The sequence below is a fragment of the Faecalibacterium prausnitzii genome, from assembly GCF_003324185.1.
GTDB lineage: Bacteria > Bacillota > Clostridia > Oscillospirales > Ruminococcaceae > Faecalibacterium > Faecalibacterium prausnitzii.
This window is the reverse complement of the sequence record NZ_PXUP01000003.1, coordinates 114667-230009: the sequence shown is the minus strand read 5'-3', so window position 1 is coordinate 230009 and position 115343 is coordinate 114667. Positions and strand designations below refer to the sequence as shown.

Below are 115343 nucleotides of genomic sequence, written 5' to 3'. Positions count from 1 at the left end.
CACGCGCCAGCTTTTCCGGCGGCTGGTGGATAAAGTTGGAGGCAGTTGCCAGCAGCTGTGCCCGGGGCAGACAGGTGTGGCCGTTGCCCGCATTGTGGCGCAAAGTGCGCAGCAGGGCAGCTTCCAGCCGCTGGGCGCAGTCCCCTTCCATGTGGTAATACTGGGCGATGCTGTCCGCGTGGCGGAAGTCCAGCTGCAGCGGCTCCCCGCACAGCAGATAGGGGTTTGACGCAATGGCCTGCATCGCCCCCACGCCAAAGGCTTTGAACACCTCCATAGCCTTGCGGGGACTGATCTCAAACTGCGCCAGATAGGCGATGAGCTCCCGCATTCCGAACATCCGCTTGAACTCCTGCTGGATGCGGTCGGCCTTATCCGGCGAGATGCCGGGGATCTTGGTCAGCCGGGCGGGGTCGTTGGCGATGACCTCCAGCGCTTCAGCCCCGAACATATCAATGATCTTATCCGCAGTTCTTGCGCCGATATACGGCAGGGAACGGCTGGCCAGAAAGGCATACACCGCTTCCAGATCCTTGGGCATATCGGTCTCGCATTCCTGCGCGTGGAACTGGCGGCCATAGGTGGCGTGGTTTTCGTACCTGCCGCGGCAGATGACGCTTTCGCCTGCGTGCAGCTCGCCTACGATGCCGCAGACCACCGTGAGCACCCCGCCGCCGGAGATCTCGAACACCACATAGCCGTTATCCTCGTTCTCGTAGATGATATCCTCCACGACGCCTTCGATCTGTTCCAGCTGCTGCTCGTCCACCAGCTCCACCTCCTTTTGCACAGACATTATAAGTATAGCCCTTTTGGCGGGATTTGTAAATTGTAGAATCCGCAAAATCCCCGGGCGGCTCTCGCCTTTTTCCGGCGGTTGTGCTATACTGGGCGCAAACACTACGTCACGAAATGAGGAGCAACAATGGAGATCATCATTCATCAGGCCATTCTGCACGTTCTGGATACCACCATGGATGCGCCGGTGCTCAGCGGCGGGCCCATGGAACTGACCGCCGAAAAAAACGCCTACCTGCAAAACCACATTGAAAAGCTGCTGGCCAGCGACGACATCCGCCAGTGCCGCCCGCTGCCGGACTCAGCCTTTAAAAATGAGCTGGAACACAATCAGGACTTTGTGGATCTTTCCTGCCGCATTGCCGGGGTGCTGTTCGACTATATGCACGCCCACACCACCATCCCCGGGGCAGACCTTGCCGTGGTGGATTTTACCCGGGACGGTGCGCCGTGGCTGGGCATCCTGAAGCTGAACTACAAAAACGGCTACACCCACTATACGGAGACTGTGGAGGGCGCACCGGTGAACTCCATCATCCAGCAGCGCGCCTGCCTGCCTACCCAGAGCGGCAAGGTGGAGGAGGGCGCACTGGTAGACCTGACCGATTACTCCATGCGGCTGCTGGAAAAGAAGTATGATATTGACGGCCACAAGGAGTTTTACCTTTCCACCGTGGTGTTCCAGTACACCACCGCCCAGCCGGAAAAGAAAAAGCTGCAGGCCATTCAGGAAGCTGCCGTGCAGGCTGTGCAGGAGAACTACGCTGAAACGCCCCATGTGGAGGCACAGGTGGCCATGATGATTGCCAATCAGGCTGCCGACAACGACAATCAGGTGTCCATCCAGCAGGTGCGCCAGCAATTGGAGGAGGAATATCCTCTTGCCGCCGTGCCCTTTGACGATTATGTAGAAAAGAGCGATGTCATTGACAGCGCCGCCCAGCCGGTGACTGTGGCCCCCGCCCGCATCCGCCGCATGGAGAGCCGCAGCCTGCGCACCGCCAACGGCATTGAGGTAAAGATCCCCACCGAACTGTTGAACGCCGAATCGGAGGTAGAGTTCCTGCACGCCGATGACGGCAGCATTTCCCTGCTGATCAAAAATGTCATTTTGTAAGCTTTAACTGCAAAATCTTGCAAAGCCCTGCGTTCCGCCTTGCTATCCGCAGGGTTTTGTACTATACCTGTGTTGTATCTTTCGTGGTATATGCGTTATGGCCTAGAGGAGGAGAATTTTATGGAACTGGCTCTCATCACCGTGCAGCAGGTCGCGGTCTTGTTCCTGCTGATCGGCACAGGCATGGTGGCGGTCAAAACCGGCGTGCTCAAGCTGGAAAACAAGCAGGCGCTTTCCAATCTGCTGGTGTACATCATTGTGCCGGCCATGGTGGTAAACTCTTACCGCATGGAATTCAGCGCCCAGATCTTGCACAATCTGCTGGCGGCTTTCGGCATGAGCGTCCTGTCCGTGCTGCTGGGCACTGTGATCACTCTGCTGCTCACGGCACGCAAGACTGGCAGCAGGATGCCCATTTTCCGGTTCGCCTGCATTTTTTCCAACGCAGCATACATGGGCTTCCCGCTTATTTCGGCGCTGTTCGGCTCCGAAGGTCTTTTGTATGCCAGTGCCTACGTTACCGTGTTCAACATTCTGCTGTGGACGCTGGGTTATGGCCTTGTCAGCGGCGGTTCCAGTGTAAAAGAGGTTGCCCGCAGTCTGGTGCGCACCCCGGTACTGTATGCCATTGTGGTGGGGCTGGGCATCTATCTGCTGCAGATCCCGCTTCCCACCCTGATCACTCAGCCACTGGAACTGTTGGCCGGAGTGAACACCCCGCTGTCCATGCTCATTACCGGTATGCTGATTGCCGCCGGTGACGTGCGCAGCATCGTAACCGACAAGCACATCTGGAAGCTTGCCTCCGTGCGTATGCTGCTGATCCCGGTGGCTACGCTGGCGCTGTTCGGGGTGCTGGGCTTCCACGGCACTGCCGCACAGGTGGTCACGCTGCTGGAATGCTGCCCGGCCGCCGCCATCACCTCGGTATTTGCGGTGCAGTTCGGCCACGATGAGCACTTTGCCGCCGGAAGCGTGGTGCTGACTACCCTGCTCAGCATCGTCACCCTGCCGCTGTGTGCGCTGATCATCACCATGGTGATGTAAGCAGAGCCGCCGCCCAGTAGCAGTATATTTATATTGTAAGAAGGACGATTTAAAATGCCTTCCGCGTCTTACGGGTTGCGGCACCCAGCATCCGCATCGTGCCTTGGACGGCACGCGCGTCTTGCTGGCCGCTGCCCCAACAACTCCTCCCTGTTTCCGCCACTGGCGGCGGTCGTCGTCGTTGCTGGGCATAGCCAGCAGAAATAGTATTTTAGATTTCGGAGTAGCGGAACGCCTGCGGGCGTTCCGCTACTCCTTTTTCACAGGTGGGGTCGTGATGGAAAACGGCAGATGCAGCGCCGCTTCCTACGGAAGCGCGACGCTGCGGACATTCCCGACCATTGCCGCACGAAACAAAAAAGCCATCGTTTTTGCATCTCTGCATCAACGATGGCTTCGTATTGGAGCGGCCGACGAGGCTCGAACTCGCTACCTCCACCTTGGCAAGGTGGCGCTCTACCAGATGAGCTACGGCCGCATATCCGGTGCATTTATCCCTGCACCCTCCCGAGCGATTCTTGCGAATTTCGGGGCCCCCGCGAAAGCTTGCGGAGCAAGATTTTGTGGGGAAAAGGAGAAAATCTGGTATTCATCACAGAAGTCTTGCTTGCAAGACTTCCCGATGAATGACAGGATTTTCGACGTGGTGCCTCCGATCGGAATCGAACCAATGACACGGGGATTTTCAGTCCCCTGCTCTACCGACTGAGCTACAGAGGCAAATACGACCCGGATCGGGCTCGAACCGACGACCCCCAGCGTGACAGGCTGGTGCTCTAACCAACTGAGCTACCGGGCCATATGGTGGAAGTTAACGGGCTCGAACCGCTGACCCTCTGCTTGTAAGGCAGATGCTCTCCCAGCTGAGCTAAACTTCCACATATGGAGCGGCCGACGAGGCTCGAACTCGCTACCTCCACCTTGGCAAGGTGGCGCTCTACCAGATGAGCTACGGCCGCACATTCCATTTGTTTGTACCGGGCTTTCGTCCGGCGACGTTGGTTATTATACCGCACACTCCGGCAGTTGTCAACCACAAATTTACATTTTTTCAAAAAAGAATGTCTTTTTGCTCTGATACGTTCTTTTTTATTTTGCGTGCGGCGAGGACTCCGCCCTTTTCACCCTGTTTCACACCGCTGTGTGTACGGGCAAAATACAGTTGCTTTCTATTTCACAAACTATTATAATAAAGAGGACGCTTTGTCAAACGGAAAATGCACCCGCGCGGATGCAGCTTCCATTTATAGAAAAGAAAAAGGAATTGCGAAAAGAAAAAGGAATTGCCAGCAAAAAGGAGCTAACGCAATGTATAAGATCACTGAAAAGGTCGCGCTGAACCCCACCGTGACAAAGATGGTCATCGAAGCCCCACTGATCGCCAAAAAGGCAAAGCCGGGTCAGTTCATCATTGTACGTCCGTTTGAGGACAGCGAGCGCATCCCCCTGACTGTGGCCGGTTACGACCGCGAAAAGGGCACTGTGGATATCATTTTCCAGATCGTGGGCGGTACCACCATGGAGCTGAACAGCCTGAACGCAGGCGATTGTGTCCACGATTTTGTCGGCCCGCTGGGCCGCGCCACCGAGACCGAGGGTCTGAAGAAGGTGTGCGTTGTGGGCGGCGGCGTGGGCTGTGCCATTGCACTGCCCATTGCCAAGGAACTGCACGATCAGGGCTGCGTGGTGCACAGCGTGGTCGGCTTCCGCAATAAGGATCTGCTGATCCTTGAGGACGAGTTCAACGCCTGCAGCGACGAGCTGCGCATCATGACCGATGACGGCAGCTACGGCACCAAGGGCGTGGTCACCGCTGCGCTGGACGAGCTGGTGGCTGCCGGCAACCAGTACGATCTGGTCATCACCATCGGCCCGCTGATCATGATGAAGTTTGTGGTCAAGACCTGCCAGAAGCACGGCCTGAAGAGCATCGTTTCCATGAACCCCATCATGATCGACGGTACCGGCATGTGCGGCGGCTGCCGCCTGACCGTAGGCGGTCAGACCAAGTTTGCCTGTGTGGATGGCCCGGACTTTGACGGCGATCTGGTGGATTTTGACGAGGCAATGGCACGCGGCACCATGTACCGCCCGTTTGAGGCACACGCCCGTGAGGCAGCCTGCAACCTGTTCAAGACTCAGGAGGGAATGTAAAATGGCTTTCAATATGGACCCTAAAAAGTGCCCCATGCCCACGCAGGACCCCAACGTCCGCAACAAGAACTTTAAGGAAGTGGCTCTGGGCTACACCGCCGAGATGGCTGTGAACGAAGCCAAGCGCTGCATCGGCTGCAAGAACAAGCCCTGCCAGTCCGGCTGCCCCGTGGGTATCGACATCCCGGAGTTTATCGCTCACGTTGCAGAGGGCGACTTTGAAGCCGCCTATCAGGTGATCAACCGCTCCTCTTCCCTGCCTGCCGTCTGCGGCCGTGTCTGCCCGCAGGAGAGCCAGTGCGAGGGCAAGTGCACCCGCGGCATCAAGAACGAGCCGGTGGCTATTGGCCGTCTGGAGCGCTTTGTAGCCGACTGGCACCGCGAGAACGTGCACACTGCACCCGTCGTTCCCGAATGGAACGGCCATAAGGTTGCCGTCATCGGCGCAGGCCCTGCCGGCCTGACCGCCGCCGGCGATCTGGCAAAGCTGGGCTACAAGGTCACCGTTTACGAGGCTCTGCACGTTGCAGGCGGTGTGCTGATGTACGGCATCCCCGAGTTCCGTCTGCCCAAGGCCATCGTCCAGCAGGAGATCGACGGCCTGAAGAAGATGGGCGTGGATTTTGAGTGCAACATGGTCATCGGCAAGGTGCTGACCATTGACGAGCTGATGGGCGAGTACGGCTACGAGGCTGTGTTCGTAGGCTCCGGCGCCGGTCTGCCCCGCTTCATGAACATCCCCGGCGAGAGCCTGAAGGGTGTGTACTCCGCTAACGAGTTCCTGACCCGCTCCAATCTGATGAAAGCTTACCTGCCCACCAGCAAGACCCCCATCCGCACCGGCAAGAAGGTTGCCGTTGTGGGCGGCGGCAACGTGGCTATGGACGCCGCCCGCAGCGCCCTGCGTCTGGGTGCCGAGAGCGTGTACATCGTCTACCGCCGCGGCATGGCTGAGCTGCCCGCCCGTAAGGAAGAGGTGGAGCACGCCGAGGAAGAGGGCATCATCTTCAAGACCCTGTGCAACCCTGTTGCCATCCACCCGGACGAGGACGGCTTTGTACACTCCATGACCTGCATCGAGATGGAACTGGGTGAGCCGGACGCTTCCGGCCGCCGCCGTCCCATTGAAAAGCAGGGCAGCGAGTTTGAGCTGGAAGTGGATACCGTGATCATGAGCCTGGGCACCAGCCCCAACCCGCTGATCCGCTCTACCACTCCGGGTTTGGAGACCAATAAGCACGGCTGCATCGTGACCGAGGGCGACGAGGGCAAGACCAGCCGTGACGGCGTGTACGCCGGTGGTGACGCTGTGACCGGCGCTGCTACCGTCATCAAGGCCATGGGTGCCGGTAAGGCAGCTGCAAAGGCCATGGACGAGTACATCCGTAATAAGTAATAATAAATACAAAACGAGGGCGCTGCACTTTTACTGTGCAGCGCCCTCATTTTGTGTTTTTAATGTACGCCAGCCAGCTCCTTTACGGGGCGGCCGGTGCGGGTCATCTCGATCTTGCGGGACTTATCGTAACAGTAGCGGATGATGGCCTGCCGCCGCACAATGCCGATGAAAATGCCCCGGTCATCCACCACCGGGACGAAGTTCTGGCTCATGGCAGCTTCTACCAGTTCATCCATGCTGGTGGTCACCGTGACGGCCTTGTAGTCCCGCTTATGCGCAAACTCTGAGATGGGAATGTCTTCGGCGGCTTCCAGATCCAGACCATGGTATTTTTTCAGTCCCCACAGGATATCGCCCTCGGTCAGGGTGCCCACATATTCGCCCTTGCGATTCAGCACCGGAATGGAGGCGTAGCGGTTATTTTCCCACTTTTCCAGCGTCTGCCGGAGGGTGAAGTCATCGTAAACGTACATCAGATCCTGCTTTGGGGAAAGAAAAAAGAGAATGTTCATGCCAACAACTCCTATCGCATTTTTTGCAAGCAATACCTGTTGGAAGGGTCTGCCCACGCTATGTAATGTGCCGTGCGTCCGGCGTATTCCGGGAAGTATCATGGAAAAAGGGGGCTGACCGCCCCTTTTCCTTTTCATTTATATTTTAGCACTTTTCCATAGGCAAAGAAAGCCAGACAAGGAAGCTTTTATAATTTATTCACAGATTGTTTTTCTTTATTTGTCATACTTCCCGTTTTGATGGGTTCCGCACAGCCTGCCTTCAGCATACCACGCCCGCTGCGCAAAGCGGCGCGAGGGCTGTCGAAGGAATTTGCTCTTTTTTCTTTACAAAAACCATGCAAAAAGAGCGCAAAAAGCAGTAAATCCAACAATTTGAACTGTACAACCACGGTGCAAAGTTGTATAATAGGGTGGGTGTTTATCTGAGGCAAGTTTCGTTTTGCACAGCCAATGCCCCCGACCCTTGCGTGTATTTTTATAAAAAATAACATAAAGGAGCAGAGCGACTATGATCACTTCCCGTTTCCCGCTTGGGAATGTCAGCTTTACTGATGGGTATTTTTCCACCCTGGTGGGTGAAGCCACCAAACAGTGCTACGGCGTTGCTGCCATGGCTCCCCGTGATATGACTGACGCTGTGAAAAGCATGGTATACGGTTCCGATTACCCGGAAAAGGGTGTGCGCGTGACCCAGCAGAATGGGCGTCTGGTGATCGAGCTGCACATTGCCGTCAGCTACGGTCTGAACATTTCCACCGCCGCCCGCAGCATCTCCCACCGTGTCAAGGACGAGGTAGAACAGGCCACCGGGCTGAAGGTCGCCCGCGTGGTGGTGTCCGTGGATGACGTCATCGCCTGATTTGTCTGCAAACCCGAGCCGGGATTTTCCGGCCAGTTACTAAGGAGTAAGAACAATGATTTCTGGTAAGATCCTGCGCGACGCCATCATTTCCGGCGCCAACAACATCAACAACCAGCGTTCCCGCGTGGACGAGCTGAACGTTTTCCCCGTGCCGGATGGCGACACCGGCACCAACATGGGCATGACCGTGGGCTCTGCCGTGCGTGAGCTGGAGGCTCTGGACGACAGCTGCACCGTGGGCGAAGCTGCCAAGACTGCCGCTTCTGCCATGCTGCGCGGTGCGCGCGGCAACTCCGGCGTTATCACCAGCCTGCTGTTCCGCGGCTTCTCCAAGGCTTTGGAGGGCAAAAAAGAGGCTGACGTTGCCGATATCGTGGCTGCCCTGCAGAAGGGTGTTGAGGGCGCTTACAAGGCCGTGATGAAGCCCACCGAGGGCACCATTCTGACCGTTGCCCGCGTTGCTTCTGAGGAAGCCGCTGCCAGTGATGCCGCCGATGTGCCCGCCCTGTGGGACGTGGTGCTGACTGCCGGCCAGAAGGCACTGGACGATACCCCCAACCTGCTGCCCGTGCTGAAGAAGGCCGGTGTTGTGGACGCAGGCGGTCAGGGCATTATGGTCATCTTTGAGGGCATGGGCAAGGTGTTCCACGGGGAGGCCATTATTGCCGGTGGTGAGGCTGCCCCCAACAAGGCAAAGCTGTCCACTGAAAATGCCGGTAAGGGCGTGTTTACTGACGACCTGATGAAGGTGGAGGACATTACCAACGGCTACTGCACCCAGTTCCTCATCAATAAGTACGAGGGTGCCAGCGCCGCCAAGATGCGCGCCTTTGCAGAGTCCAACGGCGACAGCGTGGTCTGCATTGAGGATGACGATGTTATCAACCTGCACGTTCACACCGCCGACCCCGGCAAGATCCTGAGCGAGGCCATCAAGTACGGCTACCTGACCAACTTCAAGATCGAGAATATGCACGAGCAGTTCCTCGCCCGCCAGAAGCAGGGCAAGAGCCTTGAAAAGCAGGCTTCTGCCGAGAAGGCTCCCTCTCAGGCCAGTGAGTTCATCTATGCTGCCGTGGACCCCAGCCGTGACTACGGCTTTGTGGCCGTTGCCGCCGGTGAGGGTCTGAAGGCTGTGTTCACCGATCTGGCAGCAGACGCTGTGGTATCTGGCGGTCAGACCATGAACCCCTCCACCGAGGACATTCTGGCAGCCATCCAGAGTGTTCCCGCCAAGACCGTGTTCGTGCTGCCCAACAACAAGAACATCATTATGGCTGCCGAGCAGGCACAGAAGCTGGCGGACCGTCAGGTGGTGGTGCTGCCCACCCGCACTGTGCCCATGGGCATTACCGCACTGCTGAACTTTGACCCCTCTGTGAATGCCGAGACCAACACCATCAACATGATGGCTGCTGCCGACAAGGTATCCACCGGTCTGATTACCTACGCCGCCCGCGACAGCGAGTACGACGGCAAGCGCATCCGCAAGGGCGAGATCATGGCGCTGGAGAACGGCAAGATCGTTTCCACCTCCACCGATATCACCAAGGCCACCTACCGTCTGGCACGCAATATGTGCAAGAAGGATTCCAGCTTTGTCACCATCATCTCTGGCTGTGACGTGAGCGACGAGGACGCCGAAAAGGTTACTGAAATCGTCAAGGCAAAGTGCCCCAACCATGTGGAAGTAAGCCACATCCGCGGTGGCCAACCCGTTTACTACTATATGATCAGCGTGGAGTAAGCACTCCCCTGCCCTGATCTGTATCACTGCAAACAAAAATCTCCGCATTGGGTATCGCACCCAGCGCGGAGATTTTTTGCTTTATGAATATTTCAGAAAAAGCTCACCTGACTGCTCTCGGGCAGGTCGCCCAGTGCACCCACCTGACGCAGACGGTCAAGAATGCTGCTGCCCACGCCAGAAGCCTGCTGCAGCTCCTCCACCGAGATATATTCCTCTCCGTGGATGGTCACCCGCTCCAGTGCATCGGCGGCGGCACCGCCCAATCCTTTCAGTGCGCTGAAGGGCAGACGCACCTTGTCGTCCTCCACCACATACTTGGAACCAAGGCTCTTGCCCAGTTCGATGGGCAAAAACTCGTACCCACGGCTCAGCATCTCGTTGACCAGCTGCAAGCTGACCAGCACGTCCTCATCCTTGGCGTTCTTTTCCTCTTTCAAACGGCGCTTGACCGCCTCCATGTGGGCGCGCGCCACGGCAGCACCGCCAATGGCGGCTTCGTAGTCGATATCGTCGCCGCGCACGGTAAAGTACACCGCATAGAATGCCTGCGGCTTGTAGATCTTGTACCACATCAGGCGGATGGCACTCATCAGATAGGCCACAGCATGGGCCTTGGGGAACATATACTTGATCTTGCGGCAGCTCTCGATGTACCAGTCCGGTACCTCATGCTCCCGCATGGCTTCCTCCCAGCCCGGCTGGAAGCCGCCCTTAGCCACCTTACCCTTACGCACGGCTTCCATGATATCAAAGGCCATCTTAGGTTCCAGCCCCTTGCGCAGCAGGTACAGCATGATGCTGTCACGGCAGCCGATGACCTCTGCAATGGTGCAGGTGCCGCTGCGGATCAGCTCGTCCGCGTTGCCCGTCCACACGTCCGTACCGTGAGACAAACCGGAGATCTGGATCAACTCTGAGAAATTCTTAGGCCGTGCTTCTACCAGCATTCCGCGCACAAAGTTCGTGCCCATCTCCGGGATGCCGAAGGTGCCGGTCTGGCTGTCGATCTGTTCCGGGGTTACGCCCAGCGCCTCCGGGCTGGTCAGCAGGCTGTACACCTTGGGGTCGTTCATGGGGATGCTGTCTACCGGGATGCCGGTGTATTCCTCAAAATACTTGTAGAAAGTGGGCATATCGTGGCCCAGTTCGTCCAACTTGAGCAGGGTGTCGTGCAGATACTTGAACTCGAAGTGGGTGGTCAGCAGACCGCCCGCCACGTCATCTGCCGGGTGCTGGATGGGACAGAAATCGTAGATCTCGTAGGTGTCCGGCACAACGACCATGCCGCCGGGGTGCTGACCGGTGGTGCGCTTGACGCCGGTGCAGCCCAGCGTCAGGCGGTTTTCCTCGGCGTGGTTCACGGTGCGCTGCCGCTCGTCCAGATATTTTTTAACGTAGCCGTAGGCCGTTTTATCCTGAATACCGGACACCGTACCGGCCTTGAACACGTTGGCCTTGCCGAACAGTTCCTCGGTGTAGCGGTGCACGTTGGACTGGTACTCACCGGAGAAGTTCAGGTCAATATCCGGTTCCTTATCACCGTAGAAGCCGAGGAAGGTCTCGAAGGGGATGTCGTGGCCGTCCACCAGCATGCGGGTGCCGCAATGAGGGCAGTTTTTATCCGGCAGGTCAAAGCCGTCGTCCACGCTGCCGTCGGTGATGAACTCGCTGTGCTTGCACTTGGGGCAGCGGTAGTGGGGCGGCAGGCTGTTTACCTCCGAGATACCGGAGAAGTGCGCCACGGCGGAGGAGCCGACAGAGCCACGGCTGCCCACCTGATAGCCGCCCGCATTGGAGTAGGCCACCAGCTTGACCGCAATGACGTACAGAACCGCGTAGCCGTGGCCGCAGATGGAGTCCAGCTCTTTTTGCAGCCGCTTTTCCACGATCTCGGGCAAGGGGTCACCGTAATCCCGCTTGGCGTGCTCCCACGTGGCATCGCGCAGCTGCTGCTCTGCGCCCTCGATGCTGGGCGGGTAGGTGCCCCGGGGGATGGCGCGCACATTGTTGTCGATCATGGCGGCGATCTTGCGGGGGTTCTTTACCACCACCTCGTAGGCCTTTTCCTTGGGCAGATAGTAGAACTGCGCCAGCATATCCTGCGTGGTGCGGAAGAACAGCGGCGGCTGGTTATCGGCATCCTTAAAGCCGTTGCCCGCCTGCAATACAGCGCGGTAGATCGCATCCTCCGGCTCGGTAAAGTGCACGTCGCCGGTGGCGATGACCGGTTTATGCAGATCCTCACCCAGCTTGATAACGGTGCGGTTGAACTCCTTGATCCGCTCCTCGCTGTCCACCTTGCCGTCCCGCACCATATAGGCGTTGTTGCCCAGCGGCTGGATCTCAAGGATATCGTAGTAGGCGGCGATTTTTTTCAGTTCCTCGTAGCTGGTGCCGTCCACGATGGCGCGGTACAACTCGCCTGCCTCACAGGCGCTGGTGAGCAGTAGGCCATCCCGGTACTTGTTCAGCAGGCTGCGGGGCACGCGAGGCTTTTTGAAAAAGTAGTTGACGTGTGCCTCGCTGACGATTTTGTACAGGTTCTTCAGACCCATCTGGTTTTTGACCAGAATGATCAGGTGGTAGTATTTCTTTTTCAGCACCTCACGGTTGCCGCCAAGACCGGTGTTGATTTCGCTGACCTTCGTCACCTCTTTTTCCGCTAAGTCGTTCAGCATCACGCAGAAGATGCGTCCCAGTGCAGCGGAGTCCTCGCAGGCGCGGTGCGCCTCGTAGGCGGGCAGTTCCAGATGCTTATTGATGGTGCCCTGCTTATAATTGTGCAGGCCGGGGTACATGGTCTGCGCCATGGTCAGGGTGTCAATATAGGTAGGCTCCAGCTTGATGCCGCTGCGCTTGGCAGCTGCCCGCAGAAAGCGCATATCAAAAGCGTGGACATTGTGCCCCACCAGAATGCGGTCACCTGCAAAGGCAAGGAAGGCTTCCAGCGCTTCCTTTTCGCCGGGGGCGTCCGCTACCATCTCGTTGGTGATGCCGGTCAGCTCGGTGATCTTGGGGGTGATAGGCTTACCGGGCTTGACGAAGGTATCGAACTCCTCCACCACCTCGCCGTTGCGGATGATGACCGCGCCAATCTCGGTAAGGTACTCTACCCCGGGGTCAAGACCGGTGGTCTCGGTGTCAAACACGCAGAACTCGCCGTCCAGCGGCTGATCCTTTACGCCATAGACGCAGGGCACCATGTCGTCCACAAAATAGGCTTCGCACCCGTAGATGAGCTTAAAATCCGGGTCCTTTTTGTGGATGTCATCGGCTGCCAGCATGGCTTCCGGATAGCCCTGACACACGCCGTGGTCGGTGATGGCAATGGCGGGGTGTCCCATGCGGTGCGCCAGCTTGACGATGCCGCCGGGGTCGCAGAAGCCGTCCATGCTGGAAAGCTTGGTATGCAGATGCAGCTCCACCCGCTTTTCCGGGGCGGTATCCTCCCGCTTTTTGCGCTCCACGATCAGCACATCGTAGGGGTACACGATGTAGTCATGCTCGTATTTATCGTAGGAGCAGTCGCCACGCACAATGACCGTGCTGCCCTTGCCAATGCCCTCCCACTTGGAGCAGTCCTCCCCTTCCTGTGCGCGGACTTTCAGGTTGATTGAGCCGGTATAGTCGGTGATGGACACGGTGTAGATCTTGCGGTAGTTGCCCTTGACCTCGGTAAAGAACACATCGCCCCAGATCATGCACTTGCCGCCCTCGCCGCCCAGATCCTTGAGGGGGGTAAGGTTTTTGGGGGTGAACATTTTGCCGTGGAAGATGATAACCGGCTTGTCGGTAAGGTTGAGCCCCTCCACCTTGATAGACGGTGCGGTGTTCTTTTTCTCAAATTTGACCACCGGCGGTGCAATCTTGCGTTCCAGCTTTTCCTCCATCTGCTGCTGCTCCGCCGCAGTCACTGCGCTTTGCAGCGTCACCTTGGGGGTAACGCCGGTATGCTCGGCAATACGCTTTGCAAGCAGTTCCTCAAAGCCCATCTCCTGCAAAAACTTTGTGCCGTGGCACACCCCCACCGTGATATTCTGCCCGGTGATGGTAATGCTGCTCCTGTCCAGAAAGCCGTTGATGGGCACACCGTCCCGCTTCATGTCCTCCAGCAGGATGCGCAAAGCGTGCTCGTCCAGCATGGCATAGCCGAACAGGTTTTTGATCTTCAGTTCAAAGCCCTCGTAGTCCGGCTGCAGGGAAGCCAGCAGCCGGGCGCAGAGATTCTGGTCCAGCGGGGCGGCGCTGCGCAGAGTAAACTCGACCTGCCGGTCCTGCCGCAGCATCCGGGCGTGCTCCACGATCACCTGCCCGAAGCAGGCCGCAAAATCCGGGTCCGCCATAAACTGCGGCCACAGCTGGGAAACAAGTGGTTTCACAAATGGTACTCCTTTTTGGTGGGTTCTTTACAGCACAAACTGCCGCACCCGTTTTTGCAGGTGTGGCAGTAGGGAAAAGAATACTTACAATTTATAGATTTCGTCCATGAACTGATCCAGAATGTTATCGCCGGTCAGCTTTTTGATGGGCTTGCCATGGATGAACAGCACAGCCTCGCCCTTGCCGCCTGCAATACCGATATCGGCTTCGCGCGCCTCGCCGGGGCCGTTGACAACGCAGCCCATCACGGCCACCTTGATGGACTTTTTGTAGCCCTGCAGCCGCTTTTCCACCTCGTTGGCGATCTCGGTGCAGGGGTACTGAGTGCGTCCGCAGGTGGGACAGGTGATGACCTCCGGCCCGGTGACCGGGAAGCCCACGGCGCGCAGGATGTTGAAGCCTGCCTCTACCTCTTTTTCCGGCTCGGCAGCCAGCGACACGCGGATGGTGTCGCCGATGCCCTCCAGCAGCATGCCGCCGATACCCATGCCGCTTTTCAGCAGGCCCATCTGGTAGGTACCGGCCTCGGTGACGCCCACATGGAGCGGGTAGTCGGTAACGGCGCTGAGCTGACGGTAAGCCTCCATCATGCGGGGCACGTTGGAGTTTTTAATGGAAATGACGATGTTATTGAAATCGAACTTTTCCAGCAGCCGCACATGGTACAAAGCGCTTTCCACCATAGCTTCCGGGGTGGGTGCGCCGTAGCGGGCCAGAATGTGCTTTTCCAGGCTGCCGCCGTTGACGCCGATGCGGATAGGGATATTCTTCTGCTGGCAGGCATCCACCACCGCCTTTACCCGGTCGTCATCGCCGATGTTGCCCGGGTTGATACGGATCTTATCTACGCCTACGTCCGCGCAGGCCAGCGCAGCCTTATAGTCAAAGTGGATATCTGCCACGATGGGGATGTTCACTGCGTTTTTGACGGCCTCGATGCACTTTGCATCTGCCGGGCTGGGGCAGGTGACCCGCAAAATCTGACAGCCAGCGGCTTCGCACCGCTTGGCCTGCGCCACATTGCCCTCGATGTCCTCCACCGGCACATTGAGCATGGTCTGCACCGCAATGGGGTTGCTGCCGCCAATGGTCACATTGCCGATCTTCACTTCGCGTTTTTTCTGCCGCATAAGGGTTCCCCTTTCTTATACTGTCCCGGTGATGAGCCGGAGAATATCGTTGTAGGTTGCAAAGAGCATCAGCCCGAACAGCAGCCCGAAGGTTGCAAGGGTGAGCACGCTTTGCAGCTTTTCCGGCACAGCATGGCCGGTGACGCCTTCAATGACCAAAAATACCACCTTGCCGCCGTCCAGCGCCGGGAAGGGCAGCAGGTTGAGGATGCCAAGGTTGACGGTGATGAGCGCCAGCAGCTCCAGCAGATCCTGCCAACCATAGCTGGCGGCCTGCCCGATGGCCGATACGATGCCCACCGGGCCGGAGAGGTTGTTGATGCTCTCCCGCCCACGCACTAAGTCCACAAGGGAGGTGAACACGATGCGCCCATAATACAGCACGCTGTTGCTCGCCTCCCGCAGCACGTTACCGGGGGTCTTTTCCAGTCCATAGACGGAAAAACCGATGCTCATGTGGGTCTCGCCCTCTTCGTCCTGCCATGTGTCGAACTGCACCCCCGGCAGCTGCACCTTTTGGCCATCCCGCAGGACGGTAAAATCTGCGCTGTAAGACCGGGTGCGCACCAGCTCGTACAGGATATCATTGGCCACAAAGCAGCGGCGGCCGTTCACCGCCAGAACCTTGTCCCCCGCCTGCAGGCCGGTCTGCCCGCAGAGGGCACCGTCCTGAATGGCGTAGATGGTCTTGCTGGTGATAGGCTCATTCTGGGCGGAGATCAAAAACACCAGCACCACAAAGCCCAGCACGAAATTCATGACAGCACCGGCTACCATGACCAGTGCCCGCTGCCAAACCGGCGCCTCGTTCAGAGGGATGCCGGTGGGCTGCACAGACGCTTCCGTCTCCGGGGCGGGCTGCTCCTGCACAGTATGGACAGCTTCTGCCTGCTGGCTTTCAGGGCTTTCCTCCCCTTCCAGCGCTACAAAGCCACCCACAGGCAGGGCACGTAGGCTGTACTGGGTGCCCTTATGGTTCTTTTTCCAGAGCACCGGCCCCATGCCGATGGAAAACTCGTTGACCTGAATGCCGCAGAGCTTTGCCACAATAAAATGCCCGAATTCGTGGATGGCGATCACCGCACTGAACACGAGCAGCGCGGCAAGGATGGTGATAATAAATGACATTCGTTCTCCTATACCGCCCCGGAACTGTTACAAAAACAGTGCCGAGGCGTATATTGCTGATAAAGCGTTACAGGTGTGCCCGCACGAATGCGCGCGCCATGCGGTCGCACTCGTACACGTCTGCCAGCGTATAGTCGCCGCCAAAGCTGTCGCTATCCACAACAGCCTCCACCAAGCGGCCGATATCCAAAAAGCCGATCTTGTCCTCAAGGAACAGCTTAACGGCTTCCTCGTTGGCACCGTTGGCGGCGCAGGGGCCAAGACCGCCCTTGCGAATGGCCTTTTTGCAGGCGGCAAGGCAACGGAAGGTCTCTTCATCGGCTACATCGAAGGTGAGCAGCTTCAGGGTGGTAAAGTCCAGCTCCGGCACTACGCCCGGCACACGCTTGGGGTAGGTCAGGGCGTACTGGATAGGGATGCGCATATCCGGCACACCCAGCTGCGCGATGATCGAATTATCGCTGAACTGCACCGCAGAGTGGACGATGCTCTGGCGCTGCACCACGATTTGGATTTTTTCCGGGGGCAGGCCAAAGAGCCACACGGCCTCGATGAGTTCCAGACCCTTGTTCATCAGGGTGGCGGAGTCGATGGTGATCTTTGCGCCCATATTCCAGTTGGGGTGCTTGAGGGCGTCTGCACGGGTCTTGCCGCGCAGCTGCTCGGTGGTCATGCCGAAAAAGGGGCCGCCGGAGGCTGTGAGCAGAATTTTGGTCAGGCTGGGAGCGCTTTCCTTATCCTGCAGGCACTGGAAGATGGCGGAGTGCTCGCTGTCCACGGGCAGCAGCTGCACGCCGTGCTTTTCCACAGCCTGCGTGACCAGATGACCGCCGGTAACAAGGCTTTCCTTGTTGGCCAGTGCCAGATCGTGGCCGCTTTCGATGGCGCACAGGCTGGCACCAAGGCCGGCAATGCCCACCACACTGTTCAGCACCACATCCGGGCCGTCCAGCGCAGCCAGCTCCTTCAGCCCCTCCGGGCCGGTGAGCAGCTTGGGCGCATTTGCCCGGCCTGCCAGCGCAGCGTCCAGCTTTGCGGCGGCGTCCGGGTCGGTCATGCAGACGTATTTCGGGTGGAACTCTTCGATCTGCTGTAAGAGCTTTTCCACATGGCTATGGGCAGAAAGGCCGTAGACCTCGTACCCTTGAGCGCGGATGACATCCAGACTTTGGGTACCGATAGAACCGGTAGAACCCAGCAGCGTAATTTTTTTAGACATAACAGTTTCCTCCCCTGTATCAGGCGTAGAACACGGCGGTAATGACCATGGTCACGAAAGGCGCGATGAACATCACACTGTCGAAGCGATCCAGAATGCCGCCGTGCCCCGGGAAGATGGTGCCATAGTCCTTGATGCCGCACTGGCGCTTGACCACACTGGCAAACAGGTCGCCGTAGATGCCCAGCACCGCAGCGATGCAGCCCAGCAGCGCAATGATCACATACATAGAAACGCCGATATTGGAGCGGGTAAAGGCTTCCATGCGGTTTGCCGCTATGGAGTAGATGAGGGTAGCGACCACGCCGAACACCATGGTGCCCAGCACGCCGCCGATGGCACCCTCCACCGTCTTTTTGGGGCTGACCACCGGGCACAGCTTATGCTTGCCAAAGGCGCGGCCTGCAAAATAGGCACAGGTATCGCCGCCCCATGCAAAGCAGAGGATGAGCAGGATGAAGAAAACCGCATCATAGCCGAATTTTTCTACCGGCAGACGCTCCTTGAGCAGGATAAAAGAGTAGAAGCAGAAGATCACGATGCCCGAAAACACCAAAAGACCGCTGGCCTTCTGGTAGCTGATGGTACCGTTGCGCACCACCAGATAGATAGCAAAAAAGGTGACCAGCACAAAAGACATGGGCATGACCAGCTTGCGCATGGCGCTGTAACTGGAAAGCATGACCAGCAATGTGTAGGGTACCAGCACTGCGTACATGAGCCAGTCCTTTTTTTCAAAACCGAGGGCGCTGTAAATCTCGTGGATGGCGATCAGGGTGATGGCTGCGATCACCAGATTGAACACCATGGTGTTGAAGGTAAACATCACGCCAATGAGCACCAGAATGCCCACGATCGCAGTAATAATGCGTGTTTTCATAGGTTTGATCTCCTTTGTTCTTCCGGCAGCAGCCCCTTGCAGGGCAACGCATTCCGACCCGAGGAATTACCGGGTCTGTCGGGTCTGCACCATAGGTGCAGGGTTTGCAATACGGACAGATTGCCGCTCAGATGCCGCCGAACCGGCGGCTGCGGTGGTTGAACTCCTCAATGGCGGTGTCCAGATCGGCGCGGGTAAAGTCCGGCCAGAGCACATCCATCTCCACCAGTTCCGAATAGGCGGCCTGCCAGAGCATAAAGTTGGACAGCCGCTTTTCTCCGCTGGGACGCAGGATAAAGTCCGGGTCCTTCTGTCCGGCGGTGTACATGGCATCGCTCATCATCTGCTCGCTGATGTCCTCGGGGCGGATCTCGCCTGCTGCTGCCTTTGCTGCCAGCTGCTGCGCTGCCCGCACGATCTCCGGGCGGCCGCCGTAGTTGATGGCGATGTTCAGGGTCATGCCGGTCTTGCAGGCAGAGTCCCCTTCCAGTTCATTCATCATCTTTTGCAGTTTGGGATCCAACGCGGTGCGGTCGCCCAAAAACTTAATGCGGATATTGCGGTTCTTGTAGTCAAAGCCCTCGATGAGGTACTGGGCGAACAGCTTCATGATGGCTCCCACCTCTTCCAGCGGGCGCTTCCAGTTCTCGGTAGAGAAAGCATAGAAATACACCGATGCTACGCCAAGTTCATCGCAGTAGTTGGCAATATCCTTGAACACCGCTGCACCCTTCTTGTGTCCTGCGGTGCGGGGCAGGCCGCGGTTTTTCGCCCAGCGGCCATTGCCGTCCATGATGATGCCGATGGAAAGCCCCTCGGCAAATTCTTTGGGGTGTGCCATTTATACCTCCCGGCAGCAGGGCTGCCCTGCAAAAAGTGCCGCGCACCTTTCACCAGCGCACGGCACCTCCCAGTTGTTATTGTGTGCTGCGGATCAGACGGCCATGATCTCCTTCTGCTTTTCTTCCACGGCAGCATCAATGTTCTTGATATACTTATCGGTCAGCTTCTGGACATCCTCTTCCATGGTCTTCTGGGTGTCCTCGGTCAGTTCGCCAGCCTTCTTCATGGCCTTGGCCTTATCCATGGCGTCGCGGCGCACGTTACGCACGGCAACCTTGGCGTCCTCGCCCAGCTTGGAGACTTCCTTAGCCAGCTGCTTGCGGCGCTCCTCGTTGGGTGCGGGGAAGTTCAGGCGGATGGTAACGCCGTCATCAATGGGGGTGATGCCCACATCGCTGGCCATGATCGCCTTGCTGATGGGGCGCAGCAGGGTGCGGTCCCAAGGGGTGATGGTGAGGGTGCGTGCCTCAGAGACGGCCACAGCGGCCAACTGCTGGATGGGGGTGGGAGCACCATAGTAGTCCACGACCACCTTATCCAGCACGGCGGGGTTTGCACGGCCTGCGCGCACAGCGGCCAGCTCGCGGCTCAGGTGCTCCACAGAGCTCTTCATCTTATCTTCGAAAACCTTGGTGTTGCTGCTCATTGTCGTTGTTCTCCTGTTTCTTTTATTCTATTGATCCATGCAGGCAGCGCACTGCGCCGCTGCTGCTCTATCCAATCGTATGCAGTTGCACCGGGGCGCTATGCTCAGCCCTCGTAGACCAGCGTGCCCACGTTCTCGCCCTGCACAGCCCGTGCGATGTTGTCCGGGTCGGCCAGATCAAACACCAGAATGGGCAGCTTGTTGTCGCGGCACAGGGTAGCTGCGGTACCGTCCATAACGGCCAGCTGATCCTCCAGCACCTTGGTAAAGGTAAGGGTATCGTACTTTTTGGCATCCGGGTACTTGTGGGGATCCTTATCGTAAACGCCGTCCACCATGGTTGCCTTGAACATCACGTCGGCGCTCACCTCCACGGCGCGCAGGGCAGTAGCCGTATCGGTAGAGAAGAAGGGGTTGCCAGTGCCGCCGCCGAACACAGCGATCTTGCCCTCATCCATGGCGCGCAGAGCGTCCTTGCGGGTAAAGGCAGGAGCCACCTGCGGCATGGTGATCGAGGTGAACACCTCGGTGGGCACGCCCAGCTGCTCCAGCTTATCGGAGACAGCCAGTGCGTTCATCACCGTAGCCAGCATACCGATCTTATCGGCCAGCGTGCGCTCCATCTTACCGCTGGAGCGGCCGCGCCAGAAGTTGCCGCCGCCCACAACGATGCCGATCTGCACGCCCAGTTCGTGAGCCTTTTTCACGCCGCCGCAAATAGCGTCCATGGTGGGCTCATCAAAGCCCATGCCCTTTTCGCCGCCCAGCGCCTCGCCGCTGATCTTCAAAAGGATACGCTTATATTTCAATGCCATAATCCAAACACCACCTATTTTATCTTTCGCCGGACAGACCCGACATTTTTGCTATACTCTATTTTACAATAAATTCGCCACATTGTAAACAGTCAAACGCGTCGTTCTTCGCAAAGCTTTTGTGAACGAATGCGCAGCGCCCGCAAAGCCTGCTTTTGCTCCGGGGGGATGCGGCGGCTTTCTACTGCTTTCTGGATGGTCTTGTTGTGCGTCCACACGTCCAGCCGCTTTTCGGTCAGCCACGGCAGTGCCGCTGCGGGCTGCTTCGCCAGTGCAGTGGCAAAATACCACGCTCGCATCATATTGACATAGTATTCCTCGCTGTGCACCGCCGCCACCCAAGCCAGATATTCCGGCCGGAAGGCATCGTCCAGATAATACCGCATCAGCATCCCGATCCCGTAGCGCACGGTATACACTTGGTCAGAGCCCAGCCAGCGCCGGATAGCGGCCAGCAGCTCCGGCTTATGCTGCGCAAACACCTTGGGGCTGAAGCAATCGCAGACTGCCCAGTTATCCACATAGGGCAAAAAGCGCTCCGTTGCCGCCAGCGCTGTGTCGTAATCCCGGACAGACTCCAGCAGAAAGGCGTGGAGGGCGTTTTCTTCACAATAAAAATGCGGTAGTTCTTGCAGAAATGCCTCCGCTTCCGGGGTATCTGCCATCTGTTTTGCCAGCTTACGCAGCAGCGGCACCCGCACCCCGATCACCGTTTCCGGCGGCAGGGTGGGCATCAGGCGGCTGTAAAAGACCTGATATTCCTTATCCTGCAGCGCAAACAGCTGCGCACGGATCGCATCTACTTCCGGCATTTTGTCACTTCCCTTCTGCACCATTGTACCAGATGGGAAGGAAAATGCAAAGAGAAAAGGCTCCACCTTTTCAGATGAAGCCTTTGGGTTATCCCATGTTTTTATAATTGTATGTCCGCTTCCGTTTATTTCGGCTTTTTACCCCACCCTCTGCCGCTTATCCAGCCGCATCTTATCAGCTATCATCGCGATGAACTCGCTGTTGGTAGGCTTACCCCGCAGGTTATGGATGGTATAGCCGAAGTAGCTATTGAGGGTATCCACGTCTCCCCTGTCCCATGCCACCTCGATGGCGTGGCGGATAGCGCGCTCCACACGGCTGGCGGTGGTACCGTTTTTCTTGGCGATTTCCGGGTACAGGCGCTTGGTCACGGCGTTGATGTACTCCGGCTCGTTCATGGTGAGCAGGATGGCATCCCGCAGGAACTGGTAGCCCTTGATGTGCGCAGGCACGCCAATTTGGTGCAGTATTTCGGTGACGGTCAGTTCGTCACTGTCCACGCTGGTGTGGAGCAGGTGCTTTTCCTGTCCGCTGGCTGCTTTGAGCACCCGGGCGGCAAGGACACTTTCGTCAAAGGGCTTGACAAAATAGTAGGCAAAGCCCTCGTCCAGCAGCTCCTGTACCATCTCCTCACTCTGGAACGCGCCGGTAACGAAAAACGAGGTGTGGCGCTCGCCTGCGGCGTTGTAGCGCTGCTTGACCGCCAGCGCGTCCAGCCCGGGCATAAAGGCATCCAACAGCACTACCTGCGGGCGAACGGCCAGCATCTTCTGTAAAACCTTGTTTCCATCCTTTTCCACAACGGTCACTTCCACGCCCTTTTGCTCAAGCGCCTCACGACAGGCTTCTGTAATCTGAGCACCGGTATCCGACATCAAGAATCTCACTTTATCCATGGTTGTTTCCTCCAATGTGTGCAGTTCCCTTAACACCATGGATTTTACCATAATTTTCCAGATAGTTCAACGGTTTATTTTGGGAAATTATGGAAATTCCGCTCGAATGTCATACTTTTTTATGCTGCTGCGTCCGTTCCGGGCACGGAATGTGCCTGTTCCAGCATGGTTTGTGCAAAAATACCGTAGCCTCGTGTCGGGTCATTGACCAGCACATGGGTCACTGCACCCACCAGCCGTCCGTTTTGCAGGATGGGGCTGCCGCTCATCCCCTGCACGATGCCGCCGGTCTGCGCCAGCAGTGCCGGGTCGGTGACGCGCAGCACCATGTTGCGGTGCGGGTCGGCGTCGTTCACCTTTTCTATATAGACACGGTAGCTGCGGGGCGTTTCGCCGCTGGTGGTGGTCAGAATCTCTGCCGCGCCGGGCAGCACCTCCTGCGCAAAAGCGATTTCTGTCTGCTGCCCCGCAATCGCAGTGCTTACCGTTCCGTAGACGCCGTTTTCGCCGTTGATGCAGATTCTTCCAAGGGCATGGTCGCTGATAAATTTGCCCTTCAGCTCTCCAGGGCTGCCGGCGGTACCGCCGGTGCAGCCCACGATCTGGCAGGCCACGATCTCACCGCTGCGCAGGGCGACCTGCTCGCCGGTGTCACTGTCGCTGATGGGGTGACCCAGCCCGGCGAATACCCCGGCCTGCGCATCCACAAAGGTCAGAGTGCCCACCCCGGCGGAGGAATCCCGCACCCACATCCCTGCCCGCCACTGGGCGTTCTGCGTATCCCACACCGGCAAAAGGGTGGTCTGCCGCTGCTCCCCCTTGCGGACGTAGACCACCTCCACCGCCGCACCGGCAGCGGCCTCCAGCGCGGCATGGACCTGCTCGTTGGTCTCGGTAACGGTGTTCCCCATGCGGATCACCCGGTCGCCCAGCCGCAGCCCCGCCTGCTTTGCGGGGTTTACCGTACCGGCGGCGGTGTGTACCTCGGAAAAGCCCACCACAAGCGCTCCCTCTGAAAACATCTTCACCCCAAAGGGCGTGCCGCACACCGTGACCGTGGGGCGCTGCATCACGGTGGCGCGGATGGTCTTGACCGGCAGCCAGCCGCCCAGTGCCAGCGTGGTCTGGTAGCTGCCCGCTGCCCGGGTGCTGGCCACATTGCGGCTGCCGTGCCCGCGCAGCGGCTCCACCCAGCCAAAGCGCGGCAGCGTGAGCGTCTGTTCCGGTTCCAGATAGACCTCCTCCGGCAGGGCGCACCACAGCCAGCCCAGCGCCGCCACCGCGGCCACCAGCAGATAAACCCCTATTATCTTTATCCACCTGACGATGCTGTGCTTGGACATTTTACGGCCTCCCTGCGCATTTTTCGGGGTTAGTATGCGCAGACAAGCACGAAAAAACCGCACCCGCATCCAAAAATGGACACAGGTGCGGTTATGGTTTTACAGGGACAGGCGCTTATGCGTCCTGCAGCTCGCCGCGGCTGGCGGCCTTGAGGTAGGCGAAGATGAACTCATCGATATCGCCATCCATCACGGCATCGACGTTGCCGGTCTCGTAGTTGGTGCGGTGATCTTTGACCATGGTGTAGGGCATGAACACATAGCTGCGGATCTGGTGACCCCATGCGATCTCGTTCTGTACGCCCTTGATGTCGTCGATCTTATCCATGTGCTGCTGCTTGGCGATCTGGTAGAGCTTAGCCTTCAGCATTTCCATAGCGTAGTCGCGGTTCTGGAACTGGCTGCGCTGGGTCTGGCAGTTGACCACGATGCCGGTGGGCTTGTGGATCAGACGGACAGCAGAGGAGGTCTTATTGATGTGCTGGCCGCCGGCACCAGAGGAGCGGTACACCTGCATCTCGATATCCTCGGGGCGGATGTTTACCTGAATGGTGTTGTCCAGCTCGGGCATAACCTCCAGAGAAGCAAAGCTGGTCTGGCGGCGGGCGTTGGCGTCAAAGGGAGAGACACGCACCAGACGGTGCACGCCGTTCTCGCTCTTAAGCAGACCGTAGGCGTTGGCACCCTTGACCATCATAGAGGCGCTCTTCAGACCGGCTTCGTCGCCGTCCTGATAATCCAGCACCTCCACGGTCATGCCATGTGCCTGTGCCCACTTATTATACATACGATACAGCATCTCGGCCCAGTCCTGTGCCTCGGTGCCGCCGGTGCCTGCGTGGAAGGTAAGGATGGCGTTGCTGTGGTCGTACTCGCCGTTCAGCATGGTCATCAGCTGCAGTTCCTCCACAGCCTTGCCCACGGTGTTCACGGCCTCCTCGGCCTCGGGGATCATGGCGGGGTCGTACTCCTCGTCCAGCATCTCCAGCATGGTCTCAGCGTCATCGTACAGACCCTGCAGCTTTTCAAAGCGGTTCAGCTTGCCCTTCAGGTCGCCGACCTCGTCAAAGACCTTCTTGCTCAGCTCTGCATCATCGTAAAATCCGGGGCGGGACATAGTGTGCTCCAGCTCCTGCACGCGCTTGCGGCTTGCTTCAATGGCCAGTGCTTCCTCCAGGTCCTTAACGGCCTTGGCGTGCTCGGCCAACTGCACTTTCAGTTCATCAGTCGTGATCATTCTCTAAGTTCCTCTCGTTCAAGGGTTTACATCATAACAATAATGTCCCCGGCAGGGTGCAAAACGCACGCGCAGCGCGCATTTTCTGCTCCGCCAAAAGACACAGTTTATACACAGATACTTCATTAGTATACCGAGAATCTGTGATAAAGTAAAGAGGAAAAATACTATCTTGCCGGATTTTTAAAGATTTTCACCTTTTCTTTTCATACCCGGGGGAGTATAATACCAGTATGATCGATTTCACAGGAGGATATCATGCCGAAATATTATGGCTGTCCCTGTGAGGGCTGCGGCAAGCCGCTGACCCTTCAGGACGACATCGTGGTCTGCCCGGACTGCGGTGCACCCTATCACCGCACCTGTTACGAGAAGATGGGTCTGTGCATCCACGCCCCTGCCCATGGCGCAGGCTATGAATGGAAGTTTCCTTATCAGGATGCGCAGCTGCGCACCTGTCCCACCTGCGGGGAGCGCACCCTGCGCAGCGAGAATGTCTGCCGCTGCTGCGGCGCTGCCCTGCCCCCTGAGAGCGCAGAACAGCCCAACGACCGTGCTGCCGCCAGCGCCGAGCAGAACCAGGATTTTGATTACAGCAGGATGTACCGGGACGAAATGTACCGCAATTTTACCGAGAAGGTCGTTGACCCGGTGCACCGCAACGTGCGCGCCGCTTTTGGCAAGGATGAACTGATCGACGGCGTCCCCTATCAGGACTGGGTGGATTTTATCGGCACAGCCGCGCCGGTCTACCTGAACGATTACAGCCAGATGCAGCTGCGTCACTCCAAGATCTCCATGAGTTTTTCAGCGCTGCTGTTCGGTCCGTTCTACTTTTTCTACCGCAAGGCGTGGAAGCCCGCCTTCGGCTTTCTGGCCGCAGAACTGCTGCTGTTCATCCCCACCTTAATCAGTATGATGCAGACCACCGGCAGCCCCCTGGCCGCCGGGATCAGCGCCTCTACGCTGGTAGTGTTGAGCCGCATCATGTCCCTTCTCAGCTTTGCACTGATGCTGGTGCGGGGGCTGTATGGCAAGTGGCTCTACCGCCGCAGTGCAGCGGCACGCATCCGCCGCATCCGTGCCGAGTTCCCGGACCCGGAGCAGCGCCGCGCCGTGCTGAACGCACAGGGCGGTGTCAGCTTTGCAGCCTGCATCGGAGCGTTCATCCTGCTGATGCTAGTAGGCAGCCTTTGCTCCATGCTGTTGGGGCCGGATCTGAACGCACTGGTAGGCACCTTTATCTGATAACGGTTCATGCAGGATGGGGATCCTGCTGAAAAGCGCGGTTCACCGTGCATAAAATGAGAACATGGGAGAATCATTATGAAAAAAGTCACCAAAGCCGTTATTCCGGCTGCAGGTCTTGGCACCCGCGTACTGCCCGCTACCAAGGCAATGCCCAAGGGAATGCTGCCCATCGTGGATAAGCCCGCCATCCAGTATCTGGTGGAGGAGGCCGTCCGCTCCGGTATTACAGATATCCTGATCATTCTGGGCCGCAACCAGAGCATTATTGAGGATCATTTTGACCGCAGCCCCGAGCTGGAGGAAAAGCTGGCAAAGCCCGGCAAGGAAAAGATGCTGGAGGAGTGTCTGGGCATCGCCAATATGGCCAACATCCTGTTTGTGCGCCAGAAGGAGACGCTGGGTCTGGGTCACGCGGTAAACACCGCCAAGGCCTTTACCGGCGATGATCCCTTTGTGGTCATTTATGGCGATGACGTGATCTGGGGCGAGGATCCGGTCTGCGCCCAGCTGATCCGCGCCTACGAGGAGTTCGGCCGCCCGGTTGCCGGCGTGTCCGCTGTGCCTTGGGAGGACGTGAGCCGCTATTGCAGCTTAAAGACCACCCCTATCCACGACAACTACTTCTTTGTGGACGATATGATCGAGAAGCCCAAGAAGGGGCAGGAGTTCAGCAACTATTCCATTCTGGGCCGCGTGCTGCTGACCCCGGAGATCTACGAGATCCTTGCCCACACCAAGCCCGGTGCCGGCGGCGAGATTCAGCTGACCGATGCTATGGCAGAGTATGCCCGCACCCGCGGCGGCATGACCGCTGTGGAGTTTACCGGCAAGCACTACGATATGGGCAACAAGCTCAAGGTCGTGGAGGCTCAGGTGGAACTGGCACTGCAGCATCCCGAGATCGGCGAGGAGTTCCGCGCCTACCTGAAGGAGTTCTGCAAAACGCTGTAAATATGCTGCGCAAATGATAAAAACGGGGCTGCCGCACGAAACCATGTGCAGCAGCCCCGTTTTTGCATATACTCAGATGAAAAAGGGGTTCCGAAACGCCCGCAGACGTTTCTGAACCCCAAATACAAATCTGATTTATTTTGCCTGACTGGGATGCGGCACGGGCGGGCGCTTGGTGAACATGGCCTTGAGTGCCAGCGGGGTGGCCACGCTGGACACCACGATCAGCAGGATCACAGCTGTGAAGTAGACCGGGTCTACCACGCCGATGGCTAAGCCCTTTTGTGCCACGATCAGTGCCACCTCGCCGCGGGTCATCATACCAACGCCAACCTTCAGGGAATCGTCCCAGTTGAAGCGGCAGATCTTTGCCGCCAGACCGCAGCCGATGATCTTGGTGATCAGTGCCACCACCACGAAGCAGACGCAGAACAGTAAGATCTCCGGAGTCAGGCCGCTGATATCGGTCTTGAGACCGATGGAGGCAAAGAAGATCGGCGCAAAGATAACGTAGTTGCTGATATCCACCCGGCGCTCCACATAGGGTGCGTCATCCATGGTGCACAGCACGATGCCTGCAATGTAAGCGCCGGTGATATCGGCGATGCCGAAGTATTCCTCTGCAATGTAAGCCATAGCAAAACAGAACGCCATACTCACGATGGTGATGCGCTGGGTATGGGGATTGCGCTGATCCAGCCACTTCATGGCGTAGTGCACTACAAGACCCACGCCCAATGCGGTGGCAAAGAACAGCAGGGTGTTGAACAGCACCTTGCCCAGACCCGTACCGGTACCGCTGCTGGCACCCAGCACGCAGGTGAGCACCACGATGCCGATGACATCATCAATGACAGCGGCGCTGACGATGGTGGTGCCCAGAAAGCTCTTCAGGTGTCCAAGCTCCTGCAGGGTAGCCACCGTGATGGACACGCTGGTGGCGGTCATGATAGTGCCGATGAACAGCGCACGGTAGAACTCCGGGCTGCCCACTGCGGCAAAGCCGTAGAACGCACCATATAATAAGGTGCCGCCCACCAAAGGCACAGCCACACCAACGGTGGCGATCAGGGTGGCGATGGGGCCTGCCTTGATCAGCTCTTTCAGGTTGGTGCCGAGGCCGGTGGTGAACATGAGCATCACAACGCCGATCTCTGCAAAGATGGAGATGGAGTCGCTGATCTGCACCAGGTTCAGCAAACAGGGGCCGATGAGCAGGCCGGCGATGATCTCACCCACCACCTGCGGAGCCTTGCACTTACGCGCCACCAGTCCGAAGAATTTCGCGCTCAGGATTATGATCGCCAGATCTCGAAACAACGAATACATGGATTATCCTCCTTTAATTTTTCCCACTTCCCTGCCACTGCCGGAGCCCCGGCCCTGCCATACTGCAGGAAAGCGTTTACATTATAGTCCTTTTTACCAAAAAATGCAAAACATTTTTTATCGTTCTTTTTGTCAAAAAAGCTTGACAGAAGCAAAGAAGCTTGCTATAATAAATTGCTGTCTGAACAGACACACCACACAGGCCGCGATACCGCAGCCTGTGTACCCTTGGCCTTGCAGATCCGCAGGGCCCTCAAGTCCAAAAGGAGGTGCTACAAAAATGGCAAAGTACGAAACCATGCTGATTACCAGCGCCGCTCTCGATGAGGAGGCTTCCGCCGCTCTGGTGGGTAAGTTCAAGTCCCTGATCGAGGCTAACGGTACGATCGATTCTATCGACGAGTGGGGCAAGCGCCGTCTGGCCTACCCCATCAACGACGAGGAAGAGGGCGTCTACACCGTGATCAACTTCACCAGCGAGCCCAGCTTCCCCGCTGAGCTGGACCGTGTGTACAAGATCACTGAAGGCGTTATGCGCAGCCTGATCATTGCTCACGAGGAGTAATTCTTCCGTGACAGAAAGGGAAACCGTACTATGTTGAATGTTGTTGCTATCATGGGTCGCCTTGCGCGTGACCCTGAAATGCGTCAGACCACTACCGGCAAGAATGTCGCTTCGTTCCGCATTGCCTGCGACCGCGGGCGCCGCGATGCCAATGGGCAGAGCGTGGCGGACTGGATCGATGTGGTTGCATGGGATCGGCAGGCCGAGTTTGTCTGCCGCTATTTCCAGAAAGGTTCCCTGATCGTTGTGGACGGCCGTTTGCAGTCCCGTCAGTATCAGGATAAGACCGGCGCAAACCGCACTGCCGTTGAAGTGGTTGCCAGCAACATCAACTTTGCAGGCCCCAAGAGCAGCAATGCAGGTGACGGAAACGGCTATCAGAATGCCGCTCCGTCCTACCAGAACGCAGCGCCTGCCCGTCCGGCTGCTGTGGAGGCAGCTCCCAGCTACTCTGCCGGCAATGCCGACGACTTCGCCGTCATTGATGACAGCGATGACCTGCCGTTCTGACACGAAACGGTCCATCCGTTAAAAATCCAATAGGAGGTAATAAGCAATGGCTTTTGAAAGAACCGAAGGCTCTCGCCCCGCACGCCCCATGCGTCGCGGCCGCAAGAAGGTTTGCAGCTTCTGTGTCGATCGCATCGACACCATCGATTACAAGGACGTGCCCCGTCTGCGTAAGTACGTCTCTGAGCGTGCTAAGATCATTCCCCGCCGTGTGACCGGCACCTGCGCTTACCATCAGCGCGCACTGACCATCGCCATCAAGCGTGCTCGTCACGTTGCTCTGATGCCCTACGTCAGCGACTAATCTTTAAAGAACCAACCCGATCAAAATAATCAGCAATCAGCAAAGCGCTCTCACCGATGACAAGGTGAGAGCGCTTTTTTGCTTGCGTTAGATATACTGTTCACACCAATGTTTTACCTTCTCCCCCACCTGCCGAGCGGTCAGCCCGTCGGTAGAAAGAAATGTTACGTTTTTCTTTTCCCGGAACCATTCCCGTTTCAGCGACAGAAGATGGTTCAGGTAATACGCAAAGAATTCCCGGGAACGGGTGGCATCTCCCGCTTTACGGGCACGCAGGACGGCTTCGGAAGCGTCCAGAAACAGAATGTGCTCCGGCATACAAGCCTGCACTGCTGCAAGCTCCGGGGCCAAAGCCTGCCGGATCGCTTCCATCTCCCACTCCAGCCCCCTGCTCTTGGGGTAGTTCAAGGTGTAGAATTCGATCTCCTCCGCGCCGAAATCCATCACTGCGTGGGGGTATTTTTTTGCTTCCTGCCCGCGGCATAGCTCATTGCGCAAAAAAAGCCGTTGGATCTCCAGATAGTCCGCATAGCTGTTCTTATTCAACCCACGCTGCTTTATCTCTGCAAGGACGGCAGCGTTGTCCTCAAAACAAACCTGTACCTGTTGGCAGTGCTGTTCCAGATAGCGGGCTGCCGTGGTCTTTCCCACTGCCATGCAACCCTGTAAGGATAAGATCATAACATTTTGCCCCCTCTCCTTTTTTCACATAGTATAGCACATTCAGCTGTGTACCGGGAAGCGTTTTTCGCGCAAAAAGTTACAAACCGGTACGATAATTTCCGGTCTTTTTTGACTTGTACCGGGAATTTTCGGTATTTTCAGATTTGCTGCTTTGCACGCAAATCAAACTGCACAAATGCGAGGGGCGGCATTGCACACCTTGTACAAAGTTGCATTCACCTTATTGATTTTTTGTGCAGAATGTGCCATACTAATGTCGCTGGGAACGTTCCCGACAACGTTCCCGAAACACTTTCAGAAAGCGAGGCCCGCCGACATGGCAAACCTGACCATCAAGGACATCGCACGGATCAGCGGTTGCTCTGTCAGCACCATCTCCCGTGTGATCAACGACAGGCCGGATGTCCGCCCGGAGACCAAGGAGCACGTTCTGAAGGTGATGCGGGAGGCCGGGTTCGTGCCCAACACCAACGCCCGACAGCTGAAGATCCAGCAGTCCCGCAGTCTGGTGTTCGTAGTAAAAGGCACCCGGAATATTTTCTTCTCGGATTTTCTGGTGCAGCTTCAGCGTGCCGCCACCCTGTACGGGTACAACGGCATCGTCTCTTACTTGGACGAGAACGCCAACGAGATCGACGCCGCCGAAAAGATCCTGCGGGAGATCAAGCCCAAAGGCATCATCTTCTTGGGCGGCAGCGTAGCCAACTTCCAGCGGGGCTTCGACCGTATCAATGTTCCCTCGGTGCTCACCACGCTGGTCACGGATGAGTTGGACTTCCCCAACCTTTCCATGGTGGGCGTAGATGATCGGGCAGCGGCCTATACCGCTGTGGACTACCTCATTCGGCAAGGGCACCGCAAGATCGCCGTTCTGGGTGGTCCGGTGACCAGCTACCCTAGTCTGATGCGCCGTCAGGGCGCGCAGCAGGCCATGGAGGATGCGGGCATTGTGTTCAACGACAAGCTGTACGGCCTGTCCAACTACGATTTCGAATCCGCCTACCACGCCATGAACAGTCTGCTGGCCCGACGGGCAGAGTTCACCGTCCTCTTTGCCATGAGCGATGTCATCGCCTTTGGCGCCATCCGGGCGCTGGTGAGCGCCGGGCTGCGAGTACCGGAGGATGTTTCGGTGATTGGCTTTGACGGCATCACGATGTCCCGCTACTGCGTGCCGGTGATGACCACCATCGTCCAGCCCAGCGAGCAGATCGCGCTGCAAAGCATCGAACTGCTGGTGCGGCAGATCGAGCATGGCTCCCCCGCCCAGACCGTGACCCTGCAGCCGGAGTTGCAACAAGGCGAAAGCGTAAGGGCAATTTAAATTTTGTATTCCCTCCGTCGAAGGACGGAGAGTATATAGTTGATCTGTAATTTTAATAAGAAGGAGAACTTATTATGAAAAAGATGATCACTCGTCGTAACTTCCTGAAGGCCGCTGGCGTTTCTGCCGCTGCTCTGGGTCTGGCTGCCTGCGGCGGCTCTTCCAGCAGCACCGCTTCCTCTGCTGCCAGTTCTACCGCTGCTTCCAGCACCGCTGCAAAGGCAGACGGCAAGGTCTACTACCTGAACTTCAAGCCCGAGCAGGATCAGGATTGGCAGGATCTGGCCGCTGAGTACACCAAGGAGACCGGCGTGCCTGTGACCGTTGTCACCGCTGCTTCCGGCCAGTACGAGACCACCCTGATGAGCGAGATGGAGAAGAGCGAGGCTCCCACCCTGTTCCAGGTGAACGGCCCTGTTGGTCTGGCAAACTGGAAGGATTACTGCTACGACCTGTCCGGCAGCCAGCTGTACGGCGAGCTGACCAGCGATTCCTTTGCACTGAAGGACGGCGATGCTGTTACCAGCATTGCATACGTCATTGAGACCTACGGCATTATCTACAACAAGGAACTGCTGACCGCTGCCGGTTACAAGCAGGAGGACATCAAGGGCTTTGCCGACCTGAAGAAGGTCGCTGATGACATTCAGGCCCGTAAGGCTGAGCTGGGTGTGGACGGTGCTTTCACCTCCGCTGGCATGGACGGTTCTTCTGACTGGCGCTTCAAGACCCATCTGGCAAACCTGCCCATCTACTACGAGTACAAGGCAGACGGCATCGGCTCCACCGACGCCATCAAGGGCACCTATCTGGACAACTACAAGCAGATCTGGGATCTGTACATCACCGATTCCACCTGCGACCCCAAGCTGCTGGCTTCCAAGACCGGCAATGATGCTGTTGCTGAGTTTGTGGGCAAGAAGGCCGTGTTCTACCAGAACGGCACCTGGGCTTACAATGACGTGAAGGATCTGGGCGATGACAATCTGGGTATGCTGCCCATCTACATCGGCGTGGACGGCGAGGAGAATCAGGGCCTGTGCACCGGTTCCGAGAACTTCTGGTGTGTCAACAACACCGCTTCCGAGGCCGACATTCAGGCTACTCTGGACTTCCTGTACTGGTGTGTCACCTCTGAGACCGGCACCAGCGCAATGGCTGACAAGATGGGCTTCGTCATCCCCTTCAAGAAGGCTAAGGACTCCACCAACCCCCTGATCACCATTGCAAACCAGTATGTGGCCGACGGCAAGACCAGTGTTGACTGGTGCTTCTCCACCATGCCTTCCGAGGAGTGGAAGAACGGCGTGGGCAGCGCTCTGACTGCATACGCAGCAGGCACCGGCAAGTGGGACGACGTTGTCACCGCATTTGTGGATGGCTGGGCCAAGGAGTACAAGCTGGCCAACGGCTAAGCCTTTGACTGGAGATCTCCCTAGGAATTAAAAAGGGAGGCGGGCGAAAAGTTCGCCCGCCTCCTTTCCTTTTTTATCAGACAGCTCCCTCAGGAGGTATATCATGCAAAAAGCCATTAGTAAATACTGGCCGATATTTGTGCTGCCTACTCTGGTCGCCTTTATTATCGGCTTCATCTGGCCCTTTATCTGGGGCGTTTATCTGTCCTTCCAGCGGTTCACCACCGTGTCCAAGACTACATTTGTGGGCATCCAGAACTACCTCTCGGTATTTCAGGATTCCACCTTCCTGCACGCCTTCGGCTTTACGGCAGCCTTTACCGTGGTGAGCACTGTGCTCATCAACGTGTGCGCCTTTGCCATTGCGCTGGTGCTGACCCGCGGCATCAAGGGCACCAACATCTTCCGTACCGTGTTCTTTATGCCCAACCTGATCGGCGGCATTCTGCTGGGCTATATCTGGCAGATCCTGCTCAACGGCGTGCTGGCGAACCTGCAGAAGCCTCTGCTGGCTCTGGATGCCAAGGCCGGTTTTGTCGGTCTGGTCATCCTGATGTGCTGGCAGCAGATCGGCTACATGATGATCATCTATGTGGCCGGCCTGCAAAGCGTGCCCGGCGACCTGATCGAGGCCGCTAAGATCGACGGTGCCAACGACCGCGAGATCCTGTTCAAGATCAAGATTCCCATGGTCATGCCCAGCGTGACCATCTGCACCTTCCTGACCCTGACCAACAGCTTCAAGCTGTTCGACCAGAACGTGGCTCTGACCGCAGGCGAACCCGCCAACGCCAGTGAAATGCTGGCACTGAACATCTACAACACCTTCTACGGCCGCTCCGGTGCGCAGTGGAAGGGCATTGGTCAGGCAAAGGCTGTTGTGTTCTTCCTGATCGTGGTGGTCATCTCGCTGATCCAGCTCCACTTTACCCGCTCTAAGGAGGTGCAGCAGTAATGTCGAAACAGAAAAGAACCTGGGATGTCATCCTTGTTGTTGTAATGGTGCTTCTCTGCCTGCTGTGGATCTACCCCATCGTGCTGATCCTGCTGAACAGTTTGAAAACCGAGGGCAGCTTTACTACCTCCACGGTGTTCCGTCTGCCCACCGCCGAGACCTTTGCCGGACTGCGCAACTACGTTTACGGCGTGACCAAGATGAACTTCCTCTCCAGCATGGGTTACAGCCTTTTGATTACCGTTACCAGCGTGGTGCTGATCCTGCTGTGCTGCTCCATGACCGGTTGGTACCTGACCCGCGTAAACAACAAGCTGAGCAAGTTCATGAACCTGCTGATCGTGTTCTCCATGGTCGTTCCCTTCCAGATGGTCATGTTCACCCTGTCCAAGACCGCTGACCGTCTGAACCTGAACAACCCTTGGAACATCTGCATCATCTATCTGGGCTTCGGCGCCGGTCTGGCCGTGTTCATGTTTACCGGCTTTATGAAGAGCGTGCCCATGGAGATCGAGGAAGCAGCCATGATCGACGGCTGCAACCCCATCCAGATCTTCTTCAAGGTCGTGTTCCCCATCCTGAAGCCTACCATGATCTCCACTGCTATTCTGGAGACCATGTGGGTGTGGAACGACTACCTGCTGCCCACGCTGGTGCTGGATATCAAGAAGTACCGCACCATCCCCATGGCGATCCAGTATTTCCGCGGCGGCTACGGCCGTGTGGAACTGGCTCCCATGATGGCCTGCATCATCATTGCTATCATCCCCATTATTATCCTCTACATGACCTGCCAGAAGTACATCATCGAGGGTGTCGTGGCCGGTGCTGTAAAGGGCTAAGGAGGTGCACGTTATGCGTGCAAGCGGCATTCTGATGCCGGTGTTCAGTCTGCCGGGGCCTTTTGGCATCGGTACGCTGGGCAGTGAAGCGACCGCATTCGTTGATTTTCTGGCCGAGGCAAAGCAGACTTATTGGCAGATCCTGCCCATCGGCCCTACCGGTTATGGCGACAGTCCCTACCAGAGCTTTTCCGCCTTTGCCGGAAACCCCTACTTTATCGATTTCCGTCTGCTGGCGGCAGATGGCTATCTGACCGCCGAAGAGATTCCCGCCGCGCAGCCGGTGAGCACCGTTGACTACGGTGCGCTGTACAACCAGCGCCCGGTGCTGCTGAAAAAAGCTGCCGACCGGCTGCTGGCAGCCCCCTCCCCTGCTTACGAGGCCTTCTGCACCGCGCAGAGCTTCTGGCTGGAGGACTACGCCCTGTTCATGGCCGTAAAGGCAGAGCAGGGGCAGGCAGGCCTTGCCGACTGGCCGGACGCCCTGCGCTGCCGGGAGCCGGAGGTCATTGCCGCCGCAAAGGCACGGCTGGCTGACCAGATCAGCTACCACAAGGCGGTGCAGTTCTTCTTCTACACCCAGTGGAACGCGCTGAAGGCCTATGCCAACCGCAAAGGTGTCCTGCTGGTGGGCGATATTCCCATCTACGTCAGCCCGGATTCCAGTGACCTGTGGACCCACCCGGAGCTGTTCCAGACTGATGGACAGATGCACCTGACCCATGTAGCCGGCTGCCCGCCGGATGCCTTTGCGGCAGACGGACAGTTGTGGGGCAACCCGCTGTATGATTGGCCCGCCCACAAGGCCACCTGCTTTGGCTGGTGGAAGCGGCGCATGAAGCACGCTACCTCTATCTACGATGTGGTGCGCATTGACCACTTCCGCGGTTTCGAGAGTTACTACTCTATCCCTGCCGAAAACACAACGGCTGCAGGCGGTCACTGGGAAAAAGGCCCCGACCGGGACTTTATCCACGCCATGCAGCAGGCGCTGGGCGGCGGCAATATCATCGCCGAGGATCTGGGCTACTTGACCCCGGAGGTGAAGGCGATGCTGGCCGAAAGCGGCTACCCGGGCATGAAGATCATGCAGTTTGCCTTCGACAGCCGGGAGTCGGGCAACTACCTGCCCCACACCTACCCCCGCAACAGTGTGGTGTATACAGGCACCCACGATAACGTGACCACCGAGGGTTGGCGCAGCAACGCCAGCGCCGAGGACGTAGCCTACGCCTGCCGGTATCTGCGCTGCACGCCGGAGGAGTTGACCGAAGGCATGATCTGTGCCTGCCTTGCCAGCGTTTCGGATACTGCCATCATCCCGCTGGCAGACTGGCTGCATCTGGGCAGCGAGGCCCGCATCAACACCCCCAGCACGCAGGGCGCAAACTGGCGCTGGCGGCTGGCGCAGTCCCTGCCCGCTGCATTGGCCGGGCACATCGCCGCGCTGACCACGCTGTATGAGCGCGTGCCGAAAGCACTTTGACCTCGTTTTCCTTTCGTTTGGCAACCTGTAAAACACACAAGGCATCTGCTTTGCCCGCTGCTGCGTTCTGCGCAACGGGTACTGGCAGATGCCTTTGTTGTTGATCGGCTTTTTCAGCACATTTTTGCTACAACATTTTTTCGCCGTAAAAAAGCAGGAGTTTTGCGCGTTTATGGCGTATTCAGGTCAGTTTTACAACGCATCGTCACAATATATTCACAAATGTATCATGATTTTCAAACCCGCGCTCTCTTGTCATTTTTGTGCAGATATGCTACAATTCAGTTACTAGATGAACTGCCCCTTGGGGAGTTCTGTGTGCGAAAGGAGTTTTCCATCATGGATCATACATATCAGCGCCCGCTGCAGCTGCCCGCCTGCTGCTCTGTGCTCTCTGCCGAGGAGATGACCTATACCGAGGGCGGTGCCCTTTCTATCAACATCACTCCGGAGCAGGTGATGGCCTTTGGCATCAATGCCACGGTAAACCTGCTGGGCATGATGGGCCGCTATGCGTTCCAGGCTGCAGTTTCCGGTATGCAGAATGCCCTGAACGATGGTTTGGGTGTTGGTGATGCAATTGGGCACTACTGGGGCAAGCTGAACACATGGAGCAAGGTTGCCACGATCGGTATGGCTGGTCTGGGCGGTTATTATGCCTATTGTCAGGCACGCAGCATCTATCTCTCCATCAAAAATCTTGTGGACGCCTTTAAGAATACGTACAACGAAATTCAGGCCAAAAAGAAGGCAGAACAGGAGGCCGCCGAGCAGCAGAATAGTCTGCCTACTCTGGTAGCTCTGTGCTGATCTTTCATCGACCCGGAAAGGAGTGTTTTTATTTATGAAAAAGCTTCAGCTGCCCTCTTCCTACGCAGCCCTCTCCCCCGAGGAGCAGTGCGCTGCCTTTGGCGGCAGCGAATTCGGCGATGCTGTCGGCAGCTTTTTTGACAATCTGCACTTCAATGATTTCTTATGGAACGGTGGGCTGATCTCGTTTTCCTTCACCTTTGTGCCCATGCTACTTTTCCGCGTGATCAAGACAGGTGTGCAGACCGGGATCAAGCTCTCTCAGCAGATCGGCCGCCTGCTTGGCATCACCCGCGAGGCTACCGTCACTGCCGTCCAGTACTTGGATAATACGCAGCAGCGAAATGACCAGCCGGTCGAAAATTCTCTCCCCCAGCTTTTTTCTCTTCAGTAATAAGCTATAAGAAAGCCGTGCATCCCGGAGCATTCCGGCTATGCACGGCTTTTTGTTTTGTTCAGATCACCCGGACTGCACCCTGCTCCCGCAGGCGCAGCACATAGCAGCTGCCCTGCCCGAATACCTGCTCGATGGCTGTATGGTACCGCTCCAGCAGCTGCCCGGGCACATAAGCCTGAATGGTGCCTGCAAAGCCGCCGCCCTGCATCCGCCATGCGCCCTCACTGCCCTGCAGAATGCTCTGGCTCAGAGCCAGCGCTATGGACAGTCCCTGATGCCGCACATCCGCTGTGCAGTACACATTCTGACACAGCGCAAAGGAAGCCTGTCCGCTCTGCTTCACCAGACCTGCAAACACCGGGAACTGCTTTGCATAAAGCGCATCCCGCTGCGCCAGCGTGCGGGCATTCTCCTCAAAATAATGGATCGCCCGCAGCACTGCACGGTCTCCGCAGCAGCTGCGCAGGACAGGCAGTGCCATCCAGAACGCGTTCTCTTTCACCTGACCCAGCAGCGGCTTTCCGAAGCAGGCGGCCACCTGCTCCATCTCCTGCCGAATCGCCGCAAACTCGCTAGTCAGTTCGCTGTGGCTGCCCCGGGTATCGGTGACGCAGAGGAACATTCCTTCCGGCAGCAGACCGTCTGCATGGAGCTTTTCGATCTTTGGGGTGCGCGGATCGGCAAAATCCGCAAAGATAATGCCGCCCACCGCACTGGTCAGCTGATCCAAAAGACCGCTGGGCTTGCCGAAATAGGTGTTTTCCGCATACTGGCAGATGCCCGCCAGCTCTGCCGGGGTCAGCCCGGTGCTGTATTCCTCGTTCCAGATAGAGGCCATGCCCATCTCAAAGGCCGCCGAGCTGGACAGACCGGAGCCCCGCAGCACATCGCTGGCGGTGTAGGCATCAAAGCCTCCGATCTGCTTGCCCACCGCGCGGAAACCCTCAGCAATGCCGCGGATCAAACTTGCCGAGTGGGTGCTCTCCCCTGCCTGCGGCTCTGCAGTGGCCAGATCAATGACATCCAGCTTATTGAATCCCCGGGACTTGACCCGCACATAGCCATCCGTGTTGCGGGCCGCCACCGCCACCAGATCCAGCGTGACCGCCGCCGCAAGGCCGTAGCCCCCCTGATGATCCGTGTGGTTGCCGCCCAGCTCTGCCCGCCCGGGTGCAGAGTACACCTGCACCTGCCGCCCGGGGCCGAAATACAGTTCAAACTGCTCCAGCGCAGCCGCATAGCGCCCGCGCTGCCGCTGCAAAACCGCCGGATCCGCCCCGTAAAGTGCAGCAAGTGCGGCGTCCCAGCTGCCCTGCAGGATCTGTTTTCTGAGTTGTGCACTGGTGGCCATGACAGCTCCTCCCCTCCGGAATAAACGATTCTGCTCTTTTTGCCTATTGTAAAGCATTTCGGGCGTTTTTTCAATTTATTTGACCTAAAAATCCAAAATTTGGCGTCAGGTGCAAAGAATAAGATGTACTTTTGTTGAATTTGCAGGGCATTCTATGGTATACTGGGTGCAGAATGTGACAGGACGGAGGTAAAGCTGCCATGCCAGACGTTTATAAGCAATCCTTTAAGCAGAATTACACCAACAATATCGAATTGTCCATCTTCAACTGCGGCTTGGAGCGCTGCGCTCCGGGTCAAACATGGGGACCCGGCATCCGTGACCACTACCTGATCCATCTGGTGGTATCCGGCAAGGGCATCTTTGAGGTGGGCGGCCGCACTTGGGAGGTAAGCGAGGGCGACCTGTTCTTTGCCCGCCCCAGCCAGCTGATCCGCTACACCGCCGACGAGCAGCAGCCGTGGGAGTACAGCTGGGTGGGCTTTAACGGTGCCTGTGCCCACAAGCTGGCCGCGCAGCTGCCCTTTACGGACGATGCCCCCGTGCACCACACCAGCGACCCGGACGGGATGCGGGCAGCGCTGACCAACATCTATTCCTCCCGCGGGCTGCAGCCCCAGGACGAGGCCGCCATGGTGGGGTATCTGTACCTGTTTATCGCTGCTTTGATGCGGGAGACCAGCGCAGGCAAGCCCCACACGGCCTCCTCCTCCAGCCAGTATGTGCTGAACGCCATCAAGTACATCCAGTTCAACTACTCCCACGACATCTCCATTGACGATGTAGCCAAGAGTGTAGGGGTTTCCCGCAGCCATCTGTACCGGGTGTTCATGTTGAACGTGGGCAAAAGCCCCATCGACTACCTGACCGAGTACCGCATCAACGAGGCCTGCAAGCTGCTGCGCGCCGGCAACCTTTCCATTGCAGAGGTTGCGGTGTCGGTAGGCTTCTTTGACCAGTTCTACTTCTCACGGGTGTTCAAGCGCGCCAAGGGCGTGCCGCCCAGCAAGTATTTTGCCGCCCAGCAGGACGCCGACCCGGCAAGCCCTGCCCAACTGTAACCTGAGCCCATCACACAAGGAGAAACCATGCCTTTACAGAAAAACCAGATCCTGACCCTGCGCATCGAACGCCTTTCCAGCGACGGCAGCGGTGTGGCCCACAGTGCCGATGGCGAGGCCGTATTTGTCCCCGGCACCGCCCCCGGGGACGAAGCACGGGTGCGCATCGTGAAGGACTGCGGCCGGTACGCCTTTGGCATTTTGGACGAGCTGCTCACCCCCTCGCCGGACCGCATTCCGGTGGACTGCCCGGTGGCAGGCCCCTGCGGCGGGTGCAGCCTGCGGCATCTGGATTATGCCGCTGAGCTGCGCGCCAAACAGGAAAGCGTGCTGGATGCCTTCCGCCGCATCGGCGGGCTGGAGGTTCCGGTGCTGGATATTCTGCCTTCTCCAGACGTAGACCGCTACCGCAACAAGGTGCAGTTCCCTGTGGGCATAGACAAGAACGGCGTGCCCTGCATCGGCTTTTACGCAGGGCGCACCCACCGCATCGTCCCCTGCCCGGACTGCAAGCTGCAGCCCAGCGTGCTGAACGAGATTGGCAACGCGCTGTGCGCCTTTTTTGCACAGCAGGGCATCCGCCCCTACGACGAGCAGAGCGGCAAGGGGCTGGTGCGACATATCTTCCTGCGGCGCGGCGCGCACAGCGGGCAGATCATGGTGTGTCTGGTATGCACCCGGGCAAAGCTGCCCCACGCAGAGCAGCTTTGCACCGCGCTGCGGGGGCAGTTCCCGGCCATCAGCACTATTCTGCTCAACGTCAACGCCAAAAACACCAACGTCATTTTGGGCAGTGAAAATCACATCCTGTACGGCCCGGGCTACATTGAGGACACGCTTTGCGGCGTACCGGTGCGTCTGGGACCACTGTCCTTCTATCAGGTCAACACGCTTGCCGCTGAGCGGCTGTACGGCGTTGCTGCGCAGTACGCGCAGCTGACCCCGGACGATGCGCTGCTGGATCTCTACTGCGGCATGGGCACCATCGGCCTTTCCATGGCCGAGCAATGCAGGGAGCTGATTGGCGTAGAGATCGTGCCGGAGGCCATCGAGAGCGCCAAGGCCAACGCTGCCCGCATGGGCGAAGCCGTGGCTGCCAAGAGCCGCTTTTTCTGTGCCGATGCCGGACAGGCTGCCACCCAGCTGGCTGCCGAGGGTCTGCACCCGGACATCGTAATGCTGGACCCGCCCCGCAAGGGCTGCGATGAAGCCACCCTCTCCGCCGTGGTGCGCATGGCCCCCCGCCGAGTGGTATATGTCAGCTGCAACCCCGCCACCGCCGCCCGAGACGCCGCATGGCTGGAGCAGAATGGGTATCACGCAGAAAAGGTGCAGCCGGTGGATCTGTTCCCGAGGACGAAACATTGCGAATGCGTGCTCTTGATGTCAAAAGCCCAGTAATATAGTGCGGTGATTCGTTTAATATCGTTTGGACATCATTTCACAGTCTGAGCCGTTCTCGTCCTTGGAAACAGGTCGAGGGCGGTTTTCGAGAATTTGAGCAATATCTAAATCGTAGCCACAGGGGTAGTGGATAATTGAGTTTCTGGATTAGATGTTTGGGCTAACAGCGAATCCACTAACTCAGGTATCTGAGGGTATCCAGTGTAGGATTTAGATGTCATCCCCCTATAACGCAAAAACGCCGCCAGCGTAGCATGTGAAATCATCACACGGTACGCTGGCGGCTATGCTTTTATTGTTTATACAGCTTTCGGCGTGAGCCACTTTTCTAAGGAAGACGTCCGTTGCGTTTCACATAAAGAAACATCTGGCTAACAAAAAAGAATAAAGCTGATTTTTATGCCCTCATTATTCTCTATAAATAGCACTGCACCGCAACTCTTGACGTTTCTCATCCAGAGAATACCGGATCGTAATCACACCATTTTCTGTCTCTACTTCTACCTGTTTTGCATGTTCAAACAACCTGCGCAGGCGGCGGTACTCGTCCCGCTGCGCATCCGTGTAGTGGGAAGGCATATCCGAGGTAAGGAACACATTGCCCAACAGGGCATTGACTGTGGCAAGGGTGCGCTTTTGCTCTGCCGTCAGCTTGCAGTTTTCCTCCCGGAGGAAGAACACATCCGGGTCGCTTCCGTAGGCGCGGTCATTGAGTTGCCGCCGGAATACAGTGTTGTTGATGGCCTGCTTTGTGGATACCCGCTCCCGATGGAACAGGCGCATATACCACACATCGTCCCAGTCCAGCCCTACGTCACAGCTGACACGGCAGTAATCCACCAGCCCGAAAGCCGGCATCACCGGTACGCCGCAGCCGAGAATCTGCTTTTGCCCGCACCATGTGCGCAAAAGCTCCATGGCACGGTACATCCTGGCTGCCCGGCTCTCGCGGGTGTTGCCAAAGGGAGCAGCGCCGTACAGAAAATCCAGCTTGACAAGGTCGAAGCCCCAATCGTTCAGCACCCGGTCAAACACCCGGCGCAGATAGTCCAGCACGGCCGGGTTGTCGATATCCAGCGCATAGAAACTGCTCCAGTTGCTGCCGCAGCACCACGGTTTGCCGTCCACTTTCAGCAGCCAGTCCGGGTGCTGCCGGAAAAGGACAGAGTCCTTTTCGCACACAAAGGGTGCAAGCCATAGCCCAGCCTGAAAGCCAGAGGCGTGAATTTCCTGCACCATGCCTTTCAGCCCGTGGGGGAATTTCTGCGTATCCGTTTCCAGCCAATCCCCCACCTTCGGCTCCCAGCCATCATCGATCTGGAACAGGTCTCCCGGGCAAAGCAGGCTGCGGCAGCCGGTCATGTCCTCCCGGATGGTGTCCTCGGTGATGTTTTGATAACGGTTGTACCAACTGGAATAGCCTGCCAGCTTTTTCTCCGTCCGAGGGCGTATGCCCATCGCCTGAAACCAGCCGTCGAACACCTCGACCTCGCTGCCCTCGGCAAAAAACAGGTCGAAGAGTGGGAAACTGCCGCCGGGATGCTCCACCCCGGCGCAGTCCCGCTCCAATGTCAGCAGGGCTTTGCCGCTGTCGTAGCGGAGGATGGTGTAGCCCGGGGTCTCGTCCAGCGATGCCACCAACCGGAACTGCTTGCCCTTGCGGAAATAGCAGTAGGAAAAGCCGTGACTCTGACCGTTATGATGCCCATAGGGCACAAAATGATAATCACCGTAGCGATCAAAGGCATATTTCTTCAGTAGAAATCCCGGAATGTGGTCGGTGCCGCGCAGCTTGCCGTTCCGGTCCAGCTCCGGGCTGTAGGTCCATGTCTGGTAGCCGTTCATGAACAGACGCTCGTCTGCTTCCATCGTCCACGGCAGCGCGGCACGCACCGTTTTCAGCGTCCCGGCGGGCAGGTCAGCGGAAAGATGCAGCACACTGCCATTCTCCGTGACCGCGCAGCTGCCCTTTCGCGTGCCGCCGGAGGTTTCCGCGTACCAGTGCAGCGTTTCAGTCATGGTGCGTTTCCTCCCCATGGAGCTGTGCGCTGATCTCGGCAGCACGCTCATCCGTCAAAACAAACTTGCGGCGGAACAGCACCAGCACACCTGCCAGCACCAGCATGGGCAGAACGGTCATCATCAGGCGCAGACCCAGCAGGGTGCCGGCGCTTTGTACTGCCACCGGGCCGGTCTCCTCTGTGTTGCCCACAAGACCGATGAGGTCCAGCCCGATACCGGTCAGGAATACCGCCACGCCGGAGGCTGCCTTGACCACAAAGGTCTGCATGGAGAAAATAACGCTCTCCTCCCGGCGTCCAGTCTTGAGCTGGCCGTAATCCACACTGTTGGAAAGGAACAGGGTCGTCAGCACGCTCAGCATCCCGTTGCAGGCGAACACGACAACGCCCGGGATGCACAGCAGGGCAAGGCTTCGGGAAAGGCCGGTCAGGCAGAACACCAGCAGCGTGCCGTAGCCGCACAGCGCCAGCACAAGGCTCAGATGGAATACCTGCGTACTGCTGAACTTTTTGCGCAGCAAGGGGTAAAGCACCATCATACCAAGGATCTGCGCTGCACCTCCCACGGTGGAAAACAGGGTGTAGGTGGCTTTCCAGCCTGCACCGCCAAGGTCGTACTTGAAGAAATAGATGATGAAGTTGGAGGTAAGGTACAGCGCCGAGTTGATCAGCACGATGCTGCCCACCACTACCATAGCCTGATCGTTGCGGAACAGGGCGGAGAACATCTCCTTTACGGTGGCGGTCTTCATCTCGCTGGGGGTGGTCTCCTGCATGGCGGCGCAGCAGACCAATTCCGTCACCACAAAGAGCACTGATACGATCAGCGCCACCCAGCGGAAGCCTGCACGCTCGCTGTCGCCGCCAAGGGCTCCCACCAGCAGCATGGTGAACATGGCGATGAGGGCAGAGCCAACGCCTGCACAGGTGCGCCCTACCATGGAAAGATTCTCCCGGTCTTTTGGGGTACGAGTCACGGCAGGGATCATGGACCAGTATGGGATATCCATCATGGTGTAGGTGACGCCCCACAGGATGTACACCACGCTGAAATAGACCATCAGCGCTGCCTCGTCCAGCACCGGGGCGGCAAACAGGGCGTAGAGCACCAGCGCATTGAGCAGCGTACCGGAAAAAATCCACGGCCGGAAACGCCCCCAGCGAGTGCGGGTCTTTGCCACCAGAACGCCCATAAAGGGGTCGTTGAAGGCATCAAAGAACCGGGCTGCCATGAGAACAACGCCCACAAAGCTGGCCGAAAGCCCCAGCACATCCTGATAATAATACATGACGTAGGAAGCCGACAGGGCATATACCATATCCTTGCCCACGGCACCAATACCGAATGCGGTTTTCTGTTTCAGGGTCAGTTCCATACAGCATCCTCCTTTTCGATGGTGAACCGCAGCACAACGGGCTGGGTCTGCGGTGCAGAAACGGTCAGCACGGATTCTCCGGCAGTGCCCACGGTGCGCAGATAAGTACCGGTCATGCCGCCCTCTGCCACGGCGGTCTGCGGGCCGACAAGGGCGGCGCTGCCCTCCACCGCAAACTGCACCGGGAACTGTGCGTAAGGGGCGGGAATGCCGTTCTCGTCCAGAATCCGTACCCGCACAGCGGCCATATCGTAGGTGTCCTGCTCCCGCAGGGCCGTCCGGCTGGCCTTGACCTCCAAGTGCAGCTTTGCACTGGGGCAAAGGGTCACGCTGCGCACCACGTTGCCGTCCTGCACGGCATCGAACCGCCAGCGGGTGGCTTCGCCGCCCCAGTTGCCCACATATTTGCCGTAAAGCGCCACGCCATCCTCAAAGGTCATTTTGTAGTGCAGCATACACCAGCCGAATTTGACCTTGTAAGCCAGCGGCAGTCCCGCTAAGCCATATTTTCCGGCGGCCAGCAGGCAGTCCCGCACAGCGGCTGCCTTGGAGGGGGAAAAGTGCTCCTGCGTTTCCAGCAGCTCACCGATGGTATCGTCCATCACAAAAGGCGGGTGGGGCAGCGCCGTCCACTCGCTTTGGCGCAGGACGGTAACGAACACATCGTTTTTGTACAACTTGACCTGCTGGGCATTGCTGAAAACGTATGCCGTGCCCAGCTGCCCGGCGGGGTTATCGCCGATGTCCATGGAGGAACTGACCGCCAGAACCGGGTCAGCGTCACCCTGACTGGCATAGACCGCCGCCGCCAATTTGGGGTTGCGGAAGCTGTCCAGCACGCCGTGGTAGCAGATGCGGTCGCCAGAGCCGAAATCCTTGTGAGTCTGGTAGTCGAACATACACCAGCCAAAACACCCGGCGTGTTCCCCGCTGGCATAGGCGGCGTTCTGTACCCGGACGTGCCGCAGGGCGTGCTCCTGCCGGTGCGGGCCATCGTCAAAGGCTTTGGTGGGGTACATATGACCATTGCATTCCGATATGAGCAGCGCCTTGCCCATATCCGGGGTCACGTCCTTTTTGGGCTTAGCGCCGGGCGTTACGCCGTTGTGGGAAAAATCGTTGTAGGCGTAGACGTCCTCCAGCAGATGGCTCTTTTCCAGATACCGCACGCCAGAAGTGGCACGGCTGGGGTCCAGCTGATGGGCAATTTTGTTGGTGCGGGTGTAGAAGGTATCGTCATCCACGCTTTCGTTGATGCGCACACCCCACAGGATGATGCTGGGATGACTGCGGTTTTGCAGGAGCATCTCCCGCAGCATTTCACAGGCGGCGTCCTTCCAGTTGTCGTCCCCGATGTGCTGCCAGCCCGGCAATTCAGTGAACACCAGCAGACCCCGCCGATCGCACTCATCCAGAAAATATTGGCTTTGGGGGTAGTGGCTGGTGCGCACGGCGGTGCAGTGCAGCTCCTCCTGCAAAATGCGGGCATCCTCCCGCTGCAGGCTTTCCGGTGCGGCGTAGCCGATGTAAGGGTAGCTCTGGTGCCGGTTCAAGCCGCGCAGAAAGGTCTTTTTTCCGTTGAGGTAGAAGCCGTCCGCCCGGAACTCTGCGGTGCGGAAGCCAAACGTCACCTGTTTGCGGTCGATGGGCTGTCCGGCTGCATTCAAAAGCTCTGCAATGGCATGATGCAAAACCGGGTGCTCTGTATCCCACGGCTGTGCGTCCGGCACAGAAAGCTGCATCTTCCCGGTTTCTGCCGCCTGTGCGGTCTGCTGGGCCAGCAGGGTACCGTCTGCGGTCTCCAGCCGGATGCGGACCGCCACGGCTGCGGGCGCAAGCTCTGCCGTCCACTGCACCACGGCGTCATGCAGGGTGGGCGTGTAGACGAACAAATCAGTCAGGCGGCTTTCTGCCGCAGCCTCCAGCCAGACCTCCCGGTACAGCCCGCCGTAGGTCAGGTAGTCGATGACAAAGCCAAAGGGCGGGATAGCCGGGTCTTCCCGGGTGTCCAGCTGCACGGTGAGCAGGTTTTCGCCTTCCCGGTCAACAAGATCGGTGATCTCCACCGTAAAGCCGGTGTAGCCGCCCCGGTGCTGCCCGGCAACCCTGCCGTTGACCCGCACCACTGCCTGATGAGCAGCGCCGTCAAAGCGGACAAACAGCCGGGGCGCAGCCTGTACCGGCGGCACCCGGAACCGTTTGCGGTAGCCGCAGACCATCTCGTAATCGGCCGGGGAGGCATAATGCAGCGGCACCTCCCGGCAGGTATGGGGCAGGCGGACGACTTCCTGTTTTGGCACCGGCAGTCCCTTGCCAAAGGCCTCTGTCCAGTGTCGTGTAAACTCCCATCCATCGCAAAAACTGTGTTTCATCGCGGCAGCACTCCTTCCAGTAAAATCGAGATCATTTCTTCCAGCACAGCCACATACTGCACCCCGCTTTCTGCCAGACTGCGGTCTGCCAGAAAACTCTCGATGGATGCGGTGATCATCTGCCGCAGCACTGGCAGGGATACCGGACGCATGACCCCTTCAGCCACAGCCTGCTCCAGCAGCACCATGGTGGGCTCCCACCCGTTTTCCAGCTGACTGCGCACCCGCGCCGCCACCACCGGGTATTTCTCGTCCAGTTCCTTCATCTGTCGCAGATCCAAAGCGGCGTATTCTGCCGGCATAGCAATGATAACTGCCCGCAGCTTTTCCTGCAAAGTACCGCTGCCCGTCAGAATCTCCTGCTTGCAGCGGTGGATGTCTGCAAAGGCGTGGTCTACCATGTCCAGCAAAAGCGTCTCCTTGGAAGGATAAACGGTGTAGATGGTCTTTTTGCTGATATGCAGCGGCTCTGCCACCTGCTGCATGGTGAAATGCAGCCCCTGTTGACGGAATAACTGCATCGCCTGCGTGCGCACCAGCGCATCGAGCTTTTCCTGCATGAGCGTCCTCCTTGTGGAAACCGTATTTAGCTTTCCAGTTTCCATTCTAGTACGGAAACCAAGTTAAATCAAGCAGTTTCCGCATTTTCTGCGTTCTGACGAAGAACCCGAGAAGAATCACAGCAGAATGCCATATCTCAAAACGCGGCAGCCGGAATGGTATCCGTAAAGCTGCGCATAGTACTGTTTATGATCCGATAACAAAATTGATATTTCTACCTGCCAATGATAAGATCGCGACAAGACCATATTTCACTCGGAGGAACTTTACAATGGCAAAAAAGGAAGCTGCTGCCTACCGCCTTGCAAAACTGAGCCTTACACTGCGCGGCATCAGCCATAATCTTGGCGAGACCAACGATTCCCGCTTTGCCCACGCTCTGCACAAGGGACTGTATTTCGACTACATGACGGCAAACCCGCCTGTCTGATTTTCAGGCGGGCATTTTACTTTGCCAGGATTTTGAGAACTACGATAAACTGCCCCCGAAACAGCACGATCTGGCGCGCTGCTTCGGGGGCAGTCTGTTATTTATTCAATTATAAAGTTACTGCTTTGCACTTTCCGGGGCGACCTCAAAGTCGATCTTGCCCAGATTGACGTCCGCACGCACGATGGTGATCATCATGGTATCGCCCAGATTCCAGTTCTTGCCGGAAACGGGGTCAGAAAGGCGCACGCCCTCGGTAAGCATGGTACCGGTGGCGGTCAGGCTGGAAGCAGGTACAAAGCCTTCCACGCCGTTTTCCAACTCGATGAACAGGCCGCGCTGGGTCACGCCGGAGATGCGGCCCTCGTAGCATTCGCCCAGATGGCGGCGGGCATACTCGGCCTTGTAGCAGTCCTCAGCCTTGCGCTCGATCTGCATGGCGATAACTTCGCGCTCGCTGGCCTGCTTGCTGACGTCCTCGGCAAACTCGCTGTAACGCAGGATCATGGTGTCCTTGTCCGTGCCCTTGAGCTGGGCGGTCATGATACGGTGGATAGCCAAGTCCGGGTAGCGGCGGATGGGGCTGGTGAAGTGGGCATAGTCCTGCAACACCAGACCGTAGTGTCCCTTGGGTTTTTCCTCGTACACAGCCTTGGACATGCAGCGCAGCATACCAACATTGATGATCTGCTCGTAGGCAGTGCCGCGCACGCCCTCCAGAATGGCGCTCAGCTCCTTGGGGGTGGGCACGTCCTTGGCAAAGTGGTCGTTGACGCCGCAGGCCTGCAGCAGGCCGTGCAGACGCTCCAGCTTTTCGGCGTTGGGCTCCTCGTGCACGCGGTACACAAAGGGGATCTGCTTCACGCGGGCAAAGTGGGCGGCGCACTGGTTGGCCAGCAGCATGAACTCCTCGATCATGGCCTCGCTCTCGCCGGAGGTGCGCTTTTTCACGTCGATGCAGTGACCATCCTCGTCCAGGATCAGCTTCACCTCGCCGCTCTCGATATCCATGCAGCCGCGCTCCTTGCGCAGGCGGGCACGGTGACCGTACAGCTCCTTCATAGCAGGCAGCTGCGCCAGTACTTCATGGTACTTGCCGGTCAGTTCGTCATCGGTGCTGCCGGCCAGCAGGGCGTTGATCTCGGAGTACACGCCCTTGACCCGGCTGCGGATGACGGACTTGACAAAGCGGTAGTCGGTCAGGTTGCCGTCCTTATCCAGCCGCATCAGGCAGGAGAAAGCCAGACGCAGCACGCCCTCGTTCAGGCTGCAAATGCCGTTGGACAGCTGCTTGGGCAGCATGGGCACCACCTGATCGGCATAGTAGACGCTGGTAGCGCGGCTGAAGGCCTCGTTGTCCAGCTCGGTACCGGGCTTGACGTAGTTGGAAACATCCGCGATGTGCACGCCCAGCTCAAAGCCGCCGTCCGGAGTCTTGGTCAGGCTGATGGCATCGTCGATATCCTTGGTCTCGGCGCTGTCGATGGTAAAAATGGGCAGGGCGCGCAGATCCATGCGGCCCTCGCAGTCCGCAGCAGACACCTCGGCGTTGTCCAGCTTTTTGGCCTCGTCCCGCACCTTGTCCGGGAAGCGGTTGCGGATATCCTGCGCGTAGAGCAGTGCCTTTGCGCAGCGCTTGGCCTCATCGCAGCTGCCAAAGCGCATGGCCACACCTACGCGGTGATCCTCCTGACGGCTGCCGCGCAGCAGGATCTCCACTGCCACCTTGTCGCCGTCCTTGGCGCTGCCTTCGCAGTCCCGCATGACCTGCATGGAGATGGCGGGGCAATCGTCCGGCACAAACTTCAGGCGGCCCTCCATGCGGTGCATGGTGCCCACCAGAGAATTTTTCTCTTCCAGAACAGCAAGGATCTCGCCCTCATCGCTGCCCTCTACCCGGGGGTGTGCAAACTTTTCCACCAGCACCTTGTCGCCGGGCATTGCGCCGCGGGTGAACCGGCCGGGGATAAAGATATCGCTGGTGCCGTCCTCCAGCATGACAAAGGCAAAGTTTTTGCCCAGCTTTACCACCTTGCACAGCAGTGCCTTATCGGCACGGCCGCTGCGCACGGTGAAGAACACGCCCTGGCGCTGGCAGATGACAGCCTCGTGCACCAGCTGGTCCACAGCCTCCATCACCTTGCGGTCTGCGCCGCGATCCCCGCCGAACTTATTTTTCAGATCTTTTACGGTGCACGGCTGATTCTGGATCGCGTGCTCAATTTTATCGCGCATTGCCATAAAATATTTTCTCCTTCACTTCCGTGGCCGTGCATCTCCTGCGGAGCACAGCCCTGCCTTGGGACGGGCACTTTCCCCTGTCCCCTCTTTGCGGCAGCCCGCAGAACTGGCTGCCCACACTTTTTTCTGCACAGAAAAACAGCCCCGTCCGTTCACGGGGCTGCAACGCCTTCTCAGCCTGCCAGACGGCCTGCAAACAGGCAGGCCAGAATAGCAACCACAAAGAACACCACGCCTGCAATGCGGGTGACCTTAGCCAGCATCTGATCTGCCGGGGTCAGACGTGCATTATTGGCACCGCCCACACTGCCGTTGATGGCACCGGACAGGCCCTGACCGTGGGTGTGCTGCATGAGGGTGAGGAAAACGATGACCAACGAAGCCACCAGCAGAATGGCACCGCCAACAATTTCGATAACAGACATGAATCGTAACGCTCCTTTTATTTGTAAATACGGAAAACTACGCAAAAATACAACTATATAGTAGCATAACAAAGCCAAAATTGCAAGTAGAATCCGCGCATTTAACCCGCTGCTTCCAGCGCGTTGCAGACCTGCGCAAAGATGGCTGCACCGGAGTACGCCGTGTGCACCGCACCGTCCTGCAATACCACAATGGTGTAGCGGGGCTTTTCTGCCGGCCAGAACCCCGCAAACCACAGGTTGCAGCGCTCGGTGCCCTCCGGGGTGAACTGCCCGGTCTGGGCAGTACCGGTCTTGCCGCCCGCCCCGCCGGAAAGCCCGGCGGCATCCTGCGCGGTGCCCTGCTGCACCACCTGTACCAGCATGGCGCGCAAAAGCGCTGCGTTCTGTGCTGAGATCACCCGCCGCCCCCGGGGGTGGCTGAGGGTCTCCACCGGTTGTCCGGTGGTCTCGTCCAGCGTGGCTTGCAGCACATAAGGGCTGCGGTATACGCCGTCCGCTGCAATGGTGTTGAACAGTGCCGCCACCTGCATAGGCGCTGCCAGCAGGCTGCCCTGCCCAAAGCTGAAATTGGCAAGCTGCCCGCTTTGCGCCAGCTCCTGCGGGGTGGGCAGCTGCCCTGCCTCGGCGGCAAGCCCCTCTGCCAGCGGCAGGCTACACCCAAAGCCAAAGTCTTTGGCGGCATCCAGCAAGCTTTCCGCGCCCAGCTGCTGTCCCAGACGGATAAAATAGCCGTTGCAGCTTTTTTCCAGCGCGGCGGCAAGGTCCACCTGTCCATGCGGCACCCCGCCCGCGCAGCGGAAGATTTGCCCATCCACTACCACCGCGCCAGTGCACTCGAAAACCGGCTGCAAGCCCGCTTCCAGCGCAGCCGCAGCCAGCACCGGCTTGAACACTGAGCCCACCGCGTAGCTTTGTAGCGCCCGGTTTAGAAAGGGACTGTTCTCCGCCTGCAGGCTGTCGGCAAGGTTCTCCGGGTCGTAGCACGGCACACTGACACTGGCGCGCACCGCCGCTGTGGCGGTATCCAGCACCAGAATGCAGCCGCTCGTCATGGTACTTGCCGCCACTGCTTCCACTGCCCGCTGCACCGGGCGGGAGATGGTCAGCTGCACGCCCAGCGCCCCGCTGTCGGCTTGCAAAAGTCTAGCCGTTTCTCCGGTTCGCAGCGTACCCTGCGCCGTCACGGCGCAGACAAGGCTGCTGTTCTCCCCTGTGCCGGAAAGCACGGCGTCCAGCGCCTTTTCCAGCCCGGCAGCGCCGTGGTCTGTACCATCCAGATAGCCCAGTAAATGCTGACACAGCGGCACCGCCGCATACCGCCGAGCGGCGGGATAACCGGTCAGCCCAAGGCGGGCGGGGTCGCAGCTTACCTCCAGCAAAAACGGCGCAGCGCGGCTGCGGCTGCGGTACAAAAGCGCCTGCCCGGTGGCATCGGTACAGGCATACAGGCGGTCGTAATTGCCCTGCCCGGGAAAGCACACCACCTGCCAGCGCTCCTCGAGACCAGTGAGCAGCTGCCCCTGCGCATCGTAAAAGTTTCCCCGCCGGGCGGGCAGCTGTAATGTGACTGTGCTCTGCGCTGCCGCCCGTGCAGCATAGGCGGGGTGCAGCGCCAGCAGATACAACCGGCACAGCACCACCGCAAATCCCAGCAGCAAGGCGGCATACACCGCCAGCACCCGTTTGCCGGACATCTCCGCACCCCCTTTCCCTGTGGTTAGGGTGGGCAGTAAGGGCGTGGGGTATACATAAAAAGAGGCGGAACCTCTCCGAAGAGAAGTTCCGCCTCTCTGGCATATCTTATTAAGCTTGGTACGGCTTAGTACATGCCGCCCTTCCAAACCACACTTTTGGAGCCGAATCACGAATATCGGGAAACGTAGACTTTTGTAGAATTATCAAGGCCACAAGCCGATTTTTCCAGATTCTCCGTTTTTGCACGATCCACGCTTTTCTACACAAATCTACGCCACTTACCGGGTGATTGGCGTAAGTTTTGGCGTAAGTTTTGGCGTAAGTTTCGGCGTAAGTTTCGGCGTAAGCAATTCCGCTTCATGCGTCGAAAATCACAGGTTGCCGGCGATCTGTTCAAAGGCTCTTTCAACCGATTCAAAGCTGCTGTGCGTGTAGACATCCAGCGTCACACTGGCATTGGAGTGTCCCACCAGGTATTGCAGGCTTTTTACATCCAGCCCGGCCTGCTGAACATTGGTGCAGAAGGTGTGTCGCAGCACATGAGGTGTAATGCGCGGAACAGGTTTGCTGTACGCCTTCTCAAACTTTCCCTGCACGCCACGCATATAGTTTTCCAAGTGCATTGCCACCTTCGGCATCCCGGATTTGTCCAGAAAGAGAAATCCGCTGCAACCATCTACCAGCGCTTCCACTTTCGTGGACGCTCTAGCTTTTACTACACGCCGCAACGCTGCACAAACGGTATCTGTCATGGGAACATTGCGGATACCGCTTTTTGTTTTCGGCGGTGTGACAAAGTAGGGCTTTTCAGCCGTCCGGCAAAGCTGCCGCCGGACATGGATACAGTGCCGTTCAAAGTCGATATCTGCTCGTGTCAGGCCATACAACTCACTCACACGCAAGCCGGTTCCCATAAGAATGACGATATCATCATAATAGTTGCCGCCATAGTCCTGAACGAATTGCAGATATTTCTCCTGCTGTTCTCTGGTCAGGGCATTGCGCACATAAGCGTCCTTTGGCACAACGTCCGACAGCTTGAACTTAAATGGATTCTTGCGGATGATGTCATCCTCTACCGCCATCTCAAACGCCGGTCTGACAACGCTTTGCAGGATTCCTATGGTGTTTTGCTTGAAACCGCTGTCCATCAGAAGGGAAAGCCCAGCTGCTGGGCTTCCGCATCCGTTATTTCGGAGAAATCTTCAGCCCCGGTTTCGGGGCTGGTTACATATATATCAGAGCATAAGAAAACACCCTGCAAGATTTTTCAGTCTTGCAGAGTGTTCATAGATACAAAGTATCTCACGAGGCACGGATTACAGCATTAGTATTTTTTTGATAATGTGTAGGTATAATAGGTGTCAACAATCAAAAGAATTGCTACGATGCTCATTGTCCACCAAAAACAAGAAATGCCTTTCGTCAAAAAGCATACCATGATTATAATAATACCACTTACGATAAATGAAATACCTCCAAAGCGTTGGCCTTTTTTCCATGTTGTTTCATTTTTCATACTCCATACGCTTCTCAGTCCTACAACTGAGTTCATTCGTAGTTTTGGCATAATGTTACCTAATATAATCATTGCAACGCCAAGCAGTCCAAATACAAGTTGATTCAAATCAAGTGCAATGGAAGACAGATTTTCAATCGAATTGAAATCAGCATACAAAAAATAGACTGTCATAGCGTTGAAAAGTGCAAGAGATGCTATTCCAGTCACAATACATACATTTTTGTTATTACTTCCATTTTCTTCTTGTTTTGAGGACAACTTAGCCATGGCAAGCATAAAATAACCAAATAAAACTGTAATTACAGGGAAAATTAGTGTTTCATATTTGCTACCCCAACGTGTCACTTGATTATTCATATCATAATGAGCCGGGATTTGCTCTGGCAAGAACTGTAAGGCAATCAGGACAACTACCAATGGTAAAAACATGAGACTGTAAAAAGCGACCATTTTCTTTTTCATTGTTGACCTCCACGCAAATTACTGATCCACATAATTGTTTCATCAAGGATAGATAAATTCAATTCGTAATAAATATAATTTTTGTATCGAGTTTCATAAATCAAGTCTGCCTTTTTTAGCTTCGATAAATGGTATGACAACGCCTGTGGTGTCATATCCAATGAGATTGCTAAATCTCCTGAACTTATTTTACCTTCCTGTAACTTTAGCAGAATTTTTCGACGTGTATCGTCTGCTAAAGCAGCTAACACTTCATTTATAGCCAAGCGGTCACGCTCCAATCTATTTCAAACAATCTTTAAATAGATTGTATCACACATGTACTCTTTATACAAGGCTATTTCAAAATATTTTTAAATAGCAAAAAGGCGGCCATCTGCACCCATGCAGACAGCCGCCTTTGGTTTTATGCCGTATTCTATTGGTCAATCTCTGAAAATCTTATCCAGTTCCCTTTCCATGGTGCCCGCCTTGGCGAATTCCAGCGTATCCGCCTGACGGATATGGTGGGCGGTAATGCCGTGATCCTTTGCAAAGCCCAGAATGTAGCTGATGGCAATGCGGTAGATGATCTCGGTCGGGGCAAGCCCATAGACCTGCTTGGCAAAGATATGTTCCAGCCGGGCGTTATCGTCCGGGAAGGCTTGCCGCATCTTCTCGCTGCGGTAAAGGCGCTTGACGATTTCCGTAATGTACAGGCCGGACTTCATGTAGGGGTCCAGGAAGGTTTTTCCGGGGTCATCGAAGCAGCCGGGGTTTTCCTGTTCCAGCAGGTCCACCATCTTTTTCACCACCCACTTAGGGGTAAAGATCTGGTTGGTTTTCTGGGGTGGGATGTAATCGAAGATATCCTCGGTGCGGCTCTCGTCAAAGTAATCCGCCAGCTTGACCTTCAGGTTCAGGAATTCCTTCACCGAATCGTCAAACACCACCGGGTCAAACAGGTGGCCTGCAAAGTGTTCCTCCTGTCCGGTGGCTTGGTTGATGTACGGTCCGCCGTCCCGCAAAAAGCGGAACTGCTCCAGCGTGATGCTGGTGACCTCCTGAAAGACCTTGTCCGGGATGATCCGGTCAAAGTTTGCCAGTGTCACGGTCTCGTCGCCGTAGGCCATGAGAAAGGACGGGATGGTGCGGGAAAAGCCCCGGAGATGGCCACGGACGGTGTCCTCGTAGCCCTTTTTCTCCTGCTCCTTCTGGTTGGTCTCCACGGTGCGCACGATGGTCTGCTGCATTTCCTGCGCCGTCTGCTGGATGGTGGATTGCAACGTCTCCATCAGGGCGGCGGTGCTCTGCTGCTGCTTTGCGTCGAACTCCCGGTTCACCTGCTGGCGCTGCTGGGCAGTGGTGCAGCTTTGCAGCTGCTGGGTGCGCTGGGTCTCCAGCTGGCTCTGGTCGATGCGGTAGTTGTCCACCACCTTGTTCACCGCCACGTCCATCTTGGCTTTGGCGGTGCTCTCAAACCGCTTCTGGTCGGACAGCTTCAGGTCCCGACCATACTCCTGCTTTGCCTGCTCCACCATGGGGGTGATGATCTCCTTGGTGATACTCTTTTTCAGGGGTTCCAGATGCTCTTCTTTGGCAGGAGCCGGGGCATCGGTCAGGTCTTGCAGGGCGGTGTCCAGTGCGGGGGTGCTCTCGTAAATTTTCGCCCCGAATACATCTGCCGCCTTGCCGATGACGTAGCCCTCATCCAAATCCACCTCGCCCTTGTCGTTCAGGGAGAGGTCTGCGCCGGTGTCCGGGGTGATCTGGATGGGCTTTGCCTTTGCCTCGCTGATGGGCTGGAAGTTTTGCAGAATGTCCAGCACCTCCTGCGGGGCACTGAACACGTTGGAAATGTTCTGGAACAAAAAATTGCTCTGGAAACCCATCCGCACCACTTCTTTGGACTTGATCTTCCGGGGGATGCTGAGGACTTTTTCTGCATCCAGCGGGATCATCTCCCCTTCCTCGTCCTCGCCGATGACCGGGAAGAAGTTGAGCAGATTCTGGATGTGCGCCTTGCGCTCCTCGGTGTCGCCCTTGCCGCTGGCGGTGTCCTGTGAAAGATCGTTGGCGAACTGCTCGTAGATCAGCAGGGTGCGGGCGGGGTCAAAATCGAACACATAGGCGTTCTCTTTGCGGCGGAAGGTGCCGTTTTTGTGGAAAAGGCAGGGGTTCTGGGCACGGAACGCCGCCTGCATATACAGCGCCGGGCTTTTCAGGTTGGAGAGCATCAGCACCGCCGACCACTCCGGGATGGTGACACCGGTGGTCAGCTGCCCCACCGACAGGGTGATGGTCTTTTCGTGGTGGGCGATGGCAGCTTTTACCCGGTCAAAGCTCTTCTGGTTCTCATCCGTGTCGTCCAGCTTGCCGTCACCGGCGGCAAGGATCACCTCATAGTCCCGGAATACCGGGTGCGCCTGCAGCTTTTTCGCCAGCGCTCTGGCACTGTCCACCCGGTTCAGCAGCCAGAAGGTATGCTTCAGCTCGGCACGCAGTTCCGGGGTGGAAAACGGAAATTTGTTCTGGGTGGTCATGGCATCCAGAAAGCGGTCTACCTCGGCCTCGTGCTCAAAGCTGCCGCTGGGCTTTACCTTGAAGAACTCGTTCAGGTCAAAGGCAAATTCCTGCGTTTCGCCATCGATCTCCACGCCCTGCTGGATCTCGTCCCGGATGATTTCGGACATCTGGTAGGTATAGAGGTTGAGCATGGGGAGGTTTGCGTAGGGGTTCTGCTGCCCCGGTGCGCCCTGCCAGTTCCGCTTGGCGGCCTGCTCGTCGGCGTAGGTCCAGTTGAAGATGGCATCCCCGGCAAACTTGTCGTTCGCCAGTGCCTTGAAGGGCGTGCCGGACAGGTGCAGCGTGAAGCGGCGGCGGATGCGGTCAAAGGCAAGGTCGGTCTTGTAGGTGTCCACGCCCTCGTGGGCTTCGTCGATGACCAGCACATCCCAGTTCAGCTCAGTCAGGTGGCGCAGCTTGTCATACTCGCCGCCGAAATACTTGGAGCCTTTCATGTCCTGCAGGCTGACGAACTCAATGCGCTTATACAGCTCCTCGCCCTGTGCGGCGGCATCCAGATAGCCTTGCTCGTCCAGCACATGGGGTTGCCCGGCAAGGGCATCCACATGACTGACGAACAGATAGCCGGACTCCCTGCCCAGAAAGCGCACATAGTCGCTGTACCAGCTATTGGCGATGGCTGGGCGGTTGGTAACGATGAGCACCGTCTGTGCATCGACCTGCTTGCAGAAATCGTAGACAGAAAGGGTCTTGCCAAAGCGGGGCTTGGCGTTCCAGAGGTATTCCCCGCCGGGGTGACTCTGGTAATAGGTCTTGGTGTTGCGGACAGCCCTTGCCTGTTCTTCCCGCAGGGTGTAGGCGATGGCGGCATCCAGCTGCACCCGGCCCCGGTTCATGCGGAAATCCTGAAAATATCGCCGGGACTGCTGCCCATCCAGATGGAACCACTCGTTTTTGCGGTCGTTCTCCACGTTCAGCTTGCGGAGGTAAGCGTGGAAATCGTGGTCGGTGAACACCTCGCCGCTGCCGTCATCGTAGACGGCATTGCCCCGCCACTCCTCGTGGAACAGCACATCGGCGGTGTGGGTCTGCTGTTTCAGGCGTTTGTCCACCGATTGCTCGGTGTAGCCGATCTTTGTCCAGCCGTTGTGCCGGGCAATTTCCGGGGTGGTATAGGCGTAGATCATGGGCACCACCTGCCGGGCAGTGCGCAGGGTTATGCCAGCCATTATGCCATCTCCTTTATCATTCCTTGAATATAGTTTACTTCTTCACTAGACAAATCATATTTTTCAAACAGTTGTTTGTCTGTCCATTTTCTTGTAAAATCCTGACAAGGAACAAATGCGAATGACGCTTTGCTTAACTGCTGCGTCATTGCAATTTGTAGGATAAGAAATCGAACAAATTGCGTCTTTAAGTAATCCATATAGTTGGTTGCTTCTTCTTTTGAATCAAATGCTCCCGCCACAAGATACGTTTCGGAACATATTTCGCCCGGCTTCAAAAGTTCCATCGTTGAAAGTACACGGTACTTTCCATCCTTGGCTGGTTGTCCTGCGTGTTCTGCCGTAAGACGAGAAATGATAATTTTCCATTGGTCAATCATTTCTGCTCCAGCCCTTATTTCGGTTCTTTTATATGGGCCACATCCTCCATTGTATCGTAGTGTGATATCACCGGTTTTCATTGGCTTTGCTGTTGTTGCAAGTCCAAATGGTTTTCTGCTGGAAACCACTTTATCCAGTGTTAATTCTCCATCTTCTTTTACTTTTTTGACTATTTCGGATGCAACTGGATAGCGAATAAATGTTTGAAACTCATTCAAATCTCTGTATGCTGTTGTAGCTTTTCCATTACGATAGTTTGTATACTTACACTTACCGTTATATGCTTCTTTCCAGACAAAATAGCAAACGCCACCTGCAACATCTACATTCGGAAAAACATCTAGCGAATTAGAATAATCAACCAATGTTGAAATATGTCTATCTCCTAGCATTTCCTCTCTGAACTTATCTAGTCCTTTACCGCCGGAGTACCATTTTGCAGGAATAATCAAGCAAATTGCGCCGGGATGTGTAGTTTTGATTGCTTCGATAAAACGATTATAGATAGGCGTTGCACTTACGCCGGCACCGCCATCACTTATCTGATACGGCGGGTTTCCGATGACATAATCAAACTTCATGCTGGTACTCCCTTCCTGAATGGTTTCAAAGTTCTGGGCAGCTCCATGGCTGCCCTTGCGCCAGTTTTTCACTTTGCAGGATACCGTGGGCGGCTGCGGCTCTGCCGCCCCGAACATGGAAAAGAGGTCAAGCTGTTCTGCCTCCGGCTGGGGCTTGCCGCCGGGCACAGACAGGTGCAAGCCGTCCATTTGCCACAGGTTCCAGCTGATGATGGTGGCGATAGGCTGTAACTCTTCTTTTGTGGGTTTGCGCTGCCAGCGGGCTTGCAGATGCTCTGCATAGGTCAGCAGCAGGTTAACCCTCGCCAGCAAAAGGTTATCGCCCTGATACTCATAGCCGTAGGTGGACTGCACCGCATGGGTGGCATATTTGCGCCACTCGTCCTCTGTGGCGGCGTTCTCGCTTACTACCCGCAGCTTGCGGTCCAGAATACCAATGCGCCGGGCTACCGGGATCATCTCGCCGGTGGCGGCATCGTACCGAGACGCCAGAAAGGGGGCTTCACCGCAGGTCACCTCCAAGCGGCGGCTCTGTACATACTGCACCCATGCCGGGGTCCTGCCCTTGCAGGCCGGGAACTGCACCGGCGTTTCCACCGTCTGCCAGCCTTGGGGCAGTTCCACCGTGAACTGCCCGGCGCTCTCCCCTGCCCCCAGCGCACCGAACCAGTCAGCATCCAGTGCGTTGTTCATCTTGTTGCAGACCCATGCGGGGCTGAACACTTCGCCTTTTTTGCGGGTGCGCTGCTGCTGGGTGTCGGTCTGCTTCATCATCCGGGGTAGCACCACCTCGTAGTGGGTCAGCCCGAGCTGCTGGGTGGTGATCTGGGATCTATCCGTGACAGGCTCGTACATTACCGTTTGCAGCTCCTCCGGCGGGTCGGTTGCCCAGATGATGTTTTTGCCGGTGGAGCGGTCTTTTAGAAGTGTATCCAGCACCGCCTGCACTTCCGGTGCGTGAAAGTCGATCAGTTGTTCCAACGGGGATTTCCTCGCTTTGCCTTAGCGTTGCGGCGGAAGTGATAATATTCTTAGCACTTTCAGCCTATACTAACAAGTATCTTATCACTTTCAAGGCAAATTAACAAGATTCTCGGCGTTTTTTACCAAAAGTGATATGAAACACCTATACTTATGGCAAAGAAAGGCGGGAAAAAGATGATTGGAGCACGATTAGCCGACCTGCGAGATTGGAATAACCAAACGCAGGAAGAACTCGCCAAAGCCCTTAATGTTGCAACATCTACCATCCGCAGTTGGGAGCATGAAAAGAGTTCCCCAAACCACGAGATGTTGATTGCCATTTGCAGGTACTACGGCACCTCCGCCGACTACCTGCTGGGTCTGACCGACATCGACCCCTCGGACGAAGCCCGCAAACAGCGCCAGCGCCTGACCGAAGAAGAACAAAACGAGATGCACCGCTACGAAGAATATTTGCTCTGGAAACGCAAAAAATAAGCCGCCCAGCGAGACCGTAAAGGTCGCTGGGCGGCTTATTTGCCCTCTTGACAAATACGTAAAATACGTATACAATAAAACTGTAATCCTGAAAGAAAGGAGGGGCACCCGCCATGCCGATGACTCCCAAGCAAATGATTCGCTTGCTGGAGCAGAACGGCTTTGTTTTAGTCAGTGCAAATGGGTCACACTACAAGTACCATAACCCAACTACCAACAAAACCACTGTCGTTCCATTTCACGCAAAGGATCTGAAGCCCGGTACCGAGAAAAACATTCTCAAATTAGCCGGACTCAAAAAGTAAGAATATGATGATTGTAGACTTCATATTCTGAAACTGCGAAGCACTGCATAGACTATTCTACAATTTCCAACCAATAATGTAGGCCTGTTAAGTGAAGGTACATTGATTGTTTGTTGAATTATAAAAGGTGAGGTCACATTATGAACGCTATTTTCTATCCTGCAATTTTTCACCCGGAAGAAACCGGGTACTCTGTTGAGATCCCCGATATTGAGGGCTGCTTCACCCAAGGCGATACCATGGACGAAGCTGTCCGCATGGCACAGGATGCCATCGGCCTTATGCTGGAAGATTGCAAAGTCTGCCCGGAGCCTTCTGTCCCTTCTGCGCTCCACGTTGACCCGGAAGATTTTGTAGTGATGGTGCCTTTCGATATGGAAGAGTACGAAAAGCGGTACAGACCCGTAAAGAAAACCCTTTCCATTCCCGGCTGGCTCAACGATGCCGCCGAATCGGCACACATCAACTTTTCCGGCGTCCTTCAGGATGCGCTGAAAGAGAAACTCCATCTGGCATAAGTATAAGTACAACAACAGCCGCCCAACAGTTGACCGCTATGGTCTTGCTGGGCGGCTGTTTGCCGTCTATTATCCGTTAGTTCACGTTATCTTTTTTCTCCGGATTCAACTCTTTGCGAATTTCATCTAAACTCATATTTTTATATAGAATCATGTTTAATTTACTTTCTTGAATGTTTAAAAACATTGCTCTTGCCCAAAGCGCAGACTTATATTTCTTATAGTAGTCAGTAACATACTTATTGTCTGTGATATCTTTTTCTTTCCAGTTTTCAAAGAAATAGCACAAATTTATCGCACAATCTGCGGCTTTTGTTACTTCTCTAAAGCATTTCTGCGCATCTTCGCTATGATTCCCATGAATAATACGTTCCAATTGGACATATAGTCTGTTAATCGTCGTAATATGGCTTCTCATTTTTCGACAATCATTACATCATTGCCATTCGAGCGCCAGACCTTAATTTCTCATGATAATATGCACTGATAGTGCGCTTTTCATCCACATATTCCACGCATTTTAAGCTATCCGCAGCGTCTCTAAGAATTCTGTAGCCATTTTGTAGCCACTGGCTACAACGCAACCTCCGCTAGCTGATTCACCTCAAAGCCACTCGGTACTACTGTAAATAAATGATACATAGAGGTTTGCAATATGGAAAAATACATTTACGATAACAGCAACGGTCTTTGGTATGAGCTACATGGAGAATACTATCTGCCGTGTCTGGTCATCCCAGAGGAAGAAGTACACACCATCGGTATCTGGGGCAGAAAGCACCAGCAGTACCTCAGAGAATACCGTCCTATTATCCTACTCTGATCTGCTTCTCAGCGGCAAGCTGTACGGCTATCTCTCTGACATTGATACTCAGGCTCGAAATAAGCTCGACTTGCTTGTAACGCATCTGGCAGAGAAAGAGGGAATCAACGAGTCTCTGAAAGCACAGAATCAACTTGCATGGATCGGAGCCATGAACAACATCCGCAACCGTGCGGAGGAATTCATCAACGCAGAATTGATTTTCGCATAATTTAGCATCAGCCGGGCAGTGGTTAGCTGCTCGGCTGATATTTTGTTTCTACTTAACGATCTGCGCATACAATGCGTCGGTAATTTGACGCATTATTTCACTATTGATATCACGCATATTAGAATAGCGTGAAACATCAATATCTATTATATCTGAAGCCTGTAACGTGCTGTCAAGCCCAGGACACTCATGTTTGATTTTTTCTAAATAGTGCTCGCTCTTAAAAGCTACATATTGTTCTTTTTCTTGTGTGGAAAGCGGCCAAAATGCACATTTATAACTAAATCTTGAACGCAGTTCCGGTGGCAAAAATTCACCTATTCGTTCTTTAGGCATATTGGAAGTAAAAATTATGATGTATTTTTCTAAGTCATATTCACGTCCCAAAGAATCTGTGAATTTTCCTTCTTCAAGCAACTGTAAGAAAAAGTTATAAACAGCCTTACTTGCTTTTTCAAACTCATCTATAAGAATTACCTTGCTTCGGCTACGCATAAGCTTGTCGGGCAATTCACCTTTATTACTGCCTATATAACCTCGTGGGCTACCAATCAAACTGTTAAGAGCATCTTGAGCACTGTAATTGCCGAAATTGATCTTTATCATAGGTTCATCTGCGGCTAACTTTTGATGAAGCAATCTTGCAACTTCTGTTTTACCGATACCGGAAGCACCACATATCAATACGGAAAAAAATCGGCTGTTGCCCAATCCGGTTAAACAGTCTATATTTCGTCAATTCCTCTTTCAGACGTTTTTTGAAAAGCTCATTTCCAAAAAGATTTTGATTTAGATAGGCCAAAACATTTTCAAAATCAGATTGATCAATATCAACGATATTTTGAATTGGGTCTTTTTCAATTTCAAGAAAATCCTCAAGGTCAAGAACTTCATCAATCTTATAATACAGTAAATCTCGTACTTGTTTGCTGTATTGGCGTTCAATGATAACATACAGTGCAACGGATTGCTCTTGTTGAATTATATTCAACAAGAGTTCAGCTGGAGCGATGAGAGCGTCTGCACGATCTTCATTATAAAACAAAGAAGATAAGTCAATAAAGACTGAAAGAGTACCTGGTGGAAGTTCAAATTTCGATTGATCCTTAGCAAAAAAAGACCAACTTAATATTTGTCCACCTGCTTCCTCAATCGCTTTAACTACACGCTCTCTGTTCTTTCTGTCATATTCGTAAATGCTTACTCTGTCCATGATATCACCTAAATATTGATGTCTTGAATAATGGCAATGACATCAATGTAATGAACTTTTCCTTGCGCAAGAGAAATATTTCGAATACCATTTTTATCTTCTTCTCGAACGCCATCCTCAATATCCATACCGCTATCTTGAATATCGTTTGTCTCCTGCTGGTTCTTCTTTCCACTATCATTCAGTGCCATCATACGATTGATTTTTCGTTCAACATCACGACGATCAAATTCTCCACGATAAATACCGAGCACTGTGACTTTACCAATCTCAATATCTGAAATACTGTACTGGCTTTCCATCTCATTTTCAGCGCTCATAGGGATTTTGAGCATCATATGCTCATTAGTACCGAATCTATGTGGAAGTTCACCACAAAGAACATATGCAGATCCCTTAAACATAACTTCCATAAGAGATGTGAAGTTCATATTACCAATTCCCTCAACAGGAACCTGATTTACCAAGCCACTCATCAGTGCTTTGGTAGCCATCACATCATCGGAATTTACAACGGTAAGGTAAACGTCCTTAATTTTCACCAAGTTACCAACCTTGCTATCATCTAAACGACGTACCTCTTTAGCTTTCTCATAAATGGGCTTAAGAATTGTCGATTTAGAACTTACCACTTTTACAGTATCTTCCACTCGATTAGACCTGTTATGAGATAAATTTCCATTCAGATCTATGCTTGGTAAATACTGTCCGATAACAGGAATTTTGGAAGCAGCACTCGTGGTAACATCGCCATCGCCAGCCATTGCTAATTCTGTATTCTTGATTCGAGTGATTTTTTCTACTATTTGATTATCAAATAACATTGAAATTTCTGATGCTTTCTCGTTATTGATATAGTAGATATTAAACATATTCTTCAATTAGTTCCTCCTCGTAAGTGCTATATTTTTCCAAATACCTATTGGTATCTATTCCTGCGCACCTTTTTTGAGATTACAATCACGACAAAGCATTTGGCAGTTTTCTGGTGTGGTTTTATGTCTGCATAGCATGGTACTGCTCGTCGATCTCCTTTATGTTATAGTCCATCAGACCGGGAATCCCCATTTCGCCGCCGCATTCGTTGCAGAAAGCAGCCGTGATCTCAAAAGTGTATTTCTTTCTTTTTTATTATTGTATCCCTACCTTTGTTTTTCGTCAACAATAAAGCCGCTGACAGTCTGCCGCTCGCAGAATCCATCAGTGGGTTTCATGAGTCTTCAAATCCCCTAGACACAAAAAATCGGCACCCGCTTTTCAGCGGGTGCCGATTCTGTTACCCTATAGTGCGCTTTGATTTTTGGCGTAAGTGGCGTAAGTTTGGCGTAAATCCGCTTTTGCGCGCTCCAAAAATCAAGGATTCATGCGGTTTTTTGGCAGCTATTAGTACATGCCGCCCATGTCACCGCCGGCAGGTGCGGCGGGAGCCGGGGGTTCCGGCAGGTCGGCCACGAGGCTCTCGGTGGTCAGCACCATCTCAGCGACGGAAGCTGCATTCTCCAGAGCGGAACGGGTGACCTTGGTCGGGTCCACGATGCCTGCGGCGATCATATCCTCGACAAAGACCTCGTTCTGGGCATCGAAGCCGTAGTTGGGCTTGTTGGCAGAGATGATCTTGTCGATGATGACGCTGCCCTCCAGACCGGCATTCTTGGCGATCTGGCGCAGAGGAGCCTCCAGAGCCTTCAACACGATCTTGGCACCGGTGCGCTCGTCGCCCTCCAGCGTATCGCACAGGGCGCGCACAGCGGGGATGGCATTGATGGGAGCGGTACCGCCGCCAGCCACAACGCCTTCCTGCACAGCTGCCTTGGTAGCGTTCAGTGCATCCTCAATGCGCAACTTCTTGTCCTTCATCTCGACTTCGGTAGCAGCACCGACCTTGATGACAGCCACACCGCCGGCCAGCTTAGCCAGACGCTCCTGCAGCTTCTCGCGGTCAAAGTCGCTGGTAGCGGCCTCGATCTGGCTGCGAATCTGGGCAATGCGAGCTGCAATGGCGTCCTTGTCGCCTGCGCCGCCCACGATGGTGGTGTTCTCCTTGGTCACCTTCACCTGACGGGCATGACCCAGCATCTGGACGGTTGCGTCCTTCAGCTCGTAGCCCAGATCAGAGGAGATCACGGTGCCGCCGGTCAGGGTAGCGATATCCTGCAGCATCTCCTTGCGGCGGTCGCCGAAGCCGGGAGCCTTAACAGCCACGACATTCAGGGTACCGCGCAGACGGTTGACGATCAGGGTGGACAGAGCCTCGCCCTCAATGTCCTCAGCCACGATCAGCAGCTTCATGCCGTTCTGCATCACCTGCTCCAGCAGGGGAACCAGATCCTGAATGACGCTGATCTTCTTATCGGTGATCAGGATAGCAGCGTTGTCCAAATCGGCCACCATCTTGTCGGTATCGGTGACCATATAGGGGGTCAGGTAGCCGCGGTCAAACTGCATACCTTCCACGATCTCGTTGTAGGTCTCGGCGGTGGTCTTGTTTTCCTCGATGGTGATAACGCCGTCAGAGGTGACCTTCTCCATAGCCTCGGCGATCAGACGGCCGATCTCGGGGTCGCCGGCAGAGATGGTGCCGACGCGGGCGATATCGTTGCTGTCCTTCACCTTCTGGCTGTGTGCCTTGATGCTCTCCACAGCGGTGGTAACGGCCTTGCTCATGCCGCGGCGGATATCCATGGGATTTGCGCCGGCGGTAACGTTCTTCATGCCCTCGTTGACCATGGCCTGTGCCAGCACGGTAGCGGTGGTGGTGCCATCGCCTGCGGCATCGTTGGTCTTGGTTGCGACCTCACGCACCAACTGTGCGCCCATGTTCTCGAACTCGTCCTTCAGCTCGATCTCCTTTGCGATGGTCACGCCATCGTTGGTGATGACCGGTGCGCCGAACTTTTTGCCCAGCACCACGTTGCGGCCCTTGGGGCCGAGGGTGATCTTAACGGTGTTAGCCAGGGTATCAATACCGGCACACAGTGCCTTGCGGGCGTCCTCGCCCTGCTTGATCTGCTTTGCCATAATACATCGCTCCTTTATAATACAAGCTCAATTGAAAAGGGAAAATTCAGTTTCAGTCTTCCACAACAGCCAGAATATCACTCTGACGCACGATGGTGCACTCTTCGCCGTCCACCTTGACCTCAGTGCCAGAGTACTTGCTGGTGAGGACCTTGTCGCCGACCTTGACGGTCATCTTGACTTCCTTGCCGTCCACGACACCGCCGGGGCCGACAGCAATGACCTGTGCGACCTGCGGCTTCTCTTTTGCGCTGCCGGTCAGGATCAGGCCGCCCTTGGTGGTCTCCTCAACTTCAACAGTCTTGATGACAACACGGTCTGCAAGAGGAATGATTTTCATAATTCTTGCCCTCCAATTATATTGAATTTATTTGAAACTTTGTTGTGTCCTGCGGGGGCTTCGTGTGTGCTCCGCAGTGGTTTAGCACTCCATTTCTCTGAGTGCTAATTGTATTGTACTCATCTTGCTCTGAAAAATCAAGGGGTTTTGCAATTTTTCTTTGTTAAGAATTTATGACGCCCAAAAATCGCACCCTACTACGCAAAAAAGCGGTGTGTCCTTGACAGGACGCGCCGCCTTTTTTATACTTATAACGCATTACAAAAACACAGCTGACGCGCTTTGCGGCAGAACGGAGGATACTTTGACAGACAAAAAGCTGATCTCATCTTTGCAGGGGCTGCGGGCAGTCGCATTTCTGAGCGTGGTGCTCTCCCATTGCGGGGCACCGTGGCTGGGGCCGTGGGCGATCACGGTATTCGTGGCGCTGTCCGGTTTTTTGATGACCTGCAACTATTACGACCGTCCCCGCACAGCACCGGGACTGCGGTCTGCCATAGCTTTCTCTCTTAAAAAAATACGAAAGCTGTACCCGCTGCACCTTATAATGATGGCTGCCGCGTTGTTATTTGTGCTGAAGTGGCTTCTGGCGCAGCCCTCTGCCCGCGGGGTGCTCTCCTGTGCGGCGCAGCTTGTGGTGAGCATTTTCCTGCTGCAAACATGGATCCCCTCCAGCCGTTTCTGGTTCTGCCTGAACGGAGTGGCGTGGTATCTTTCGGTACAGGCTTTTCTGTATGCCATCTTTCCCCCGCTTCTCGCCGTACTGAAAAAGGCCGATGTCCGCAGGCTGCGTTGCATTGCCGTCGTGATCTTCTGCGCACAGTGCCTTGCGTCCTTTGTTTTCTGGAAAGCCGGGCTCAGCGGAAAGGCCGCCTTTTACCTGACCTATCTGTGCCCTGTGTTCCGGGCGGGAGATTTTACCATCAGCTGCTGCATGGGCTGCCTTTACCACAGCCGCAAACAGGAGAGCGGCCTGCCAGGCGGTGCTTTCTCCCTGCTGGAGCTTGCCGCTGTGCTGCTTGCGGGCGGCTGCCTGTTTATCGCCGCCAAGCAGGTGGGGGTTCTGGGCGCGGTGGCCTTCCGGTACAACGTGCTGTTCACACCCTCTGCGGTGCTGCTGGTCTGGCTGCTTGCCGTGGGCAAGGGAATCATTTCCCGGCTGCTTTCCGCAAAGCCGTTTTTGTGGCTGGCCGGGCTGTCCCCTTACGGTTTTCTGATCCATCAGGTGCTGATCCGGTATATGGAGTGGACTGCGGACAAGTTCAGCCTTACGGTACATCCTGTGGTCTGGACCCTGACCGTATATCTGCTCACGCTCTACCTGAGCAGCTTTTACAAGGCGCTGGAGCACAGGGTACGGCAGCGCCTTGCAAAACAATAAGCAAAACACAAGGCCGCTGCACGGAACAATGTGCAGCGGCCTTGTTTGGGTCTGATGATTTATTTTTTACTTCACGCCCGCCTTTTTGGTGGTAAAGCGCTGGTAGGCGGGCAGCGGCAGCAGCACGCGGCCTGCCAGCGGCTGCACCTGCACCGACACCTGCTTGCAGGGGGCGCACTCGCCGTCCACTGTGGCAATGATGGGTCCGCGGCCATCTGCTGCCCGCAGACTGACCGATTTTGCGCGGCGGTAGATAAAGTAGGGCTTTGCGGCCTCGGTCAGCTGGCCGTTTTGAAAGTGCTGGCCGTTTTTGTACAACATCAGCAGTTTTGCAATGACCCGGCGGCTGACCTTGCGCACGATGAACACATCCAGCCAGCCGTCATCCGGCTGTGCCTCCGGCCCGGCCATAAAACCGCCGCCGTAGGCGCGGCCATTGCACACTGCGCACATCAGGCAGTCCACGGTCAGCACCTCGCCGTCAATGACGTACTCCACCCTGCGGCCGATATGCCCGCACAGCTGCTGAACAATGGACAGCGCATAGGCTGCCTCGCCGCCGCACAGCGGGATGCGCCGGAACTTGGGGATGCCGTAGGCCACCTGTGCGTCCAGACCGGCGGCACAGATGGTAGCAGAAAGCCCCAGACTGGTGCGCATCAGGTCGATGGGCACCACCCCGCCGGCCAACTGGGCGTCCAGATCCAGAAACTCTTCCTTTGTACCGTAGGTGCGCAGAAAGTCGTTGCCGCTGCCATAGGGCAGGCAGCCCACGGCGGTCTTGTCAAAGCCGTGAGCGCCGGTGAGCGCCTCGTTGAAGGTGCCGTCACCACCGGCGGTAAAAATGTGAAGCTCCACCCCGGCCTTCTGGGCGGCAGCGGCGGCTGCGCGGGACAGTTCCCGGGCGTGGCCTGCGTGGGTGGTGACGCGGATGGTGTAGTCCTCCGGGGCAAGCCCGGCACCGGCAGCAGCTGCCGCGATCTGCTGCGGCAGGGTGCGGGTACAGTCGGCCTTTCCGGCTGCGGGGTTCAGAAGAAACAGCGTGTGCATCGGGGTCCTCCCTGTTGTAACTCTATTTCCCCTATAATAGTCGAAAACCGTGCCGGTTGCAAGCAAAAACGCTATTTTGCTATTTTCTTATAGAGTTATGGTTTCATCCTCCCGCAAAACGATGCTGCCATCGGCGGCGCAGTCTGCTGTCCAGTGCTGCCCTACGCAGGCAGTTCCGGCAGCAATGCGGTTTGCAAGTGCCTGCTCCACCGCCCTGTCCACCTGACGGCGCAGTTCCCGCGCACCATAGGCCGATTGCGCCCGGGCAGCCAGTGCCGCCCCCACCTGCGGGGTGTGGCGCAGCCGGTAGCCGCTGCGGGCGGCGCGCTGCTCCAGCTGGCAGAGCATTTTTTCTGCAATGGCGCAGAGGTTTTCCTCTGCCAGCGGGCGGAATACGATCACCTCGTCCAGCCGCCCGAGCAGCTCCGGGCGGAACCACTTTTTAGCTTCCTCCACAGCCTGCGCGGACTGCTTTTCAAACACTGCCTCTGCCCCGGCAGCAAAACCCAGCGGCGCGTTCTGCCCCGCCAGAAACCGTGCGCCCAAATTTGACGTAAGCAGCACGATGGTATTGCGGAAATCTGCCTTGCGCCCCATGGCATCGGTCAGCTGACCGTCCTCCAAGATCTGCAACAGGATATTCTGGATATCCGGGTGCGCCTTTTCGATCTCGTCAAACAGCACCACGCTGTACGGGCGGCGGCGCACAGCCTCGGTCAGCTGCCCGCCCTCGTCATGGCCGAGGTAGCCCGGCGGCGCACCCAGCAGCCGGGCGGCGGTGTGCTGCTCCTGATACTCCGACATATCAAATTTGAGCAGCGCCTTCTCGCTGCCGAACCAGCTGACCGCAAGCGCCCGCGCCAGTGCGGTCTTGCCCACGCCGGTAGGCCCCAAAAACAGCATAGCACCGATGGGACGTCCCGGCTCTCCCAAACCGGTGCGGCTGCGCCGGATGGCTCCCGCCACGGCAGCCACCGCACGCTGCTGACCGACGATCTCGGCATTCAGGCGGCTTTCCAGCTTGTCCAGACGCTCCCGCTCCTGCTCGCCCACCCGCTGGGCGGGCACGCCGCTGGCGGCCGCCACCACCCGGGCGATATCCTCCGGGGTGAGCACCGGCTGGGTGCGCTGCTCCTTTTCGGCAAGGATACGCGCCGCCGCACAGGCTTCGTCCACAAGGTCGATGGCCTTATCCGGCAGACAGCGGCCGGGCAGGTACCGCACCGAAAGCTCCACTGCCGCCTGCAAGGTCTGGGGCGGCAGACGCACGTTATGGTATCGCTCGTAGCGGGGCGCAAGGCCGTTGAGGATCTCCACCGCCTGCGCAGGGGTAGGCTCCTCCACCTGCACCCGGCCAAAGCGGCGTTCCAGTGCGGCGTCCTTCTGGATGTGGGTACGGAACTCCTGATTGGTAGTGGCGCCGATAAGCTGCAACTCGCCCCGGGCAAGCACCGGCTTTAAGATGCTGGCAGCGTCAATAGCACCCTCGGCGGCACCGGCTCCCACGATGGTGTGGAACTCGTCGATGAACAGGATGGCAGTGCCGTCCCGCACCAGCTCTTCCAGCAGGTTTTTCAGCCGCTCTTCAAAATCGCCCCGGTACTTGGTGCCCGCCACCAAGCTGGCCATATCCAGTGCCAGCAGCCGCCGCCCTTGCAGCGCTCTGGGCACCTGCCCGGCGGCAATGCGCAGCGCCAGACCCTCAGCCAGCGCTGTTTTGCCCACGCCCGGCTCGCCGATCAGACAGGGGTCGTTTTTCTGGCGGCGGCACAGGATCTCCACCATGCGGTCAAGCTCGGCTTCCCGGCAGAACACCGGGTCCAGCTCCCCTTCGGCGGCGCGGCGGGTCAGATCGCGGCAGTATTTATCGCTGGCGCGGCTGCCCCGGGGGATGCTGGCCGACACCCGGGGCTGGGCGGGCAGCACAAACTGTCCGCTCAGCTGGCGGCACTCCCGCACCGCCTCGGTGAGCGAAAGCCCCATCTCCGCCAGCAGCAGCCCGGCGGCGCAGCCGTCATCTTCCAGCATGGCACAGAGAAGATGTTCCGGCTCTGCCCGGCTGACATGGGCATTCTGCGCCCCAATGAGCGCATAGTCCATGGTGCGGCGCAGGTCCGGTGCCATGGACTGCCGGTCCAGCCGCTGTGCCGGGCCGCTGCGCTGCTGCGCCAGCTGGCGGCGCACCTCCGGCTCGGTAATGTTTTTCCGGGTGAGGAACTGCGCCGCAGCGCCCTGCTGCTGCAGCATTGCCAACAAAAGATGGCTGGTATCCGCCTGTTCACAGCCCAGATCCCCCGCCAGCTGCACCGCCTGCTGCAACAGCCGCGCCGCCGGGCGCGAAAAGCCCCGGTAACCGCCCATGCCCAGATTTTCCCAAATGCCCATGTGTCTGCTCCTTGCTGCATATAAAATCGTCTGCACTGGAAGTATAGCCCCAAAGGCGCAGAAAAAATCAGTCGTTTGTGTCGGGCGGCAGAAAAGTAAAAACCGATCCGCAGCGGTTGCCGGGACGCGGGTGCGACCGGCTGCTGCGGATCGGTTTTTGAGATTTTATCTTGCGGGGAACGTTTTCAGAACGAACCGCCTCCGCCGCCGTGGGTGGAGCCGCTGGAGGAGGTGTGGGTGGAGCTGTCACCGGAGTCGCTGGAGCTGGACTCCTTCGGCCGCTCGGTGCGGTGGACCTCACGGTACAGATACAGATCCCGTTGGTTGGTCAGCTTCATGCTGCCCTGCCGCACATAGCTGGTTGCGTCCCGCTGCGGTGCCACGCTCTTGAGCCGGCTCTTCATCACGCCGGTCACAATCAGTGCCGTCACCAGACCAATGACCAGCGCCAGACACAGATACAGGATGGAGAGGGGCTCATGCGGCATATTGTCCACATCGTAGGGGTGGCCTTCGCGGGCGGCGGTAACATACGCATCCGTCCACTGGATAAAGGTGCGGAAGGCGGCGGCGTAATCACCGTCTGCCATATCGGGGGTCATCTGCTCGCCAAGGTACTGGATGCCGGCATCCGTAAAGGCGGTAATGCCGTAGCCGCAGGTTGAGATATGCCATTTGCGGTCGCCTATGCTCACCAGCAGCAGCACGCCGTCCCGGTTTTCGCCGTAGCCGAACTGGCAGTAATCATACAGGTCATCGGCATATTCCTCCATGCTGGTGCAGCCCTCGTTTTCCAGCGAGTCGATGGTAGCAATGATCACATCAAAGCTCTGACGGACGCTCAGTTCCTCCAGTGAAGCTTCCAGCTCGCCGTCCTCGTCCTCGGTCAGAACTTCTGCGCTGTCGTTCATGCGGTAATACAGGTCGGCAAAGCCGTCTGCGGCAAAGGCCGGTGCGGCCAGCGCGACCAGCAGCACCAGTGCTGCCAGCGCGGCACAGAGGGAGCGCAGTGGGGTAACAGTCTTTTTCATCTTCCGTCCCTCCTTTACAGAATCCCGGCCAGCCACAGCAGCCACATGACCGCATAGGATGCAGCACCGACGGCTGCCGTAAGTCCCAGCGTCCACTTGCGGGCGGCGGCCTTATCCACCGGCAGGTTGCCCACAAACTTGCCGGTCTGGCCGTTCATGGCAAAAATGTAGTTGTTGCCCTGCCAGCTGGTGCTCAGCACCCACACTGGGAACAGGGCATACTTTGCCTTGCCGCCGTGCAGCTGGATGCTGCTGTTTTCCATTTTCACGGAGTCGTAGCCGGTAACGGTCTGGGTAAAGGCGTCCTCGGTGGACTGACGGATACGCTCGTTGGCGCGCTGGATGCTCTTTTGGGCGTCCACATCGTACTTATCGGCCACATAGCCTGCCAGATACGCGGTCTTGAAGGGCACGGCATCGCTCATGGTAAACGGCTCGATGGATTCCATCAGGTCGTCTGCCATCTTGGAGGAGCCGTCCACCGGAACCGCGTCAAAGCCCAGCACGCCGTCCCGGCGCACGGAATAGTAGCTGGTCTCGGTATAATCGTAGTCGTCATCCGACCAAAAGCGGGTGCGGGTGGCGGTAAAGCGCAGCTGGGCGTCGGCATCGCTGTCGTACAGCCAGAAGGGCACATACACGCCCTTGATCTCGTCGATGTGGTTCTGGCTGCGGAACACCTTGGGCAGCAGGGTCTTGCCCTTGAGGTGCTCCTGCAGCTTTTCCTTCGCCGCTTTTTTATCCAGCTTGAAGGGGATGATGAGGTCGGGGCGCAGGTCTCCGGCAAACTGTCCGGTGAGGACGATGGGGTTGCCGCAGAAAGGGCAGGCCGAGGCTGCCATGGTGTCGTCGCCCACGATCTCGCCGCCGCAGCTCTTGCAGACATAAGTATGCAGACCGGCGGTCTCGCCCTCTGCCCAGCTGCCGCCGGGGGTGGCCCAGTTCATCTTGCTGGGCTTTTGGTCTTTCAGGTCCTCATCGTAGCCCTTCAGTGCGTCCACCTCAAACTCGGTGTCGCAGTAGGGGCATTTCATCTTCTGGGTGGTGCTGTCGAACTGGATTGCACCATCGCAGCAGGGGCACTTATATTCCAGCATTCCTGCCATAGCGTTTCCTCCTATTATAATCTGCGGGGCAGGGACTTATTGACTTTCCTTCCCTGCCCCGCAGTGTGTTCAGTTATTGTGCAGCGGGCTTAGCTGCGGTCGTTCTCGTCAAAGGGGTCGCCGCACTCCGGGCAGAACTTAGGCGGGTGTGCGGGGTCTGCCGGTTCCCAGCCGCACTTGTCGCACTTATACTTGGGGGTACCGGCGGGCTTAGGTTTGCCACACTCGGAGCAGAACTTGCCCTTGTTCACCGCGCCGCAGCTGCAAGTCCAGCCCTCTGCTGCCGCCGAGCGGGGCTTGCCGCACTCCGGGCAGAATTTGCCGGTGACGGTGGCACCGCAGCTGCAAGTCCAGCTGTCCGCGGGCTTCGGCTCCGGCTTTTTGCTGCCGCATTCCGGGCAGAACTTGCCGGTGGCGATAGCGCCGCAACTGCACTTCCAGCTGTCGGCGGCAGAAGTCTGCTGCTGGGGTGCTGCGGGCTGCTGCCCCATGGCGAACAGGTTCTGGGCGTTCATGCCGTTGGCACCGGCCGCCATGCCCATGCCCATAAAGCCGGTCATGGCACCGGCAGTGTTCCCGGCGGCGGTCTTCATGGCGTCGATCTGACCGCCCACCAGACGGGCAGCGGCGGTGGTGGGATCGGTGGTCATGGCGTTTTCTTCCCACTCGGTGATCTTCTTCTGCTGCTCCTCCGGGATGGACAGGGAGTTGATGTTGAAGGAGAATACCTCAATGCCGCGCTTTTTGCGCCAGACGTTGGACAGTTGCTCGTTGAGCGCCTCGGAGATCTCCAGCGTGTGGGCGGGGATCTCGTAATACTGCACCTTGTTGGCCGAAAGGGTGGCCAGCGCAGGCTGCAGAGCGTTCATCAGCTCGCTCTTCAGGCGAGGAGCCAGCTCCGAGGCATCGTACTGGGTGGAGACGTTGCTGCACACGTTGGTGTAGAACAGCAGCGGGTCGCAGATGCGGTAAGTAAAGCTGCCGTTGCAGCGGATGTTCACCGAGAGCTTGTAGCCCCGCTCCTCGCTGACCACCACGCGGAACGGGATGGGCGTTGCGGTGCCGTACAGGATCTCGCCCAGTTCCTTGGTGTTGATGTAGTACACCCGCTGATCCTTGCCGGTGTCGCCACCGTAGGTAAAGCGCTTGGCTACGGTCTGGAAGGTTGCTGCCAGACTATCGCCGAAGTTGCCGGTGAACATGCTGGGCTCGGTGGAGGAATTGAAGGTATACTCGCCCGGCTCGGCGCACACTTCCACCACCTTGCCCTGCTCCACGATGAGCATACACTGACCATCGGCCACGGCAACGCCGCTGCCGTTGGTGATGATATTATCCTCGCCGTGGTTGGAGCTGCGGCGGGAAGTGCGCTTCTGGCCCTTGACCATCAGCACATCCTTATCCAGAGAATCGCAGTAGAAAAATTCCTTCCACTGGTCTGCAAGAGTTCCGCCCAGTGCGCCCATACCTGCTTTGATCAAACCCATAATAATTTCCTCCTGTATGTTTTATTGTTTTTGCTCTCTTCTTTATCATGCAGAACGATTTCATTTGCAAAAATGGTTCTGCCTGCTCAGGGGTAAGGGTCAGATAATTGATATTATAATCATACTGCAATGCGGCGCTGAACGCAAGGCATTTCTAACCGTTGCCACCTGCCTTTGCAGCTTCTTTCACAAAAAAGAACACCGGAGCGTCCATAGAGACTCCGGTGTTCTGAAATAATAATTTTCTTTCTTGTTTCGCGCCAAAAAGGCTTAGAACCGCCGCCATGTATCCGGCATAAACAGCACCAGCATGGGGAAGATCTCCAGACGGCCGGCCAGCATATCGAAGATGAGCACCAGCTTTGCGGGGTCTGCAAAGCAGCCGAAGTTCTGCATTGGGCCTGCCATTTCCAAGCCCGGGCCGATGTTGTTCAGGGTAGCAGCCACGGCGGTAAAGTTCGTCACCATATCAAAGCCGTTCAGGCTGATGAGGAAGAAGGAGGCCGCAAAAATAAAGATATAGGCCGCAATGAACACGTTGGTGGTGCGGATGGTCTCGTGGTTCAACAGCTTGCCGTCCATGCGGGCGGGCGCTACCACCTGCGGGTGCAGGGCGGTCTTGAGCTCCTTGGCCAGGGTCTTACCCAGAATGAGGAAACGGCTCACTTTGATGCCGCCGCCGGTGCTGCCCGCGCAGGCACCAATGAACATGAGCATGACCAGAATCTCTTTAGAGAGGGTTGGCCACAGGTCAAAATCGCAGCTGGAAAAGCCGGTGGTGGTGATGATGGAGCCCACCTGAAAAGCGGCCTGCCGCAGCGCCTCGCCAAAGCTGTTGTACATACTATAAATGTTGGCGGTGATGATACCCACTGCCACTGCGATGACCACAAAGTAGCCCCGCACCTCCTCGCTGGCAGCAGCGCGGCGGAACTTGCGCATGAGCAGCAGGAAATAGGCGTTGAAGTTGACGCCGAACAGGATCATGAAGATGGTCACGACCCACTGGATGTAGGGCGAAAAACTGGCAAAGCTGTCGTTGCGGAAGCCGAAGCCGCCGGTACCCGCCGTACCAAAGGCGGTGAGCATGGCTTCGAACAGAGGCATTCGGCCAATCAGCAGGAACACCAGCTCCAGCATGGTAAGGGCAAAGTAGATGCCGTACAGGATCTTAGCGGTGGACTGTACCTTAGGCACCAGCTTATCCACCTGCGGGCCGGGGCTTTCCGCCTTCATCAGGTTGACGTGGGAGCCGCCGGTCAGCGGCAGCAGCGAGAGCAGAAACACCAGAACACCCATGCCGCCAATCCAGTGGGTGAAGCTGCGCCAGAACAGAATGCCGTTGGGCAGCCCCTCCACGGCGGGCAGAATGCTGGCACCGGTGGTGGTAAAGCCGGAGACCGTCTCAAACAGGGCATCCACAGGGTTCGGGATGCAGCCGGTGAGCACAAAGGGCACCGCGCCCATCACCGAGATGAACACCCAGCACAGCGAGGTAGCCGCAAAGCCTTCGCGCATATAGAACACCTTACTGCGGGGTTTGATGGTGTGCAGGGCGTAGCCGATACCGGCGCTGACGGCAGCTGTGAGCAGAAACACGCCCAGCACCATCCACTCGCCATACACTAAGCTGGCGGCGGCGGGCAGCAGCAACAACGCGCCCTCGATCATTAGCACATAGCCCAGCAGACGGAAAACGATCGCATAATTCATAGTCCGCCTCCGTCAGTGCTCCACGATATCGCGCAGATCGTGCAGACCATGCTCCAGCGTGACCACGATGACGTTATCGCCCACTTGGATCTGGTCGCCGCCGCGGGGAATCAGGATCTTGCTGCCGCGGGTAATACAGCACAGCAGCAGGTTCTTTTTCAGGTGCAGCTGGCTCAGGGGCACACCGGTAGCGGCGCTCTCCTCGTGCACTGTAAATTCCAGTGCCTCCACGCGGTCATCCAGTATGCGGTACAGAGTCTTGATGTTGTTGCCTGCCTCGTTTTGCAGGGCGCGGACGTACTGCACGATGTAGTCACAGGTCATGTACTTGGGGTAGACCACGCTGCCCAGATCCAGCCCGGCCAGAATATCGTCAAATTCCAGACGGTTGACCTTGGTCACCAGCTTGCCGTTGGAGTGCTTTTTGGCAAACAGGGTCAGCAGCACGTTCTCCTCGTCGATGTTGGTCAGCGCCACAAAGGCTTCGGTGGATTCCAGACCCTCGGAAAGCAAAAACTCGCGGTTGGAGCCGTCCTCGTTCAGGATCTGGGCACCGGGCAGCTGCTCAGCCAGTTCTACGCAGCGGGCAGCGTCCCGCTCCACAATGCGCACCCGCACATGGTTTTCCAGCAGTTCCTGACTGAGGTAGTAAGCAATGGCACCGCCGCCCACGATGAGGGCGTTGCGTACCGGCTGCACCGGCAGATGCAGCTGCTGGAAGAAGGCGTGAGCTTTTTCCTGCGTAGCAAGGAAAGTGACCTGATCGCCCTTTTGCAGCACAAAGTTACCGTTGGGGATGATGACCCCGCCCTCACGCTCCACCGCGCACACCAGAATATCGCTCTTGAGCCGGGTGGGGATCTCTCGAATGGCTACGCCGTCCAGTGCATCGGGCAGCGCAAACTTGATCAGCCGCACACGGCCGTCCGCAAAGGTATCGATCTTGCTGGCACCGGGGAAACGCAGCAGATGAGAGATCTCCTTTGCCGCTGCCATTTCCGGGTTGATGATGGCGGAAATGCCGATCTGCTTTTTGATAAAGTCCAGCTCGTGGCTGTAGGATGGGTTGCGCACGCGGGCAATGCCGTGGCAGTGGCCCGCCTTTTTGGCGAACATGCAGCAAAGCAGGTTCAGTTCGTCCGAGCCGGTGACCGCAATGAACACGTCCGCATCCTCAATGCCCGCCTCGGACAGGGTGGTGATGGACGAGCCATTGCCCACGATGCCCAGCACGTCGTAGCTTTCGGTCAGGTGTTCCACGCGCGCTTTGTTGGTGTCCACCACAGTCACGTTGTGGCCTTCCTCGCTGAGCTGGCGTGCCAGAGCCGTACCGACCTTGCCGCCGCCCACCAGAATGATCTTCATAACAAGTCCTTTCTCCTTTGGCAGCCCCTTTTCCCGGGGCATACAAGTACAGTGTAGTATACCATATCCCGATGCAAAGTTCTACCGTTTGTCCCGCAAATACAGCGAATTGCTTAAAAAGCGACAGTTCTTTTGTGCAAGATGGCCTGTTCTCAGCGTGAAAGCGCAAAAAGGGACTGCCACACAGCTTTGTGCAGCAGTCCCCTTGGGACGAAACGATTTAGAATGCCCACCGCGTACGCTTTGGGCATCCTCAGCGGAAAAAATATTGTTATAAGAGCAAGGTCGGTCAGCCTGCGGGCTGCCCGACCTTGCATTTTCGCGGAAAACAGGGTTCTCCCCTGCTGTCCGGTCTCAGTACCGCTCTACGCCGTCTTTGGTGACAAGGGCGTACACCAGCGGGGCTTCCTCCGGCTTTTCAGCGCCGTACACAAGGCCGCTGCGGTACTCGGCTGCGGCAGCTTCAAACTTGTCCGCAGCGCCGTAGAAGGTGGCAAGGCTTTCGCCCTTATGGACGTAGTCACCGCGCTTTTTGTGCAGGGTGATACCGGCGGCAAAGTCCAGCGGGTCGCCTTTTTTCTGGCGGCCCGCGCCCAGCAGCACGCTGGCAGAACCGATCTTTTCCGCATCGTTGGCCGTGATGTAGCCGTCCTGCTCGGCCAGCAGCTCGTATCTGGCGGCGGGCTGTGCAAACAGGCTGTAATCATCCAGCACCCGGATGTCGCCGCCCTGCGCGGCAAACATTTCCTTGCACTTGGCAAAGGCAGAGCCGTCCGCAATGACAGCCTCGGCCATAGCGCGGCAGTGGGCGGCATCGCCCTTGCCTGCCAGCACCAGCATATTGGCCGCCAATTGCAGACACACCTCGGTCAGGTCTGCCGGGCCGTGGCCTTTGAGCACGTCCATGCTCTCCATCACTTCCAGACTGTTGCCGATGTTGTGCCCCAGCGGGGTGTCCATATCGGTGATCATGGCGGCTACCCGGCGGCCATGGTGGGTACCAATGGCGACCATCAGCTGTGCCAGCTCAATGCTCTGGTCAACAGTTTTCATAAAAGCACCGGTGCCGGTGGTGACGTCCAGCAGGATGGCGTCTGAACCGGAGGCCAGCTTTTTGGACATGATGCTGGACGCAATCAGCGGGATGCAGCTGACAGTAGCGGTAACGTCCCGCAGGGCGTACATCTTTTTATCTGCCACGGCAATGCCCTCGCTCTGGCCGATGACCGACAGACCGATCTGGTTCACCTGTGCAAAAAACTCCTCCTGCGAGAGGGCAGTTTTTGTGCCGGGCACGCTCTCCATCTTGTCGATGGTGCCGCCGGTGTGGCCTAAGCCCCGGCCGCTCATTTTGGCGATCTTCACCCCGCAGGCTGCCACGATGGGCGCAATGACCAGCGTGGTCTTATCGCCCACGCCGCCGGTGGAGTGCTTGTCCACCTTGATGCCCGGAATGGGCGAAAGGTCTACCATCACACCGCTGTGCGCCATCACATCAGTCAGTTCGGCGGTCTCCTCATTGGTCATGCCGCGCAGATACACCGCCATCATCCATGCAGCCATCTGATAGTCGGCCACTTCCCCGCTGACAAAGCCGTTGACAATAGCTTCCAGCTCTTCCCGGGTGTGGGTGCCGCCATCCCGCTTTTTTGCGATCAGATCATAAATACGCATCGTTTCACGCTCCTGTTCTTACTGTTTTTGGGGGCGTTTTATGCCCGGATTTCCTGCCATACGCTCTTGCCGTCCAGCGTGGAGGCGTCCACTTCCAGATATTCGCAGATGGTCTGGGCGATGGTGCCGAAGCACAGCTTGGTGCCCAGATCCGTCCCCGCCTTCACACCCTTGCCGCAGACCAGATACGGCACATACTCGCGGGTATGGTCGGTGGTCTTGGTGTAAGAGGGATCACAGCCGTGGTCGGCAGTGATCATGAGCAGGTCACCCTCCCGCATTCCCGGGAGGAAATCAGCCAGAAAACGGTCGAACTCGGTAGCGGCGGCAGCGTAGCCTGCCACATCGCGGCGGTGGCCATAGAGCATATCAAAGTCTACCAGATTTACGAAAGCAAGGCCTTCAAAATCCCGGGTCTGCAAGGCCTTGGTAAAGGCGATGCCGTTGGTGTTGCCGGTGGTCTTGATCTTTTCGGTCACGCCCTCGCCGTCAAAAATATCGTAGATCTTGCCCACAGCGATCACGTCCTTACCGGCATCCTTCAGCAGATCCAGCATGGTGGCGCGGGGCGGCTTCAGGCTCAGGTCGTGGCGGTTGGTGGTGCGGTAGAAGGTATCCGCGCTGTTGCCAAGGAAGGGGCGGGCGATCACACGGCCCACGCCGTACTTGCCCTTGAGCATTTCCCGGGCAATCTCGCAGTAGCGGTACAGCTCCTGCACCGGTACAAGCTCCTCGTTGGCAGCCACCTGAAAAACGCTGTCGGCGCTGGTATAGACGATGAGGGCATTTTCCCGCATGGCCTGCTCGCCGTAGTCCTTCAGCACCTGCGTGCCGGAATAGGGCTTGTTGCACAGTACCTTGTGGCCGGTCTTTTGCTCATACTCCCGGATCAGCTCCTCCGGGAAGCCCTCGGGGAAGGTGGGCAGCGGCTCCGGGCTGACCACACCGGCGATTTCCCAGTGGCCGATGGTGGTATCCTTGCCCATGCTCTGCTCCTGCAGGCGGGCAAAGGCAGCCGCCGGGGCATCCGTTTTCTCCCCTGCGGTCACACCGTCAATGTTGAACAAGCCCAGCTTGCGCAGGTTGGGGCAATTGAAATTGGGGTGGTTCGCAATGGCACCCAGGGTGTTGGTGCCTGCATCGCCAAAGGCAGCGGCGTCCGGCTCTGCGCCGATGCCAAAGCTGTCCAGCACGATCAGAAAAACACGTTTTTCCATAATGGTCACTCCATTCTCCGGGCGTTCCCCGGAACAGTACTACTTTATTACCCCTATTATAAGCAAAAACCCCCTCCGATGCAAGAGGAAGCAGTCTTGTATGTTCTTATCAGTTTTCACGTTTTGCAGCAGTTTTCCCCTGTCAGACAGCACGCAGAAAGCTGCGGCGCATCGTTAAAAGTTTTGCAATCTTTCCTTTGGGCATCAACAGATGCAAAAACTTGTATTCAAGCAAAAATTCCTCTTGCTCTCTTGCGCCGGAATGATTATAATAATAGGTGGTAGAGTTTTGGGTTTTCCCGCTCTGCCATATAAACCGACCCGCTGTACCGGGAGCTTTTACTCCCATTGGTCATACACAGCAGCCTGCAGGGATGCTGTGCCGGATATAGGTAAGAGAGAGTTGACGGAGGTATATTGCATGAGAAAGACGAAAATTATTTGCACCCTTGGCCCTTCCACCGATAAGGAAGGCGTTCTGCGCGAGCTGATCGCCAACGGCATGAACGTGGCTCGTTTCAATTTTTCCCACGGTTCCCACGAGGAGCATCTGGGACGCCTTGAAAAGCTGAAGGCTCTGCGCGAGGAGCTGGGCAAGCCCGTGGCCGCACTGCTGGACACCAAGGGCCCCGAGATCCGCCTGAAGGACTTCAAGAACGGCGTAGAGAACCTGGTTGCAGGCCAGACCTTTACCCTGACCACCCGCGATGTGGAGGGCACCAACGAGATCTGCTCCATCACCTACAAAGATCTGCCCATGGACGTGGAGCCGAACGGCACCATCATGCTGGACGACGGCCTGATCAAGCTGCAGATCCAGACCGTGAACGACACCGACATCGTCTGCACCGTGCTGAACAACGGCAAGATCAAGAACAAGAAGGGCGTCAACGTGCCCGGCGTGCACCTGTCTATGCCGTATATGAGCCAGCGCGATAAGGACGATATCATCTTCGGCATCCAGCAGGGCTATGATTTCATCGCCGCTTCCTTTGTGCGCACCGCACAGGACGTGTACGATATCCGCAACCTGCTGAACCAGTACGATTCCAACATCCGCATCATTGCAAAGATCGAGAACCGCGAGGGCGTGAACAACATCGACAGCATTCTGGCTGCTGCCGATGCCGTGATGGTGGCCCGTGGCGATCTGGGCGTGGAGATCGACTTCACCGAGCTGCCCGGCATTCAGAAAACCATCATCGACCGCTCCTTCTCCTTCGGCAAGCCCATCGTCACCGCTACCCAGATGCTGGACAGCATGATCGTGAACCCCCGCCCCACCCGCGCCGAGATCTCGGACGTGGCAAACGCCATCTACGACGGTACCTCTGCCATTATGCTGTCCGGTGAGACCGCTGCCGGTGCCTACCCTGTGGAGGCGCTCAAGACCATGTCCGCCATTGCTGAGCGCACCGAGCAGGAGGGTTTCCATCTGCGCGGCCGCATGATGGATTCCAACCCCGGCAAGATCAGCGTCTCTGACGCTACCGCCCATGCCGCCTGCCTGACCGCACGGGATGTGAACGCCGCCGCCATCGTTACCGTGTCTGAGTCCGGCACCACTGCCCGCCTGCTGAGCAAGTACCGCCCGCAGCAGCCCATCATTGCCTGCGTCATGCGCGAGCAGGTGCAGCGTCAGCTGTCCCTGAGCTGGGGCATCACCCCGCTGATGATGTCTCTGGCACACAGCACCGATGAGCTGATTGAGATGTCCACTGCTCTGGCCAAGGAGAACGGATACCTGCACAACGGCGAGCTGGCTGTTGTGACCGCAGGCGTGCCCGTGGGCGTTTCCGGCACCACCAACATGATCAAGATCCACATGGTGGGCAACTGTCTGGCTACCGGCGTGGGCGTCGGCCCTGAGAACAACGATGTTGCCAGCGGCAAGGCCTGCGTCTGCCGCACCATGGACGAGGTGCGCGCCAAGTTCAAGCCCGGCATGGTGCTTGTAGTGCCCTCCACCAGCAACGAGATGCTGAGCTTTGTGCGCGACGCTGCCGCTCTGGTGGTAGAGGAGCCCGGCCTGAACAGCCACGCCGCCATTGCCGGCAAGGCACTGCTGAAGCCCACCGTTGTGGGTGCCGCCGGTGCTACCAGCCACATCCGCGATGGCCTGATGGTGGCTGTGGACTGCGCACACGGCAGTGTGCAGCGCCTGCAGGGCTAAGACATAAAAGGAGAACCGTAGTATGGAACGTATCGCAAGTTTTTGCGTGGATCACACCCGGCTGGAGCGCGGGATGTACCTGAGCCGTCAGGACGGCGATGTGCTCACCTGGGACATCCGCATGAAAAAGCCCAATCAAGGCGATTATCTGACCACTGCTGCCGCCCACACGCTGGAGCACCTGTTTGCCACCTACGCGCGCAACAGCGCCGTGAAGGATGGGGTGATCTATGTTGGCCCCATGGGCTGTCGCACCGGCTTTTACCTGCTCACCCGGGGGCTGACCCCGGCACAGGCGCTGCAGCTGACGGTGGATGCCTACCGCTTTATGGCTGGCTTTGAGGGCACTGTGCCCGGTGCCAGCGAGGTGGAGTGCGGCAACTACCGCGATATGGATCTGCCTGCCGCCAAGGCTGAAGCCGCTGCCATGCTGCCCGTGCTGGAAGCGCTGACCGCAGAGGATCTGCACTACTGATCTGTCAATATAAAGAGAGCGCCGCACAAAATACCGTGCAGCGCTCTTTTTGTTACAAAATGATGCGAAAGTATTATTTATAATTTCAGGGCAGGGGAACGTCTGCGGATGTTCCCCTGCCCTGTTTTTACTAAAAGAAATCTCAAATCAGCCCCAAGGCTGCAAATTCCTTAGAAATGCCGTCCTCGTACACCGAGGGGGCAATGCGGTCGCAGCGCTGCTTCAGGCTTGCAGAGCCGTTGGCCATACAGACACTGATGCCGACCACATCGGTCATTTGCAGGTCGTTGTCGCTGTCGCCAAAGCCGATGCTGTCCTGCAGGGGCACGCCCAAATAGTCGCAGACAGCCTTGATGCCGCGTCCCTTGTCAAATTTACGGTTGATAAGCTCTCCGTTCACATAGCCGCCATCCAGACCGTCCAGCTTGCTCTCACAGAACACGAATCTGTCCTCGTACAGGCGCTTCGCCTCGTCCAAGTCCTCGCTGTGCTCCGCGATATACACAATCTTATACAGCGGCTCGCCCTTATAATCGGCCAGCGGGCTGATGGTCATGCCGTCCTCCATGGCCTTGCGCCAACGGGCGGCTTCGCTGTTCAGATCGCCTGCATCCCGGTGGGTAAAGCTCCAGCGCTCTATCATCTTCAGGCTGCCGTAGGTGGCATCCCGCGCTTCCAGTGTGCACTCCACGCCGTGGCGCTCCATGGCGCTGCGCACATCCTGTGCCAGCTGCGGCTCCATAGGCAGGTCTACCAGTACCTTGTCCCCGCAGAACACATAGCCGCCGGCGCTGCACACTGCGCCGTCAAAGCCATAGTCCAGCAGCGGCTGGGTCATGCGCCGGTTGCGCCCGGTGCACAGAAACAGCTTGTGGCCGTTGGCGTGCGCCTTGTGCAGCGCCCCGACCGTGCTTTGGGGGATCAGCATCTCGCCCGGGGGCAGCAGAGTGCCGTCGATATCTAAAAAAATCAGCTTTTGTTTCATTCGTTCCTCTTTTTTACAGTGAGCCGCGCTCTACCAGCGTATAGCCCAGCGTGGTCTGGCGCACCGGTGCAGCGTCCGGCTCAGTATGTTCTAAGCTTTGCAGCAGCATCCGGGCAGCTTCCTGCCCTACCTGCCGCTGGTAGAAGCGGATGGTGGTCAGTCCGGGCTCCACCACCTTGCCCGCCCAGTTGTCTCCGATACCGGCAAGGCCGACATCCTGCCCTACTTTGCGCCCGGCAGCGCGCAGCACCTGCAAAGCGCCAAAGGCCACGGTGTCTGTCACGCAGACTACACCGTCCAACTGCGGGCAGCGTGCCAGCAGCTCTTCCATGCAGCGGTGCCCTTCTTCCATGGAAAAGGCGGCGCAGTAAGCGCGGGGCAGACCATCTGCGTTCAGTCCCACCTCCCGCAGTGCATCCTGCACACCCTGACGGCGGGCTATGCCGGTGGCGGCGTCCTGCTCGCTACCGCCGATATACACGATATTTTTGCGGCCATGCTCCAGCATCTTCCGGGTCAGGTCGCGGGCGGCAGCGCGGTCGTCGTTATAAACGCAGGGCAGGTCTGCAAAGCGCTGTCCTGTTACCACCACGGGCACACGGCAGTCCTTCAGTGCCTTGCACAGCTGTGGGCTGGAATCATAGCCCAGCAGAATGATACCGGCTACATGGTTGCGCTGCAATGCTGTAAGATATTCCAGTTCCATCTGCTCGTCCAGTTCGGTGTCTGCCAGCAGCATCAGGTAGCGGCTTGCGCCCAGTTCGGCTGCAATGCCGCTGGTGATCTGCCCCACCGACTGGGAGCTGATGCTGGGCACGATGACCCCCACCTGACGCACCTTGCCGGTGCGCAGGGTCTGGGCGGCAGTGTCCGGGCTGTAACCGGTCTTTTCCACTACGGCTTGTATCACGGCACGTTTCTGTTCGCTGAGGGGGCCGCCGTTCAAATAGCGGCTGACCGCAGCGCTGGAAACACCTGCCAGCTTTGCAATATCACTGATGGTCATGGGATATTTTCTCCGTTCCCTCTTCGGTGGCAATGTGTAAACGTTTTCATGCTTATTATAAATCCGTTTCACATTTCCCGCAAGAGGTGCAATGACCGTTTTTCTGCGGGACAGTCTGCAGTTTTTTTGGTTGTTTTGTACAGCACAAACGTTTTTGCTTTCCAATTTACTGCCAGAATCGCAAAACACTGCAATTACACAAGTCCCATGCTGATGGCGCGTGCGATAAGTCCCAGCACCAGCGCCGCCAGAATAATGCCCAGCGCCACCCTGCTCTCGCCGCCGGTCTGCTGCTTTTTGCTGCGGGATGCCGTGCTGTGGCTCTGTTTTGTACCGGTGCTGCGGCTGCGGGCAGAGGTGTTCTGCCGCCCGCCAGTGCTTTTGGTGCTGCGGACAGTCTGGGTATTGCGGGGCTTGCTGCGGGCGGCGGCTTTTCCCTGCTGTGCGTTCTGCGGGCTGCTCTGACGCGCTTTGAGGGGTTTTCCCTCGCTGCAGCGGCTCAGGTAGTCCTCGGCTTCGCGGTAATACTGCGCCAGCTCGTTTTCTTTAAAGGCGGTACCGGCGTAGCCCTCCTCCAGCGCCTCGATGGCTTCGTTGAACAGCAGCGCCGCCTGTGCGCCGTCCGCTGCAACCGCCGCGTGGGCAGCTTCGTTGCGGGCGGTGCGGATGGCGTTGCAGGCATGGCGTGCGGCAGAGGGGTGTGCCGTGTTGCCCAGCAGATCCAGCGGGCGGGCGGCATCGGTCTCCGGGTCCAGCAGCACCCGCATACACAGGGTGGTGTCCAGCTGCTGCCAGCTGGTCTTGCCGGTAAGGTCCGGCATACGGTCGTAGTAATCCGGGCTTTCCTGCTTGCGGGCGGCAATATGCTCCAGCAGTGCATCCAGACTGTGTGCCCCGGGCTTGCGCTCCCAGTGCCAGCGCAGCAGGCGGCGGCTGATCTCATCGCAGGCGGTTTTGATCTCAAAAGCCACTTGTAAAGCTTGTTCCGGCATGGTATTTCCTTTCTGTGCAATGCACACAAAAGGCGGAGAAGGCACGCTGCCCCCTCCGCCGGGATAGTTTATTTTACAGCACGAACTGGTAGTACACAAAACCGCACAGCGCAATGGCTGCACACAGGATGGCCGTAATGGGCGGCACCCAGCGGATCAGCGCTTCTGCCACGCTGTCCCGGCTGTCCTCGTACTCCTCGTCCTCTTCCACAGGCGCGGGCTGACGCACCGGAGCCGGAGCCGGACGGCGGGCGGCGGCGGGCATCACGCGGGTGCCCTCGTCTGCCACAGCAGCGCCGGAATACGGTGCGCGGGCGGGGGCATCCAGCACCCGGGTAGGCTCCGAGATGGGCTGGACGGGGGCTGCCTTCGGCTGGTAAACCGTTGCGCCCATGACCCGGGTGGGCTCCTCTGCGGGCGCTGCCGGGGCGGCAGGAGCTGTACCCACGATGCGGGTAGGCTCCTCCACCGCAGCGGACGCTGCGGGAGCCGCCGGGGCGCTGAGGGGCATTTCCATCTCGTCTGCCGGGGCGGCGGGCTGCAGCAGGGTGTTCAGCGCGTTCTGCAGCAGAATGCGGTCACAGCCGCACTCCGAGCAGTAAACGGTATCCTCCTCGGTGGGGTGGAAGGCACCGCAGGCGCAGTACCAGCCGTTCTCGAACACCTGCGGCTGATACTTGAGCCCGGTGCGGTTCATGCGGGCTTCCAGCGCCTTTTGCAGCTCTGGGGCCAGACGGCGGGGCGCAGGCAGACGCACACGCTTGATGCCGTCCAGATGCACCACACGCTTGCCGTTGTACACATTGCACAGCGAAACATCCACGCTGGTGATTGCCTTTGCCGTGATGAACACGGCATCGTCCTGCCCGAACAGCTCGCCGGGCTTTACCTGAAGATCCCGGTACTCGAACTTGTCCTCGCACAGGATCACACCGTCCACGCCCTTGCACTTGAAGTGGATCTCCAGTGCGGTCAGGGTCACGCGGGAAATATTCTTGAAGGTCAGGCAGACAGCGTGCTCGCCGCTGACATCCCCCTTGAGCAGTTCCACGCAGACGAACTGCACCGGGCTGCCGGGGGTATAATAGTTTGCACGGGTCTGGGCGACCGGGTTAAAATTTTCCTCCACGATGCTCGCTCCTTTCCTAAAAAAGCTTAGTCCTGCTGCTCCGGGGCATCCGGCTGCGGCACTTCCGGCTGGGCAGGCTCGGCCTGCTCGGCGGGTTCGGCGCGCTCAGCGGTCTGGGCAGGCTCTGCGGGCTGCACCGGGGCAGGCTGCACGGTCTGGTCGGGCTGCGCCTGCTCGGGTTTTGCGTCCTCGCAGGGGGGCAGGGTGCCGCCGGCCATAATGGTGTTGAACTGCTCCTCGTTGAGCTTTTCGCGCTCCATCAGAGCCTTGGCCAGCGCATGGAGCTGGTCGATGTGCTCCGTCAGGGTGCGGCGGCAGGTCTCGTAAGCCTCATCGATGATATCACGGGTCTCGCTGTCGATCTCGGCAGCGGTGGTCTCGCTGTAACCCTTGCCCTGACCCAAGTCGCGGCCAAGGAAGGTCTCCTCCTGCGAGGTGCCGTAGACCACGGGGCCCAGACGCTCGGAGAAGCCGTAGCGGGTGATCATCTGGCGGGCGATGTTGGTGGCCTGCTGCAGGTCGTTGGAAGCACCGGTGGAGATGTCCTCCAAGATCAGCTGCTCGGCCACGCGGCCACCCAAGCTGGACACGATGTCCTCAAACATTTCACCCTTGGTCACATAGCTGCGATCCTTCTCGGGCAGATACATGGTGTAGCCGCCGGCCTGACCGCGCGGGATGATGGTGATCTCGTGCACGCGGGAGTGGTGCTTGCAGTAGAAGCCTGCCACAGCGTGACCAGCCTCGTGGTAGGCGGTGAGCTTTTTCTCCTCCGGGGTGACCACGCGGCTCTTCTTCTCGGGGCCAGCCATCACCTTCATGGAAGCTTCCTCGATGTCCTCCATGGTAATGGCCTTGCGGTTGCGGCGGGCTGCCAGCAGCGCGGCCTCGTTGACAAGGTTCTCAAGGTCTGCACCGGCAAAACCGGCGGTGCGCTGGGCAATGACCTTCAGGGAGACGTCCGGTGCAAGGGGCTTGTTGCGGGTGTGCACCTTCAGGATCTCTTCGCGTCCCTTGACATCCGGCAGACCCACATAGACCTGACGGTCAAAGCGGCCGGGGCGCAGCAGCGCCTTATCCAGAATGTCGGCGCGGTTGGTAGCGGCCATGACGATGATGCCGTCGTTGGCCTCGAAACCGTCCATCTCCACCAGCAGCTGGTTCAGGGTCTGCTCGCGCTCATCGTGACCGCCGCCCAGACCTGCGCCGCGCTGACGACCCACAGCGTCGATCTCATCAATAAAGATGATGCAGGGCATGGTCTTTTTGGCCTTATCGAACAGATCGCGCACGCGGGATGCACCCACGCCAACGTACATCTCCACAAAGTCAGAGCCGGAGATGGAGTAGAAGGGCACCCCGGCTTCACCAGCACAAGCACGCGCCAGCAGGGTCTTACCGGTACCCGGAGGGCCCACCAGCAGCACGCCGTGAGGGATGCGGGCACCCAGCGTATTGAACTTATCCGGGCTCTTGAGGAACTCCACAACTTCCTTGAGCTCCTCTTTTTCCTCGTCCTCACCGGCCACATCGGCAAAGGTGGCAGTCTTTTTGTTCTCGTGCTCGTCCTTTACCTTGGCCTTGCCTACGTTCATGATGCCGCCGCCACCAGCACCGCCGCGCATCATGGAGAACAGCAAAAAGCCGGTGCAACCCAGCATAGCCAGATAGAACAAAATCTCCATCCAGGGGATGGTTTCCTTGGCAGGTACATAGTCGTACACCATGGGCGCATCGGGGTTGGCTGCATCGTACTGGGCGATGTAGTCCGACACATGATCCACGAACATCCGGGCGTAGGGCAGCTTATAGCTGACCGTCTCGGTGCCGTCATCGTTCTTCTTTACCCCGGTGGGGGCAGAGGAAGAGGAGGACAGCAGGCCGGAAAGCAGCCCGCCCGTGGACTGGGTGGTGGTCTGCTCGGCAGCGTTGGGCAGCTCCTGTGCACCCTCCTTCAGGGTCATGGTGATCACGCCGGTATTCAGATCCAGCGAGAATTTGGTGACCTGATTGCTTTCAAAATAGTGTACCACCGTGGAATAAGCCATGGAAGAGCCGCTGGCGCTGCCGCCGGTGCCGCCCAGCACCGACCACACCATCAGCACGGCTGCCAGCACAATGGCGATCACCAGCGGATTGAAACGGGGTTTCTTCGGTTGCAAAAAAATCAACTCCAGTTCTGGATTTTTATAATGGACAGGTTACTTCGTGTAGACCTCGGGCTTCAGCACGCCGACATAGGGCAGGTTGCGGTATTTTTCATCGTAGTCCAGACCGTAGCCCACCACGAACTCGTCCGGCACCTGGAAACCCTCGTAATCCGGCTGGATGTCGGCCTTGCGGCGGCTGGGCTTATCAAGGATGGTGCAGATCTTAACGGAGTTCGGGTTGCGCATCTTGAGCATGGGCACAAGGTTGGACAGGGTGACGCCGGTGTCCAGAATGTCCTCCACGATCAGCACATCCTTGCCGGACAGATCACCGTCCAGATCTTTGATGATCTTGACCAGACCGCTGGTGATGGTGTTGCTGCCGCCGTAGCTGGAGACCACCATAAAGTCGATATTGCAGGGGATGCTCACAGCCCGCATCAGATCGGCCATAAAGACCACCGAGCCCTTGAGGATGGACACCAGCACCAGATTTTTACCGGCATAATCCCGGCTGATCTGAGCGCCCAGCTCTGCCACCTTGGCCTTCAGCTGCTCTTCGCTGACCAGAACGGTCTTGATATCATCGTGCATACTCATTTGTTTTTCCTCCTGTGTTTCGATCTCTGCATCCAAGTGCAGGATCCATCTGCTTTCCGTGTCCGGTGCAAGTCCATCGGCAAAGCCTTCTCCACACACCCATAAAATTTCGCTTCCGCTGGCCAGCAGCGGCAGCGTATCCCGCAGTTCGTTCGGGACACCGGCCTCGTTCATCCACTTGCGCAGCGGTTTGCTCAACCCCCGCCCCGCAGGCCGGAAGCGGTCTCCCGGCTGTCGGGCACGCAGAACAAGACTAGTGTACAACGTAGTTATTCTAGCATAATCCGCCCGATTTTTTAAGTCTTTTTTATGAACGACTTGTATTTTTTCTTCAAAATCGGCTCTTAACAGCTCCGCAGTCCCCTTCCAGCCCCCGCGCAGCCGGAATTCCGGCTGTTTTTCGGGCAAAAAGGGCAGCTGCGGCGGCAGGTTCTCCGGCTGTTGGGGCAGCGCTTGCGGCAGCGTTTCCTGCCGCAGACAGCCGTTCCCGGCGCAAAAGCGCACCTGTCCGGTCAGCTGTACTGCGCCGCTGCCCTGCCGCACCACGGCACACAGCAGCTGCACATATTTTTCCTCTGCGTCCCGCACCGGAGCCACAAGGCTGTGCAGCGCGGTCTCCAGCAGCAGCGGATCTGCCGCCTGCAAAAGCGCCAGTTGCCACGCCGGTTCTGCGCCGGGCAGGCGTGCCGCCGCCAGAAGCTTTGCAGCCCCGGCGGCAAGGTAGGCATCCACCCGCGCGGCCTTTTCACAGAACCGTGCCAGATTCTGCACCGCCGCTGCGTTGGTGCTTTCCAGCGCAGGCAGGGCGCTGTGGCGCAGCCGGTTGCGGGCGTAGGCATTGGTATCGTTGGTCTCGTCGGTGACCCACGGCTGCCCCGCTGCCCGGCAGACGGCCTCGGTCTCGGCGCGGCTCAGGCAAAGCAGCGGGCGCAGGTAGCACCCGCGTCTTGGCCGGATGCCGCCAGCCCCGTGCAGCCCGGTGCCGCGCGCCAGCCGCAGCAGCAGCGTTTCGGCTTGGTCATTTGCAGTATGGGCCGTGGCGATGGCATCTATCCCCTGCCCTTGCAGCTGCACAAAGGCCGTGTAGCGCAGACGGCGCGCCCAGTCCTCCCCGGCGTGCGCTGGGGGCGGGGCAAGCTCTGCGGCATGGAACACCCGCAGCGGCACACCCAAGCGGGCGCACTCTGCCCGCACAAAGGCTTCATCTCGGTCGGCGCTCTGCCCGCGCAGACCGTGGTTCACATGGCAGGCAGAGAGCGTATAGCCGAACCTCGGCTGCAGCTGCCGCAGCAAGAGCAGCAGCGCCATGCTGTCCGCCCCACCGGAGACCGCCGCCGCCAGCCGCAGCGGTGTACCGGGCTGCAAAAGCCCCTCCCGGATGCAGAAATCCTCCACCCGGGCAAGAATCACAGTATCCATCAGCGCTTGAAGTCCACATCCATAAAGCGGGTGTGGGCACCATCCCAGCCCAGCGGCACGGTGCTGGTCTCGCCGTGACGGTTCTTTGCCACGATACACTCGGCGGTATCGGCATCCACCTCAGCGCCGTCCGGGTTCTGGCTGGCGTAGTAGGAATCGCGGTACAAAAACAGAACGCAGTCTGCGTCCTGCTCGATGGAACCGGAGTCGCGCAGGTCAGAAAGCTGCGGGCGGTGGCTGGAGTTGTTGCCCTGCTTTTCCACCGCACGGGACAGCTGGCTCAGCGCGATGATGGGCACATTCAGCTCCTTTGCCATGATCTTCAGGTTTCGGGTGATGGAGCTGATCTCCTGCACGCGGTTCTCGCTGCGCTGGCCGGTGGTCATCAGCTGTAAATAGTCGATGACGATCAGGCCCACGTTGGGGCGGGCAGGATCCTGATTCACCCGGCGGATCTTGGCCTTCATCTCGGTGATGGTAATGCCGGAGGTATCATCCATATAGATCGGTGCATCGTGCAGTTTTTCAGTCGCCAGCGCCAGGTACTCCCAGTCCTCGGCGCGCAGCGCACCGGTACGGAAGGCCTGACTGTCGATACCGGCCTCCGACGAGAGGATACGGTTAGTCAGCTGCTCCTTGGTCATTTCCAAACTGAAGATAGCCACCGGCACCTTCTGCTGCATGGCCACGCGGGTGGCGATGTTCAGCGCAAAGCTGGTCTTGCCCATACCGGGACGGGCTGCCAGAATGACCAGATCGCCGCGGCCAAGGCCGGTAAGCACGGTGTCCAGCAGACGGAAGCCGGTGGGGATGCCCTTGTACTTGTCCGCATCCGGGCCGCTGATCTTTTGCAGGTTGGTCAGCGTTTCCACCATGCTGGATGAAAGCGGGGTCAGGGCGCTGGAATCGCGGCCGGAGCGGATCTCGTAGATGCGCTGCTCGGCGTTTTCCAGCAGAAGGTCGGCGTCCGGCTCGTCCCCGGCGTCCTGCAAGATGTCCTTGGCGACACCCATCAGCTGACGCACCAGATATTTTTCCTGCACGATCTGGGCGTAGGCCTTTACATTGGAGATGCTGGGCACTGTTTCTGCCAGACCGGTCAGGTAAATCTTAGCTTCGTCTGCACTGGGGAACACACCATCGGACACCACCGCATCCAGCAGGGTGACAAAATCGATGGTCTGGTCGTTGGTGAACAGGCGCAGCATCTCCGTCCAGATCTGGGCGTTCTGCCGGGTGTAGAACATTTCCGGCTTGATGATCTCCACCAGATCGGTCAAAGTGTCTGGCTTGAGCAGCACCGCGCCCAGCACGCTCTGCTCCGCCTGCATATTGTAGGGCAGATTGATGCCCACGCTCTCCAGATTCAGTTCATTGGAATAACGTCGTTCGTTCGGCATAGTAGTTTGTCCTTATCCAAAATCCAAAGCATCCTGTAAAGCCAAAAAGCGCCCCCTGCTGTGAGGGGGCGCAAACGGCACACAGATCAGGCCTGTTCCACTTCCACCTGGATCTTGAAGGAAGCCACGACGCCAACGTACAGACGGACCTTGCCGTTGAACACGCCGGCATCCTTGATGTCCTTGGTCTCCAGCTCGATCTTCTTTTTGTCGATGGGTGCACCTGCCAGCGCAGCCAGTGCCTCGGCAACTTCCTTGCCGGTCACCTTGCCGTGCAGACGGCCGGATGCGCCGCCCTTGGCCTTGATGGTCACGGTCTTGCCTTCGATCTTGGCAGCCAGAGCCTTGGCGGCTGCCACATTCTCGGCTTCGTGGAAATCGGCTGCGGCCTCCTTGCCGCGCGCCATGTTCACAGCGCTGGCATCTGCCACAGCGGCCAACTTGCGCGGGAACAGGTAGTTGCGGGCGTAGCCGTCGGAGACCTCGTGGATCTCGTCCTTCTTGCCGATGCCCTTGATATCCTGCTTCAGAATCACTTTCATGATAGTATCCCTCACTTCTCACCGGAAAACCGGTGCAGTCTTATGGTAATAGTATAGCGCATTTGTCGTTTTTGGGCAAGAGGAAGCGGGAAAACGGTACGGAAATCAACTTTTGCAGCTTACCTCGGAGCAAAAGCCTTCACCCCTTGGGGGGAAGGTGGCGCATAGCGCCGGATGAGGGGTATTTTCCCGGAAGCTGCTGCTTGCCTGCGCCCTCATCAGTCACCTTCGGTGACAGCTTCCCCCGACCGGGGGAAGCCTTCATTCGGAAAGTTGATTTCCATGAGAAATCCGTTTATGCCAGCTCCTTTGCAGCAACGTCCAGCGCTACCTCGATGACCTTGTCCATGTCGTAGTACTTGTACTCGCCCAGACGACCGCCGAAGATCACACCCGGCTCGGCATCGGCCAGTGCCTTGTACTGCACATACAGCGCGCCGTTCTTCTCGTCGTTGACGGGATAGTAGGGCTCGTCGCCCTTTTTCCACTCGGCGCTGTACTCCCGGCTGATGACCGTCTTGGGCTGGGTGCCGAACTCAAAGTGCTTGTGCTCGATGATGCGGGTATAGGGGGTCTCGGCATCGGTGTAGTTGACCACCGCGTTGCCCTGATAGTTGTCGGTATCCAGCACCTCGGTCTCAAAGCGGACGCTGCGGTACTGCAGCGCACCCAGACGGTAGCCGAAGTAGGCATCCACCGGGCCGGTGTAGACCACCTTCTCAGCCAGTGCGTCCAGCGCAGCCTTTTCTGCCAGATAATCCACGTTCAGGCGCACCTCGGTACCGGCCAGCATCTTTTCCACCATGGCGGTATATCCGCCATTGGGGATGCCCTGATACAGGGCGTTGAAGTAGTTGTCGTCGTAGGTAAAGCGCACCGGCAGGCGCTTGATGATAAAGGCGGGCAGTTCGGTGCAGGGGCGTCCCCACTGCTTGCCGGTGTAGCCCTTGATGAGCTTTTCGTAGATATCGGTGCCCACAAGGCTGATGGCCTGCTCCTCGAGGTTCTGCGGGTCGGTGATGCCTGCAGCGGCCTTCTGCTCTTCGATTTTGGCCTTGGCTTCGGCAGGGGTCACAACGCCCCACATCTTGTTGAAGGTGTTCATGTTGAAGGGCAGGTTGTAGATCTGACCGTGGTAGTTGGCCACCGGGCTGTTGGTGTAGCGGTTGAACTCTGCAAACTGGTTCACATACTGCCACACAGCCTTATTGTTGGTGTGGAAGATATGCGCACCGTAGCGGTGCACATTGATGCCCTCCACAGCTTCGGTGTAGATGTTGCCCGCGATATGGTCGCGCTTATCAACGACCAGACACTTTTTGCCTGCCTTTTTGGCCTCGTGGGCAAACACGGCGCCGAACAGACCGGCACCAACGATAAGATAATCATACTGTTTCATGCTTTTATTCCCCTTTTGCCGGTCGTGCTTCCGGCGTAGTCTTTTTCTGGGAGAGATAATATTGGTCGATGGCATCCTGAATGCGGCTGCGAGCCGCCTGCGGGGTGATATGCTTTAACTGGGCTGCTGCCATGGTCTGATGACCGCCGCCGCCCAGCGACTCCATGATCACCTGCACATTCACGGCACCCATGCTGCGGGCAGAGACGTTGACCCCGTTGCCCACCTGCACCGCCACAAAGCTGGCGTCCACGCCCTGAATGCGCAGCAGGTCGTTGGCAGCCTGCGCAATGGCGACCCGGGCCTCCGGGGCCACCTCGCCGCCAATGGAGATGGCACAATTTTTGTACATCTGCGCCTTTTCCACCAGATCGGCCTTGGCGTTGTACTCCACCATGGTCACATCGAACAATCGGCGCACCCGCTCGGTCTCTGCGCCGTAGCGGCGCAGGGCAGCAGCGGCTTCAAAAGTACGCACACCGGTGTGCAGGGTAAAGTCCTGCGTATCCAGCAAAATGCCGGCAAGCAGACCTTCGGCTTCCACGCGGTTGGGCTTGTCGTCCCGCTCGCCCACATACTGCAACAGCTCGGTGACCAGCTCACTGGCCGAGGAGGAATAGGGCTCGTGGCAGACCAGCGCCGGGTTTTCGATGTAGCCCACACCCTTGCGGTGGTGGTCGATGACGGCCACCTTGCCGCATTTTTCCAGAATGTCCTTGCTTTCCACAAGACCCGCCTGATATGTATCCACCACGATACACAGGGTACGCTTAGAAATGATGGGCAGGGCGTCCTTGGGGTCGATGAAGTCATCCTTCTGCCCCGCCTTGCACAGCGCATCGATCAGACTGGCCGCCAGCGTAGCATCTCGCCGGACGGCGATGACCGCCGGCACATCGCAGATCTTACAAATGCGCAGCACACCCTCGGCTGCGCCGATGGCATCCAGATCGCTCATGCGGTGACCCATGATGACCACATGGTCGGCCTCCTTGATCAGCTTGACCAGCTGGTCGGCCACAAGGCGGCTGCGCACCTTGCTGCGCTTTTCCACGCCGTGGCTCACGCCGCCATAGAAGGTAAAGCCGTCCAGCGTCATCTCAGCGGCCTGATCGCCGCCGCGTCCCTGCGCCATATCCAGTGCGTGCTCGGCCATATCCTGCGCCTCCCGCAGGGTGCGCGCGCCGCGTCCGATACCAATGGACATTGAAAGGCTCACACTGGGGTCCAGTGCGCGGATCTTATCCAGCACGTCGTAGCCGCGGTTGGCGAACTGCTCCAGCTGGCGCTCCTCCACCACTGCGATGTAGCGGCCGCCGCTGCCTACCCGGCGCAGAAAGCCGCTGCCGCGCCCGATCATATCCTCCAGAATGCGGTTGACGCCCTCCAGCAGGCGCGCGCGCTCGCTGTCCATCAGATCCCCGAACACATCATCGTAGCCGTCCAGCTGGAAGGCAAGATACCCCGGACGGCTGGCCTTGTACTCTGCCTCGATGCGGCGCAGCTCGGTCTCCTCGTTCAGCACCAGCAGGGTCACGCTTTCGGCTTCGCCGGGCACGGTGGAGCTGTGCACGCTCCAGTAGCCGTCGGCAAGGGTCAGCAGCTGCCCCTCGCGCTTGCGGCACAGCTGCAGATCCAGCCCGGGCAGCAGCTTCTGCACCCGGCTGGCCAGCACATCCTGCCCGCCCAGCAGGCGGGTGCGGAACTGGCTGTTGTACCACAGCACCGTCTCGCCGGAGAGCAGCGCCGCAGGCTGGGAAAGGGGCTCCAGACTGAACTGCACCTTGGATTTTTCAAAGGTGGTGCCGCTTGTCCAGCGCACCACCCAGCGGCGCAGCTTGCAGCGGAACAAGGTTGCCCCTATGCCCCACAGCACCACCAGCACGGCCAGCAGCAGCCATGCCGTGGGGCGCTGCACCAGCAGCACCAGCAGCAAAAGGCCGCACAGCACCGCCAGACTGGCCGTGAGCATTTCCAGTGTCCATCTCGGTTTACGTTTCATTGGTTTTTTGCCTCCTCAGACGCTGCACCGCCTTGCGGTGCGCCCGGATCAGACCTCCATCAGGATGGGCAGGATCATCGGGCTGCGTTTGGTGCGCCGGTAGATATAGCTGCTCAGTGCCTCACGCACACGGGTCTTTACGCTGTTCCAGTCCCGGACGTGCTCGTCCACACAGCGCTCCAGTGCATTTTCCACAATGCTCTGGGCACCGTCCATCAGGCTCTCGTTCTCGCGCACATACACGAAGCCCCGGCTTACCAGATCCGGCCCGGCCAGCACCTTGCCGGTCTTGCTGTCCACGGTAGCCACGATGATGACAAGACCGTCCTCGGAGAGGTGCTTGCGGTCCCGCAGCACCACGTTGCCCACATCGCCCACGCCGAGGCCGTCCACCATGACGGCACCGGCGGTCACCGGCTCGCCCAGCTTCATCTCGTCCTGCGACAGGATAACGTTGGAGCCGTTTTCCGCAATGAGGATGTTGCTGGTGGGAATGCCCAGACTTGCAGCGGTGAGGGCGTGCTTTTTCAGCTGCTTATACTCGCCGTGCACGGGCAGGAAGTACTTGGGCTTGGTCAGGGTGAGCATCAGCTTCTGCTCCTCCTGACAGGCGTGGCCGGAAACGTGCACATCGTACATGCTCTCGTAGATGACCTCTGCGCCCAGCAGCAGCAGACCGTTGACGATCTTGGTCACGCTCTTTTCGTTGCCGGGGATGGGGTTTGCGGAGATGATGATGAAGTCGCCGGGGCCTACCCGCACCTGACGGTGGCTGCAGGAAGCCATACGGCTCAGCGCGCTCAGGGGCTCGCCCTGACTGCCGGTGGTCACCAGCACTACCTGCTCCGGCGGGTACTGGTTCAGCTCGTCTACGCTGATCAGGGTGCCCTCCGGGATGTGCATATAGCCCAGTTCCTGCGCCATGGCGGTGTTGTTGACCATGCTGCGGCCACTGAAGGCCACCTTGCGGCCATCCTCCACGGCCAGATCAATGATCTGCTGCACGCGGTAGATGTTAGACGCAAAGGTCGCAATGATGATGCGCTTATTGCGGGCGCGGGCAAACAGGCTGCGCACACCGGCGGCCACCTTCTGCTCGGTAGCAGTAAAGCCCGGGCGCTCCGCGTTGGTGGAGTCGCTCAGCAGAGCCAGCACACCGCGCTGTCCGTACTCGGACAGAGTGGACAGGTCGGTCACGCCGCAGGCCAGCGGGGTGTAATCAATTTTAAAGTCGCCGGTCTGGATGATGGTACCGGCGGGGCTGTCGATAGCAAAAGCCACAGCATCCGGGATGGAGTGGTTCACATGGATAGGCTCCACGGTAAAGCAGCCCAGTTTGATCTTCTGACGGGGCACGATCTCCACAAACTTGGTCTTGCCGGCGAGTCCGAACTCCTCCAGCTTGTTTTTGATCAGGCCGCAGGTCAGGCGGGTGCCGTACACCGGCAGGCTGATCTTTTGCAGCAGATAGGGAATGCTGCCAATGTGATCCTCGTGGCCGTGGGTGATGAGCAGGCCCTTGATCTTATCCTTGTTCTGCACCACAAAGGTGAAGTCCGGGATGACCATGTCCACGCCGAACATCTCGCTGTCCGGGAACACCAGGCCGCAGTCCACGATGATCATATCGCCGTTGCACTCGTAGACGGTCATGTTCTTGCCGACCTCGCCCAGACCGCCCAGCGGGTAGATATGGATGGGGGTCGCTGCCTCCTTGGGCTGCTGCGCACGGCGCGGGCGGCGGTTATAGTAGGGGCGGCGGGTGGTGGGACGGGTGCGCTTTTCCCCTGCGGGAGCAGTGCCGTTTGCGGCGGCTGCCTTGGGCGCTGCCGGGGCTTTTGCGCGGGGTGCGGGGTTATTTTCTTTTGCTTGAGCCATTCTTTACCTCCAGATTCAATTGCAGGCCAGGCCGCGCCCCACCGGGGAGAGCAGCCGCACCTTGCACAGGGGAAGCACCTGAAACTGCATCGGCTTCCGGTTGATGCATCGTATAGAATTTATCGTTCAGCGTGCTTTTTGCAGCAGCGCTGTTGGTTCCGCAAGAGGTTCTTGGCCAGGTAAGTCCATCTGTTCGATGCGACCGTGGCGTTTCTGCCGGAACAGCCGGGCGCACACCTTTGGTGCACCCCTATACGCATTTTGTTACGCTAAGTATAGTATCTCGCACCGGTTTTGTCAATTCCAAGGTTTGGCAAAACTGGGCCGGCGTATACATTGGCTCTTGACATCCCGGGCAAAATAGCGCTAAATAAAGGTATTCTATTCTATAAGGAGAACCCCATGAAACAGGTAGAGGTGTACACAGACGGCGCTTGCAGCGGCAATCCCGGCCCGGGCGGCTGGGGTGCGGTGCTGCGCTACCGCTTTGACGGCAAGGTGTACGAAAAGGAACTGAGCGGCGGCGACGCCAGCACCACCAACAACCGCATGGAGCTGACGGCCTTTATCGAGGCGCTGCGCCAGCTCAAGGAGCCCTGCGAGGTGCGGCTGTGCTCCGATAGCCAGTATGTCATCAACGGGCTGGAAAAAGGCTGGGCCAAGGGCTGGAAGCGCCGGGGCTGGAAAAAAGCCGACGGCTCCCCTGCCCTGAACCCGGACTTATGGGCACAGGCACTGGAGCAGGAGGCACGGCACAAGATCACCTATGTCTGGGTAAAGGGCCATGCAGGCCACCCGGAAAACGAACGCTGCGACCAGCTGGCCGTAGCACAAAGCAAAGCACATGGCGGGAGGCAAGGAACATGAGCGACGCATTTTTACCCGGCAACGGGTTTGACACCTACGAAACACAGGACAAGGTGCTTGTCAGCATGGACGGCTCCGTAGATTGCGGCGTTGTGGTGCGCATTTTGCAGCAGCAGGGCTTCGGCGTGGCCGGGGCTGTGGTGCAGCTGACCGCTGACCAAAGCGCGTGGGCCGCAGCCGCACGGCAGGCTGCCGAGGCTCTTGGCATTGAGTGCATCGTGCTCAAGGCAGAAGCATTGGCAGACCAGCCCGCCGAGGTGCTGGGCAGCGGCAACGACGCCCGGTTTGCCGCCCTGCTGACCGCTGCCGACAAGCTGGGCATCCAGTACATTGCCACCGGGCATCACGCCCGGGTGGAGCTGGGCCGCGATGGTGTGCACACCGTCTGCCCCGCTGTGGACGCTGCGCTGGACGAAAGCGCCGCACTGGCGGCGCTGCCGCAGGACACCCTTGCCCGGCTGCTGCTGCCCTTGGGCGAGTTTACCGCCGCCGATGTGCAGGAGATGGCACAGGATTTTAAAGTGAACGGAACGGTCTGAGCCAACCGCTTTTTACGCAAAAAGAAGCGCCGCATCTGTACGATGCAGCGCTTCTTTTTTACATACTTTAGTTCTGGGGGTGCACGATATCGCGCCAGTCCAGATCTCCGCGCTCGAGGCCGTGGATCAGCACCTCGGCGGTGGCGATGTTGGTGGCCATGGGGATGTTGTGCACATCGCACAGGCGCAGCAGAGTCATCTCATTCGGCTCGCTGGGCTTTGCATTGATGGGGTCGCGGAAGAACAGCAGCAGGTCGATCTCGTTGCAGGCAATGCGGGACGCGATCTGCTGGTCGCCGCCCTGCACCCCGGCCAGAAAACGCTGTACCTGCAGGCCGGTGGCCTCGGAAATCAGTTTGCCGGTAGTGCCGGTCGCCACCAATTTATGCTGGCTCAGAATGCGGCAGTACGCCGTGCAGAACTGAACCATCAGCTCCTTTTTGGAGTCATGCGCGATCAGGGCAATCGTCATCTGTAGATCTCTCCTCTATTGAAACATTTGTATATAAAACACTTGCTAAATTTCCTTTGCTATACATGATATCACAAATGCAACTCATTTACAACAGGTTTTTGGACACAATATTCAAATTTTCGTTCAAGTTCACTTCTTTGCACGCAGCTGCGCCTTACTGCGCAAGCATTGCATCGTTGTTTTCTTCCTCTGTCACCCCTACGGGCGCGGTCGTCTGCTGCGGTTCTGCGGCTGTGGTATCGGTCTGTGCATCATTTGCAGCATCCGGAGCGGTCTGGGCGGCGGTATCCGATGCTGCGGCGTCCTCCTGTGCCACGGTGCGCGGGTCCACATAGGGGTCCACCTCCAGCGTGCCGTCCTTCATGGCAAAGTAGGCGTTGGCGATATCCACCACCAGATCACCGGTGCGGGCACCGTAGCCGCCGTACTCCACCGTGATGCCGATGGCGATCTCCGGGTCGTCTGCCGGGAGGTAAGCGATCATCATGGCGTTCAGGTAATGCTTGCCCGAGGCATAAGTCTCGCTGCGCTGGGGGGTACCGGTCTTGCAGGCGATGGCAATGGGGTAGCTGGAGATCTTGCCGCTGATGGTGCTGGGCACCTGTTTCATGCCCTGCCGCACCTGCTCAAAGGTGTTGCCGTTGCCCTCGATGATATCCATCACCTCCGGCTGGGTCTCACTGAGCACCTCGCCGGTGTTGGTATCCAGAATGGCCTTGACAAAGTGGGTGCGGTAGCGCACGCCGTTGTTGGCCAGTGTAGCGGCGTAGGTAGCCAGCTGGATGGGGCTTACCACCGTGTTGCCCTGCCCGATAGCAGCCTGAATATCCAGCGAGGAGGTGTAGTTTTTATCCGTTTTTTTGGTCAGGCGTCCCAGAGCCTCGTTTACCTCCACGCCGGTGCGCTGACCAAGCCCCAGCTTGTAGGCGTAGGCATCGTAGACGTCACTGGTCAGACGGCGTCCCACATCGTAGAAGAAGATGTTGCAGCTCCACTTGATGGCGGTGACCACATCAATGTTGCCGCTGTGGCCGTGGCGGGTGCAGCGGGGGCGGTAGTCCTTATAATAGGTATACACGCCGGTGCAGTTGACGGTGGAGTACTGGTTGATGAGGCCGCTGTCCAGCGCCGCCACTGCCACCGCGGGTTTAAAGGTGGAGCCGGGGGTGTACAGGCCCTGCAGCGCCCGGTTGAACAGGGGCAGGCTGGGGTCGGCGTTGTACTCCGAATAGTTGGTGGCGTACAGGTTCTGGTCAAAGCTGGGATAGTTGGAGGCCGCCAGCACGCTGCCGTCCTTCACATCCAGCACCACCGCAGCACCGGCAGCGGCTTTCATATCGCCGGTGTTGTACACCCGGTTGATCATATCGATGTTATTGGCAAGGGCCTTGTCCACCGCCCGCTGAAAGTCGCTGTTGATGGTCAACTGCACGGTATGCCCCGGCTCCGGCACGGTGGTGATCTTGGTGTCCACGATCACGCCGTCCGAATTACGGGTGATGGTCTCCACACCATCCTTGCCGCGCAGCTCGTCCTCGTACACAGACTCAAGGCCGGAGATGCCGATCACATCGTTCATGTTATAGCCTTTTTCCTTGAGCGGATAGGTCACCTGACCGTTTTCGTCGGTCACCTTCCACTTTTCGGCGGTGATCTTGCCCACGCGCCCCAGCACAGCGGGCAGGATATCGCCCTGCTCATAGCTGCGGGTGCTGGTCTCCACGATCTCCACGCCCGGCAGCGTGAGGGAATGCTCCTTGATGGTAGCCACCGTCACCTGACTGACGTTTTCAGCCATAACAAAGTTATTTACGTTGGAAAAGGCCTGTCGGTCCATCTCGTAATGGATGCCCGCCAGCACCCGCTGCCACGGCAGTGAGAAACTTTCCAGCTGGTTTTTCTCCACCAGCATCTCCATCACGTCGTTGGCGGTGGCGTACTGCTGTAGACCCAGCGTCTCCTTCATGTCTGCCAGCGTTTTCTGGTCGCTGGCACTGTCGGCGCTGTCCGTAAAGGTATAGTTTCCGGCGGCATCCGGCTCGCTGATGAGCAGGGTGTCCAGCCATTTTTCATCGTTCTGGCGCAAAAGCTCCACGATCTGCTGCAGCATGGTGTCCAGATCCTGATCCCCCATCTGCAGCTTGTTCAGCACCACATTATAACCGGTGCTGGTGGTAGCGATGTGCTTGCCGGTGCTGTCCACGATATCGCCGCGCGCAGCGGTGACCGTAAACTTATAATCCGTGGTGTTGGTGGCTTTTGCCTTAAAGTCGTCCCCGTTGACCAGCTGCAAAAAGATCAGCCGGAAGGTGTACAGCCCCATGATGGTGCAGGCCACTGCGATGAGCAGCAGCATCCGCCGCACCACGACCTTGCGTTCATTTTCGTTCATCTGGTTCTCCTTTTATGGGCTAGACCACACCGTTGTCGATCCTGAACCCGTCATGGATGCGCTGCACCAGCCAGAAGGCCAGCAGCGCCGCCGGGATGGTCAGCGCCGCGCCGGGCAGTACAAAGGTGACATACCGCAGCGCTGCGCCGGTATAACCCGGCATATAGTAGAAAAACAGCCAGTCCAGCGAGAGCACCACCAGCGCCGTTGCGGTGCTTACTGCGGCAAAATTGCCGGGGTTCACCTGCAGATACAACTGCACCAGCACCGATACCGCAAAGCAGAGCAGCAGCAGCTCCAGCGCCAGCATACCTACCGTGCGTCCGGCTGTGCAATCCCACAAAAGGCCGCCCACCGTGCCCAGCAGTGCTCCGGCAAATTCTCCTTCAAATACCGCCACCGCCAGACACAGCGGCAGCACCAGCAGCGGCTTTGCCTCCCCCAGCTGAAACAGCCCGGGCGTGGTCTGCAAAGCGGCGCACACAAACAGCGCCAGCACATAACAGCCCCACTTCAGCAGCTGGCTGCGGCTGCGCCTGCGGCGAGATTCCATAGCAGTGTGTCCTCCTTAGTACGCAGTAACGATAAAAACGTGCTTGGCGGTGCGGGGGTCGGCACCGGGGCGCACCACCGCAATGGAGGATTTGCCGCTGGTCTCCGGCACCACGTCCTGCACCGTACCCACCAGAAGATCCGGGGGGAACACCCCGCCCAGACCGGTGGTGATGACCTGATCCCCCGCATGGGTCTCGGTGCTGCGCTCCAGATTGGTCAGGGTGCACAGGCCGTCCGCTGCATAGGTGGTATTGCCGTTCAGAATGCCGTTTTCCCGGGTGCGGGATACCACGCCCGCCGCGTTGAAGCTGGGGTGCAGAATGGTCATCACCTTGCAGCTGGTCGGATCAGCCTCTACCACCATGCCCAGCAGATAGCCCCGGTCACTGATGACCGCATCGTTCACCGCTACGCCGTCTGCGGTGCCCTTGTCCAGCGTGAAGCCGCCGAACTCGTCCAGCGGGTCGCGGCCAATGACAAAGCCGGACACATAGGTGGCATTGCTGTTCTTTTCCTGAATGTTGGCCAGTGCCTTGTAGGCCTCGTTTTCAGCCTTGATGCGGTCATAATCCACCATCTGCTGGCGCAGCTCGGCGTTTTCCGCCGTCAGCTGCTCGTTCTGTTCCATAACCTTGTCGATGCTGGCATATTTTTCCCACATCGCGCCTACACCGCCGCTGACCACAGCCCCTGCCTTCTGGAATGGGGTCAGGATCACGCCCAGCAGTTCCTGCGGGGCAGCGGTCAGGCGTCCGTTGGCACCGGCATAGGCCATGATGCCCACCAGAAACACCGCCACGGCCACAAGGATCTTGAATTTCCAGGTATCAAAAAAATCTTTCAAAGGGTGCTTCCCTCCTGTCGGGATGCCCGCGCCCTACCGCAGGCCTTTGCATGAAAAAAGCGCGGACAGCCGTGCCATCCGCGCAAGATGCAGTGTTTGCAGCGGAAAAACGCACAGCTGCTGTGTCTGAAACTTTTCCGCATTCTGAGCAGCACTCTCCGCAGAGAGCCGCTCTTACATATGTCCTCCATCGGTGTCCAGCACGTCATGCAGCACATCCACATGATCCAGCACCGCACCGGCACCCTTGGCCACGCAATCCAGCGGATCCTCCGCAATATGCACATCAATGCCGGTCTCGCTCTGGATCAGCTGATCCAGGCCGCGCAGCAAAGCGCCGCCGCCGGTCAGGGTGATGCCGCGGTCGATGATGTCCGCACTCAGCTCCGGCGGGGTGCGCTCCAGCGTCTCCTTGATGGCAGTGGTGATCTTGACCAGACACTCCAGCAGCGCGCCGCGCACATCCTCAGAGTGCACCACGATGTTCTTGGGCAGACCGTCTACAAGGTTGCGGCCCTTGATTTCCATGGTCAGCTCCGGATCCAGTGCATAGGCAGAGCCGATCTCGATCTTGATCTGCTCGGCAGTCCGCTCACCGATGAGCAGGTTGTACTTGCGCTTGATGAAAGCGATGATGGCCTGATCGAACATATCACCGGCCATGCGCACGCTGCGGGAAGCCACGATGCCGCCCAGAGAGATGACGGCGATCTCCGCCGTGCCGCCGCCGATATCCACGATCATGCTGCCGGTGGGCTCGCTGATGGGCAGGCCTGCACCGATGGCAGCTGCCATGGGCTCCTCAATGACAGACACCTGACGGGCACCAGCCTTCAGGGTAGCCTCGCGCACAGCGCGGCGCTCCACCTCGGTAACGCCGGAGGGAATGCAGATGACCACCCGGGGACGGGAGAACATGCTGTTGCCGCAGGCCTTTTTGAGGAAGTTCTCCAGCATATTGGCCGTGATGTCGAAATCGGCGATAACGCCGTCCTTCAGGGGACGCACTGCCACGATGCTGCCGGGGGTACGGCCGATAACAGCCTTTGCCTCGCCGCCCACGCAGCGCACCTCATCGGTCTTGGTGTCCACCGCCACGACCGAGGGCTCGCGCATGATGATGCCCTTGCCCTTCATGTAGACCAGAGTATTGGCAGTACCCAAATCAATGCCAACGTCCTTTGACAGAAAACTCATTGTTCCAAATCTCCTTACGATCGTTCCTTAAATCTATCCCAGAATGCCGGACGGTCTGCTGCAAACAGTCCCTCCTGCGCAGAATAACACGGTTCTATTATAGCCGCAAGTGCTCCATTTCTCAAGCGTTTCGGCAAGTTTTCTATCATTTTTCCATTTTTCTCACAAAAAATGCGCCAGCGTCTGTACGGTGCGGCTGACCGGCAGCCCCATAATGGTGTAATAGTCGCCCTCGATGCGGTCCAGCCACAGGGCTGCGCGCCCCTGAATGGCATAGGCACCGGCCTTATCGTAGGGCTCCGGGGTAGCAGTGTAGAACGCGATTTCTTCCTCCCCCAGCGGGAAAAAGGTCACCTTGCAGCTGTCCACAAAATGCTCTGCCCTGTCCCCTTTTGCAATGCACACGCCGGTGTGCACCTGATGGGTCTTGCCGGAGAGCGCGCGCAGCATCCGCTTGGCATCCTCTGCGTCATGGGGCTTGCCGAACACAGCGCCGTCCACGTCCACCACGGTGTCGCAGCCGATGACCACGGCATCCGGGTGCTGTTTTGCCACTGCAAGGCACTTGCCGATGGCCAGCTGCTCCACCAGCTGCGCCGGAGTGGGGGCAGTGACGGCGCTCTCATCAAAATCGCTGACACAGACCGTGAAATCGGTGGTGTACAGGGAAAGCAGCTCCCGTCTGCGGGGGCTGCCAGAGGCTAAGATCAAATGATTCATAAAACCCTCTCAGTCACCTGCGGTGACCGCTCTCCCGAAGGGGAGAGCTTTTTTCATCAATCGGTTTACTCTTTTAAATTCTCCCCTCTCGGGTGTCAATGCGAAGCATTGACGAAGAGGGTTATTTTCCGGTAGAGCCAAAGCCGCCCACACCGCGCTGGGTGTCGCCCAGCTCCTCGGCTGGCACAAAGGCGGCGGTGTACACCGGGGCGATGCACAGCTGCGCTACCCGCTCGCCGGGCTGAATGGTATAAGCCTCGGCACCCAGATTGACCATGGGCACCTTCAGCTCGCCGCGGTAGTCGCTGTCCACCACACCCACGCCGTTGGCCATGCACAGGCCGTGCTTGATGGACAAGCCGCTGCGGGCATACACCAGCGCCACACTATGGGCGCCGGGCAGCTCGATGGCAAGGCCGGTGGGCACCAGCACCCGCTGCATGGGGGCAACGGTCAGTGGTGCGTCCAGCACAGCGCACAGGTCAGCGGCAGCTGCGCCGGGGGTGGCATAGGCGGGCACTTTTGCCCGGGCATCCAGTACCTTATATTTTACAGTGATGGGTTCCATCGTATAACCTCGTTTCGTTTTTTCTGCTTTCGTCAGTTCGTTCCTTTAAAATACAGACCGCGGGTAAAATCGCCCTCAAAGGGGGCGTGGGTGCGGATGCTGTCCAAGATCTGCGCCGCTTTCTCGCGGGATTCCAGCGTAAAGTAGGCCACGCCATAGTCCACCGCCAGTGCGCCGGGCTTATCGCCCATGTAGATAGGCACCGGGTTATAGATGGTGCGCACCCCAAGGCCGCACCGCACCGGGAACTTTTTGGCCTTGCGGTCGGTCAGCACGCCGGTCTTGTCGCAGTGAGCACAGTCGTGGATATTTTGCAGCGGACAGGCGCGGGTAAGCATCAGCGGCATATGGCCGTAGATCATTACGCCGGTGGGCACCGGTTTACCGTTCCGGGCGGGTGCAATAGACGCAATATCGCTATCTTTCACCTCCGGCAGGATGAGCAGGCTGGAAAGTCCCTGCTCTGCATAGAACTGTGCTGCCACATTGTTGGTGATGTTCAGTCCAAAGCCGCCGGTCATGGGCAGGCCGCGGCACAGCCGCAGATGGGCGATGTTGCTGACCTCGTATCCGGCAAAGCCCGCGTCCTGCGTGGCAGCAATGCGGCGGGCAGTGTCCTGTTCCAGCGCACCAAACATGACCCGTGGCAGCTCCAGAAGGGTCTTTGCCCGCCACTCCCGGGGCACACGGTCGGCCTGCGCAATGGGAAGAATGAGACATTCCACCCCGTCAAGTGCCCGCTCCGGCACCTGTTCCCAGCGCTCGAACCGGGCACGCAGGGTGCGGCGGGGCGGCAGAGTGCGCTGCGGCAGGGCGGCGACGTGCTCCTCGGTGGTGGGCCAAGGACGCAGCGCCTCCCGCTTTTTGAGCAGGGCATCCAGTGCCTCCCGGCGCAGCTCGTTCACGGCACTGCCGGGGATGAACCACGGCCCGCCGTCCATTTCCACAGTGATCTTCTCCGCCGTAAAGGGGGTGCCGCCGGTCTTTGTCAGGCTGCGGTTCAGGCTCTCGGTGGGGTCGGTGCGGGCGGGCTGCGGCTCGGCATCCCCATAGGCAAAGGCTTTGTTGCCGTCGGCATCGGTAACGGTCAGCTTTTCGCCGCCCTCCTCGATCTCCAGTTTCATCTGCACCGGCACGCGGGAGCGCTCGCGGCGGTAAAGCTCGCGCAGCATGGGCAGGGTCTTTTTGGTCAGCTCGGCATCGGCCTCGCTGCGCACACCGAACATGGTACCGTCGATTTTTCCGTCCAGATAGCCGGAGGTGAAACCGGAGCGGCTGAAGGCGTTCTTCAGCAGGTCGCGGTCGTAGGCGCGGCCCTCGCGGCCTGCCAGACAGGCACTGACCGCCGCTGCCACATACTCCGGCGTGCGCAGACGACCCTCGATCTTTGCCGATGCTACGCCAAGCGCCTGCAGCTTGTCCAGCTTATCGATGGCAGAGTTGTCCTTAAGGGAGAGGTGGTGCAGCCGTCCGGGCTTGCCTTCCGGCAGGGCATTGGCTTCAAAGGGCAGACGGCAGGGGCCCGCACAGGAACCGCGGTTGCCGCTGCGCCCGCCCAGAAAGGCGGACATATAGCACTGGCCGCTCACGCTCATGCACAGCGCACCGTGGATGAAGCACTCGGTCTCAATGCCGCAGTGCTTTGTGATGTGCTCCACCTCGGGCAGGCTCAGCTCACGCGCCAGCACCACCCGGGTAAAGCCCAGCTCTTTCAGCTCCAGTGCACCCTGCAGGGTGTGGACGCTCATCTGGGTGGAGCCGTGCCGGGGCAGCTGCGGGGCAATTTTACCAATTAAAGTAGCCACTGCCAGATCCTGACAGATAACTGCATCCGCGCCGCTGGCTGCTACCGCGCGGATAGCCTGCTCCAGCGCAGGCAGCTCGGTGCCATACACGGTCGTATTCAGCGCAACGTGCACCGCCACGCCCCGGGCGTGGCAGAAGCGCACGGCCTCCTGCAGGCTGTCTGCATCAAAGTTGCCGGCACCCGTGCGGGCGTTGAAGCCCGAAAAGCCCAGATATACTGCGTCCGCGCCGCTGAACACCGCAGCGCGGAGCATTTCTTCACTGCCCACCGGGGCTAAGATTTCGATCCTTGCCATAGTTCTCCTTCTGACTTCTATTTATATAAGGTGCGTTCAGTTGGTCTCGTCTGTCTGCGCACTGTCTGCCGCCGGGGCTTCCGGGGCGGGCTGCTCCCGTTCCGTCTCTGCCGCAGCGCGGGCGGCGCGCTCCTCCCGGCGGGTCTCGCGCTGGCGCTCCTTGGCCAGCTGCTCCCGCAGGGCGGCAGCTTCCCGGCGCAGCACGGCGTTTTCCGCCAGTGCCTTGTCCTCAGCCAGCTTTGCCCGGGCTGCATCTGCAATGTAGTCCTGGATCTGACTGCGCATATTCTCGGCGCTGCCGGTGCTCTTGCGGTATTCGTCCAGATAATCCATCGCGCAGAACACCGCCGCCTTGGTCACCGAGAGGTTATCGTTGGTGTCCAGCAGCTTTGTGATGTCCTCGTCCAGCTTTTTGGCAAGACCCAGGATGTATTTTTCCGAATCTGTGGTGGCGATGGCATACGGTGTGCCCGCGATGTTGACCCTTACCTTGTTTACCATGGTGTTTTCCCCTTTTTTCCTGTATCTGTACGGCGCAAGGCCGTTTGTTCTGCATCTTACCGGGATTCGGTATCGTTCCCGGTAACGTTTCGGCTTCCGAAAACGTTTCGGCGGAGTTTCCTGTGCCATTACTGCCGGAATTACTCCCCGAAAAACGTTTCGCGGCTCAGTTCTGCCTTCTATTATAATATAAATACGCCGCAAGAAAAAGTGGAATTTTTGAAATTTCGGCATATTTGTCAGAAAGTGGCCTGAAAAAATAGCAGTTACGGAAAAAAAGCGCCTGTTTCCTTGCATTTATAAATCGTTCATATTATAATAACTTTGTTATGTTGGCAGCCGGGCGAAAGAGGGAACGTTTCTGCTGCTATTATCTACTCAATTATTTTAGCAAAGCAAACGCTTATGCGGATAGGAGCACACTATGACATCAAAAGAATTTGGCAAAATTCTTCAGGACAAGCTCACCAGTGAGTACGGTGTGGAGCTGAATGTTGCCTCCAACCAGCAGATCTACCGTTCTCTGGCTCTGATCTGCCGTCAGATGATGAGCGAGAACCACAAAAAGTTCCAGTCCAAGGCCATCGGCACCGGCACCAAGCAGGTCTACTACCTCTGCATGGAGTTCTTGATGGGCCGCAGCCTGAAGATGAGCCTGTTCAATCTGGGTCTGGACGAGGTTGCCAAGAAGGCACTGGCCGACGCCGACATCAATCTGGACAGCATTTTTGAGGAAGAGCCCGATGCAGGCCTTGGCAACGGCGGTCTGGGCCGTCTGGCTGCCTGCTATCTGGACGGCATGGCCACCACCGATATCTGCGGCACCGGCTACTCCATCCTGTACGAGTACGGCATCTTCAAGCAGAAGATCGTGGACGGCTGGCAGCAGGAGCGCGCCGACAACTGGCTGCCCGGCGGTCAGGTGTGGCTGAAGAGCCACCCGGATCAGGCTGTGGAGATCCGCTTTGACGGCGAGATCCACGAGAACTGGGACAACGGCTTCCACTACATCCAGCACACCAACTACAACAGCGTCATGGCCATTCCCTCCGATATGTATGTGCAGGGCTACGATGGAAAGGGCGTTGCAAAGCTGCGTCTGTGGCAGGCAAAGGCCCCGGACTTTGATATGTCCAGCTTCTCTCTGGGCAACTACAACACTGCTATGAGCAAGAACGCCAACGCTGAGCTCATCTCCAAGGTGCTGTACCCCAACGATAACCACGTTGAGGGCAAGATCCTGCGCCTGCGTCAGCAGTACTTCCTGTCCGCTGCTTCTATCGGCGATATCGTGCAGAACCACCTGTCCAGCTACGCTACGCTGGAGAACCTGCCCGACAAGGTCGCTATCCAGCTGAACGACACCCACCCCACGCTGGCCATCCCCGAGATGATGCGCATCCTGCTGGATGAGTGCGGCTTTGACTGGGACAAGGCCTTCAGCATCTGCCAGAAGGTGTTCTCCTACACCAACCACACCGTTATGGCCGAGGCTCTGGAGAAGTGGAACGTGGACATCTTCAAGATGACCCTGCCCCGCATCTACCAGATCGTGGTGGAGATGGACCGCCGCGCCCGCGAGGAGCTGGCAAAGGCCTTCCCCGGCGATCAGGGCAAGATCGACTACATGGCACTGATCGGCGACAATCAGGTGCGCATGGCCAATATCTGCGCCTACACCGCCAACAGCATCAACGGCGTTTCCAAGCTGCACAGTGAGATCATCAAGGAGAGCGTTTTCCACGATTACTACCTGTTCAAGCCCAACGCCTTTAAGAACGTGACCAACGGCATTGCATACCGCCGCTGGCTGCTGGCCTCTAACCCCGGCCTGTGCAAGCTGCTGGACGAGACCATCGGCGACGGCTACAAGCACGATGCTTCTGATCTGACCAAGCTGAACAAGTACGCCGACGACAAGACCGTGCTGAAGAAGCTGAACGAGATCAAGCTGGCCAACAAGAAGGACTTTGCAAGCTATCTGGCAAAGAGCACCGGTCAGGTCATCGACCCCAATTCTATCTTTGACTGCCAGGTCAAGCGTATGCACGAGTACAAGCGTCAGCACCTGAATGCGCTGAACATCGCTGCACAGTACCTGTACCTGAAGGAGAACCCCAACGCCGACTTTATCCCCAAGACCTACATCTTCGGCGCAAAGGCTGCTCCCGGCTACTACATGGCAAAGCAGATGATCCGCACGATCTGCAAGCTGGGCGATCTGATCAACAATGACCCCGCTGTGCGCGACAAGCTGCGCGTGGTGTATCTGGAAGAGTACTGCGTCTCCCTGAGCGAGCACCTGATGCCCGCTGCCGAGGTTTCTGAGCAGATCTCTCTGGCAGGCACCGAGGCTTCCGGTACCGGCAACATGAAGTTCATGCTGAACGGTGCAATCACGCTGGGCACTCTGGACGGTGCAAACGTGGAGATCGCCGATGCTGCCGGCAAGGAGAACGAGCTGATCTTCGGTATGCTGACCCCTGAGGTGAACAACCTGAAGCGGGTGGGCTACCACCCCAACGCCTTTATCATGGGCGACGACGTTGCCAACAGCGCCCTGAACTTCCTGGAGCGCGGCTGGAACGGCGAGAACTTCCACGAGGTCACCGAGAACCTGCGCAGCAGCGACCCGTACATGGTCATGGCCGACTTCAAGGACTACCGCCGTGCACAGGCCGACCTGCAGAAGCTGTATGCTGACCGCGAGACCTGGGCCCGCATGAGCCTGAAGAACATTGCCAACAGCGGCATCTTCAGCGCAGACCGCGCCGTGCTGGACTACGCCCGCGATATCTGGTACGCTTCCCCCGTGCCCATGGGCAAGTAATTTTCCCCTGTAAAGCCGCAAAGCCCCGGTGGCATTTCGCCCGCCGGGGCTTTTTTGAGAAAGGACGATCTTTTTTGTCTTGTCTGTTCAACAGCTACGACCCCTACTTTAAGCAGCCCTTTGGTGCCGTGCGCGCCGGGCAGACCGTGCACCTGTCCCTGTGCATCCCCGAGGAACTGGGCTATGTGGACCCGCACCTTGTGCTGCAAAAGGAGGGCAAATACGATGTGCCCGTGCACTACCGCATGAAATTTGACGGCCAGACGCCTCACCAGAACCACTTTTCGGTGGATGTTGTGCTGGGCGACCCGGGCTTATACTTCTATTACTTTGACCTGTATACTGACTTCCGCCGCATCGTGCGCGGGGCCGATAACTGCGGCGTGGTCAGCTGGCAGGAGGGTGAAAGCTGGCAGATCACGGTCTACGAGCCGGATTTCCAGACGCCGGAGTGCATTAAAGGCAAGGTGTTCTACCAGATCTTCCCGGACCGGTTCTGCGAGGGCATCGAGAACAAGCCCATGCCCTTCCCGGACCGGCTGTATCAGGCCGATAAGCACGCCGAACCCTTCTGGCAGCCCAACGAGACTGGCGGCCACCTGAACGAGGACTACTTCGGCGGTGATCTGGAGGGCATCCGCATCAAACTCCCCTACCTGCGGGAGATGGGCGTGGATTACCTGTACCTGAACCCCATCTTTGAGGCACACTCCAACCACCGCTACAACACCGCCGACTACCTGAACGTGGACCCGCTGCTGGGCACCAACGAGGAGTTTGAGGTACTCTGCCGCGAGGCCGCCAAGTACGGCATCGGCATCGTGCTGGACGGTGTGTTCAGCCACACCGGCTCCGACAGCCGGTACTTCAACCGCGAGGGACGCTACGGCGAGGGCGGCGCTTACCGCGACCCCAACTCCCCTTACCGCAGCTGGTACGATTTTGACCCCAAGTACAAGGGCGGCTACCGCAGCTGGTGGGGCTTTGAGACCCTGCCGGAGGTCAACGAGGAGACCCCCTCCTTTGTGGAATTCATCACCGGCGAGGGCGGCGTGATCGACACATGGCTGCGCCGGGGTGCTGCCGGTTTCCGGCTGGATGTGGCCGACGAGCTGCCGGACGAATTCATCGAGAAGATCCGCACCGCCGTCAAGCGGGTAAGCCCGGAGAAGTTTTTGCTGGGCGAGGTGTGGGAGGACGCCACAACCAAGTTCGGCTTTGACCACCGCCGCACCTACCTGCTGGGCAAGGGGCTGGACAGCGTGATGAACTACCCCTTCAAGAACTCCGTGCTGGATTTTGTAAAGGGCAAGCCCGCCCAGCAGGCCGCCAACGAGATCCTTTCCATCTGCGAGCACTACCCTGCCCCTGCCATCAACACGGCGCTGAACTTTTTGTCCACTCACGACACCGAGCGCGCTTTGACCGTGATTGCGGACGAGCCCGCCAACGGACGCGGCCGGGAGTGGCAGAGCGGCCGCAGCGTGACCGGCGAAGCCTACGAGGAAGGGATGCTGCGCCTGCGCATGGCCTATGCCATCATTTACACCCTGCCCGGCGTGCCCTGCCTGTACTACGGCGACGAGATCGGGATGCAGGGCTACCGCGACCCCTTCAACCGCGCCTTCTTCTGCTGGGACAGCCACGAGGAGCGTCTGCGCCCGGTGCTGGCACAGCTGGCGCAGCTGCGCCACAGTTGCGAGGCCTTCCGCACCGGTGAACTGCGGGTGCTGCGGGCTGAGGACGGCATTCTGCACTACCAGCGCATCGGTAAGACCGAGACTGCGGAGATCATCGTGAACCGTTCTGAGCACATCATCGTGGAGCCGCTGGCTTCCGGCAAGCACACTGAGGTAAACCCCATGGGCTTCACCATCGTGGTGGAGGAAA

The 115343-nt window shown here is 57.8% G+C and carries 100 protein-coding genes, 5 tRNA genes and 1 pseudogene (2 of these 106 only partly in view); 33 read left to right on the top strand and 73 right to left on the bottom strand.

Annotated features, from left to right (window positions below; all coding sequences use genetic code 11):
- Positions 1-796, bottom strand: the start of a protein-coding gene (gene recD2 / locus C7J97_RS03600) for an SF1B family DNA helicase RecD2 (RefSeq protein ID WP_113993225.1). The gene continues 1466 nt to the left of window position 1, outside the view; only the first 796 of its 2262 coding nucleotides appear in the window; it begins with the start codon at positions 794-796; the stop codon falls past the left edge of the window.
- 129 nt (positions 797-925) lie between these two features.
- On the opposite strand from recD2, the gene C7J97_RS03595 reads away from it, so the two are divergent.
- Both C7J97_RS03595 and C7J97_RS03590 read left to right on the top strand, forming a co-directional pair.
- Positions 926-1915, top strand: a complete 990-nt coding sequence (locus C7J97_RS03595) for a nucleoid-associated protein (RefSeq protein WP_113993226.1) — start codon at positions 926-928, stop codon at positions 1913-1915.
- Positions 1916-2035: 120 nt separating this feature from the next.
- Entirely contained in the window at positions 2036-2962 is a 927-nt protein-coding gene (locus C7J97_RS03590) for an AEC family transporter (RefSeq protein ID WP_113993227.1), read from the top strand.
- 402 nt (positions 2963-3364) lie between these two features.
- On the opposite strand, the gene C7J97_RS03585 is transcribed toward C7J97_RS03590, so the two are convergent.
- The 5 genes from C7J97_RS03585 to C7J97_RS03565 all read right to left on the bottom strand — a co-directional run bounded on the left by C7J97_RS03585 (position 3365) and on the right by C7J97_RS03565 (position 3921).
- Positions 3365-3440, bottom strand: a tRNA-Gly gene (locus C7J97_RS03585).
- 166 nt (positions 3441-3606) lie between these two features.
- A tRNA-Phe gene (locus tag C7J97_RS03580) sits at positions 3607-3682 on the bottom strand.
- Between the two features lie 5 nt (positions 3683-3687).
- A tRNA-Asp gene (locus C7J97_RS03575) sits at positions 3688-3761 on the bottom strand.
- Positions 3762-3764: 3 nt separating this feature from the next.
- A tRNA-Val gene (locus C7J97_RS03570) sits at positions 3765-3840 on the bottom strand.
- A gap of 5 nt (positions 3841-3845) precedes the next feature.
- Positions 3846-3921: transfer RNA gene (locus C7J97_RS03565), tRNA-Gly, on the bottom strand.
- 349 nt (positions 3922-4270) lie between these two features.
- Here C7J97_RS03565 and C7J97_RS03560 point away from each other — a divergent pair.
- Complete coding sequence (locus C7J97_RS03560) at positions 4271-5116, top strand: sulfide/dihydroorotate dehydrogenase-like FAD/NAD-binding protein (protein ID WP_005923953.1); 846 nt, start codon at positions 4271-4273, stop codon at positions 5114-5116.
- Between the two features lies 1 nt (position 5117).
- Positions 5118-6512, top strand: coding sequence for an NADPH-dependent glutamate synthase (gene gltA, locus C7J97_RS03555; protein ID WP_113992049.1), 1395 nt, complete (start codon positions 5118-5120; stop codon positions 6510-6512).
- A 59-nt stretch (positions 6513-6571) separates the two neighbouring features.
- Here gltA and C7J97_RS03550 read toward each other — a convergent pair whose 3' ends face one another.
- The gene (locus C7J97_RS03550; RefSeq protein ID WP_015538105.1) at positions 6572-7027 is read right to left on the bottom strand and encodes a CBS domain-containing protein; all 456 of its coding nucleotides are present in this window, start codon (positions 7025-7027) and stop codon (positions 6572-6574) included.
- Between the two features lie 188 nt (positions 7028-7215).
- On the bottom strand, positions 7216-7521 hold the full coding sequence (locus C7J97_RS15170) for a hypothetical protein (protein WP_207657556.1): 306 nt from the start codon (positions 7519-7521) through the stop codon (positions 7216-7218).
- 17 nt (positions 7522-7538) lie between these two features.
- Here C7J97_RS15170 and C7J97_RS03545 point away from each other — a divergent pair, with 17 nt between their 5' ends.
- Positions 7539-7889: an Asp23/Gls24 family envelope stress response protein gene (locus C7J97_RS03545; protein ID WP_005923940.1), complete on the top strand. Its 351-nt coding sequence runs from the start codon at positions 7539-7541 to the stop codon at positions 7887-7889.
- Between the two features lie 55 nt (positions 7890-7944).
- Complete coding sequence (locus tag C7J97_RS03540) at positions 7945-9639, top strand: DAK2 domain-containing protein (RefSeq protein WP_113992048.1); 1695 nt, start codon at positions 7945-7947, stop codon at positions 9637-9639.
- A 92-nt stretch (positions 9640-9731) separates the two neighbouring features.
- Here the strand turns inward: C7J97_RS03540 and C7J97_RS03535 are convergent, their stop codons facing one another.
- The 12 genes from C7J97_RS03535 to prfB all read right to left on the bottom strand — a co-directional run bounded on the left by C7J97_RS03535 (position 9732) and on the right by prfB (position 24972).
- Complete coding sequence (locus C7J97_RS03535) at positions 9732-13985, bottom strand: PolC-type DNA polymerase III (RefSeq protein WP_113992056.1); 4254 nt, start codon at positions 13983-13985, stop codon at positions 9732-9734.
- A gap of 120 nt (positions 13986-14105) precedes the next feature.
- Entirely contained in the window at positions 14106-15152 is a 1047-nt protein-coding gene (ispG, locus tag C7J97_RS03530) for a flavodoxin-dependent (E)-4-hydroxy-3-methylbut-2-enyl-diphosphate synthase (protein WP_005923929.1), read from the bottom strand.
- Positions 15153-15167: 15 nt separating this feature from the next.
- Positions 15168-16280, bottom strand: a complete 1113-nt coding sequence (locus C7J97_RS03525) for a M50 family metallopeptidase (RefSeq protein WP_113992047.1) — start codon at positions 16278-16280, stop codon at positions 15168-15170.
- A 67-nt stretch (positions 16281-16347) separates the two neighbouring features.
- Positions 16348-17499, bottom strand: coding sequence for a 1-deoxy-D-xylulose-5-phosphate reductoisomerase (gene dxr / locus C7J97_RS03520; protein WP_005923924.1), 1152 nt, complete (start codon positions 17497-17499; stop codon positions 16348-16350).
- A gap of 19 nt (positions 17500-17518) precedes the next feature.
- The gene (locus C7J97_RS03515) at positions 17519-18379 is read right to left on the bottom strand and encodes a phosphatidate cytidylyltransferase (RefSeq protein WP_113621110.1); all 861 of its coding nucleotides are present in this window, start codon (positions 18377-18379) and stop codon (positions 17519-17521) included.
- Positions 18380-18506: 127 nt separating this feature from the next.
- Positions 18507-19220: a polyprenyl diphosphate synthase gene (gene uppS / locus C7J97_RS03510; RefSeq protein ID WP_113992046.1), complete on the bottom strand. Its 714-nt coding sequence runs from the start codon at positions 19218-19220 to the stop codon at positions 18507-18509.
- A gap of 93 nt (positions 19221-19313) precedes the next feature.
- On the bottom strand, positions 19314-19868 hold the full coding sequence (gene frr, locus C7J97_RS03505) for a ribosome recycling factor (RefSeq protein WP_055185167.1): 555 nt from the start codon (positions 19866-19868) through the stop codon (positions 19314-19316).
- A 104-nt stretch (positions 19869-19972) separates the two neighbouring features.
- Positions 19973-20683, bottom strand: coding sequence for a UMP kinase (gene pyrH, locus C7J97_RS03500; protein ID WP_005923912.1), 711 nt, complete (start codon positions 20681-20683; stop codon positions 19973-19975).
- Positions 20684-20775: 92 nt separating this feature from the next.
- A complete protein-coding gene (locus tag C7J97_RS03495; RefSeq protein ID WP_113992045.1) occupies positions 20776-21495 on the bottom strand; it encodes a DNA alkylation repair protein in 720 nt (239 codons plus the stop codon).
- Positions 21496-21633: 138 nt separating this feature from the next.
- Positions 21634-22392 (bottom strand): sporulation transcription factor Spo0A, encoded by a 759-nt coding sequence (gene spo0A, locus C7J97_RS03490; RefSeq protein WP_015538099.1) that lies wholly within the window; start codon positions 22390-22392, stop codon positions 21634-21636.
- 119 nt (positions 22393-22511) lie between these two features.
- Positions 22512-23735 carry a SpoIVB peptidase gene (gene spoIVB, locus C7J97_RS03485; protein WP_113992044.1) on the bottom strand — a complete coding sequence of 408 codons (1224 nt, stop codon included), beginning with the start codon at positions 23733-23735 and terminating at the stop codon, positions 22512-22514.
- A gap of 115 nt (positions 23736-23850) precedes the next feature.
- Entirely contained in the window at positions 23851-24972 is a 1122-nt protein-coding gene (gene prfB, locus C7J97_RS03480) for a peptide chain release factor 2 (RefSeq protein WP_005923895.1), read from the bottom strand.
- 258 nt (positions 24973-25230) lie between these two features.
- Here prfB and C7J97_RS03475 point away from each other — a divergent pair, with 258 nt between their 5' ends.
- Together C7J97_RS03475 and C7J97_RS03470 are read left to right on the top strand one after the other, a co-directional pair.
- On the top strand, positions 25231-26220 hold the full coding sequence (locus C7J97_RS03475; protein ID WP_113621114.1) for an RING finger protein: 990 nt from the start codon (positions 25231-25233) through the stop codon (positions 26218-26220).
- Between the two features lie 78 nt (positions 26221-26298).
- On the top strand, positions 26299-27174 hold the full coding sequence (locus C7J97_RS03470) for a UTP--glucose-1-phosphate uridylyltransferase (protein WP_005923887.1): 876 nt from the start codon (positions 26299-26301) through the stop codon (positions 27172-27174).
- Positions 27175-27309: 135 nt separating this feature from the next.
- Here the strand turns inward: C7J97_RS03470 and C7J97_RS03465 are convergent, their stop codons facing one another.
- On the bottom strand, positions 27310-28503 hold the full coding sequence (locus C7J97_RS03465; protein ID WP_113992043.1) for a cation:proton antiporter: 1194 nt from the start codon (positions 28501-28503) through the stop codon (positions 27310-27312).
- Between the two features lie 280 nt (positions 28504-28783).
- Here C7J97_RS03465 and rpsF point away from each other — a divergent pair, with 280 nt between their 5' ends.
- The 3 genes from rpsF to rpsR are packed head-to-tail and all read left to right on the top strand — an operon-like array spanning position 28784 to position 29882.
- On the top strand, positions 28784-29068 hold the full coding sequence (rpsF, locus tag C7J97_RS03460; RefSeq protein WP_005923879.1) for a 30S ribosomal protein S6: 285 nt from the start codon (positions 28784-28786) through the stop codon (positions 29066-29068).
- Between the two features lie 30 nt (positions 29069-29098).
- On the top strand, positions 29099-29578 hold the full coding sequence (locus C7J97_RS03455) for a single-stranded DNA-binding protein (RefSeq protein ID WP_055185153.1): 480 nt from the start codon (positions 29099-29101) through the stop codon (positions 29576-29578).
- A gap of 46 nt (positions 29579-29624) precedes the next feature.
- The gene (gene rpsR, locus C7J97_RS03450; protein ID WP_015538096.1) at positions 29625-29882 is read left to right on the top strand and encodes a 30S ribosomal protein S18; all 258 of its coding nucleotides are present in this window, start codon (positions 29625-29627) and stop codon (positions 29880-29882) included.
- Positions 29883-29969: 87 nt separating this feature from the next.
- Here rpsR and C7J97_RS03445 read toward each other — a convergent pair whose 3' ends face one another.
- Entirely contained in the window at positions 29970-30563 is a 594-nt protein-coding gene (locus tag C7J97_RS03445; RefSeq protein WP_113992042.1) for a hypothetical protein, read from the bottom strand.
- Between the two features lie 319 nt (positions 30564-30882).
- On the opposite strand from C7J97_RS03445, the gene C7J97_RS03440 reads away from it, so the two are divergent.
- The 7 genes from C7J97_RS03440 (at position 30883) to C7J97_RS03410 (ending at position 37792) form a co-directional block, all read left to right on the top strand.
- Positions 30883-31890, top strand: a complete 1008-nt coding sequence (locus C7J97_RS03440; RefSeq protein WP_113992041.1) for a LacI family DNA-binding transcriptional regulator — start codon at positions 30883-30885, stop codon at positions 31888-31890.
- Positions 31891-31964: 74 nt separating this feature from the next.
- Positions 31965-33305: an ABC transporter substrate-binding protein gene (locus C7J97_RS03435; RefSeq protein ID WP_005923867.1), complete on the top strand. Its 1341-nt coding sequence runs from the start codon at positions 31965-31967 to the stop codon at positions 33303-33305.
- A gap of 103 nt (positions 33306-33408) precedes the next feature.
- A complete protein-coding gene (locus C7J97_RS03430) occupies positions 33409-34260 on the top strand; it encodes a carbohydrate ABC transporter permease (RefSeq protein ID WP_055185145.1) in 852 nt (283 codons plus the stop codon).
- Positions 34260-35102, top strand: coding sequence for a carbohydrate ABC transporter permease (locus C7J97_RS03425; RefSeq protein ID WP_113992040.1), 843 nt, complete (start codon positions 34260-34262; stop codon positions 35100-35102). The genes C7J97_RS03430 and C7J97_RS03425 overlap by 1 nt, the downstream gene beginning before the upstream one ends.
- Positions 35103-35115: 13 nt before the next feature.
- Positions 35116-36588, top strand: coding sequence for a 4-alpha-glucanotransferase (malQ, locus tag C7J97_RS03420; RefSeq protein ID WP_113992039.1), 1473 nt, complete (start codon positions 35116-35118; stop codon positions 36586-36588).
- Positions 36589-36927: 339 nt separating this feature from the next.
- Positions 36928-37398, top strand: a complete 471-nt coding sequence (locus C7J97_RS03415; protein ID WP_242983428.1) for a hypothetical protein — start codon at positions 36928-36930, stop codon at positions 37396-37398.
- A 34-nt stretch (positions 37399-37432) separates the two neighbouring features.
- Positions 37433-37792: a hypothetical protein gene (locus tag C7J97_RS03410; protein ID WP_113992037.1), complete on the top strand. Its 360-nt coding sequence runs from the start codon at positions 37433-37435 to the stop codon at positions 37790-37792.
- A 61-nt stretch (positions 37793-37853) separates the two neighbouring features.
- On the opposite strand, the gene C7J97_RS03405 is transcribed toward C7J97_RS03410, so the two are convergent.
- Positions 37854-39146: a galactokinase gene (locus tag C7J97_RS03405; protein ID WP_113992036.1), complete on the bottom strand. Its 1293-nt coding sequence runs from the start codon at positions 39144-39146 to the stop codon at positions 37854-37856.
- Between the two features lie 200 nt (positions 39147-39346).
- Between C7J97_RS03405 and C7J97_RS03400 the strand changes: the two genes are divergently transcribed.
- Both C7J97_RS03400 and rlmD read left to right on the top strand, forming a co-directional pair.
- Entirely contained in the window at positions 39347-40207 is an 861-nt protein-coding gene (locus tag C7J97_RS03400; protein ID WP_005923845.1) for an AraC family transcriptional regulator, read from the top strand.
- Positions 40208-40234: 27 nt separating this feature from the next.
- A complete protein-coding gene (rlmD, locus tag C7J97_RS03395) occupies positions 40235-41608 on the top strand; it encodes a 23S rRNA (uracil(1939)-C(5))-methyltransferase RlmD (RefSeq protein ID WP_113992035.1) in 1374 nt (457 codons plus the stop codon).
- A 411-nt stretch (positions 41609-42019) separates the two neighbouring features.
- On the opposite strand, the gene C7J97_RS03390 is transcribed toward rlmD, so the two are convergent.
- From C7J97_RS03390 to C7J97_RS03375, 4 genes are read right to left on the bottom strand one after another with little or no spacing between them, the layout of a single operon-like run.
- The gene (locus C7J97_RS03390; RefSeq protein WP_113992034.1) at positions 42020-43630 is read right to left on the bottom strand and encodes a glycoside hydrolase family 36 protein; all 1611 of its coding nucleotides are present in this window, start codon (positions 43628-43630) and stop codon (positions 42020-42022) included.
- The gene (locus tag C7J97_RS03385; RefSeq protein WP_113992033.1) at positions 43623-45008 is read right to left on the bottom strand and encodes a glycoside-pentoside-hexuronide (GPH):cation symporter; all 1386 of its coding nucleotides are present in this window, start codon (positions 45006-45008) and stop codon (positions 43623-43625) included. Before C7J97_RS03385 ends, C7J97_RS03390 begins: the two co-directional genes overlap by 8 nt.
- Positions 44999-47380, bottom strand: a complete 2382-nt coding sequence (locus tag C7J97_RS03380; protein WP_113992032.1) for a glycoside hydrolase family 2 protein — start codon at positions 47378-47380, stop codon at positions 44999-45001. The genes C7J97_RS03385 and C7J97_RS03380 overlap by 10 nt, the downstream gene beginning before the upstream one ends.
- Positions 47377-47940 (bottom strand): TetR/AcrR family transcriptional regulator, encoded by a 564-nt coding sequence (locus C7J97_RS03375; protein WP_113992031.1) that lies wholly within the window; start codon positions 47938-47940, stop codon positions 47377-47379. The genes C7J97_RS03380 and C7J97_RS03375 overlap by 4 nt, the downstream gene beginning before the upstream one ends.
- 272 nt (positions 47941-48212) lie before the next feature.
- Here C7J97_RS03375 and C7J97_RS14960 point away from each other — a divergent pair, with 272 nt between their 5' ends.
- Positions 48213-48371: a hypothetical protein gene (locus C7J97_RS14960; protein ID WP_170126617.1), complete on the top strand. Its 159-nt coding sequence runs from the start codon at positions 48213-48215 to the stop codon at positions 48369-48371.
- A gap of 117 nt (positions 48372-48488) precedes the next feature.
- On the opposite strand, the gene rnr is transcribed toward C7J97_RS14960, so the two are convergent.
- From rnr to C7J97_RS14955, 8 genes are all read right to left on the bottom strand, one after another.
- A complete protein-coding gene (rnr, locus tag C7J97_RS03370; protein WP_113992030.1) occupies positions 48489-50612 on the bottom strand; it encodes a ribonuclease R in 2124 nt (707 codons plus the stop codon).
- Positions 50613-50785: 173 nt separating this feature from the next.
- Positions 50786-51037, bottom strand: a complete 252-nt coding sequence (gene secG / locus C7J97_RS03365; RefSeq protein ID WP_005923602.1) for a preprotein translocase subunit SecG — start codon at positions 51035-51037, stop codon at positions 50786-50788.
- A 101-nt stretch (positions 51038-51138) separates the two neighbouring features.
- On the bottom strand, positions 51139-52734 hold the full coding sequence (locus C7J97_RS03360) for a penicillin-binding transpeptidase domain-containing protein (RefSeq protein ID WP_113992029.1): 1596 nt from the start codon (positions 52732-52734) through the stop codon (positions 51139-51141).
- Between the two features lie 372 nt (positions 52735-53106).
- On the bottom strand, positions 53107-53886 hold the full coding sequence (locus C7J97_RS03355; RefSeq protein WP_242983427.1) for a site-specific integrase: 780 nt from the start codon (positions 53884-53886) through the stop codon (positions 53107-53109).
- A gap of 176 nt (positions 53887-54062) precedes the next feature.
- The gene (locus C7J97_RS03350) at positions 54063-54719 is read right to left on the bottom strand and encodes an SdpI family protein (protein WP_113992028.1); all 657 of its coding nucleotides are present in this window, start codon (positions 54717-54719) and stop codon (positions 54063-54065) included.
- Entirely contained in the window at positions 54716-54985 is a 270-nt protein-coding gene (locus tag C7J97_RS03345) for a metalloregulator ArsR/SmtB family transcription factor (RefSeq protein ID WP_081028388.1), read from the bottom strand. Before C7J97_RS03345 ends, C7J97_RS03350 begins: the two co-directional genes overlap by 4 nt.
- A 159-nt stretch (positions 54986-55144) precedes the next feature.
- Positions 55145-58453, bottom strand: a complete 3309-nt coding sequence (locus tag C7J97_RS03340; RefSeq protein WP_113992027.1) for a DEAD/DEAH box helicase family protein — start codon at positions 58451-58453, stop codon at positions 55145-55147.
- Entirely contained in the window at positions 58453-60396 is a 1944-nt protein-coding gene (locus C7J97_RS14955) for an Eco57I restriction-modification methylase domain-containing protein (RefSeq protein WP_170126621.1), read from the bottom strand. The genes C7J97_RS03340 and C7J97_RS14955 overlap by 1 nt, the downstream gene beginning before the upstream one ends.
- Positions 60397-60573: 177 nt before the next feature.
- On the opposite strand from C7J97_RS14955, the gene C7J97_RS03330 reads away from it, so the two are divergent.
- The 3 genes from C7J97_RS03330 to C7J97_RS03320 all read left to right on the top strand — a co-directional run bounded on the left by C7J97_RS03330 (position 60574) and on the right by C7J97_RS03320 (position 61699).
- Entirely contained in the window at positions 60574-60876 is a 303-nt protein-coding gene (locus C7J97_RS03330; protein ID WP_097792897.1) for a helix-turn-helix domain-containing protein, read from the top strand.
- 113 nt (positions 60877-60989) lie between these two features.
- Positions 60990-61181: a type II toxin-antitoxin system HicA family toxin gene (locus tag C7J97_RS03325; RefSeq protein WP_112114942.1), complete on the top strand. Its 192-nt coding sequence runs from the start codon at positions 60990-60992 to the stop codon at positions 61179-61181.
- 140 nt (positions 61182-61321) lie between these two features.
- Positions 61322-61699, top strand: coding sequence for a type II toxin-antitoxin system HicB family antitoxin (locus C7J97_RS03320; protein WP_015538062.1), 378 nt, complete (start codon positions 61322-61324; stop codon positions 61697-61699).
- 76 nt (positions 61700-61775) lie between these two features.
- Here the strand turns inward: C7J97_RS03320 and C7J97_RS03315 are convergent, their stop codons facing one another.
- Positions 61776-62075 (bottom strand): hypothetical protein, encoded by a 300-nt coding sequence (locus tag C7J97_RS03315; RefSeq protein WP_146746215.1) that lies wholly within the window; start codon positions 62073-62075, stop codon positions 61776-61778.
- Positions 62076-62354: 279 nt separating this feature from the next.
- Between C7J97_RS03315 and C7J97_RS15605 the strand changes: the two genes are divergently transcribed.
- Entirely contained in the window at positions 62355-62522 is a 168-nt protein-coding gene (locus tag C7J97_RS15605) for a TnpV protein (RefSeq protein WP_394371836.1), read from the top strand.
- A 1-nt stretch (position 62523) separates the two neighbouring features.
- A complete protein-coding gene (locus C7J97_RS15600) occupies positions 62524-62733 on the top strand; it encodes a TnpV protein (protein ID WP_423240874.1) in 210 nt (69 codons plus the stop codon).
- A gap of 48 nt (positions 62734-62781) precedes the next feature.
- On the opposite strand, the gene C7J97_RS03305 is transcribed toward C7J97_RS15600, so the two are convergent.
- From C7J97_RS03305 to C7J97_RS03280, 6 genes are all read right to left on the bottom strand, one after another.
- Positions 62782-63444 (bottom strand): AAA family ATPase, encoded by a 663-nt coding sequence (locus C7J97_RS03305; protein WP_170126620.1) that lies wholly within the window; start codon positions 63442-63444, stop codon positions 62782-62784.
- On the bottom strand, positions 63389-63946 hold the full coding sequence (locus tag C7J97_RS03300) for a hypothetical protein (RefSeq protein WP_113992024.1): 558 nt from the start codon (positions 63944-63946) through the stop codon (positions 63389-63391). The genes C7J97_RS03305 and C7J97_RS03300 overlap by 56 nt, the downstream gene beginning before the upstream one ends.
- Before the next feature lie 8 nt (positions 63947-63954).
- Positions 63955-64827 carry a hypothetical protein gene (locus C7J97_RS03295; protein WP_112114946.1) on the bottom strand — a complete coding sequence of 291 codons (873 nt, stop codon included), beginning with the start codon at positions 64825-64827 and terminating at the stop codon, positions 63955-63957.
- A 48-nt stretch (positions 64828-64875) separates the two neighbouring features.
- Positions 64876-64959: an HNH endonuclease gene (locus tag C7J97_RS15595; RefSeq protein ID WP_112114947.1), complete on the bottom strand. Its 84-nt coding sequence runs from the start codon at positions 64957-64959 to the stop codon at positions 64876-64878.
- A 370-nt stretch (positions 64960-65329) separates the two neighbouring features.
- A complete protein-coding gene (groL, locus tag C7J97_RS03285) occupies positions 65330-66964 on the bottom strand; it encodes a chaperonin GroEL (RefSeq protein ID WP_113621124.1) in 1635 nt (544 codons plus the stop codon).
- Positions 66965-67016: 52 nt separating this feature from the next.
- Positions 67017-67304 carry a co-chaperone GroES gene (locus C7J97_RS03280; protein WP_005923585.1) on the bottom strand — a complete coding sequence of 96 codons (288 nt, stop codon included), beginning with the start codon at positions 67302-67304 and terminating at the stop codon, positions 67017-67019.
- Between the two features lie 304 nt (positions 67305-67608).
- Here C7J97_RS03280 and C7J97_RS03275 point away from each other — a divergent pair, with 304 nt between their 5' ends.
- A complete protein-coding gene (locus C7J97_RS03275) occupies positions 67609-68685 on the top strand; it encodes an acyltransferase family protein (protein WP_162789040.1) in 1077 nt (358 codons plus the stop codon).
- A 66-nt stretch (positions 68686-68751) separates the two neighbouring features.
- On the opposite strand, the gene C7J97_RS03270 is transcribed toward C7J97_RS03275, so the two are convergent.
- The 10 genes from C7J97_RS03270 to C7J97_RS15165 form a co-directional block, all read right to left on the bottom strand.
- Positions 68752-69735: a diacylglycerol/lipid kinase family protein gene (locus tag C7J97_RS03270; RefSeq protein WP_113621126.1), complete on the bottom strand. Its 984-nt coding sequence runs from the start codon at positions 69733-69735 to the stop codon at positions 68752-68754.
- An 87-nt stretch (positions 69736-69822) separates the two neighbouring features.
- The gene (locus C7J97_RS03265) at positions 69823-72120 is read right to left on the bottom strand and encodes an ATP-dependent Clp protease ATP-binding subunit (protein WP_005923578.1); all 2298 of its coding nucleotides are present in this window, start codon (positions 72118-72120) and stop codon (positions 69823-69825) included.
- 185 nt (positions 72121-72305) lie between these two features.
- The gene (locus C7J97_RS03260; protein WP_113992023.1) at positions 72306-73151 is read right to left on the bottom strand and encodes a TPM domain-containing protein; all 846 of its coding nucleotides are present in this window, start codon (positions 73149-73151) and stop codon (positions 72306-72308) included.
- Between the two features lie 14 nt (positions 73152-73165).
- A complete protein-coding gene (locus C7J97_RS03255) occupies positions 73166-74257 on the bottom strand; it encodes a TFIIB-type zinc ribbon-containing protein (RefSeq protein WP_113992022.1) in 1092 nt (363 codons plus the stop codon).
- An 89-nt stretch (positions 74258-74346) separates the two neighbouring features.
- Positions 74347-75744, bottom strand: coding sequence for an SPFH domain-containing protein (locus tag C7J97_RS03250; protein WP_113992021.1), 1398 nt, complete (start codon positions 75742-75744; stop codon positions 74347-74349).
- Between the two features lie 270 nt (positions 75745-76014).
- Positions 76015-77457, bottom strand: a complete 1443-nt coding sequence (locus C7J97_RS03245; protein WP_113992020.1) for a TrkH family potassium uptake protein — start codon at positions 77455-77457, stop codon at positions 76015-76017.
- Between the two features lie 12 nt (positions 77458-77469).
- Complete coding sequence (gene trkA / locus C7J97_RS03240; RefSeq protein ID WP_055185070.1) at positions 77470-78822, bottom strand: Trk system potassium transporter TrkA; 1353 nt, start codon at positions 78820-78822, stop codon at positions 77470-77472.
- Positions 78823-79176: 354 nt separating this feature from the next.
- The gene (locus C7J97_RS03235; RefSeq protein WP_113992019.1) at positions 79177-80496 is read right to left on the bottom strand and encodes a thymidine phosphorylase; all 1320 of its coding nucleotides are present in this window, start codon (positions 80494-80496) and stop codon (positions 79177-79179) included.
- Positions 80497-80534: 38 nt separating this feature from the next.
- Entirely contained in the window at positions 80535-81713 is a 1179-nt protein-coding gene (locus tag C7J97_RS03230; RefSeq protein ID WP_005923562.1) for a phosphopentomutase, read from the bottom strand.
- Between the two features lie 142 nt (positions 81714-81855).
- The gene (locus C7J97_RS15165; protein ID WP_005923559.1) at positions 81856-82062 is read right to left on the bottom strand and encodes a hypothetical protein; all 207 of its coding nucleotides are present in this window, start codon (positions 82060-82062) and stop codon (positions 81856-81858) included.
- A 72-nt stretch (positions 82063-82134) separates the two neighbouring features.
- On the opposite strand from C7J97_RS15165, the gene pyk reads away from it, so the two are divergent.
- Together pyk and C7J97_RS03220 are read left to right on the top strand one after the other, a co-directional pair.
- On the top strand, positions 82135-83886 hold the full coding sequence (gene pyk / locus C7J97_RS03225) for a pyruvate kinase (protein ID WP_113621131.1): 1752 nt from the start codon (positions 82135-82137) through the stop codon (positions 83884-83886).
- Positions 83887-83908: 22 nt separating this feature from the next.
- Entirely contained in the window at positions 83909-84361 is a 453-nt protein-coding gene (locus C7J97_RS03220) for an S-ribosylhomocysteine lyase (protein WP_113992018.1), read from the top strand.
- A gap of 142 nt (positions 84362-84503) precedes the next feature.
- On the opposite strand, the gene C7J97_RS03215 is transcribed toward C7J97_RS03220, so the two are convergent.
- The 12 genes and pseudogenes from C7J97_RS03215 to C7J97_RS03160 form a co-directional block, all read right to left on the bottom strand.
- On the bottom strand, positions 84504-85346 hold the full coding sequence (locus C7J97_RS03215; RefSeq protein ID WP_113992017.1) for an HAD family hydrolase: 843 nt from the start codon (positions 85344-85346) through the stop codon (positions 84504-84506).
- A gap of 13 nt (positions 85347-85359) precedes the next feature.
- Positions 85360-86352, bottom strand: coding sequence for a LacI family DNA-binding transcriptional regulator (locus tag C7J97_RS03210; RefSeq protein ID WP_113992016.1), 993 nt, complete (start codon positions 86350-86352; stop codon positions 85360-85362).
- 194 nt (positions 86353-86546) lie between these two features.
- Entirely contained in the window at positions 86547-87344 is a 798-nt protein-coding gene (locus tag C7J97_RS03205; RefSeq protein WP_113992055.1) for a hypothetical protein, read from the bottom strand.
- A 73-nt stretch (positions 87345-87417) separates the two neighbouring features.
- A complete protein-coding gene (locus C7J97_RS03200; RefSeq protein WP_113992015.1) occupies positions 87418-88473 on the bottom strand; it encodes a hypothetical protein in 1056 nt (351 codons plus the stop codon).
- 26 nt (positions 88474-88499) lie between these two features.
- Positions 88500-90578, bottom strand: coding sequence for an ATP-dependent zinc metalloprotease FtsH (gene ftsH, locus C7J97_RS03195; protein ID WP_423240873.1), 2079 nt, complete (start codon positions 90576-90578; stop codon positions 88500-88502).
- A 96-nt stretch (positions 90579-90674) separates the two neighbouring features.
- Complete coding sequence (gene hpt / locus C7J97_RS03190; RefSeq protein ID WP_112090348.1) at positions 90675-91223, bottom strand: hypoxanthine phosphoribosyltransferase; 549 nt, start codon at positions 91221-91223, stop codon at positions 90675-90677.
- Positions 91224-91328: 105 nt separating this feature from the next.
- Positions 91329-92531 (bottom strand): annotated as a pseudogene (tilS, locus tag C7J97_RS03185) (tRNA lysidine(34) synthetase TilS); the annotation flags it as partial.
- 110 nt (positions 92532-92641) lie between these two features.
- A complete protein-coding gene (gene dnaB, locus C7J97_RS03180; RefSeq protein ID WP_015537881.1) occupies positions 92642-94042 on the bottom strand; it encodes a replicative DNA helicase in 1401 nt (466 codons plus the stop codon).
- Between the two features lie 86 nt (positions 94043-94128).
- Positions 94129-94584, bottom strand: coding sequence for a 50S ribosomal protein L9 (rplI, locus tag C7J97_RS03175; protein WP_005923531.1), 456 nt, complete (start codon positions 94582-94584; stop codon positions 94129-94131).
- 295 nt (positions 94585-94879) lie between these two features.
- On the bottom strand, positions 94880-95983 hold the full coding sequence (gene glf, locus C7J97_RS03170) for a UDP-galactopyranose mutase (protein ID WP_113992013.1): 1104 nt from the start codon (positions 95981-95983) through the stop codon (positions 94880-94882).
- Positions 95984-95987: 4 nt separating this feature from the next.
- Positions 95988-97985, bottom strand: coding sequence for a DHH family phosphoesterase (locus C7J97_RS03165; protein ID WP_215676034.1), 1998 nt, complete (start codon positions 97983-97985; stop codon positions 95988-95990).
- Positions 97986-98033: 48 nt separating this feature from the next.
- Entirely contained in the window at positions 98034-99863 is a 1830-nt protein-coding gene (locus C7J97_RS03160) for a ribonuclease J (RefSeq protein ID WP_015537878.1), read from the bottom strand.
- A gap of 402 nt (positions 99864-100265) precedes the next feature.
- Here C7J97_RS03160 and rnhA point away from each other — a divergent pair, with 402 nt between their 5' ends.
- Together rnhA and C7J97_RS03150 are read left to right on the top strand one after the other, a co-directional pair.
- A complete protein-coding gene (rnhA, locus tag C7J97_RS03155; RefSeq protein ID WP_015537876.1) occupies positions 100266-100730 on the top strand; it encodes a ribonuclease HI in 465 nt (154 codons plus the stop codon).
- The gene (locus C7J97_RS03150) at positions 100727-101269 is read left to right on the top strand and encodes an ATP-binding protein (protein ID WP_113992012.1); all 543 of its coding nucleotides are present in this window, start codon (positions 100727-100729) and stop codon (positions 101267-101269) included. The genes rnhA and C7J97_RS03150 overlap by 4 nt, the downstream gene beginning before the upstream one ends.
- A gap of 67 nt (positions 101270-101336) precedes the next feature.
- Here C7J97_RS03150 and mgsA read toward each other — a convergent pair whose 3' ends face one another.
- The 9 genes from mgsA to C7J97_RS03105 form a co-directional block, all read right to left on the bottom strand.
- Positions 101337-101741, bottom strand: coding sequence for a methylglyoxal synthase (mgsA, locus tag C7J97_RS03145; RefSeq protein ID WP_005923510.1), 405 nt, complete (start codon positions 101739-101741; stop codon positions 101337-101339).
- Between the two features lie 157 nt (positions 101742-101898).
- Positions 101899-104136: a peptidoglycan D,D-transpeptidase FtsI family protein gene (locus C7J97_RS03140; RefSeq protein WP_113992011.1), complete on the bottom strand. Its 2238-nt coding sequence runs from the start codon at positions 104134-104136 to the stop codon at positions 101899-101901.
- A 19-nt stretch (positions 104137-104155) separates the two neighbouring features.
- Positions 104156-104689 carry a rod shape-determining protein MreD gene (gene mreD / locus C7J97_RS03135; protein ID WP_097783609.1) on the bottom strand — a complete coding sequence of 178 codons (534 nt, stop codon included), beginning with the start codon at positions 104687-104689 and terminating at the stop codon, positions 104156-104158.
- A gap of 15 nt (positions 104690-104704) precedes the next feature.
- Positions 104705-105535, bottom strand: a complete 831-nt coding sequence (gene mreC, locus C7J97_RS03130) for a rod shape-determining protein MreC (RefSeq protein WP_005923501.1) — start codon at positions 105533-105535, stop codon at positions 104705-104707.
- 174 nt (positions 105536-105709) lie between these two features.
- The gene (gene mreB / locus C7J97_RS03125) at positions 105710-106732 is read right to left on the bottom strand and encodes a rod shape-determining protein (protein WP_005923497.1); all 1023 of its coding nucleotides are present in this window, start codon (positions 106730-106732) and stop codon (positions 105710-105712) included.
- Positions 106733-106894: 162 nt separating this feature from the next.
- A complete protein-coding gene (locus C7J97_RS03120; RefSeq protein ID WP_113992009.1) occupies positions 106895-107452 on the bottom strand; it encodes a Maf family protein in 558 nt (185 codons plus the stop codon).
- A gap of 121 nt (positions 107453-107573) precedes the next feature.
- Positions 107574-108020 carry a dUTP diphosphatase gene (dut, locus tag C7J97_RS03115; RefSeq protein ID WP_005923491.1) on the bottom strand — a complete coding sequence of 149 codons (447 nt, stop codon included), beginning with the start codon at positions 108018-108020 and terminating at the stop codon, positions 107574-107576.
- Between the two features lie 32 nt (positions 108021-108052).
- Positions 108053-110122 (bottom strand): U32 family peptidase, encoded by a 2070-nt coding sequence (locus C7J97_RS03110; protein WP_113992008.1) that lies wholly within the window; start codon positions 110120-110122, stop codon positions 108053-108055.
- Between the two features lie 36 nt (positions 110123-110158).
- Positions 110159-110623 carry a cell division protein ZapA gene (locus C7J97_RS03105; RefSeq protein ID WP_005923485.1) on the bottom strand — a complete coding sequence of 155 codons (465 nt, stop codon included), beginning with the start codon at positions 110621-110623 and terminating at the stop codon, positions 110159-110161.
- 424 nt (positions 110624-111047) lie between these two features.
- Here C7J97_RS03105 and C7J97_RS03100 point away from each other — a divergent pair, with 424 nt between their 5' ends.
- The gene (locus tag C7J97_RS03100) at positions 111048-113453 is read left to right on the top strand and encodes a glycogen/starch/alpha-glucan phosphorylase (protein ID WP_113992007.1); all 2406 of its coding nucleotides are present in this window, start codon (positions 111048-111050) and stop codon (positions 113451-113453) included.
- 74 nt (positions 113454-113527) lie between these two features.
- Positions 113528-115343, top strand: the 5' portion of a protein-coding gene (locus C7J97_RS03095; protein WP_005923479.1) for a glycoside hydrolase family 13 protein. It continues 41 nt past the right edge of the window; 1816 of the gene's 1857 nt are visible here — the first part of the coding sequence; the start codon lies at positions 113528-113530; its stop codon lies off the right edge, out of view.

Bases quoted from the DNA above. Each gene is read 5' to 3' on its own strand.
- C7J97_RS03235 (WP_113992019.1), bottom strand. From the start codon at position 80,496: ATGCGTATTTATGATCTGATCGCAAAAAAGCGGGATGGCGGCACCCAC.
- C7J97_RS03255 (WP_113992022.1), bottom strand. From the start codon at position 74,257: ATGGCAGGAATGCTGGAATATAAGTGCCCCTGCTGCGATGGTGCAATC.
- C7J97_RS03120 (WP_113992009.1), bottom strand. From the start codon at position 107,452: ATGAATCATTTGATCTTAGCCTCTGGCAGCCCCCGCAGACGGGAGCTG.
- C7J97_RS03245 (WP_113992020.1), bottom strand. From the start codon at position 77,457: ATGAATTATGCGATCGTTTTCCGTCTGCTGGGCTATGTGCTAATGATC.
- C7J97_RS03560 (WP_005923953.1), top strand. From the start codon at position 4,271: ATGTATAAGATCACTGAAAAGGTCGCGCTGAACCCCACCGTGACAAAG.
- uppS (WP_113992046.1), bottom strand. From the start codon at position 19,220: ATGGCACACCCCAAAGAATTTGCCGAGGGGCTTTCCATCGGCATCATC.
- C7J97_RS03430 (WP_055185145.1), top strand. From the start codon at position 33,409: ATGCAAAAAGCCATTAGTAAATACTGGCCGATATTTGTGCTGCCTACT.
- mreB (WP_005923497.1), bottom strand. From the start codon at position 106,732: ATGAGTTTTCTGTCAAAGGACGTTGGCATTGATTTGGGTACTGCCAAT.
- trkA (WP_055185070.1), bottom strand. From the start codon at position 78,822: ATGAAGATCATTCTGGTGGGCGGCGGCAAGGTCGGTACGGCTCTGGCA.
- C7J97_RS15595 (WP_112114947.1), bottom strand. From the start codon at position 64,959: ATGCTATGCAGACATAAAACCACACCAGAAAACTGCCAAATGCTTTGT.
- C7J97_RS03360 (WP_113992029.1), bottom strand. From the start codon at position 52,734: ATGTCCGGCAAACGGGTGCTGGCGGTGTATGCCGCCTTGCTGCTGGGA.
- C7J97_RS03110 (WP_113992008.1), bottom strand. From the start codon at position 110,122: ATGGCAAGGATCGAAATCTTAGCCCCGGTGGGCAGTGAAGAAATGCTC.
- C7J97_RS03475 (WP_113621114.1), top strand. From the start codon at position 25,231: ATGCCGAAATATTATGGCTGTCCCTGTGAGGGCTGCGGCAAGCCGCTG.
- C7J97_RS03100 (WP_113992007.1), top strand. From the start codon at position 111,048: ATGACATCAAAAGAATTTGGCAAAATTCTTCAGGACAAGCTCACCAGT.
- C7J97_RS03340 (WP_113992027.1), bottom strand. From the start codon at position 58,453: ATGGCTGGCATAACCCTGCGCACTGCCCGGCAGGTGGTGCCCATGATC.
- dnaB (WP_015537881.1), bottom strand. From the start codon at position 94,042: ATGCCGAACGAACGACGTTATTCCAATGAACTGAATCTGGAGAGCGTG.
- hpt (WP_112090348.1), bottom strand. From the start codon at position 91,223: ATGAGTATGCACGATGATATCAAGACCGTTCTGGTCAGCGAAGAGCAG.
- C7J97_RS03590 (WP_113993227.1), top strand. From the start codon at position 2,036: ATGGAACTGGCTCTCATCACCGTGCAGCAGGTCGCGGTCTTGTTCCTG.
- frr (WP_055185167.1), bottom strand. From the start codon at position 19,868: ATGAGCAGCAACACCAAGGTTTTCGAAGATAAGATGAAGAGCTCTGTG.
- C7J97_RS03280 (WP_005923585.1), bottom strand. From the start codon at position 67,304: ATGAAAATCATTCCTCTTGCAGACCGTGTTGTCATCAAGACTGTTGAA.
- rnhA (WP_015537876.1), top strand. From the start codon at position 100,266: ATGAAACAGGTAGAGGTGTACACAGACGGCGCTTGCAGCGGCAATCCC.
- dxr (WP_005923924.1), bottom strand. From the start codon at position 17,499: ATGTCTAAAAAAATTACGCTGCTGGGTTCTACCGGTTCTATCGGTACC.
- C7J97_RS03410 (WP_113992037.1), top strand. From the start codon at position 37,433: ATGAAAAAGCTTCAGCTGCCCTCTTCCTACGCAGCCCTCTCCCCCGAG.
- rpsR (WP_015538096.1), top strand. From the start codon at position 29,625: ATGGCTTTTGAAAGAACCGAAGGCTCTCGCCCCGCACGCCCCATGCGT.
- C7J97_RS03355 (WP_242983427.1), bottom strand. From the start codon at position 53,886: ATGGACAGCGGTTTCAAGCAAAACACCATAGGAATCCTGCAAAGCGTT.
- C7J97_RS03325 (WP_112114942.1), top strand. From the start codon at position 60,990: ATGCCGATGACTCCCAAGCAAATGATTCGCTTGCTGGAGCAGAACGGC.
- spo0A (WP_015538099.1), bottom strand. From the start codon at position 22,392: ATGGATAAAGTGAGATTCTTGATGTCGGATACCGGTGCTCAGATTACA.
- C7J97_RS03380 (WP_113992032.1), bottom strand. From the start codon at position 47,380: ATGAAACACAGTTTTTGCGATGGATGGGAGTTTACACGACACTGGACA.
- C7J97_RS03300 (WP_113992024.1), bottom strand. From the start codon at position 63,946: ATGGACAGAGTAAGCATTTACGAATATGACAGAAAGAACAGAGAGCGT.
- C7J97_RS03165 (WP_215676034.1), bottom strand. From the start codon at position 97,985: ATGAAACGTAAACCGAGATGGACACTGGAAATGCTCACGGCCAGTCTG.
- mgsA (WP_005923510.1), bottom strand. From the start codon at position 101,741: ATGACGATTGCCCTGATCGCGCATGACTCCAAAAAGGAGCTGATGGTT.
- spoIVB (WP_113992044.1), bottom strand. From the start codon at position 23,735: ATGTCCAAGCACAGCATCGTCAGGTGGATAAAGATAATAGGGGTTTAT.
- C7J97_RS03455 (WP_055185153.1), top strand. From the start codon at position 29,099: ATGTTGAATGTTGTTGCTATCATGGGTCGCCTTGCGCGTGACCCTGAA.
- C7J97_RS03435 (WP_005923867.1), top strand. From the start codon at position 31,965: ATGAAAAAGATGATCACTCGTCGTAACTTCCTGAAGGCCGCTGGCGTT.
- pyk (WP_113621131.1), top strand. From the start codon at position 82,135: ATGAGAAAGACGAAAATTATTTGCACCCTTGGCCCTTCCACCGATAAG.
- secG (WP_005923602.1), bottom strand. From the start codon at position 51,037: ATGTCTGTTATCGAAATTGTTGGCGGTGCCATTCTGCTGGTGGCTTCG.
- rplI (WP_005923531.1), bottom strand. From the start codon at position 94,584: ATGAAAGTGATTCTGAAGCAGGATATCAAGGGCATCGGCAAGAAGGAC.
- C7J97_RS03270 (WP_113621126.1), bottom strand. From the start codon at position 69,735: ATGCACACGCTGTTTCTTCTGAACCCCGCAGCCGGAAAGGCCGACTGT.
- mreD (WP_097783609.1), bottom strand. From the start codon at position 104,689: ATGGAATCTCGCCGCAGGCGCAGCCGCAGCCAGCTGCTGAAGTGGGGC.
- rlmD (WP_113992035.1), top strand. From the start codon at position 40,235: ATGCCTTTACAGAAAAACCAGATCCTGACCCTGCGCATCGAACGCCTT.
- C7J97_RS03525 (WP_113992047.1), bottom strand. From the start codon at position 16,280: ATGTCATTTATTATCACCATCCTTGCCGCGCTGCTCGTGTTCAGTGCG.
- C7J97_RS03400 (WP_005923845.1), top strand. From the start codon at position 39,347: ATGCCAGACGTTTATAAGCAATCCTTTAAGCAGAATTACACCAACAAT.
- gltA (WP_113992049.1), top strand. From the start codon at position 5,118: ATGGCTTTCAATATGGACCCTAAAAAGTGCCCCATGCCCACGCAGGAC.
- C7J97_RS03220 (WP_113992018.1), top strand. From the start codon at position 83,909: ATGGAACGTATCGCAAGTTTTTGCGTGGATCACACCCGGCTGGAGCGC.
- C7J97_RS15605 (WP_394371836.1), top strand. From the start codon at position 62,355: ATGGAAAAATACATTTACGATAACAGCAACGGTCTTTGGTATGAGCTA.
- C7J97_RS03540 (WP_113992048.1), top strand. From the start codon at position 7,945: ATGATTTCTGGTAAGATCCTGCGCGACGCCATCATTTCCGGCGCCAAC.
- C7J97_RS03105 (WP_005923485.1), bottom strand. From the start codon at position 110,623: ATGGTAAACAAGGTAAGGGTCAACATCGCGGGCACACCGTATGCCATC.
- dut (WP_005923491.1), bottom strand. From the start codon at position 108,020: ATGGAACCCATCACTGTAAAATATAAGGTACTGGATGCCCGGGCAAAA.
- C7J97_RS03230 (WP_005923562.1), bottom strand. From the start codon at position 81,713: ATGGAAAAACGTGTTTTTCTGATCGTGCTGGACAGCTTTGGCATCGGC.
- glf (WP_113992013.1), bottom strand. From the start codon at position 95,983: ATGAAACAGTATGATTATCTTATCGTTGGTGCCGGTCTGTTCGGCGCC.
- C7J97_RS03210 (WP_113992016.1), bottom strand. From the start codon at position 86,352: ATGACCATCAGTGATATTGCAAAGCTGGCAGGTGTTTCCAGCGCTGCG.
- C7J97_RS03495 (WP_113992045.1), bottom strand. From the start codon at position 21,495: ATGCCGGAAGTAGATGCGATCCGTGCGCAGCTGTTTGCGCTGCAGGAT.
- ispG (WP_005923929.1), bottom strand. From the start codon at position 15,152: ATGCGGCAGAAAAAACGCGAAGTGAAGATCGGCAATGTGACCATTGGC.
- C7J97_RS03350 (WP_113992028.1), bottom strand. From the start codon at position 54,719: ATGAAAAAGAAAATGGTCGCTTTTTACAGTCTCATGTTTTTACCATTG.
- C7J97_RS03330 (WP_097792897.1), top strand. From the start codon at position 60,574: ATGATTGGAGCACGATTAGCCGACCTGCGAGATTGGAATAACCAAACG.
- C7J97_RS03320 (WP_015538062.1), top strand. From the start codon at position 61,322: ATGAACGCTATTTTCTATCCTGCAATTTTTCACCCGGAAGAAACCGGG.
- prfB (WP_005923895.1), bottom strand. From the start codon at position 24,972: ATGATCACGACTGATGAACTGAAAGTGCAGTTGGCCGAGCACGCCAAG.
- C7J97_RS03390 (WP_113992034.1), bottom strand. From the start codon at position 43,630: ATGACTGAAACGCTGCACTGGTACGCGGAAACCTCCGGCGGCACGCGA.
- C7J97_RS03385 (WP_113992033.1), bottom strand. From the start codon at position 45,008: ATGGAACTGACCCTGAAACAGAAAACCGCATTCGGTATTGGTGCCGTG.
- C7J97_RS03440 (WP_113992041.1), top strand. From the start codon at position 30,883: ATGGCAAACCTGACCATCAAGGACATCGCACGGATCAGCGGTTGCTCT.
- C7J97_RS03515 (WP_113621110.1), bottom strand. From the start codon at position 18,379: ATGAAAACACGCATTATTACTGCGATCGTGGGCATTCTGGTGCTCATT.
- groL (WP_113621124.1), bottom strand. From the start codon at position 66,964: ATGGCAAAGCAGATCAAGCAGGGCGAGGACGCCCGCAAGGCACTGTGT.
- C7J97_RS03470 (WP_005923887.1), top strand. From the start codon at position 26,299: ATGAAAAAAGTCACCAAAGCCGTTATTCCGGCTGCAGGTCTTGGCACC.
- C7J97_RS03250 (WP_113992021.1), bottom strand. From the start codon at position 75,744: ATGGGTTTGATCAAAGCAGGTATGGGCGCACTGGGCGGAACTCTTGCA.
- C7J97_RS03215 (WP_113992017.1), bottom strand. From the start codon at position 85,346: ATGAAACAAAAGCTGATTTTTTTAGATATCGACGGCACTCTGCTGCCC.
- C7J97_RS03425 (WP_113992040.1), top strand. From the start codon at position 34,260: ATGTCGAAACAGAAAAGAACCTGGGATGTCATCCTTGTTGTTGTAATG.
- C7J97_RS15165 (WP_005923559.1), bottom strand. From the start codon at position 82,062: ATGGGAGTAAAAGCTCCCGGTACAGCGGGTCGGTTTATATGGCAGAGC.
- C7J97_RS03205 (WP_113992055.1), bottom strand. From the start codon at position 87,344: ATGCCGGAACAAGCTTTACAAGTGGCTTTTGAGATCAAAACCGCCTGC.
- C7J97_RS03550 (WP_015538105.1), bottom strand. From the start codon at position 7,027: ATGAACATTCTCTTTTTTCTTTCCCCAAAGCAGGATCTGATGTACGTT.
- C7J97_RS03150 (WP_113992012.1), top strand. From the start codon at position 100,727: ATGAGCGACGCATTTTTACCCGGCAACGGGTTTGACACCTACGAAACA.
- C7J97_RS03405 (WP_113992036.1), bottom strand. From the start codon at position 39,146: ATGGCCACCAGTGCACAACTCAGAAAACAGATCCTGCAGGGCAGCTGG.
- C7J97_RS03535 (WP_113992056.1), bottom strand. From the start codon at position 13,985: ATGGCGGACCCGGATTTTGCGGCCTGCTTCGGGCAGGTGATCGTGGAG.
- malQ (WP_113992039.1), top strand. From the start codon at position 35,116: ATGCGTGCAAGCGGCATTCTGATGCCGGTGTTCAGTCTGCCGGGGCCT.
- C7J97_RS03375 (WP_113992031.1), bottom strand. From the start codon at position 47,940: ATGCAGGAAAAGCTCGATGCGCTGGTGCGCACGCAGGCGATGCAGTTA.
- C7J97_RS03415 (WP_242983428.1), top strand. From the start codon at position 36,928: ATGGATCATACATATCAGCGCCCGCTGCAGCTGCCCGCCTGCTGCTCT.
- C7J97_RS03260 (WP_113992023.1), bottom strand. From the start codon at position 73,151: ATGAAAAAGACTGTTACCCCACTGCGCTCCCTCTGTGCCGCGCTGGCA.
- C7J97_RS03465 (WP_113992043.1), bottom strand. From the start codon at position 28,503: ATGTATTCGTTGTTTCGAGATCTGGCGATCATAATCCTGAGCGCGAAA.
- C7J97_RS15170 (WP_207657556.1), bottom strand. From the start codon at position 7,521: ATGTTATTTTTTATAAAAATACACGCAAGGGTCGGGGGCATTGGCTGT.
- C7J97_RS03545 (WP_005923940.1), top strand. From the start codon at position 7,539: ATGATCACTTCCCGTTTCCCGCTTGGGAATGTCAGCTTTACTGATGGG.
- C7J97_RS03265 (WP_005923578.1), bottom strand. From the start codon at position 72,120: ATGGGCATTTGGGAAAATCTGGGCATGGGCGGTTACCGGGGCTTTTCG.
- C7J97_RS03140 (WP_113992011.1), bottom strand. From the start codon at position 104,136: ATGAACGAAAATGAACGCAAGGTCGTGGTGCGGCGGATGCTGCTGCTC.
- rpsF (WP_005923879.1), top strand. From the start codon at position 28,784: ATGGCAAAGTACGAAACCATGCTGATTACCAGCGCCGCTCTCGATGAG.
- C7J97_RS14960 (WP_170126617.1), top strand. From the start codon at position 48,213: ATGGCAAAAAAGGAAGCTGCTGCCTACCGCCTTGCAAAACTGAGCCTT.
- rnr (WP_113992030.1), bottom strand. From the start codon at position 50,612: ATGGCAATGCGCGATAAAATTGAGCACGCGATCCAGAATCAGCCGTGC.
- C7J97_RS03595 (WP_113993226.1), top strand. From the start codon at position 926: ATGGAGATCATCATTCATCAGGCCATTCTGCACGTTCTGGATACCACC.
- C7J97_RS03160 (WP_015537878.1), bottom strand. From the start codon at position 99,863: ATGGCTCAAGCAAAAGAAAATAACCCCGCACCCCGCGCAAAAGCCCCG.
- C7J97_RS03445 (WP_113992042.1), bottom strand. From the start codon at position 30,563: ATGATCTTATCCTTACAGGGTTGCATGGCAGTGGGAAAGACCACGGCA.
- pyrH (WP_005923912.1), bottom strand. From the start codon at position 20,683: ATGGCATTGAAATATAAGCGTATCCTTTTGAAGATCAGCGGCGAGGCG.